Source organism: Jeotgalibacillus alimentarius, from assembly GCF_000829445.1.
In the GTDB taxonomy this organism is placed as follows: domain Bacteria; phylum Bacillota; class Bacilli; order Bacillales; family Jeotgalibacillaceae; genus Jeotgalibacillus; species Jeotgalibacillus alimentarius.
Genome location: NZ_JXRQ01000029.1, coordinates 230,686 through 326,335 on the forward strand (window position 1 = coordinate 230,686; position 95,650 = coordinate 326,335).

Consider the following 95,650-nt stretch of genomic DNA (forward strand, 5'->3'; position numbering starts at 1 on the left):
GAGCGAATGCTGATCAACGATCGTATCGTTGTTAAGCATCCATAAGTATTCGTATCCCTGCTCATAAGCTGCTTTCATGCCGACATTATTTCCGCCGGCACAGCCCATATTGCTTCCTGACTGAATGATCGTCAGCGGGAGACTGAATGTGCCTGAAAGCTGATCTGCTCTCAGCTTTTCATAAGACTGATCTTTGGAGTCATTGTCTACAAGAAACACATGAAAGTTCTGATAGACCAGTTTTTCAAGAGAATGCAGACATTCTACCGTGTCATTGTAAGCATTCCAGTTCAATAGGATAATCGCGACTGACTTTTCGTCCACGGGACGGTTCACCTCACTTAAATGTCATTTGTTTTTTATAAAGAACGTTTAGACCGTGGCGATCTTCAGCTGTTTTGCCGGAGCAGATACTTCATGCTCTGTATCCTGCAGATCGATCACGATATTTTCAACGATTTTATTCGCACGGGCCAGTGATTCATGTGTACCTGCATCAATCCAGTCACCGTCTACGATGCCAAACTGCAGTTCATTCATATTGATATACGCATTGTTCACATCAGTAATCTCAAGCTCACCGCGTCCTGACGGCTGGAGTGTTTTGATGATGTTAAATACTCTTGCGTCATACATATAAAATCCAGTCACTGCATAATTTGATTTTGGATGTTTCGGTTTTTCTTCAATCGACACGATATGATCCTGCTTCACTTCTGCCACTCCAAAGCGCTCCGGATCGCTGACTTCCTTCATCAGAATCTTTGCCCCTCTTCCCTGCTTTTTGAATTCTGCTACATAAGGCGTAATATCAGTCGTAAAGATGTTATCTCCCAGAATCACAGCCATCAGGTCATTGCCGACAAACTCTTCAGCCAGGTCAAGTGCCTCAGCGATCCCACCTGCCTGATCCTGGACTCTGTAAGTAAGCTTTAATCCCATCTCAGATCCGCTGCCCAGCAGGTTGATAATATCTCCTGCATGATGTCTACCGGTGACGATCATCATGTCAGTAATACCAGCCTGCTTCAATTTTGCAATTGAGTAAAAAATCATTGGATATTTTCCTACTGGAAGTAAGTGTTTATTGGTCACCTTTGTTAATGGATTCAGCCTTGAACCTGTGCCACCTGCTAAAATAATTCCTTTCATTCCGCTCACTCCTCAAGTTTTATTCTTAATAAAGAACATTCCGGTTAAAAAAATGTGACTTTTTCAGTTTTCTTTTATCCAGGACAACAGTTCCGACAAATTGTGAACTTCCCTTTTTCAGGTTTTCTTTTGCTTTCAGTGCTTTGTCTTTTTTTGTCTTACCAAATCTGATGACCATGACAGATGCATCTGAGCAGCTTGTGATAATTTGTGCATTCGCATTTTCCACAGCAGGCGGACAATCGATTAAAATGACATCATAGATTCGCTTAAACTTTTCAAGTAACACTGTAAATTGTTCAGTAATGAGGTCAATCCCCATTCCTTTTTGTGATCCGGAAGTCAGTATACTCAACCCTTCAACAGAAGTTGGAAGTATATATTCAGTTGTTCTCATATGCGGATCAGCCAGAATGTCTGTAAGTCCGTACTGATTTTTCTTTCTGAAGAACAGATGCAGTGCCGGTTTTCTTATATTTCCATCAATCAAAAGCATTTTTTTCCCCCTCTGCGCCATAACAACACCGAGATTGACCAGCGATGTTGTTGTTCCCTGTTCTTTATCAGCTGAAGTGACTGCAATTGTTTTCATCGACGTACGCTGCGTCAACAATTCCAGGTTGGTTCTGATCACCCTGTATTGTTCACTGTAAGGTGACATTGGCTGCTGCTGTGTAATGATGAATCTCTTTTCAGCTTTGTGCTTTTTAGCAGGTAAGCTCATTCAGCCTCCCTCCCCAGGTTTTTATAGGTGGAATAAACGCGCTGGGCGTCTTTTGCTCCTGTCATCTCTTTCATTTGTTTATGACGTTCTTTAGAGACTGTACCAAGCACAGGCCCCTCAAGCAGTGTCACCGCTTCTTTTTCTGAATCTATTGTTGTACTGAAAAGTTTTTGAACAAATGCGATTGAAAGGCCAATCCCGACACCTGCTACCATTCCCACTACGATAAATAGCATTGTTCCCGGACTGCTGGACTCTGCGTTCGCTTTTATTTCAGCCGGCGGGAAGAGCATGACGTTGTCGAGTCTCATAATTTCTTTTACACGGTTCTGGAAGACTGTGGCTGTCGCATTGACGATCTTTACGGCTCTTTCATAATCAGCATCTTTTACTGTAATTGTAATAACCTGCGATTCATTTTTACTTGTGACATCAATCTGCTTTTCAAGCTCCTTGACTGAAGTATCAAGACTCAGGTCACTGATCACTTTTTCAAGCACTACTTCAGAGTAGATGAAATCACTATACGTATTAGCGTATTGAAAATTGGTCATGACTGTATTGTAATCAAGCTGCTCCGCCTGATTATTAACAACGATTTTTCTCGACGCTTCATATGACGGGTCTACCATATACGCAGAAATTGCACCGCCCAGCAAAGCGAAGATGATTCCTGCCACCATGATAAAAATGATTCTGCTTTTGATCACTGACCAGAATTCCCGGATTTTAAGTGACTGCTCCACTTTAGTAGGCCCCTTTTCTCTGCAAAACATATAGTATGCTTTTTACTAGGATTTTCACATCCAGTGTCAGGGATTGATGGTGAATATAGTAGAGTTCAATATCCACCCGTTCAGGGTATCCTACTTCACTCCGGCCGCATACCTGCCAGTAACCGGTTACGCCCGGCTCTACAGATAGAAACTCCCCGGAACGGTCTCCGTATTTTTTCAGTTCCTCTTCTACAACCGGTCTTGGTCCGACCAGACTCATTTCTCCTTTGAGCACGTTAATCAACTGAGGAAGCTCATCCAGGCTCGTCTTTCTGAGAAATCTGCCGATGCGTGTGATTCTAGGATCATCCTCAGGTTCGAGCTTGAAGTTGTTTTCAAGATATTTTTTATAAAGAATATCATTATTTTTCAAGTATTCTTCCGCATTCATCACCATTGACCGGAACTTATAAATATAGAATTCCTTTCCGTTTTTTCCGAGTCTGCGCTGTTTGAAGAATACAGGGCCTTTTCCTTCTCCGAAAAGATACGTTGCCGCAATGCACAATAGCAGAGGGGATAAAATGATTAATCCCGCTATCGCGCCCATCACATCAATGATCCTTTTAACCAACAGGTAGGTCTTATGCTTATTCAGTAAGTGAACATTTTTTCTGACTGGTGTTTTATAAGGGACTGCAATTGGTGCAGGTACTTCTCTTTCTCTATCCATTCTCATGATCTTCACCCTCTCTGACAATATTTTCTTATGAAGAGATCAAATAATGGGTCAGAAATTCTTCCAGTGCTTCGCTCCAGCGCCTGACCTCTGCAAAACCATTCTCTCTCCAACTGCCATGGTCGAGAATTGAATACGAAGGACGTTTTGCCGGACTTTTAAAGTCTTCGGTTTTGCAAGGTGTAACAGAGACGTCTTTACCCGCAAGATAGAAGATCTCCTGAGCAAATTCATACCAGGAACAGCTTCCTGAGTTCGATAGATGATAAAGGCCGAATTGGTCTGTGACGATCAGCTTTGCAATCGCATCTGCCAGATCACCTGTATAAGTCGGTGAGCCGAACTGATCATTGACGACTGTGACTGTCTGTGTAAGATCACCTGCTTCAAGTATTTTTTTCACAAAATTATTGCCATACCTTCCGTAAAGCCATGAAGTCCGGACAATGAAGTAGTCGCTGAGAATGTCTCTGACGTATTCTTCACCCTTAAGTTTGGACTCTCCGTAGATACTTAGCGGATTCGGTGTTTCCTCTTCACTGATTGGGTGTTGTGAGGTTCCGTCGAACACATAATCCGTGCTGATATATACCATTTTTGCCCCGATTTCTTTCACTGCCAGTGCCACATTTTTTGTTCCAACTGCGTTCACCTGAAACGCTTTTTCAGGCTCCTGCTCAGCACGATTTACATCTGTGTAAGCTGCAGCATGAATGACTATATCCGGTTTGCAGCTAGTGAATATATGTTGAACTTCAATAGGATTAGTAACATCAAGTTCAAGCCGGCTGAACCCTGTTACTTCATGTCCTTCATTCATCAGCACGTGACATAATTCCTGTCCCAGCTGACCTTTACTGCCGGTCACAATCACTTTTAATGGGCGCATAACTGATCACCGGATTTCTTTGGATGATAGGTTACGTATGAGCCATTCATTATATTTTTCCACCATCCTTCGTTTTCCAGATACCATTCTACCGTTTCTTTCAGACCCTCTTCGAAATAGTAGGAAGGTTTCCATCCGAGCTCTGTTGTAATCTTCGTTGGATCGATTGCATAGCGCTTGTCATGACCGGGACGATCCGCCACGTATGTGATCAGATCCTTTGACACATTCAGCTGATCAGTAATCATCTGAACAATCTCGTTATTTGTTTTTTCATTGTGTCCGCCGATGTTGTATACTTCACCCGGTCTGCCTTTATGAACGACGAGATCTATTGCCTGGCAGTGATCTCTGACATGGAGCCAGTCCCGGACATTACTGCCATCACCGTAGATCGGCAGTTCTTTCCCCTGCAGCGCATTTGTGATTAATAGTGGAATCAGTTTTTCAGGAAAGTGATTAGGTCCGTAATTGTTTGAGCATCTTGTAATATTTACATTCATGCCGTATGTTTCGTGATAGGCTTTAACGAGTAAGTCCGCTGCTGTTTTACTGGCTGAATAAGGACTGCTTGGTGCAAGAGGTGTTTCTTCAGTAAAGTACCCCGTTTCTCCAAGACTTCCATATACCTCATCAGTGGAGACCTGAACGAATTTGCTGATACCATATGCTCTTGCTGCATCAAGCAGACATTGCGTACCCAGGACATTCGTTTTGACGAATACGTCCGGTCCTGTAATACTCCTGTCTACATGAGACTCAGCTGCAAAGTTAACAATGGTATCAATGCTGTACTGCTCAAGGATCAGATCCACCAGTTCTCTATTTGCAATGCTGCCTTTTACAAATACATAGTTTGCATGTCCCTCCACCTCTTCAAGATTGTAGAGGTTCCCTGCATAAGTGAGTACATCAAGATTGACTACAAAATGATCTGACTCCCCGCTCATCAGGTGTTTGACAAAGTTACTTCCAATAAAACCTGCTCCGCCGGTAACAAGATATCTCATGACTTAACCCCCTCCCAAGTGAAATCATATTCTGCCTGATCGAATAATGGATGGTTCCTGTCTTTATCTGATAAAACAGGCTTCGATACAGGCCAGCTGATGCCAATTAACGGATCATTCCACACAAACCCTCTATCGTGTTCTCCTGAGTACACTTCATCGACCTTATATTGAACTTCAGTATCAGGTACCAGTGTACAAAATCCGTGAGCAAATCCCTTTGGCACCAAAAGCTGTCTCTTATTTTCCGCAGTAAGTATATATCCCTCCCACTCTCCGAAAGTCGGGGAGTTCTTTCTGATATCCACAATGACATCGAAAATTGCTCCATTTGTAACTCTTAATAATTTTGCCTGCGCTTTTGGTTTCAATTGATAATGCATACCCCGGATCGTTCCGGCATGTCTGGAAAGCGAATGATTTTCCTGTACAACATCCATCACCACCCCATGTTCTTCAAGCAGCTTTTTTTTATAACTCTCCATGAAATACCCTCTGCTGTCCTGAAACAGATCAGGTTCAACCAGCAGTGCGTCTTCAAACTTTGTCTTTATCACTTTCATTGGATGACTCTCCCCTCACTTCACACGCATCATGCTGTGGATTGAATGTTTTTTGCCAAAAAAGATTTCATGCAGCCAATCGTCCAGTGAATACTTTTCGTATACTTCTTCAGGAGGTTTCACGTACTCCTGATAAATAAATAACGGGTCAATGACAGGTGCGTGACGATCTATAATCGACATATTTTCAGCGTTATACAGATCATAGTTTTTGATTGATTCATTTGTTGTGATCAATTTTTTATGCGCTCCGAACACTTCAATTGTTCTCATTGTCAGACCGTTTTGCTTTGGCCTTTCAATATCAGCAATAACTCTGGATCTGTTAAAGAGCTGAGTGATCTCTTCTTTAGACAACTTGTCGTATTTCAGTTCAGCCTTACCATATTTTCTGATATCCCTGTCACCCAGCCGCTTTAAGTAATACAGTTTTTTGCTCGGATAATAATGATAAAAGTAAAAATTCAGATTTTTCTCTTTAAGCTGACGTTCAATGCGCTTTAACACACTGAATCTGTCCGTATGCACAGTACCGATAAAGAGAACGTCAATGTCCTGAATCACCTTTGTCTCAGCTGACTTTCTGTATTCATCAATGAAAAACAAAGGCCGGAACTGCATGTCCCCGTATTGTTCAGCATCACTTTTATCGAATGTATAAACCGCATCAAAGCTGTTTTTAATTACTTTGGAGTTCGGTGAGTAATTTAACGCATCCCATAAATACAGAATGAATTTTGCCTGTTTATGTGCCTGTCTCAAACGTTCTATATGAACGTTTGAAATGACTTCCCCTTTAATGACAAAGATAAAATCATAATTCCGGTGTTTCGTTTTTTCTATTATATTGTTGTAATATGCGTTGTTCTTTGGTGCGAGCAGCTTGCGATTCACTCTGATCAATGACTTTGTCAGAAAATCATTTTCAGGGCGCTCATCAAAGTAATCCACTTCACAGCCAAAGGATTCAAGCTTCTGGCGGATCTCTTTTTCATAACCGAAGAAGCTGGCTGAAATCATCAGGATTTTTTTACCTCTGTAGAGCGCATTCATTTGTATAATCCCTTTTCTTTCATTTCCAGCATCGCATGCTCATAGCGATCCTCTTCTACTTCCTGACTGTTCACCCACTCTGTAAACTTTTTAATTCCTTCATTAAAAGAATACGAAGGCGTGAATGAAAGAGCTCCTGTCACTTTATTTAAGTCAGCGAAATTATGACGGATATCACCAAGTCTGTAATGACCGCTCACCTGATAGGTCACATCTGACCCGTAATGGTGAAGCAGTGCACGCGCGACCTCTGTCACACTGACCGCTCGTCCGGTTCCTACGTTGAATACCTGATGATTTGCTTCTTCACGTTCAATCGCTTTAACAGTAGCTTCTGTCACATCATCAATATAGACAAAGTCCCGGCTTTCTTCTCCATCTTCAAAGATCATAAGGTTATTGCCATTTTTAATTCTTGTTGAGAAGATAGACAAAATTCCTGTATACGGATTTTTAAGTGATTGACCAGGTCCGTATACATTCTGATATCTGAGTGCAACAGCCGGAATACTGAGTGATTTTCCTGTCAGCATGACCAGGTTTTCCTGTCCGAACTTTGTAAAACCATAGATGGAAAGCGGATTAATCCGTGAATCTTCAGAAGTGGCAAGAACTGTTACATCGCGTGAACACTTAGGACACTTTGCTGAAAAATCACCTTTTGCCAGATCTTCATCAGAGCGGCTGTCCGGGAATACTTCCCCGTGTTCTTCACAGACATATTTGCCTTCACCGTAAATCGCTCTTGATGACGCTACGACAATTTTTTTCACCTGATGCTGATTTTCAGCAATCACATTCAATAAGTTCACCGTACCGTTAATATTCACATCAATATATTTCTCCACTTCATACATTGACTGTCCTGTGCCTGTTTCAGCAGCAAGGTGGACGACTACATCTACATCCTTCACAGCTAATTGAAGATCTTCTTTGTTACGTACATCTCCAAAGATGAATTCCACACGGTTTTTGATCCGCTGGAATAATTCAGACTTCTGAGGATCGTCTCCATGAATCTGTGGTGAAAGATTATCTATGACCCTCACCCTGTATCCTTTCTCTAATAATTTCATAGATAATGAACTGCCAATGAATCCCGCTCCACCTGTAATTAATATTCGCATGTCTGTCCCTCCACTCGTTATTCTCAATAAAGAACATTAGGGGTAAAAAATAAATCCATTTGTGTCGGATATTTCGTTCTTTAAAAAGAACATTTTTCATATTGTAAACCGATTTTTTTATAAATGCAACATGATTACGCAATTTTTTTCTTAATCTTTCTTTTTATTTCCTTTTGACTGTCATTGTGTCGCTTTTTATCTATAAAACTTTCTTTATCAGTACGATCAGCAGTACCCAAAACGGCGCTGTAAATATCACACCAAGTACGCACCCCTTTGAAAAACCGGATTTTTCACTCATATTTTGTGTCCTCCTGACAGCATCCAATCTTATGTAATTTGATTCTAGTGTAATTCATTTGAAGAAAAAATACTATACCATTCGTTCTTTATGTAGAATATTTCTGTAAAAGACTTCTTTTTTTTAGCTTTATTCTTTATAATGAACAAAATAGTTACATTACAAGGAGTGATTTGATGAAAATACTGTTGCTTGGCGTACAAAAAATCAAATTTATGCCCTACATCGACTTTTACCTGAGTAATCTGGACACCGAACAACACGATATTCACTTATTGTACTGGAACCGTGACAAACAGGAGGATGTCGCAATTACTGAAAATATCACGCTTCATGAATTCTCTCACGTGCAGGAAGATGAAGTGTCGAAGATCAGAAAGATAAAAGGATTCATTAAATATCGCAGGCGCGCACTTGAACTGATCAGAAAAGAACGGTTTGATTTTATTATTGTACTTAATACAGCTACGGGTTTTCTCGTACAGGATCTTTTATGGAGCACTTACCGTAAGAAATATATTTATGACTACAGAGACCCTACTCATGAGAACTTATTCTGGTACAAGTGGCTGGTAGGAAGAATCGCGAGGCATTCTCACGTAACTTTTGTAAGCTCGGACGGCTTCCGAAAATTTCTGCCTCTATACGAGCACATTCACACTTCACATAACCTGATTTCTGAAGCACTGCTTAAAAGAGAGATCAGAAACCAGCAGCAGAGAACACAAAACCCTATCAGAATAAGATATTGGGGCATGATCAGAGATGAGGAAATGAACAAGGCGCTGATCAATAAACTTGCGAACGACCTCAGGTTTGAATTGCATTACAATGGGCGTATGCAGAAAACAGGTAAAAACCTCCAGAATTTTTGCAGAGAGCAGCAGATCAACAATGTGTTTTTTCACGGCTCCTATCTGCCTGATGAGCGATATCAGTTTATAGAAGAAACAGATATTCTTCATAATGTATATAAAGAAGATAAACTGCTGTCCCAGGCGATGGGGAATAAGTTTTATGATGGAGTTATTCATTATATTCCTCAGATCCTCACTGCGGGTTCCTTCATGGGAGCAAAAGGTTCAGAAAGTGGAACGGGAATTGAGTATGACCCTCAGGACCCTGATTTTGCTGACAAACTGTATCACTATTACACTTCAATGAACTGGAACGAATTTATCCGGAATTGCGACAGCTGCCTGGATCAGATTCTGACGGAGTATTCACAGGGACAGCAAATGTTGTGGAATATATTTGATACTCACCCTGAACCAGTACAGCATTCAAAGGCAACATCGTAAATAGAAATGCTGAAGGCGCTTGTTCAGCTCCGACAGGCATAAGTCGCACATAAAAAGGGCCGGGACATTTTCGTCTCAGCCCTTTTCCTATTAGTCTATATACTGATCGAAAAACGCCAGCACTTCCTCATATACTTTCATTTCATTTGCTTTCTTTGAGAAGCCATGCCCCTCGTCATCGAGCACGAGGTATTGCACGTCTCTTCCCTTCCCTTTCAGCGCTTCAACAATCTGATCCGATTCAGCTTTCACAACACGCGGATCTTTTGCACCCTGAATGACAAACATCGGTTTTGTCATTGAATCCAGGTATTCAATCGGTGAGTCTTCAGTCAGCTTTTCTTTATCCTCAACCGGATCTCCCACCCACTGCTTCATGACAGGCTTCCAGTGCTCCGGTACTGACTCGATAAAGCTGAACAGGTTACATGGTCCGAAGATATCAACGACTGCTTTAAAATAATCAGCATGACGGCCGTGCAGCAGCAGCGCCATATATCCGCCATAGCTACCGCCCATCAGCAATACTTTATCACGGTCAGCAAGTCCTTTTTTGAACAGGTACTCAAGACCCTCGATATTATCCAGGCGCGGCCCGTGACCCCAGTCACCTTCAACCATTTTGGAGAATTTCAGACCATATCCGGTTGACCCTCTGAAGTTAGGTGTGAAAATGCTGTAGCCACGGTAGACAAGGAACTGGAACAGTGAACGGAACGTCGCACGCTCTGCAGCCTGCGGTCCGCCGTGAGGCCATAGGATCACATGACCATTGCTATTTTCAGGCTTTGCTTTGAAAAACTGCGCTTCAATTTCAAGTCCGTCAAATGACTTGTATGTATGCAGCTCAGGTTCTGCCATATCTTCCTCTTTCACACCCGGCACATTATACTTTGTCAGCTGCTTCCATTGTCCGTCTTTTCTCATATAAAGGTTTGCCGGTCTGACAGCTGTTCTCCCTGCTAAATACAGGTTACCTGAATCAGCCACCTTTAATTCGGCAATCTCAGTTGTCGGAATGTCAATTTCATTCAGCGATTCTTCCTTCAGGTCGAACTGATACAGCTTATCTTTGACTCCTTTTTCAGCGCGGATATACAAACTGTTTGATGACTGATCATAATAGACTGAATCAAAATCCTCTTTCTCAATGGCAGCCACTTTTTCAAATGACTCATTTTCGAGGTTAAAGCGTGCCAGGTAAGAGAAATCTTCACCGTAGTTTGTTGTGAAATAGATCAGTGTGTCTGATACAAATTCCACACCTGAGACTGTATGCTGTTCTTCACGATCCGGTGTCAGATACACTTCCTGACCATCTTTTTTCACAAAAGCAAGCACGTAGGTGTTAGCATAATGTTTTACATAGACAAACGACTGTTCATCAGGACTTTTTGCAGTAAGATAGGTTGCTGCGTCCCCGCCTTCATGAATCACCTTTTCTTCTTTTTCCTTCATATCATAGCAGTAGGATTTCAAGTATGTCTGATCTTCTTTTGTTGATGTATAATACAGTCTTTCTCCGTCTTTACTGAGATCAAGTCCCATATGACGGGCACCTTCATGTGTACGAACCGGCTCAAGACTGCCACCCTGGGGCGGGACAGCGTATATTTGTCCATTTTCGTCCCCGTCATTGTCCATAACTGCGAGAAGATAGCGTCCCTGCTTATCATAAGCCAGCTGTGAACAGCTCTGGTTATGAAAACTGAGCGGATAAGGAAAAGCATTCGGCAGATCCATCGCCCAAAGATTGTATTTCCCATTCAGATTCGTGCTGAATACCAGCTGCGACTCTTCCTTGTTCACTGTAAATGTCTGAATCCCGAATGTCTGGAAAAAGTTCTCCACATCCGGCTGTCTGAATTGAATCATATGATTTAATCCTCCCTGTTTGTTTCGTCCTCCGTAATATTCTATTTGTTGGGGTAAAAGTCCTTTTTTTGCCGAAAATTAGTTTTGCTTATGGCAGTTCTTGCAGCAGAATGTGCGGATACGACCTTCGATTTTGCATACGCGACCTTCACGGGCGAATATACGACCGTCAACCCACCATCGCGAAGTGTAATACGACCTTCGGCAATCGACACACCCTCTTAATGCACTTCGGAAACAGGCCCTTCAGTTTCTTAGAGGCATGAAGAGGGTGTGCTAGTGCAGCCTTGGCGGTTGATACTACAGCTGATTCCAGTCTTACTACAGTTGGAGGGCATTTCATTACAGCGAACCCGGGTGTATCCTGCAATTGCGGAGCAAAATACTACAACAGACAGCAATCTCACTACAACCGGCATCTCTCCTGCCCCCCCAAAACTTTTAAATTGAATAACTATTCACTCTACGCTATACTAAAATCCTAAACTAAATATCGTTCCATCTTCAGGGCAGGGTGAAATTCCCGACCGGCGGTAAATGTAAGAGTGAGCCCGCGAGCGAATAGGGAGCTATTTGCTGACTCCGTGAAAACCGGAGGCCGACAGTATAGTCTGGATGGGAGAAGATGGAGGCATGTAAAGGATCTGTGTAAAAGCGACCCTTTATTTCGTGCTGAATTCTCCCTGCTGATTGCGCCGAATCTGCAGGGTTTATTTGTGTACGACGCCGAAACTTCTGTGTGGAACGAGGACAGGAGCTACTCATGTTAAAAAACACACAACTTTTAGTTAAGCTGTCAATGCTTAGCGCTGTGGCATTTTTACTGATGATGCTCAATTTTCCACTTCCGTTTTTACCGGAATTTCTGAAAATTGACTTCAGTGATGTGCCTGCATTACTAGCAGCGATTCTCTTCTCACCAATGGCAGGTGTTGTTGTAGAAGCGCTGAAAAACATTCTGTATTATCTTTTCAAAGGGAGCGGCGTCCCGATCGGGGAACTCTCAAACTTTATCGCAGGCTGTGCATTTATCCTGCCTGTCGCGTTTTTCTATCATAAGCGCAAAACAAAAGGTGCACTGGCAAAAGGACTGATCGCAGGAACTGTTCTAATGGTACTGTTGCTTGCAGTATTGAATTACTTCTTGATTCTGCCTGCATATGCATGGTTCTTCGGAATGGATTACATGCTTGATCCAGCTGTAAAACTGGGTCTGACAACCGGCGCAATTATTCCTTTTAACCTGATTAAATCAGCCTGTGTAGCAGCACTCTTTATTCCTTTATTCGTCAAATTGAAACCATGGATCCGTCAGCAATCACTGCAGACCGGACCAATATCATAATGAAAGCACCGGCAGCCCATTAGGCTGACCGGTGCTTTTTCATGTATAATAAAATAAAAATCCAGGAGGCATTCTCATGCAACAGAAATTAATGGACCGCTTGATTACATATGCAAAAATTGATACACAGTCTAACCCGGACTCTCCTTCGACACCTTCAACGGAAAAGCAGTGGGATCTGCTGCGTCATTTGGAAACTGAGTTAAAAGAAATCGGCCTTGAAGAAGTGGAAGTGGATGACCACGGCTACCTGATGGCTACACTTCCTGCAAATACAGAAGGCGACATTCCAACAATCGGCTTCCTGGCTCACGTTGATACCGCAACTGACTTCACTGGTACGAACGTCAATCCGCAGGTTGTTCAATATGAAGGCGGCGACATTCCTTTAAATGATAAAGTAACGATGTCACCGGCTGAATTTCCTGAGCTGAGCAAATATAAAGGGCATACACTGATTACAACTGACGGCACGACCCTTCTAGGTGCAGATAATAAAGCAGGAATCGCTGAAATCATGACTGCAATGGAGCACCTGATCCAAAACCCTGAAATCAAACACGGAAAAATCCGCGTAGCATTTACTCCGGATGAAGAGATTGGACGCGGACCGCATAAGTTTGATGTAGAACGCTTTGGCGCAGATTATGCCTATACAATTGACGGCGGCCCCCTCGGCGAACTACAATATGAAAGCTTCAACGCTGCAGGTGCTAAGCTGATCATTCATGGGACTAACGTTCACCCGGGTACAGCAAAAAATAAAATGGTCAACTCTCTGAAGATTGCCATGGAACTCAACCAATCGCTTCCACTTGATGAAGCACCTGAGTTCACTTCAGGCTATGAAGGCTTCTTTCATTTAATGCAAATGAATGGTGACGTTGAAAAAACAGAACTACAGTACATTATTCGTGACCACGACCGCGAAAAGTTTGAAAAGCGTAAATCCACACTGCAGCGGATTGCTGATGAAGTGAATGCAAAGCATGGCGATGGAACAGTTGAACTGACGATTGAAGATCAGTACTATAACATGCGCGAAAAAATTGAGCCTGTCAGCTTTATTGTCGATACAGCTGAAGAAGCAATGAAATCTCTTGATATTAAAGCGATTATTGAACCAATTCGTGGTGGAACTGACGGCTCTCAACTGTCTTATATGGGACTGCCGACACCTAATGTATTTACTGGCGGTGAGAACTTCCACGGTAAGTTTGAGTATATCTCTGTGGATAACATGGAAAAAGCTGCACAAGTCATCGTGGAAATCGCAAAACGTTTTCCACATGTGGATAAGTAATTAAGAAAGGGGAACATTGTGGACTTAAGAAAACTTGATTTAATTTTAAGCGTTGTTTTACTCATTAATTCGGTCCGGATATTCTATCTAATCGTAACGAATGATGATCCGGTACCGTTTGATTATATGGTCCTTTTCTTCTCTACAGTCGGAGCTGTGATTTTATTCATGAACAGCCGCCGCAGAAAAATGAAAGAAGAAGGCCGACTGGAAGAGTAACGGTGATTTTAAATATTTTTAAAACGAGAGTGAGACATTACATGTCCATTCTCGTTTTATTTTTTCGCTCTATAAAAGGTTGCTGTTGATTTCCGTTATAATCACCATCTGTGCAATAACAACGTCAGGCTTTAACTTAATATATTTTTTAATTAAATACAATTATATGTAAATTAATTAAAATTAAAAAGGAACCTATTCCAATAGATTCCTTTTTAATCATTTATTTATTCATTTTGTCTAAGAAACTTCCTAATAAATCATCTAAATCCTCTTCTTTATCTTCCTGAACTTCTTCACGCTCAATTTGAATAGAATCAATCTGGTCCAAATCATCAAATTCCGGTTGTTGTTGTGGTTCAGAATTAAGTTTAGTCTCAACAGGCGGTTCATCTTCCTGAAGATACAGCGCTTCATCCACAGATAAAGATGTGCTGTTCATTGATGCCAAAATAGCTGTTGCTCTGACAGGATCGTTGAGCAGCTGATAGACGATATTGCCAAGCAGTGCCTCTGAATGTGCATGCCTGAGCCATGAACGCTGCTCTTTAGAGAGCTGCTTGGGGAGAGGAACAGTAATTGTCTCTCTTTCTTTTTGACTGTTTTTACCCAGGCCTTCAAGTGCAAACTCAGCAACTTTGCTTGAAAAGTTACGTTTTTCGCTTTCTTTGAGCCTTTGCAGTTCACGCAGTAAATGATCTGGTGTATCAGAAGGGAGGCGAAATGTAATCGCCTGTCCCTTCTTGATGGAACCACTCATTTAATACACCTTATTTGGAAGCTGCTTTCGCTTCTGGCTTTTTCTGAGCAGCTTCCTTACTGTTTTTGCGTACAAAATCACTGATTAGCTTGTGGTAAGCGTTAGCCATCATCCAGATGCTTTCCTTTTCATCCTCGAAGAAGTCGATATTATACCCATCCAGGTTGTTATTAAGCGTCTTAAGATAGTCTTTTAACACCATCGAACCACCGCCAACGAAGTAGCAGATCTCTGTCTGTGAGTTCTTCGCCCAGACATTGCGAAGGTGACGGTATTCTTTCTTTGCAAGGTCCAGAAGAATACGGTCTGTGATGTCGTGTACGCTTGTACGTGACCCCTTCACCATGATATGGTTGCGATCATTTTTCTTTGTAATGATATCTACTACATCACGTCGGGTATCAAGCTCGACCCCGTGACGTGAACGGATTTCCTCACGAATTGCTTCAAGTGATTCAGATACGCCAAGGTTAAAGCCCTGAGCCTTATCATCATCTACATTACGGTTTCTGATTACAGCAATATCAGTAGAAAGTCCTCCTATATCCTGGATCAGGATCTGCTTGTCAATCAGGTCACGGTTAATGATTTTGCCTTCGTTATCCATTACGAGGTTAATAAATGCCGCAAAACCTTCCGGGTATACTTTTACTTCTTCAAACTTAATATTTACTTTTTTACCCTGAAACTTAGGTGTAACAAGGAATTCAACCTGATGTACAGAGCCTAAAAGCTGTGAACGGAAGCCAACGTCTTTCCCTTCTTTTACTTCTCTTAACGGAAGCCCCGTACCAAGTGTATAGGTTGCATCTACTACGTTATTTTTCGCTTCAAAACCACTGTCTTCACGTGCTGCATCAAGGGCAATGCTTGCAAATAACATTACGAGTGACTGGTCCTCTTCAGACTTGCTGCTTCCCGGGTCAAGTTCTGTTGCGTTATCACTCTTAGTCGCAAGGTTACCTACGCGGTAGATTGCGTTGTTGTCCTGCAGGGCAGGGGAGTGAACACGGATATGTAAGCCATCAAGTGGATCCTTCTGATGAAGATCCTCGATTCCGATAACCGGACGATCTTCACGGTCTCTTGCAATCACATTAGGAATATTTAGTTCGTAATCAGATTTCCCAAATAATGCTTTCACTGAATCATTACCAACATCTACTGCTGCAATTCTTGTATTATTCATAATATCCTCCTGGTACTTAAAATGTCTACGGGATCCCCGTTCCCACTTACTTTATATAAGAGAGGTCGAAACGTCAATCAATCATAAGTACTGAAAAATCAGAACAGTTGTATACAAAAATGTATACATGAATACAAACATGTACACATGCCTTTACACCAACATGTATACGTATTTGTATACATGTACACGTTATTGTAAACATAATGTATACAAAATGTTTACATGTGTACGAAAATGTATACATGTCATTATTTATCTAAAATACGGAAAAACATGAAACCAAATACCAGTGTAAATCGTATGAATAATGAAGAGGAAAGGAGCATGAAAATGAATCCGATTATTTCAGTGTGGCGCGAGCCGAAGAAAACAACGCAGTATATGCTCGACCATAATAAATCAACCTTTTCATTAATTTTATTTGCGATATCAGGAATAGGGATTGTACTGAATGCACTTCAGGAGAGTGGAACAATGAATGATGTTCCATTATTGTATGTAGTTTTAATATTTCTGGCAGGGGCTCCAATAGCAGGTATACTATCGTTTTATATCAATGTTGGGTTAAATACAATCGTCGGGAGATGGCTTGGAGGTACAGCTAATGCGAAAAGAATGAAAAAGGCTGTAGGTGTCACTGTTATACCAAACCTTTATTTAACGGCTATTACAGCAGTATTTGCAATCATTTATGGACCACAGTTTTTCGAAACACCAGGGTTTCAGGAGATATCATCACTGCCTACTACTGCTGCTGTAGTCCTTGGCGCATTCACTCTCCTCATCAGTATCTGGCAGCTGATCGTAACAAGTAAAGCGTTAGGCGTAATTCATGAATTTTCAAGCTGGAGAGGATTTGGTGTAACGTTAATCGGCGGGATATTAATCGCTGCAATCATTATCCCTATTGTTACTGCTATTGTTCTTACAAGTATGTAAAAAAAGCCTGGGCTACCAGGCTTTTTTAATGATTATTTCTTCGCAGGGTATACTTTGAGCTTCTTCCCTTTGATTGTAGTCTCTTTTAGTGCAGCAATTACTTTATGTCCTTTACCATTATGAATTTCAATGAAAGAACAGGTCGGTTCGATCGTAATAATGCCTATATCTTCAGCATCAACGCCGCTTATCGCAGTAATTGTACCGACAAAGTCCCCTGCTCTCAGCTTTTTCTTTTTACCACCGTTCACATAAATCTTCAGGATATCCTCACTGACCTTTTCAATCGCTGCAGTTTTTCTTTCCTGCTGTTCGTCCATTTTAGCCCAAAATGCAGCAATATCAGCGGGCGGCACTGCGTCCATTTCAATCAGATTCGCATTGGAATAGTCAATAATCGATGCAAGACGCTCTTCTTCACGTCCTGCCTCTACAAACGATACAACTTTTCCGCTCTTCCCTGCCCTGCCTGTTCTGCCGCTTCTATGCGTATAAGCAGGCAGCTCCAATGGCAGATCATAGTTTACAACCAGCGAGACATTCGCTACATCAATTCCCCTTGCAGCGATATCTGTTGCAATCAGATAACGGAAGTCTCCTCTTTTGAATTCATTCATCACATCAAAACGCTCTTCCTGTACCATTCCCCCATGTATTTTATCGCATGAATAGCCTGCGCGGTCGAGCCGTTCAGTCAGCTCATCCGTACGATCCTGCGTCCGGCAGAAAATCATACACGTATCAGGGTTTTCACTCATCGTGACCTGTTTTAAAAGTTCAAACTTCTGCTTTTCATCTGTTTTCATATAAAGATGCTGAATCAAATCCTCCACTTTGTGCTCAGAAGCGATCTCGAAGCGCTCAGGCGATTTCAGCCACTTTGCAGCCAATGACTCTACTTCTTCAGAAAAAGTTGCTGAGAAGAGCGCTGTGACCCTCTCTTTTGGCATAAATGCCATAATCGATTCCACCTGCTCAACAAATCCTCTGTTAAACAGCTCATCTGCTTCATCAATGATGACGTATTTAAGTTTTGAAGGATCAAATGTCCCTTTTTCTAAATGATCGAGCAGTCTGCCTGGCGTACCGGAAATGATATGCGTTTTTTGTTTCAGTTCAAGCTTCTGCTTAGCAAATGGCTGTCTCCCGTATAAAGCAGTGGCTTTTATACGTTTGAACCGGCCGATTGCAAGTGCATCAAGGCGCACCTGGTCAGCGAGTTCACGTGTCGGCGTAATAATCAGGGCCTGCGGTTTATTTTCTTCCCAGTCAATCTGATCACATAGCGGTATCGCATAAGCGGCTGTCTTTCCGCTCCCTGTCTGCGCTTTAGCCATCAGGTCACGCCCTTTAGTCAGAGCCGGGATTACCTGCTCCTGCACCTCTGTGGGTGATATATATGAAAGTTTCTCAAGTGAGTCCTGAATAGAGGGACTAAGGTTAAATTGTTGCCAGTTTTTCGTCATGTGGTACTCCTTTAAAAGTGATTCTGTTAGTATACCACGGACCCAAAAGAAAAAACTGCCCGGCGCCGGAATAGCGCTGAGCAGTTTTTGTTAAAACAATTAAATTATACTTCTCTGTTCCAGTGACGGTGTGCTTTGATTGCTTCAATAAATGAATGAGTGAAGCTGTCTGCATCATTGCCGTGAACAACACCCGGGCTGTCTGCAATATCATTGGCTTCAAGCCACTTTGTACCTTCATGGGTGGCACCAATCGGCTTGAAGTGCATGAACGCTTCATTCAGGAAGTAAGAAGTGGTCTGTACAAACTTTTTGCTCAGATCCTTACCGCCTACAGCGTAAAGTGCATCATAGAGCACAGAGTCAGCTGTCAGGAAGGTCTGATCCACTTTAAGTTCAGAACCATCTGACCCCTTCAGCATGCCCATAGATTCACTGACCACTTCTACTTCAGCACCTTCTGCTTCAAGCTTTTCAATGATTGAAGGTACATTACCTTCAAAACCATCTCCGGCGATCAGCAATACCTTACGTGTTGCTGCAGATTTAACCGTATTCTCCTGACTTAGTGCAGGTGAGGATTTTGTTACGCCTGTATCACTGCCTGTCGGAGCTTCAACACCAATGTTTTTCGCCACTTCAGTTGCAAGTTCCATGCTTACATTCGCGAACATATCCACTACCTGTCGGCGCACTGACTCGCTCTTACACTTCCCAAGCTCAAAACTGAATGCATTTTTGATATGTTCCTTTTCAGGTGCACTCATACTGTTCCAGAAAAGTGTAGCTTGTGAAAAGTGATCCTTAAAGCTGTCACTCCGCGCACGGACTTTACGCCCTTCCATTTTCTCCTGATAATGTTCAAAGCCGCCTTCTTCAGGCGTGGCAGGCTCAGGCGTGTTATTTGCAAGTGAGTTTTTATGATAACTTACCTGACCCTTATTAATCGTCTGTCTGCCATAACCATCACGCTGGTTATTATGGAATGGACATACAGGGCGGTTAATTGGGATTTCATGAAAGTTAGGTCCACCCAGACGGATCAATTGTGTATCTGTGTATGAGAACAGACGCCCCTGAAGTAATGGATCATTGGTGAAATCAATCCCCGGCACAAGATGACCAGGATGGAATGCCACCTGCTCCGTCTCAGCAAAGAAGTTATCCGGGTTACGGTTCAGTGTCATTTTACCAACAATGCGTACCGGTACATCTTCCTCCGGCCAAAGCTTCGTAGGGTCTAATACGTCAAAATCAAACTTGAATTCACCTTCCTCAGAAACCAGCTGAACGCCCAGCTCAAATTCAGGATAGTCTCCGTTTTCAATAGATTCAAAAAGGTCAGCTTTATGGAAGTCAGGATTTTTACCATTTAGTTTCTGTGCCTCATCCCATACAACTGAATGCGTACCGAGTACTGGCTTCCAGTGGAATTTGACAAAATGTGCTTTTCCTTCTGCGTTAACAAAACGGAAAGTATGAACACCGAAGCCTTCCATCATCCGCAGGCTTCGCGGAATCGCACGGTCAGACATTGTCCACATGACCATGTGGGCAGATTCCTGGTTATTTGCTACGAAATCCCAGAATGTATCGTGAGCTGAAGCTGCCTGCGGAATTTCATTGTGCGGCTCAGGCTTCACTGCATGTACAAGATCCGGAAATTTAATCGCATCCTGAATAAAGAATACCGGGATGTTATTTCCTACAAGGTCATAGTTCCCTTCTTCTGTGTAAAACTTCGTAGAGAACCCTCTTGCGTCACGTGCAAGGTCTGCTGAACCTTTAGATCCTGCAACGGTTGAGAAACGGACGAATACAGGTGTTTTTCTCGAAGTATCTGTTAAAAATCCTGCTTTCGTTACATCTTCAAGTGATTCATATAATTCAAATTCACCGTGGGCACCAGATCCTCTAGCATGCACAATTCGCTCAGGAATACGCTCATGGTCAAAGTGCGTCATTTTTTCTCTGAACTGAAAGTCTTCAAGAAGGGTTGGTCCTCTTACCCCTGCCTTTAGTGAAAATTCGTCTTCTGATATTTTAAGCCCCTGATTGGTTGTCATCTTTTTACCGGAGTCGTCTGTTGTAAACTGTTCGAGCTGTTGTTGTTTCTTATTCGGGTTTTCGTTGCTCAATGTTATTCCTCCTTATGTAAATATGTGATGAAACTGCCTTTATCTGTTTCCCTGTTAGTTGTTTCGACAAACAGTTTTTTCCGAAAAATTTCGAAAATAAAAGAACCCGGACAAAAGTCTCAGGTTCTTAATCGTTTCGCTACGCTTCAGGCGGACGCTTTCCGCATGGGTGCGCCGGTTTGTGGCGCCATCCCGCCTCCTCGGCTTCGCCTGCGGGGTCTCACCTGTCCGACTTATCCTGCTGGAGTCGCCGCCTTCCGCTCCGCTGCACTTAGACTTCAATAAATAAACTGTTTAACTCAATAAAATAGACTGGCTTGGTCACAACTTATTTAAGAAACTCCAACCAATTCGCTTTAAACAGAAAGAAGATAAAGCTCGTATGATTGATGAGCTTTACCTTCTTGTTTAATCAAAATTTTATTATCATACCTAGGTTCATTGGAACGGAAGGCGGGTGACTCCGGGACGATTAGAGGGAAGCTGAGACCCCGCAACCGAAGGTGAGGAGGCTCAGCAACCTCCGTCCGGAAAGCCTCCCGCCTGAAGCGGAAATGAACCGGTTTAGATATACATTACAGTGTTTTAAGGTAATACTGTCGCGCCCATCAGGTAGCGGTCGCATTCACGTGCTGCTTCACGGCCTTCGTTGATTGCCCAGACAATCAGACTCTGTCCGCGTCTCATGTCACCTGCTGAGAAGACGCCTTCAACGTTGGTACGGTAGTCTCCGTATTCAGCTTTAACAGTAGAGCGCTCTGTTGTCTCAAGCTCAAGCTGCTTGATCAGGCCCTGTTCCGGTCCGCTGAATCCGATCGCAAGCAGGACAAGGTCTGCTTTCCAAACCTTTTCAGTACCTGGAATCGTTTCACGGATACGGTTACCGTTTTCATCAATGCGAAGCTTTACGTTAATCGTGTGTACTTCCTTGACATTGCCATTTTCATCGCCAACAAACTTAGTTGTCTGTACGGCAAATGCACGCGGGTCAGAACCGAACTTTGCAGCTCCTTCTTTCTGACCGTACTCAATGCGGTGAACGATCGGGTACTGCGGCCATGGGTTGCCCATTGCATCACGGATTGACCCTTTTTTGTCGTAAATATCAAACTGAGTCAGGCTGTTACACTCGTGACGGATTGCAGTTGCCAGACAGTCAGTTCCTGTATCACCGCCGCCGATGACAATGACGTCTTTTCCTTTAGCGGAAATGTAGTTGCCATCTTCAAGGTTCGTGTCAAGAAGGCTCTTCGTGTTGGCATGAAGGAAGTCCATTGCGTAATGAATCCCTTTCAGGTCACGGCCTTCAACCGGAATGTTTCGGTGCACCTGCGCGCCTCCGCAAAGAATAATAGAGTCAAATTCGTCACGCAGTTTTTGAACCGGTACGTTTCCGCCGATTTCAGCATTTGTTTCGAATTGAATCCCTTCTTCTTTCAGGATATTGACGCGTCTTTCAACAACTGCATATGGCAGTTTCATTTCTGGAATTCCGTATGTCAGAAGACCACCTACGCGGTCACTCTTTTCAAATACAGTCACCCAGTGGCCTGCTTTATTCAGCTGAGCTGCAGCTGCAAGGCCAGCAGGACCTGAACCGACAACAGCAACCTTTTTACCAGTACGCTGCTCAGGTGGTTCCGGCACAACCCATCCCTCGTCAAAACCGCGTTCGATAATTGAACGCTCTACCGTACGGATCGCTACAGGGTCTTCGTTAATTCCGAGTACACATGCACCTTCACATGGTGCAGGGCAGGCAATACCTGTGAACTCAGGGAAATTGTTTTTCTCATGTTCACGCTCAAGTGCTTCTTTCCACTTACCCTGATAGACAAGGTCATTCCACTCAGGGATTAAGTGGTTAACAGGACATCCTGTAGTCTGACCGTTGATTTCTGTTCCTGTGTGGCAGGTAGGCACGCCGCAGTCCATGCAGCGCGCTCCCTCAAGTTTCACTTCTTCTTCAGGCATCCGGGCAGTGTAATCTTTCCAATCCTTAATTCGTTCTTTAGGATCGCGTTCACGCTGCGAATGACGGTTATATTCCATGAATCCAGTTGCTTTCCCCATCAAATCCCTCCTTAACGATTATTGTGTAACGGCCTCACGCTTACTCTCTTCAAATGCAGTCATTTCTGCATCTTCTTTTGAAGCGCCGCCTTCAATTAGTTTCTGAATGCGCGTATTAATCTTCAGGTAAGCTTTTGGTACAACGCGGATAAACTGTTCTGAGTACTTCTCCCAGTAAGTCAGAATCCGCTTGCCGTGGCCGCTTTCTGTATAGTCAACATGCTTTTCGATCATGCGATAGACGTCCTGTTTTTCCTTTTCATCTGTCAGACTCTCAACCAGAACAAGCTCTTCATTACAGCGTTCTCTGAAGGAGCCGCTCTCATCAAAGATGTATGCGACACCGCCGGACATTCCTGCTGCAAAGTTACGGCCGGTCTCACCAAGTACGACGACACGTCCGCCAGTCATATATTCACACGCGTGGTCTCCGACACCTTCAACAACTACTTCTGCCCCGCTGTTACGGACGCAGAAACGTTCTCCTGCTACACCGTGAATATAAGCTTCACCATCAGATGCACCATAAAAGGCAACGTTCCCGATGATAATGTTCTTTTCAGGCGGGAATGTGACAACAGGATCCGGGTGAACGATAATCTTTCCGCCGGATAGACCTTTCCCAACAAAGTCATTGGCGTCTCCAACCAGGCGCAGCGTCATACCTTTAGGGATAAATGCACCAAAGCTCTGACCTGCTGACCCTTTAAACGTAAAGTTAATTGTATCTTCAGGAAGCCCTTCAGCACCGTAGCGGCGGCTGATCTCACTGCCGAGCATTGATCCGGTTACACGGTTAATGTTACGGATTGCTGTTGTGAAGAAGACTTTTTCACCTTCTTCAATCGCTTTTCTCGCCTGTGGAATTAGTTCCTGATAATCAAGTGTTTTCTCAAGTCCGTGATCCTGATTCTGCATATGATAACGGCCTACTTTTGCCGGAAGATCCGGTGAGTAAAGCAGTGGTGACAAATCAATGTCTCCAGCCTTCCAGTGTTCAATATCAGGGTTGCGCTCAAGGAAATCTGTGCGTCCGATCATCTCGTTCACTGTTCTGAACCCGAGCTCTGCCATGATTTCACGTGTTTCCATTGCGATAAAACGCATAAAGTTCGCTACGTGCTCAGCATCTCCTGTGAACTTTTTACGAAGCTCAGGGTTTTGAGTAGCAACACCAACCGGGCATGTATCCAGGTGGCAGACACGCATCATGATACAACCAAGTACAACAAGCGGCGCTGTTGAGAAGCCGTATTCTTCTGCACCAAGCAGTGAAGCCATCACGACGTCACGGCCGGTCATCATCTTCCCGTCTGTTTCAATCACGATCCGGTCACGAAGGCCGTTCAGCAGAAGGGTCTGGTGTGTTTCGGCAAGACCGATCTCCCAAGGCAGGCCTGTATGCTTCAGACTTGTTCTTGGAGCAGCACCCGTCCCGCCATCATATCCGCTGATCAGTACAAGGTCAGCCCGTCCTTTAGCCACACCGGCAGCGATTGTGCCAACGCCGACAGCTGATACAAGCTTCACACTGATACGTGCACTTGGATTGGCATTCTTCAGGTTATGAATCAGCTCAGCAAGATCTTCAATCGAGTAAATATCGTGATGCGGCGGTGGTGAAATCAGTTCTACACCTGTTGTAGAGCCACGTACTTCTGCAATCCATGGATATACTTTCTTCCCTGGGAGATGTCCGCCTTCACCCGGCTTCGCACCCTGCGCTACCTTAATCTGGATCTCATCAGCATTCACAAGATAGTGACTTGTTACGCCAAACCGTCCTGATGCAACCTGCTTGATTGCACTTCTGCGTGAATCGCCGTTTGGTGACGGCTTAAAGCGTTCCGGCGATTCCCCGCCTTCACCTGAGTTACTGCGTCCGCCGATACGGTTCATCGCAATCGCAAGTGCCTCATGCGCTTCCTGGGAAATCGATCCGTAACTCATCGCACCTGTTTTGAATCTGCGGCAGATTGCCTCTACCGATTCCACTTCTTCGATCGGGATCGACTGTCCCTTTTTAAATCTCATCAGTCCTCTCAGTGACTGAAGGTTAGCACCTTCACCTGAAAGCAGCTTTGAGTATTTTTTAAATGTCGCATAGTCATTTGTTCTGCAGGCATGCTGCAGTGTGTGGATCGTGCTTGGATTGTACGTGTGATCCTCACCATTGGCACGATACTGGTACTCATCGCCTGACTCGAGGCTTGGTGTGCCTGCACGCTTGTCTTTATATGCGCGCTCATGACGAATAAGCACTTCTTTTTCAATCATATTCATCTTTATGCCACCGATTCTTGACGGTGTTCTTGTAAAGTATTTATCTACTACTTCAGGGTGAATACCGAACGCTTCAAAGATTTGAGCACCTCTGTAACTCTGAATAGTAGAGATCCCGATCTTAGACAGGACCTTAATGACACCATCGGTTGCAGCGTTAATATAGTTTTCTACTGCTTCGCCATATGTCTTGCCTTCAATTTCACCCGTTTTAATCAGATCGCGTACTGTCTCAAACGCAAGGTATGGATTGATTCCTTCAGCACCATAACCAAGAAGTGTCGCGAAATGATGTACTTCGCGCGGCTCTCCGGACTCAATCAGAATACTGACTTTTGTACGTGTACCCTGACGGATCAAATGGTGATGCACACCTGCTACTGCAAGCAGTGCTGGAATCGCCGCTTCACTTGAAGACACACCGCGGTCAGAGAGGATCAGCAATACCTTTCCATCTGCTACTGCCTGATCAGCCTTTTCAAAAATCGCATCAAGAGCTGGCTCAAGACCGCCTTCTTTCGCATCAAACAGTGTGGAAATCGTCACTGCTCCAAAACCATCTAGATTCTGCTGACGCAGCGATTCAAGCTGTTTGTTGTTTAGAATTGGTGTTTTCAGACGGATATGCTTACAGCTTTCAGGTCCCGGCTGTACAAGGTTTCCTTCAGGCCCGATTGTTGTCTCAACCATCGTGATCAGCTTCTCGCGGATCGCATCAATCGCCGGATTCGTTACCTGGGCAAACAGCTGTTTGAAATAGTTATATAAAAGCTGCGGCTTTTTAGACAGCACAGCAATCGGTGAATCATAGCCCATTGAACCGACCGGGTCTTTACCTTCTGACACAAGCGGCTTAATGATTTTATTCAGTTCTTCACGTGTATAACCAAAAGCAACCTGCTGTTCTGCAAGCGGTTCGCCTGTAATTTCAGGTGCCACTTCTGCAGGCTCATCAAGCTCTTCAAGGTCCTTCATATTGGTCAGCCATTCTTTATACGGCTGCTCTGAAGCAATCTGAAGCTTCACTTCCTCATCAGGAATAATCGTGCCTTTTTCAAGGTCAACAAGCAGCATCTTACCTGGTGTCAGACGCTCTTTGTACTCAATATCATCAGCAAAAATATCAAGTGCTCCGACCTCTGAACCTAACACGATCATGCCGCTCTTTGTTACGTAATAACGGGCAGGACGCAGACCATTACGGTCAAGGAACGCACAGATCTGATTACCATCTGTCGTAACCAGTGCCGCCGGGCCGTCCCAAGGCTCCATCAGCGTGCTGTGATACTGATAAAAGTCACGCTTTTCTTCACGAATCGTACTGTCATTTGACCATGGTTCAGGCACCATCATCATGGCAGTATGCGCTAAAGAGCGTCCTGACAGATGAAGGAATTCGAATGCATTGTCAAACATAGATGAATCACTTCCGTCATCATCAATAACAGGAAGAATTTTTTGCAGTTCATCTTCTTTAAAGTAGTCTGAAGCGCACATTTTTTCCCGTGCACGCATCCAGTTCACATTTCCCCTGAGCGTATTAAATTCTCCATTATGGATGGTGTAACGATTCGGGTGAGAACGTTTCCAGCTTGGGAAGGTGTTCGTACTGAAACGTGAGTGGACTAGCGCAAGCGCGGATTTGAAGTCTGGGTGATTCAAGTCAATGTAGAAAGAATCCAGCTGTTCAGGGATCAGCATCCCTTTATACACGATGGTTCTTGTTGAAAGACTGCTCACATAAACATCTTCAAAACCTTCAATGACCGGCAGTTCACGTTCGATCCTTCTGCGGATCACAAAAAGCTTGCGTTCAAAATCCATTTGATCCTTCAGATCGTCAGAAGCTTCAACAAATACCTGGCGGATAGCCGGTTTTGATTTTGTTGCAACTTTACCAACAAAAGAATCATTGATCGGTACAGGTCTCCAGCCTAAGAATCCCTGGCCTTCTTCCTCGATAATCTTTTCAATCATTTCTTTACTTTGCATCCGGGTGTTATGTTCCTGTGGAAGGAATACCATCCCTACGCCATAACGGCCTGAGTCAGGAAGGAATATATTTTCTTTTTCACATTGTTTTTGAAAAAAGCGGTGTGGGATCTGTGTCAGGATTCCGGCTCCGTCACCGGTACTTGTATCGGCTGACTGACCTCCACGGTGTTCGAGGTTACATAGAATGTTAATCGCATTCTGAACGATATTATGCGTTTTTTCCCCATTGATATTGGCAATCATACCAATACCGCATGCTTCATGTTCTAGTTCCGGGCTGTAAAGGCCCTGCGGATCCGGATAACCAGTCTTTTTCATCTAAACGTCCCCTCTCTTTTTTAAAAGTGTGAAAGTCGTTCTTCATCCGATGTGAAGAGAGGCATTTGCCCAAAGTACTTTCATTTTCGAACAAGTATATCACGAAAATAGCATTCACATAAAATTCTGATAACAAATTTTATTGCATTTTTATGAATAAAAATGAATGAAAACGCTATCATTGATAGGTTTGACATATACATTTTTACGTTTCGTCCCTTGCTATAACTGAATTTCTTTTAAATATGGAGAAAAATTCGAAAAAATTATGATTTTTTATAAAAAATCATAATCTGACATGAGAATTGCCTGTTTACTTTCCTGATGATGTCAGGTTTATGGATATCATCGGAATGAGTCTGCGCGTTTTCAGAAGGTCAAAAGTGCGTTCTATTTTCAGGTTTGCTATGCTAAAGAAAGCGAAGAAATATTAGGAGGGTATACATATGAACCAGGCTTATGATTATATGGTCCGTAAAACAAATGGAGATCTGATGTCACTTGATGCTTATAAAGGTCAGCCGCTCTTGATCGTTAATACTGCAAGTAAGTGTGGCTATACGCCGCAGTTTAAGGGGTTACAGGAACTTCATGAGACCTTCCACGACAAAGGGCTCGTTGTACTCGGTTTCCCATGTGATCAGTTTGCAAATCAGGAGTTTGAGAATATTGAAGAAACGACTGAATTCTGTCAGGTCAATTATGGTGTAACATTCCCGCTGATGGCGAAGGTGAAAGTAAACGGTGACGGGGCTGATAATCTCTTTAACTTTTTGAAAGACGAAAAAGGCGGAGAAATTAAGTGGAACTTTACAAAGTTTCTCGTTGATAAAAATGGGCATGTAAAAGAGCGTTATGAACCGGCTGTAGAGCCTGCTGATATGAAGGCTGATATTGAGAAAGTATTGTAATTTTAGCTCTGTGAAATTTGGCTGTTGATTTCCGCTCCAGGGGGAACGCTTTCCGCATGAGCCGTCTTTTGGCTCCGATTCAATCGGACCTCCTCAGCGCGGGGCGCTTGCGGGGTCTCACCTGTCACGCTTCTCCTGCTGGAGTCGTCCCCCTTCCGCTCCAATCAACAGCTGTGCTAAAACAATATTGGTCTTTAACAAAGCCGTAAATAAAGAACGGAGGCACCGGTTATGCGGCCCTCCGTTTTTTGATTATCATTATTTAATCCTTCACTACCTGGATGTCTTCCTCTACCGGCCATCTTGAAAAGTCTGTGATGATGCCATCCACATCGTAGGAGACAGCTTTTTGGATGAGCCGCTTATCCTTTTTGGACCAGACCAGTACTTTTCCGCCGCGTTTGTGCACTTCATCAATCGTTCTTTTTGATACGGCTGATATATTAAAATTAATGTAGGTTGCAAATGAGGTGAGTTCATCTAACTGCCAGAGTGATACTGGTACAAATGAGGCTTTCATGAGGACTGCGATTTGGAGGTCCGGGTCCAGTTCATGGATGCGCTTCAGTGAATCAATATCAAAAGATTGAACAATCACACTGTCTGTTGCGGGATACTGCGATAGTACTTCTGCCACTTTCTCTTCAATTCCCGGATAAAGCGCCGGGTGCTTGATTTCTATTAAAAGACCCACCTGACCGTAAAACGATTCCATTAATTCGTTCAGCGTAATGATTGGTTCTCCGTAATAATCCGGGTGAAAATGCGAGCCGGCTTCGAGAGTCTTTAACTCTTCAAGCGTCATATCCCTGATCTGACCGGTACCGTTTGTTGTCCTGTTCACTGTTTCATCGTGCATGATGATCAGTTCCCCATCCTTAGAAAGGTGAACATCTGCTTCAATGAAATCAGCGCCAAGCTCTATTCCCTTTTGAAATGCCGCATGTGTATTTTCAGGTGCATAACTGGCGGCGCCGCGGTGTGCAACTGAGATCATCCCTTCAACATCTACGTCCTTTACAGGCTGACTGATATACCCCACCAGTAAAATTAAACAGGCGCCGAGGAAAGCAATAAAGGCAATACGCCTTCGTTTCCATCCCCTTATCATAACCATTTCCCCCTCATTCAAAAAGTTCTGAATTTTCTATTTATATAATCAGTATATCATATTTTTGTGAGGGTGTGGGGGGTATTTGTCTATGAAACTGTATTTTAATACCCCTGCAGCATTTTAGCTGCAGGGGTATTGATTTAGAATGATGAAATATTGAATCCAACCTTCCCAAGCTGCTCTGCTTTTTCAATCCGCTCAAAAGCCTGCTCGTAATCCTCTAATTTATATACCTTATCCATCACCGGATGAATGTTGTGCTTTTCGATGAATGCAATCATTTCATTAAGTTCTTCAGCACTTCCCATTGTGGAACCCAGCAGATTTTGCTGGCCGTAAAAGAAGTCGCGGAGGTTGATCGTCACTTCATCTCCGGCAGAAGCACCAAAGGTTACAATCGTGCCGCCTTTTCTTAACTGCTTTAATGACTTATTAAAGGTTGCAGCCCCGACACATTCGATCACCAGATCCATTTTTGTACCGTCTACTGCTTCTTCCCAGTCCCCTTCACTGTCAATTGCGTAGTCAGCACCGAGTTCCAGTGCTTTTTTGCGCTTTTCTTCTGACCGTGATGTTACATACACTGTAGCACCTGCCGCCTTTGCAAACTGCAATAGAAAAGTTGCTACACCGCTTCCGATCCCCGGAATCAGCACGTTCATCCCCTCTTTTATCTGTCCGCGTGTAAACAATGCACGGTATGCTGTGAGGCCTGCAAGTGCCAGCACACCTGATTCCTCCCAGCTGAGGTGATCAGGCTTTTTCACTGCATTCTCTGCAGGCAGCACAATGCTTTCAGCAAAAGTACCGTGACCAGGCAGACCGACAATATCAAATTCAGGTGGCGGCGCGTCAGTATTATGCTTCCAGTTAATCCCCGGATTAATAATCACTTCATCGCCTTTTTGAACATTTGTTACACCTTCTCCTGTTTCTTCGACGATTCCGGCACCATCTGACCCCACTACAAGCGCAGGATCTTCTTCTCCATGACGCGTCAGCACGAACAGGTCACGGTGATTCAGACCGGCAGTTTTCAGTTTAATCCGGACTTCTCCTGCCTGAACCTGAGCGTGATCCAGGTCTCCATATGTAAGTCCCTCCATTCCTTTTGGTCCTTTATGATAGACAGCTTTCATAAGTAAAAAACTCCTTTCAGCATTATATTTTCTTTTCAATCGTCAGGCATTCTTTCCCTTTACGGATAACCGACTTCCCGTCTGCAAATGTGTACGGCCCACCACGGCCGTCAACAGTCATAATTAATACCCGTCCTGTTCCGTAATCAAGCTCTACCAGATCAAATTCAGCTGATAGCTGCGGCCTTGTTTCTTCAAAAACCCGCTGATGAAAATAGGCAATATCCAGATGATCCGGCACACCAAGAATGGTTTTACTATGTCCTTTCACACCGTCTGCAATACCGAATACAACACTGCCTCCGCCGCCATTTGCCATGCAAATCGCATATTCGACCATCTTACGTATATTATCCTCTGTTTTCAGACTCCACTGTTTAAAGTCTAGATCCTGCCCTTCGAAATCATCTGCAACATGAGCGTCTAAACGTCCGATCAACTGCATAATCTGATGAATGGATTTTATGATGATCACCCTCAGCCGTTTAAAATAAGAGCATTTATAAGTTCTCCCTTCTATCTTAACAAAATACATTCAGATTTTTCAGTAAAATGAGTTATGATAGAAGAAATTCAAATAAAGGAGTGGAGACAGAGTGAATAATCATGAAATTGATTACAAGCTTTACGGTGATGACATGCAGTTTGTAGAAGTGGAACTGGACCCTCAGGAGACAGTAATTGCAGAGGCAGGCAGCCTGATGATGATGGATGATGCGATCAGAATGGAAACCATTTTCGGAGACGGTGCGGAATCTTCAGGCGGCCTGATGGGTAAGCTACTTGGCGCCGGCAAACGTGTGCTGACAGGTGAAAGCATGTTTATGACTGCTTTTACGAATGAAGGCACTGGAAAAAAACATGTCAGCTTTGCTTCTCCTTATCCAGGCAAAATTATTCCGCTTGACCTCAGTACGATTGACGGGAAACTGATCTGCCAGAAGGATGCTTTCTTAGCTGCAGCAAAAGGCGTATCAATCGGCATTGAGTTTCAGCGTAAAGTAGGTACCGGCTTCTTTGGCGGTGAAGGGTTCATTATGCAAAAGCTTGAGGGGGACGGAATGGCCTTTGTTCATGCTGGCGGCACGATTCACAAAAAAGAGCTGGCTGCGGGAGAAGTACTGCGTCTTGATACAGGGTGTCTGGTCGCGATGACAGGCGGGATTGATTATAACATTGAGATGGTCGGCGGAATTAAAACGGCTATGTTCGGCGGCGAGGGATTATTCCTTGCGACACTGCGCGGTCCCGGTACTGTCTGGGTTCAGTCATTGCCGTTCAGCCGTCTTGCCAGCCGCGTATTTTCAGCGATGCCGCGTAATGGCGGGTCTAAAGGTGAAGGTAGTGCTGCAAGCGGACTTTTTGATATTTTGGGTGGTGACAGACGTTAAAAAAAGCCGGGACAAATGTCTCAGCCTTTACTATAGTAACCGGTTCACTGCGCTCCAGGCGGTGCTTTCCGGACGGTGGTCGCTGAGCCTCCTCACCTTCGGTTGCGGGGTCTCAGCTGTCTCACTAATCGTCCCGGAGTCACCACCTTCCGCTTCGTTCACCTTAATGTTTTCCTCACCAAACTTATATCATTCACCATAAATCTCTTTGTATGCAAGGACCTTCAGTGCTTTCAATTCTTCTTCGGACAGGGATGATTCAAGTTTTTGAATGACTTCCTGTTCAGAAAGGTTGCCCGCTTCTGCATCTGCCTGAATCTGGCGCAGCTCTCCGATTCCCACCTTCTGAATCATCACACGGGTAGCTTCAGCACGCGTTGTGAATACAAGGTTTTCATCATCTTTCGCCGCCTCTGCTTCTTCTAGATAGCTGCTTAAAACAGGATCCTGTTCAATATAGGTTTTTACCTGATCCATCTGACCATTTGTTTTCATATCGGCTGTAACGGACTCAACTACCTGATCCGCCGCCACTTCTGTACCAAAATAATAAACAGCATATAACCCTCCGCCTATCAGCAGGATGAGGGTGAATAATCCAATTAACAGTTTCTTCATATTTTCACCTCAGCACTTATTATACATAGGGAGAACGATTTCTGCATGTTTTTAAATAATGATTAAAGTGAATAGTAGAATGACAGAACAAAATGAAAGGATGTTTTGCATGCAATCATTAAAAGGAAAAAAAGCAATCATTACAGGAGGCAGCCGCGGAATCGGTGCTGCTACAGCTTTAGAGCTGGCTAAAGAGGGTGTTAACCTTGGGATCGTCGGACGATCTGAGGAAAACCTGAATCAAATCAAAGAAAAATTAAGTCAATATGATGTGAACGTATTTACCGCTAAAGCTGATGTCAGATATGAATCAGATATTACCCAGGCCATTAAAGAACTGACTGATCAACTGGGCCATGTTGATATTCTGATTAACAATGCCGGGATGGGCGCATACGGAGAGTTTCTGGAGCTCACAACTGAAGATTGGAATAAGGTACTTCAGACAAATGTGATGGGAATTGTGCATACGACGAAAGCTGTACTCCCGGGTATGATCGATCGTAAAACAGGTGATATCATTAATATTTCTTCTATGTCCGGCTTAAAAGGTACGAAAGGGTCCAGCGCATACAGTGCGTCCAAGTTCGCTGTGAACGGCCTCACAGAGTCACTTATGCAGGAGGTCCGTCCGCATAATATCCGTGTTTCCACGATCACTCCAAGCCTTGTAGAGACAGATCTGACACGCGGTGAAGACGGGGAACGCAATCCGGATAAGTTCACTCAGGCAGAAGATCTCGCAGAGTATATGGTGAGTCTGTTGAAGCTTGAACAACGGTCATTCATCAAAACATCTGCCATCTGGGCAACAAACCCATTTTAAAAAGCAGGCGCATGCCTGCTTTTTTCATGTCTTATATTCAAAAATGACAAATCGTTCATTATTGTTATTTTCAACTAGCCCCGGAATGGGAATCTGCCGGACAAGCATGAACGCTGTTTTTTCCTCAAGGTGGTGAATATATTCCACAGTCGGATAATATAAGATCACCACTGCATCCCGCTCCTTCTGCTCAAGAGAAACAGCAATCCGGTTCATGACCGCAGCGAAAATCTGCACAGAAAACGGATTAAAGAAATAAAAAACATCCTGCTCTTCATTCACTTCATATTTCTCAGCAAAAGCATGTTCGAACTGCAGGCTGCCTCTTCCAAGCTTTCGCTTAGCAAGGTAGGATGCCTGGTTTTGCAGTGCTTCCTGGTACAACCTCGGATTCATCTCCACGCCGGTTACGTTAAGGCCGAACCTGTGATGAAAATAAAACGAGACACGTCCCTTGCCGCATCCGTAATCCACCAGGCCATTGTAGCGACGCAACGGGTACAATTCGCTCAACACTTCGAGACCTTCATAAGGGGTTGCTTCATAGCGGTTATGATGGATCGATGAACTGACTGTCTCAAGCAGACTGTCAGTTTTAATTGATAGCTGATGATCGTTCATCATATACCTCTTTTCGTATTATTCTGCCTGTTTCATGTCTTTGAACTGCATTTTCCTGAATACTTCATCTCTTATTTCATCCAGCGTGTCAGGATGACTCGCGAGATATGAGCTGATGATCAGGTATTCCTTACCTGACAGGTGTGATTCAGAAGATAACCGGTCAAGAGAAGGGAGCCTGAAGTCTTTGATCGGCAGGTAAGCCAGGTTATACGGATATTTCCCTTTCGTTATGATGACTTTAACACCTTTTAGCCGCGGGAAAAACATTGAATGGTAATCCAGCTTGAGACAGATATCCTCTTTCTTTGCCTGCTTAAGCTGTGGAAGATGGCTTGGGAGCGCAGTGAAAAAGACCATTTGCTCATAAGAATAGACCAGCTTATGAAGAGAGAGTCCGAGCCTGTCAGCTATTTTAACCGCCTTTACTTTAAGCGACCTTATATACAGCGGTCTGGTAGTGACTAGAAACACTGTCGTAAACACAATCACATTGAGTAATAACCATGCGTACTCCATCTTTACATCCCCACTTTCACTGCCACGCGGTTCTTTCCGCTTTCTTTTGCTTCATACAGTGCCTGATCTGCAAACTCAACTGTGTCAAAAGGATCCGCAGTACCATCTGATTCGGCGACGCCAAGACTCACTGTCAGCTTTCCTTCAGGCTGCAGTTCTCCTTTAGGAAAAGCAGTTTCTTCTACTCTTTTGCGAATACGTTCCGCCACTTTAATCGCCTGGTCTCGTGGTGTATGCGGCAGCAGAATCACAAACTCTTCCCCGCCAAATCGATACGCCAGATCATCCCCGCGAAGACTTTTTGTAATCACGCCTGCCAGCTGCACGAGTACTTCATTTCCAAGCATATGACCATTCGTGTCATTGTAATTTTTAAAAAAATCAATATCTAAAAGAATAATAGAAAAAGGCCGCGCACAAAAATCATCAGATAAAGACTGCTGAAATGCACGCTGATTATACAGATTTGTCAGCCCGTCTTTTAACGCCATCCGCTCTACTGATTCATATTGACTCGCCTGCTGAAGGGCAATCGCCGCCTGGGTAGCAAGCGGTGTGATTATATCCACGTCATGCATATTCAGCGGTTTTTGATTGACCAGATTATCAATGATCACGACACCTGACTTTACGCCCTGATGAAGCAGTGGAATCACGACAAATTCTTTCAGACCCAATGTATGATAAAAGCGCATCATTAAGCCATCGTGAGTATCTGCTTCTTTTATCAGCAGCGGGTACCCTGATTCCATCACATCTCTTAAGAAACTTTTTTCCTGAAGCGGAATGGTCATATCCTGTACGATTTCGTTGAGTTGCTGGTCAGATTTTTCCGCTTCTTTTTTATCAATTAAATCTGTTAAGCCGTATCGGTTGGCAGTGATATCCTCCCAGATCTTAAACCCTTCTTCCGCTCTTACAGGTCCTGTTGCCATAATTCCTTTCAGAGAGTTGCCGTCTTCGCTGAGTAAAAAGATCATTGCCCGGTTATAACCGAGCCCATGCCCGGCTGTCATTGAGGTCAAAATCGTCTCTAGCAGTCTTTTAGTGTTGAAGGTCTCCTGCATTGCCTGACTGACATCTTTTGTGACGTTCAGCTGCTTTGAGTTGAATGTCAGGATCTCAAGCCAGCGGTCACGCTGCTGACGGATTTTTCTCACATAATATCTGATCGCATATACACTTCCTGCAAATAAGAAGTAGGCAGCATATACGCTCGGTTCCATTGCTCCGGTTGTGATCCACAGGTACCAGGATGATAGTGCAGCAGCGATCATTCCGCCGCTGAAATGAAAGCTCACCACTGTAGCTGCAATCGCAAATAGTAATAGCCAGGATGTATGTGACGGTGTGGCAAACCATTGCTCTAACAAAACAAGCAGCACTGTCGACATGACAAATATTAATCTGTTTATGTATCCGTTTGCGTAAAAACGAAAAGTATTTGCTATGAATGCCACAAACACAAATGCCGCCGTTAAGAATAGGCCCTCCATCACCGTTCCTCCTAATAGGTAAATTGTCACAAATTAATTATAATACATGGAAGCGTTATATTTCAATAGAAATGCACGATGAATTTAAGGCATAGAAAAAGCCCGGGTTTTGATCTCCGGGCTCAAGTTTATACAGCTGATTTTTTGATCTGCTTACTGCGCAGCTGACCACATGCTGCATCAATGTCTGTACCATGTTCCTGACGTACAACACAGTTGATGCCGCCTTTTTTCAGCGTATCATAAAATTTCATGATATTGTCCTGTTTGCTTCGCTCATACTGGATATGCTCATCAACCGGGTTATACGGAATCAGGTTCACATATGCCAGGTGACGCTTATTATAAAGCATTTTTGCAAGCTGTTCTGCTTCTTCCACGTGATCATTCACGTCATGCAGCAGAATATACTCAAATGTAATCCGGCGGTTTGTTTTCTCAAGATAGTAATCGATCGCCTTCATTAGCGGCTCGATCGGATATGCACGGTTAATCTTCATAATGCGCGTACGCAGTTCATCATTCGGCGCATGCAGAGATAGTGCAAGATTTACCTGAAGATCCTCATCAGCAAAGTCATAGATACGGTTCGCAAGACCACTTGTTGAAACAGTGATATGACGGGCACCAATGCCAAGACCTTTTGCTGAATTCACTACACGCAGGAAGCTCATCAGGTTATCATAGTTATCAAACGGCTCTCCGATACCCATGACAACGATATGGCTGACGCGGTCTCCCTCGCCTTTTTCATCCATATACTTCTGCACACGCATGATCTGTTCAACGACTTCTCCACTTGAAAGGTCGCGGCTCTTCTTTAACAGACCGCTGGCACAGAATGTACAGCCGATATTACAGCCTACCTGAGTTGTCACACATACTGACTGACCATATTTCTGTCTCATCAATACAGTTTCAATCAGGTTGCCGTCCTGCAGCTTAAACAGGAATTTTACAGTACCATCCTGTGAATCCTGACGAATCTGAAGATCGAGTGTCTCGATCACAAAGTTCTCTTCAAGTAATTCACGGCATTCTTTATTGACGTTCTTCATATCTTCAAAGCTTGTGACTCTCTTACGATAAAGCCAGTCCCAAATCTGTTCTGCACGAAATTTCTTTTGACCATGTTCCATAAGCCAGGCAATAAGTTGCTCTAACGTTAATCCATAAATGGAAGTTTTCATTTTTACCCTCATTTCGAAAATGACATTCATTCTTCATTGTACGACGGGTTACCTGTAAATTGCAAGGGGATAACGGAAAACAAATCACAAAAATTCTACTTTTTCAAGTGGAATTTGACCAAAATCAGAAATTTCTTTTTAATGCAGGGGATCCTGCTACAATGGAGGGAACTTAACTTACAGTCGTTACGGGGGCTCACTACACCTGCGGGCCGTTTTACAACAGCAAACCCGGGTGTATCTTACAGCAGCGGGGCTAAACACTGCGGCTGCCAGCAAAAACACAACAGCTGCAGCACAATATACCTCAACAGCCAGATTTAACAAAGCTAATCTAAAAAGGAGCTGATCACATGAAAATTGTACTTGCACCGGATTCATTTAAAGGAAGCCTGAGTGCTGCTGAGGCTGCGCTTGCAATGAAAGAAGGGATTCAATCTGTCATACCTGAAGCTGAATGCGTCATGATTCCGATGGCTGATGGCGGCGAAGGTATGCTCGAACCATTTATATTTAAAAAAGGACTTATCCCTGCTGAAGTGAATGTTCTGAATACATACGGCAAGCCTAAACGAGCTTTGATCTGCATCGATGGAGACACGGCTTATATTGAATCTGCTCAGGCTGTCGGACTGCCGGATTTTACTCCTGATGAACTCATGCCGATCCACTCCACTTCCTACGGGGTTGGAGAGATGATTCGTTTTGCATTAGATCAGGGCTGCAAAAAAGTATTGATCGGACTCGGCGGCAGCGCAGTCAATGATGGCGGAGCAGGACTGCTTGAAGCACTGGGTGCAGCCTACACTTATACAGATGAAGTCAGCGGTCCTGTCACACTCGGCAAGCTCCAGGCGATCCAAAGAGTTGATCTGACAACGCTTGACCCCAGACTGAATGACATTGAACTGATGATCGCATCCGATGTAAATAATCCTTTAACCGGTTCAGAAGGTGCAACAGCGATTTTTGGTCCTCAAAAAGGGGTACTTCCAGAAGATATCACCCGATACGATAGATGGATTGAACAATTTGCTGCCCTTACAGCTGCTGAAATAATCTCAGCACCAGGTGCAGGTGCTGCAGGAGGAATGGGTTTTGCCTTATTGGCTGCAGGCGGCAAATTCGCACAGGGCGCCAGCATCATTGGTGAAGAAATGGAGCTTCCCGAGGCGATCAGTGAATGTGACCTTGTTATTACAGGTGAAGGGAGAAGTGATGAGCAGACGCTTTATGGAAAGGTTGCACATTATGTGGCCGGGCAAGCTACGCACAATCAAAAACCCGTTATTCTGTTGTCAGGCAGTCTTGACCATGAGGCTGATGAGCTCCTGGACCTTTTTACTGCGAGTTTTTCAGTCATGCACAGCCCGTGTACGCTGGACTACGCCATTAAAAACGCTAAGACACTGACGATTAAAAGAACTGCAGAAATCGCAAAACTTATACAGCTTCAACTGTGAATAAGCATACCTCATGCATCCCGCCCTGCTTGCATGGCATAATTGAATCATCAAGTCCAAGGAGGAGTCAGTTATGAAGCTCGGGATATTAGATCAGGTACCAATGCCTGCAGGTGCTGACCCGAACGAAGTTCTGAATCAGACCGTTGCACTGGCTCAGTTTGCTGAAAATGCCGGATATCAGCGGTACTGGCTCGCTGAACACCATAATACAAACGGTCTGTTAAGTGCAGCCCCTGAAATTCTGATGACACGAATTGCATCATCTACCGATTCAATAAAAGTGGGCTCAGGCGGTGTGCTGCTGCCTCAATACAGCCCTTTAAAAGTCGCTGAAACCTTCAAGACGATGGAAGCATTATTCCCCGGCCGGATAGACTTAGGCGTCGGCAGATCTCCCGGCGGTACGGAGCGGACGCGGGCTGCACTGACAGACAGCCGAGAAAGCATGATGAGTGCCTTCCCGCGTCATCTGGATGAACTATACGGATTTATGCACAATGAGCTGCCTAAACAGCATGAATACAGAATGGTTAAGGTTACACCGAGAACCGGCAGTGCACCGCCTGTCTGGATACTCGGACTCTCACCCCGCAGCGCAAAGCTTGCAGCAGAACGCGGGATGGGTCTGACATTCGGTCATTTTATCAATCCTGATAAATGGGAAGAAACGCTTCGTATCTATCGTGACAACTTTACACCCGGTCAATTTGATCAGCCTACAGTCAATGTATGTGTGTTTGTTGTCTGTGCAGATACCCAGAAAGAAGCTGAGCGGCTGGCACTGTCACAGGATATGTGGCTGCTGGGCATTGAAAAAGGAGATTCACAGGTCCATTCCCCTGACGCGCTGAGAAAACGGGGTGTTTCCTCTGCTGAACTCGAAAAGATCCGTCATAATCGCAGAAGAATGATCATTGGAACGCCACAAAAGATAAAAGCTGAACTTGAGAAGCTCAGCAAACGCTACAACACTGATGATTTTCTGCTGATTACAAATATATACGACCCTCAAGATAAAAAAAGATCTTACGAGTTAATTGCCCGGGAAATGAATCATTCATTTTTATAAAAAATGATGAGTGTGTGAAAGAAAAGCAGCACTTTAAACAAAGAATATATAGGATCACTAGAGCGCTGACCTCTTTATCACCGGTCAGCGCTTTTTTAACTGTATTTTTATACTTGACACTTTTTGGTTTACCCCCTAAACTAAAATTACGATAGTTTAGGGGGTAAACCATTTTGGATAAAAGGCTGATAGAGGCTGTTGAGTTATTTGAAGACGTTATGGTATTTGGAACTGAACGGGTTTTAAAGAACGTCAAAGCAGACATTTGGCAGGAATATTCAAGGGAGCAGCTGCAGGTGCTTAAAATCCTTCACAAAAACGGGCCGTTGTCTGCAGGCACACTTGCTGAACTGCAACACGTGCATAAAAGTGCAATTTCCGGACGCTTAAAAAAATTGGAAGAAAAAAAGCTGATTGAAATTATAAAGTCACCGGAAGACCAGCGCTCAAAGTTAATTAAACTGACTGAACAGGGTGCAAATGTTGTACAAGAATCAGATCAGGCTGTATATGACTATATTGAAACGCTTTTTGCGGATCAGGTTAATGATCAGGAACTCGAACAGTTCGTTACGATGTTTAAAAAAATCAGATCTATTTTAAGACTGGAGGGTCCAACACATGAATCAGATACTGAAATTTAAATGGCCGATCACGATTGGCCTCATTGTGCTGACTATTGCACTTTTTCTGATCGCCCCAAACCTGACTCAGCAGGCAGAGGAAGCTGGTACATTTCAACTTCCCGGGGATGCCCCTTCCCAACGTGCTGCAGATATACTAAATGATGCAGGGGCAGGAGAAGAAACGATTTCTCTCGTTTATGAACTTGATAGCGAAGCAGAACAGGCTGTGCGCGATGAGATCTCTGATACTGCACAGCAAATAGAAGAGGTTGGCGATCCTGTATCCTCAGTATTAGATCCTTTCGAAAGCCCGGAGCTTGAAGAACAACTTGTGTCTGAAGATGGTAAGACGATACTGGTACCTGTCACAGTCGACGGAAGTCAGGAGGAGATTATCTCACTTTCTGAAGAAATTAAAACCAGTATCATTCAGGACAATCAAGAAGTTTACATTACCGGTGAGTCCATTATTAATAACGATGTGAATAAAAGTGCACAGGATGGATTGAAGCGGACTGAGATTATAACAGTGGTGTTGATATTCGGGTTACTGCTGGCAGTATTCCGTTCCATTGTGACACCTTTCATTCCTCTTGTTGCAGTTGGAATTACTTATCTCTTGAGTCAGTCGATTGTTGCCTTTTTTATTGAGTGGTTTAATTTCCCTGTCTCGAATTATACTCAGATTTTCCTGGTGGCGATTCTTTTCGGTATCGGGACAGATTACTGTATTTTATTATTGAGCCGGTATAAAGAAGAGCTGGGTGCCGGTCACTCTGTCAACGAATCTATAGTTAATACTTATAAAACCGCAGGCCGCACTCTATATATCAGCGGGCTTGCAGTATTTGTCGGCTTTTTTGCAATTGGTTTTGCGGACTTTCCAATCTTTAAGTCTGCTGTGGCTGTTGCAGTCGGGATTGCTGTGCTGCTGCTCGTCTTAAGTACAATTGTCCCGTTTTTCATGGCACTTTTAAAAGAGAAGTTATTCTGGCCATCGAAGAAGTCAGCTTCCCACAGTGACAGTAAACTCTGGTCATTAATGAGCAGGTTGTCTGTTGCACGACCACTGACATCCATGCTGGTTGTTGCTGCAATTACAGTTCCGCTGTTATTTACTTATGATGAGGCATTGTCCTTTAACACAGTCGATGAAATCGGAGACAATTACGAATCTGTGAAAGGACTGAGAGCAATTGAGGACGGGTTCGGTCAGGGCGATTCACTTCCTGTTAACGTCATTCTGTCAGATGAAGAATCTCTTGTGACAGAAAATATTGTTCCTTATATCGAGAAAATAAGTAAGGAACTTGAAAACACTGAAGGCGTTGATTCAGTCCGGGCCATCACACGTCCAACAGGTGCTCCTCTTGAAGACTTATACGCCGATACTCAGCTTGGACTCATATCAGATGGTTTGAATGAAGCAGTGAATGGTCTCAATGACGTTCAGGCCGGACTCTCAGAGATTACAAGCGGCCTCGATAATATTGTCAGTCAGGTACCTGATTCGTCCTCTGCTTCCGGGATTGGTGAGGCTGCAGCAGGAATTGCTCAGGTCAACACTCAGCTGGTACAGGTCACACAAGGACTTCAGCAAAGCGGTAATATTCAGCAGGCTGCCAGACAGCTGAATGCACTCAGTCAGGGTCTCACTGAAATTGAGCAGGGACTAAGCGGGGCTGCCGGACAAATAGAAGCCGCCTCCGGTCAGACAGCTGAACTCAGTGACGGGCTGACTCAGCTTTCAGAAGGCGTCAGTTCTTCTAACGAAGGGTTAGCGCAAATCGCTGAGGGATTGACCTCAGCAGCAGATCAGCTCGCACAAATGAGTGAAAGTGAAACAATCAGGGATACCGGTGTGTTTATCCCTGAAGGAACATTGGAGAACGAAGATTTTAACCAGGTAATTGAACGCTACGCATTCGATGAAAATAGCGGCGTTAAAATTGAAGTGATTCTAACAGATGATCCATATTCTCCTGTTGCAATTGAAACGGTAGAGCGGATTGAAGAGACCGTACAGAGAGCAATCACTGATACTCCTCTTGATCAGTCAGAGGTGGCAATCAGCGGTGTTTCAAGTATTAATCGTGACCTGAACAATATATCGACTAATGATTTTTCTCAGACTGTCACGATAATGCTCATTAGTCTCTTTGTCATCCTTGCGATTATTTTCCGCTCAGTGATTATGCCACTTTATATGATTGGCTCTTTGCTGCTCACATACTTCACTAGTGTAGCGATTGCTGAGCTCATTTTCGTCAATGGTTTCGGTTATGATGGCATTTCATGGGCAGTGCCATTCTTTGGATTTGTGATGCTTGTCGCACTTGGTGTGGATTACTCAATCTTCCTGCTCGACCGCTTTAGAGAGGAAACAGCTCAATATTCTGTCAGTGAAGCTTTGAAGGTATCCATGGCCAAAATGGGTACTGTCATTATTACCGCTGCAATTATTCTTGCAGGTACTTTCGGTGCGATGATTCCATCAGGTGTTCTCAGCCTTGTCCAGATTGCAACAATTGTCATTACAGGACTGCTGCTATATGGTCTGATCATTTTGCCGCTGCTTATTCCAGCAGTCACTGTTTCATTTGGCAAAGGAATCTGGTGGCCTTTTAAGACGAAGCAATAAAAAGTGGGTTTTGTTAAGGGCAGCGGTGGGTTTTTACTGCCAGTGGTGAACCGAAACATTCACCCGCCTCTTTAGAAGTCAAAATAAAAGTCCTGATGAAGCAAACCTTCATCAGGACTTTCTTATTCAAACATGATTAAGACTTAAGAAGCTTTCTTACCGTGTCCTTTACCCTTACCTTTTCCTTTACCAGGCTTTTCATCATCAAGCTCGATTTCATTGCCTTCTGAATCATACAGCTCTACTCCAGCATGCTTTGCTGAGCCGCGAAGCTCAAGCTTTTGAATGTTTTCAGCTCCATAGATCGCTTCGACATTCTTATGCTGTACAATGACTTTCTTTACTTCGGTTCCTTCAAAGTCGTAAGCTGAACCTGCTTCTTTTGCGTGCAGCGTAACTTCAAGGTCTTCAAGCCCTTCTCCTTCAAAGCTCACGTTAGAACCGCGAACCATGATTTTATCAGCCTTGATTCCTTTTTCAGCTACAATGTGTACGTCATCTTCAAAAATGTTTACTTTTTTCTGCTTATAATCAGCAAGGTTTATCACTTTCTTCTCAGGCTGTGGCTCTTCCACATCTGCTTCAAAGCTGATCTGTGCTAAAAGCGGATCGTGGTCAGATGCACGGCCGTGTACTTCCATGAAATCAGAATTGATATGCACGATATCAAACGCTGTACGCTCCGCAAGATTGTTACTCACAAGAATGTGATCAAGCACCTGCGCGTTTCCTTCATAGTTATACGTATAGCGATCTTCTTTTTCCACTCCGTCAATCAGATTCGTCAGCTCTTCACCTTTTAACGCTTCAAGCGGTGCTGAGAATTCGAAATCATTCATATCACCAGCTACAACAATGTTCGCGTCAGGCGTGTCTGCCTGCACTTCCTGAACAAAGTCATTGATAATGCCCGCAAGTTCAATACGTTCAGCTTCACTGCCTAGGAATGGCGGCTGATTCTGACCGAACAGCGGCTGGTCTCCACCTTTAGAGTTCAGGTGAGTGCCGACTACAATCACTTCTTCACCGTTAAATTCAAATTCAGCTACAACCGGTTTACGTGTATTCGGGAATTCTGATGGTGCGATACGTCCAGGATTGAGCGTCAGTTCGCCGTCCACGACTTCAATCGCATCATTAGCTCCGCCCTGCACACCTTCAGTCAGCTGAACACGTTCAGGATTGTAAAGGAAACCGTTACGGATATTACCGCCAGGCTGTCCACCGTCCTGCTTATCTTCAGGAATCACTTCGGTGTAAGCATATTCCGGTCCGCCAAGCGCAACAATTTCATTGATCAGGCGCTGGTAGCTTTCTTCACCTGAAACTGTACCGTCATCAGTTGGTCCATTGCTGTCCTGTACTTCTGTCAGCGCAATAATATCAGGTGATCCAAGATCGTTAATAAATGAATCAGCAAGACGCTGCGCTTTCTCGTCACTTGTATTTGACGTGTTCGCTGAGAAGTTCTCAATATTATAAGAAGCAATCGTCAGCTCATTTTCTTTGTGTTCTATCGTTGTTGTATCAGGCTCAAGTCCGCCATCTGTGAATGCTGGCAGCTGACCTTCACCTGCAAGTACTTTATATTTACCAAAGCCATAGCTCATTACACCAATAGCTGATGTTGAAAGCTCGTCTCCAGTTTTCACAACAAAGTCCTCATCCTCAACATCAATAAATACGCGCTCAGGGTTAAAGTCATCAGGCTTTACAATTGCTCCGCCAGCCTGCGTGTATACTTCGTCACCCTTATTTGGAATTACTGCAACTTCACCATACTTCTGAGGGCCGCTTGCTGTCCCACCGGCTACCTCAACGCGCATACCTTCAATGCTTTCATAAAAATCAATGCCGTCTTCTTCAGGGTCAAACTGTGCAAAGTTATCGTTATCAATGACTTCTGTCGGCACTTCAATGCCATTCTCTCCACCAATTACGATTGGTTCAGGAAGCTCAAGTCCTTCAGCAAGTTCATTAATATTGGTTGATTCAATCTGTGTCACAGGAAGATCATTATCAAAACGGTCTCCGTAGCCTTCCACGTAATACTCAAGCACTGTTCCGCTTACTTCTACGTGATCACCTTCAGTAAGGCCGTGATTTCTCTGATACACTAGAATACCTTCTGACGTGCGTGAGTCTTCATCCGGCGTCAGTGACTGCATATAGAAGCTGCTGCTGTTTACTACATACGTTACGACACCTTCTACATTAGGAACAGTCAGCCCTTCATACGGTGAAAAGTGCTCTGCTGCCTGGATATCATGAATCTCAATATCGTCTGTCTGAATCACATAAGTGAATTCAGCCACATCGCTTGTTGTCATACCGTCTTTTACAGCGACTGCTTTAAGGTTAGTGTTTTCAGTAATTGTTACGCCGTCTTCATAAAGCGTGCTGTCTGCTGTCGGCTCAGAACCGTCAGTTGTATAATAAATCGACGCGCCTTCAGTTTCAGTAGACAGTTCAACAGTACCGCCTTCTTCAACAAATCCGCCTGCAGGATTCGCTTTTACAGGACGAACCTGATTTGTATCAAAAATAATATCGTCTGCTGAACGAGGAACGATCTGGTATGTGCCGTTGAATTCTCCAACAACGCCATTTACCACCTCATACGTACGGCCAGTCTGAATATCCATTTCTGTTGCCGGACGAATCACAATCTCGTTGCCAAATTCATCAGTTCCGTAGTAGTTACCGCTGCCTGATGAAGCAATATTCACATTTGCAACGGATACAAGTGTTCCTTCAAGTGCTTCACTTAATCCTGTCTCCGGAATCGGCTGTGGTGCAGGTGCTTCTTCCTGTCCTGTTACAACTACGTCTTCAGCTTCAGCTGCGATCTGCGCAAGCCCATTGTAATCCTGAAGCTCGCCATAGACAGAAATGATATCGCCAGGTGCTGCATCTGCTGCTGTTCTGACAACAATACCAGTACCTGCATTCTGGATGTAAATGTTGTTTGCGCCACCCTGATTAAAAACAGCGCTGACTGTACCCGTTGTAGAAACAATTGAGCCAGGCTCCTGATTTCTTACATCTGCAATACTGTCTTCTGTTACGATTGAGTATTCATACGATCTGACGTCGCTGTCATCAAGGCCGTCAGCCGTTGCATACACGTCAAACGTTGTATCTTCTGTTAAGGTAAATGGAGCCGTATATGCCTCATAAGCTCCCCCGTTTTGTGAAACAAAGATCTCAGCGTCAGCCGTTGAAGTTGAAAAAGCAACTTCTGTCCCTTCAGCTACCTGCCCTGCAGGAACGCTTGACTGGACTGCTGATACTTTTGTCGGATCTTCGTAGGAAGTCCATGTGATGTTGTCGACAGTCAGCTGTCTTTCAGACCCTACCTTTTTTAAAACAAGTGTAAATGGACCTTCAACATCAATATCACCATAGTTGAAAGTTACTGCATCTCCACCAATGGCTACATCATCTGTTGTACCAATCAGCTCATCATTGATATAAACTTCAAACTGACGGACACCAGCTGAGGTGAAGTCAGCCTTTGTCTGAAATGTCAGTGATGAAATCCCTCCATCAATTTCAGAAGAAGTTAATGTACTACCCGAATCACGGAACATCATTCCCTTCCCGTCAATCGAAGTCGATGCTCTTCCACCAGTGTAATCCCATGTCACACCATTATTCCCTTCGAACGAACCATCAAGATATGATGTTCCTCCCTGTGTCCAGTTATCAAACGTCTCGGTGAAGCTTTCCGCCGCTTTTGACACAGATGCAAAAGGTGTCAGCAGGCTTAAAACCATGACCAAAGCTACAAAAACTGAAAAATGCTTTTTGACATGCTGCATGTACGTATTACCTCCTGGTTATGTAATCGTGCACAATTAATAGTAAAAGAAAACTTTGGATTTCTCTACAACATTTAGAATCTTTACAAATAATTAATACGAAAGACATTGTAAGCGCATACAATATACGTTCTTTTTACTTATATAACATCTCCTTTTCATAAGATTTCTATTAATGTTCATTCATGTATAAGATTACGATAGATACATCCAGGTTTTGGGGGTAGGAAAGAAGGTTATGGAATATAAGATTATTTTTTAATAGAAAAGGAGAATCAAACATATGGCTGACTTAACAGCAATTATGAACTGGACTTTTATCGAAGAAGTAGCGGTACCCGCAGACCTTGAAAAGTTATTTGTCGAAGGAGAGGAAGCTAAAGTAGCTTATAAGACAATCCGTGACACAGCCGTGATCACGAACAAACGTCTTTTGATCGCTGACAAACAGGGGCTGACTGGAAAAAAGGTTGAAATTTACACCATTCCTTTCAAATCCATCGACATGTACTCCTCAGAAAACGGCGGCACATTCGATACGAATGCTGAACTTGAACTCTGGACACGCTCAGGCAGATTCAAGCTGAATGTGAATAAAAAAGTAGACATCAGAAAACTGGACCGGATTCTCGCTGAAGCCATTTTATAAGATAAGCCCCGGCACTCATACGCCGGGGCTATTTTCTACACTATTTCTTTCCCATTACGCCATAAAAGAAAATATTCGTAATATCCTCAGTAAGAGGAAGAATCTTTTCATACACATCTTCCCGCTGGACATAATCCTTCAGCATTTGAATATAGAAAATAATCGCTTCATTGGACAGATTCTGGTCCACGTATCCCTTCTTCTTCCCCTCATCAAACAATTGGATAAAGTAAGGCAGCGCCTTTTCGATATAAATCTTCTCGATATAGTTACCTTCTTCTGTGTACTCTTTCATTAAGTACTGGTAGAACTCTGGATGAATATTTGAAGAGACCTGTTTTTTATTAAAAATGATCATCTTCACCTTTTCAGGAAAAGGCTGATCGCTGTGTACGATCCCCTCGAACTGGTTCGATGCCTGATCTACATAATAAATAAACACGTCATGAATTAAATTATGCTTACTTTCAAAATAATTATAGATTGTTACCTGCGATACCTGGGCCTTCCTTGCAATATCAGCAATTGATACCTTCTGAATGCCAAGTTCACTAAAAAGCTCCATAGCCGCCTGTAAAATATGCTGTTTTTTTAATTCTCGCCTGCGCTCGAATCCATTCATGCTGTCACCTCTTTAATCATCACTCTCTTTTCAGTTTAATCAAAAATATGAAATTTAACAAACTTTTCGGTTCATAAAGTATTGTTTTTAAAGATAAATGAGTATATTATGAAATATATAAACCAAAATAGTTTAAAACTTTTAAAAGGAGGGTCTCACATGACCGTTCTTCACATTGACCATTTATCAAAACGATTTGGAAAGTTTCAGGCGTTAAAGGATGTCACCTTTACAATTAAAAAAGGTGAAATTTTCGGGTTTATCGGACCAAACGGTGCTGGTAAATCAACGACAATCCGGACGCTGCTCGGGATTCTGAAGCCTTCTTCCGGCAGTGCCTCTATATTCGGTATGGATGTATGGAAGGAATCTGTCGCTATACACGAAAAAATTGCTTATGTACCGGGGGATGCAAACCTGTGGCCGAACCTGACTGGCGGAGAAGTCATTGATCTGTTTTTGAAATTGAGAGGCAGCCACAGGCCTGAGAAGAAACAGGAGCTGATTGACCGCTTTCAGCTTGATCCTTCTAAGAAATGCCGTACTTATTCAAAAGGAAACCGCCAGAAGGTGGCACTTGTGGCTGCATTTGCTTCTGACGCTGAACTGTTCATTCTCGATGAACCGACTTCAGGACTCGATCCGCTGATGGAGCGCGTGTTTCAGGAATACGTGCTGGAGGCCAAGGCCCAAGGCAAGAGCGTATTGCTTTCAAGTCATATTCTCTCGGAAGTTGAACGCCTGTGTGACCGTGTGGCGATCATCAGACAGGGAGAAATCATAGAATCAGGGTCACTCGAGGAAATGCGCCATCTTACAAGAACAAACTTAGTGATCGAAACGAAGGAACCGTTGAATGGCATCAGTAACATGTCCGGGGTGCACACAGTCAAAGAAACTGAAAAAGGAACTGCTCTGCAGGTGGATGCTGAAGCATTGGATGAAGTGATTAAGAAGGTAAGTACGCTTGGTATTATCAGGCTTGAGAGCACTCCACCGACACTTGAAGATCTGTTTATGCGTCATTATGAAGGGACAGGAAGTGATCAGACATGAGCCTTAAACCATTTTATCAGACAGGGTCACTCATTAAGTTCTATTTGCGGACAGATATTTCCAAAATACTGATCTGGACGTTTTCAATTACAGCTCTGACTATGTTGACCGCCTGGGCATTTGAAGATCTTTATCCTTCTGAAGCGGAGCGGCTTGCGATTGCTGAAACCATGAAGAATCCCGCAATGACTGCAATGGTTGGGCCGGGATATGGTATTGAGAATTATACCACCGGCGCAATGATGGCCCATCAGATGCTATTATTTACAGCGATCCTTGCTGCTGTCATGACTATACTGATGACAGCGAAGCACACACGGGGAGATGAAGAGGATGGAATGGCTGAGATGATCAGTTCGCTTCCTGCAGGACGCCTGGCACCACTTACTTCTGTTCTTGCAGTGGTTGGTCTGTCACAGCTTTTACTGGCTGTTTCAATTGGCACAGCTTTGAGTGGACTGAATATAGAATCAATGCCGCCGGGTGCTTCATTTTTATATGGAGCAGCGATTGGTGGAACCGGGTTATTTTTCGCAGGTGTGACGGCAGTATTTGCCCAACTAAGTGAGAGTAGCCGCGGAACATCCGGTTTTGCGTTTCTCATACTGGGCTTGTCTTATCTTGTAAGAGCTATCGGAGACGTCAGTATGGAAACTCTGTCCTGGCTCTCACCACTTGGGTGGGCATTAAAAACAGAAGTTTTCGTCAGTAATCTGGTCTCCCCTCTGGTCCTGCTGACTGCAGGAAGCTCAGCACTGACCCTGACTGCATTCGGACTGATGTTAAAAAGGGACCTTGGCAGCGGGATGCTTCCGTCTAAACCAGGACGCAGCAATGCTTCTCCCCTGTTACTCAGCCCGTTCGGACTTGCCCTGCGATTGCTGAGAACCAGTGTGATTGTATGGGCAGTCGCTCTGATGGCAATTGGCGCATCATACGGGTCGGTACTTGGCGACCTGGAATCATTTTTTTCCAGCAACGAGATGCTCAGTAATATGGTGAATGCGACTGGCGGACTCAGCTTAACAGAGCAGTTCATTTCCATGCTGATGGCGATTATGTCGATGATGGCTGCAGTACCGGCGCTGATGTTTTTCTACAAGTTAAAATCTGAAGAAAACAAAAGTCGGATGGAGAACATTTATGCACGTGCCGTTTCAAGACAAAACGTGTTTTTAAGCTATCTTGCAGCCGCTGTCCTGTTCGGTTCACTCATGATGGTCATTGCGACTGTGAGCCTGTGGGGCGCTTCAGTGCCTGTGATGGAAGAACCGTTAGCCTTTGCTGTCGTATTAAAATCCGGCCTTGTCTATCTGCCTGCGATCTGGGTCATGATCGGCATCGGTGCAGTATTTACAGGGATCAAACCAGGTTTAACCGGCCTTGCCTGGGGATATTTAATTTATTCTTTTCTTGTCGTATATCTCGGTAGACTGCTCCAGCTTCCCGATTGGCCGGGCCAGCTGTCACCGTTTGGCCATGTGCCTAAGATCCCGGGGGAAGAAATCAGCTGGCTGTCGCTGATGATGCTGACAATGATTTCATTAGCCTTGACGATCGTTGGCTTAAAAGGTTATCAGCAAAGAGATTTAAAGGGTTAAACCAAACGCCATGCGTTTGGTTTTTCCTTGTTTTATACAGTCTTTCGTCCTATTATTAAGCTAAACAATTAAAATAGGAGTGCAGTCAGTGAAAAAAATGATTCTGTTTATTATTTTACCTTTGATTCTTTTTGTACCGCTGGCGATTTGGTTTATCTCTTCCTTTCAATTTAATAATACTCCGGCCCAGGCAGAGCATAACGGTATAAAATACCCGGCGAGAATTACCGGTGAGTCCTACGAAGTGTACCGTGACGATCAATGGGAACCCATGACAATCAAGGGTGTCAATATGGGGATGGCTAAGCCGGGAACATTTCCCGGTCAAGCCGGCATTACAAGAGAAGAGTATGATCGCTGGTTTGAGATGATTGGTGAGATGAATGCGAATACGATTCGCGTTTATACGCTTCACCCTCCTGCTTTTTATGATGCGCTGGCAGAGTATAATGCAGCTGCCGAGAAGCCTCTTTACGTGATCCACGGCGTATGGGCTGATGAAGAGCCGCTCGTTGAAACACTTGACGCTTTTAACACAGAAAGTACGGAATCTTTCCAGAGAGAGATCAGACAGATTGCAGATGTCATCCATGGTAATGCTGAGATCGAACCTGAACCGGGACATGCTTCAGGAACATATGAAAGCGATGTTTCTCCTTATGTCATCGGCTGGATGATCGGAATCGAGTGGTATCCGCTGATGGTCGACAATATGAAACAGGTGTACCCGGACCTGCCACAATTCAGCGGAGAGCATATCGTTACTGAAAATGCAGAACCAATGGAGATATGGCTTGCGGAGCAATTTGAGTTTTTAGCAGACTATGAAATCAATGAATATCAGAGTATGAGACCACTCAGCTTTACCAACTGGGTAACAACTGATAACATTGATCAGCCTGCTGAGCCTTCTGCTGAAGAAGATATGGCTACGGTTGACCCTAATTTAATCAATGTAACTGGTGATATAGCAGAGGCCGGGATGTTCGCCTCTTATCACGTCTATCCGTATTATCCTGATTTTTTGAATCTGGAGGAGCGCTATACGGAGTATATAGATCACAGGGGTGAAAGAAATAACTATGCCGGTTATCTGAATGATCTAAAAGAAAGTCATACCCTGCCAATTCTTATTTCTGAATTCGGCATACCTGCATCAAGAGGCATGACGCACAAAAATCCTTTTGGATGGAATCAGGGCTTTATTGAGGAGAAAGAACAGGGTGAGATTCTGACGCGATTATATGAGGATATGATGGAGCTTGATATGCTCGGCGGGCTCGTATTTACCTGGCAGGATGAATGGTTCAAGCGTACCTGGAATACAATGGATTACGATAACCCTGACAGACGTCCTTTCTGGTCAAATGCGCAGACAAATGAGCAGCAGTTCGGACTGTTGAGTTTTGACCGCCATCTTGGAAAAGTCAATGGAAAGCGTGATGAAGAAGCAGTACTCCTCGGAGATTATAACGGTGCAGTAGAGGAGCTCAGCGTTTTACATGATGAGCGTTATCTATATGTGCAGCTATCCTTACCCGATCTGTCAGAAGATTTCTGGCAGGAGCAGTCACTCGATCTTTATTTCAGTATTCGTTCTGATCAGGGAATAGAAACTGAAGAAGGGCAAGCAGACTTCAGGGCACGGATTAACGGACAGGAAGGTAAGTTTGAAGTAGCAGGTGATTATGATTCATTCTACTTTGATTATGCTGAAAGACTGAATATGATTCCGGCTAATGAACCGCTGGATGAGTTTCACCCAATCAGGCTGGCTTTGAATAGAGAATTTATAAGACCGGATACGAATGAAGTTATGGCATTTGAAAGTTATGAAACAGGCATACTGAAATTTGGCATCGGAGACCCTAATGATGAAGCATACAATTCATTGGCTGATTATTATTATACTGATGAAGGCGTGTTTGAGATCAGAATTCCATGGATGTTACTGAATGCGCGGGACCCAAGCCAAAGGGAATTTATTGGGGATATGCGTAAAGACGGAATTTCTGCATCAATGACAGTGGAGAGTATCCGGTTGTCAGCGGCAGTTATTCGAAACGACGGCCAGGCTGTCATTGAACAGACACCTTTTAATTCTTATTCCTGGGAACAATGGGATCTGCCTCAATATAAAGAGCGCCTCAAGCGTTCGTATGATATATTAAAAGATTTTTTCAACACAATCGATTAAAAAACCTGAAGCGCATGCGCTTCAGGTTTTTTTAAGCTGCTTCTTCTTCAGAAATTCCTTTACGCTGCATATTTCCCCATGAACCTTTTTTACGAATTGCTGCGATCAGGCCACTGCACCGCCACACTACAGTTAAAGGACGATACCAAAAAGCCTCTGTCAGTGACCATATAAATAATGTCAGCAGACTTTTAACATCAGGATATTTGTGATAGGTCCACTCCTCAAGCAGGACAGCCAGACTGGATATAAGAGAGCCGTATACAACTGTTGCTATAAACATCACCAGTGTGATTTCCCAGGAAATAAAGGAGAATAATAATCCACCTATTATGATGATATAGCCAAGCAGTTCAAAAACAGCACTTAACAGTTCAACCACCAGGTAATAAGGTAGTGCGAACAGCCCAATTCCCTTGTATTTCGGATTCAGCAGCATTGTCTTGTGTGTCCACAGCGTTTCAGCGAGCCCTCTTTGCCATCTCCTCCGCTGGGCACTTAGCGCACTGACTGATGAAGGTGCTTCAGTCCAGCAGACGGGGTCCTGGATATACTCAATCCGCTGATTCGTCTGATCGTCTTTGATCGACTTGTGAATCCTGACAATCAGCTCCATATCCTCCCCGACTGTATCGACCTTATAACCGCCTGCTTTAATCACACGATTTTTCTCAAAGACGCCAAAAGCACCGGATACAATCAGCAGCATATTCATTCTGCTCAGGCCAAGCCGTCCAATTAAAAACGCTCTGAAATACTCAATGATCTGCATCAGTACAAGCGGTGTTCTCGGCAATGAGATTTTTTCCACTTCACTTCTGATGATTCTTGAGCCATTTGCAATTCTGACTGTTCCGCCTGTTGCAGTGACTTTTCCGTTAGAGTCAATTATCGGCTTCATCGTTTTTAACAGTGCATCACGATCAAGCAGAGAATCCCCGTCAATCGCTGCAAAATACGGGTATCTAGAGAAATTAATACCGGCATTCAACGCATCAGCTTTCCCCCCATTGTGCTTTTGAACAAGAAAAAGATTAGGGAATAATGTCGACTGATATGCCCGCTCCACAGGAGCAGTATCAAAGTGCCTGCGGATAGCCAGATCAATTTCCTTCATTCTGAATTCAGTAATCACTTTTTCACTCGTCTGATCTGATGAGCCGTCATCAATGACAATTACTTCAAATTGAGGATAGTTCAGCGCAAGCATTGAGCGAGCGGTACTGACAACTCCAACCTCTTCATTGTAAGCGGGCACGAGTACAGAAACCGGGAATGTGTCCTTGTTCATTGCGATTTCTTCGATATTAGCTTCTCTGTTCAGCTGCCGTTCCTTTTTAATTCTGGGTCCGGCTACAAAGAACATGCCAATATATAAAAGTGAAACACCCGTCATATAGACAATAATCATGACTGCTACTGTATTAATGATCCAACCGATCCATTCCATTATCGCATCACTCCAGTCTTCATCGTCTGAAGCTGTCTGGCCATATCTCTTGCATATGAATCTTCATGACCTTCAGCAGCAAATGTCAGCAGAATTTCTCCGTCCGGCATTTGTTTCAATGCTTCACAGGCGGCGAACCTGACCCACCAGTTCGGATCCCCTGCAAGCTTCATCAGCGAAGTTGAATAACGGGTAAGCTGAAGGATACCTGCGAGGCGCGCACCATACATTCTCTCTTCCCACTGCTCGGAAGTGAGAAATCCTGAAATTTTTTCAGCTGAAGAAATATACCTGTATTGGCAAAGTGCAGCAATGGCTTTCAGACGGATTTCTTTTTCAACATGTACAAGATGCTTTTCCACGTATGGCAGATGTTCGTAGTGTCCTGTCTCTCCAAAGTATGACAGCATGCTGGTCTTCACGATGACAGGCAGATCTTTTGCCTGCTTTAGCTGTTCCACTGAATCTGATGGAAGTCTTCTCAACAATTCTTTGATAAAACCGGTAGAGAATGCCTCATCCCTTTTTAATAACTGAATCAGCATTTCATCTCCAAAGCCCGCAAGCACACGCAGGGACTGACGGTATTCTTCATCTCTGTCCCGCAGATCCAGAAAGTGAGTTTTCACTTCTATCTGAAGCGAATCCATTTTAAAATCCTCAATATAGTAGAGGACGTTGACCCGCTCTGCCCAGCTTCCCTTTTTAAGAATCCGGCGGTAATAATCAGATAGATGCTGTTGCGCAGCCTGTTTCAGCCTCATCTCCTGTTCAGCACCTTTAATATTCGAAGCATAACCAAGCAGCAGCTTTTCCATCACACTGATCCTCACCATTTCTTCTGAAGGCAGGGACGGTTCGCGGTCAGATTCTCCTGACAAATAAGTCAGATAAGGGTTTAATATGTCTGTATAATTGCTGTCAATAAGCCTTTCTCTCTGTATGCCACGGTGCTTCGAAAATGACAAATATGCCAAAAGAATGACCTGCAACAGCAGAAACATACCTGCAACCCACAAAACAGCTGTGATCATTAACTGAACATCCTTTCCATCATCCGGTCAATTCTTGAGGCCACTTCCCTCACGTTAAAAGGCTTAACCATATAATCATCCGCACCCAGTCCAAGCGCTCTCTCAACCTCATGATCTCCCTGCCTCGCTGTCAGCATAGAAACCAATATGTTTTTTGTTCCATAGTTTTCTCTCAGCTTAGCAAGCACTTCGATTCCGTCCATCTTAGGCATCATGCCATCTAACAGAATCATATATTTCCGGCCTGTTTCAAACCAGTCGCCATGAAGAAAGTCTACACCGTTCGTGTAAGTCTTCACTTTCACTGACCGGCCACCGACTTTTCCACGTCTCTCGAAATGATCCTTCAGCATTTCCCTCACAAGCTCATCATCATCGACTACGACCAACACAATCTGTTCTTCAGCCAGCTGCAGACGGATCACATCTGAGTAGCGCACTGTACAATTACGACCTTTTTCTTTGGCGTAATAAAGTGATTGATCTGCATGCTCAATCAATTCCTTTACATGAACAGGACCGTTCCATTCTGTGAGACCGGCTGAAAACTGAACTTTAAATTCCTGTTCCCCTGCCGCAAACACATATGCATTGAAGACATCACGCCATCTCTGAATCTTCTTTTCCGCTTCCTGATATGTCACATCAGGCATGACAACTGAGAACTCTTCCCCTCCGAAACGGATCAGTCTGTCACCCGGGCCTTTCATCTTGAGAATGATTTTAGCAAACGTTTTCAGAACTCCGTCTCCTGCCGGGTGCCCATATGAGTCATTAACAGCCTTAAAATGATCCAGGTCAATCATCGCAAAAACAGCTGAAGTCATTTTCCCCTCAAGTATCTTACGGGTAGCCTGCACAATCTCCTTTTCAAGACAATCTCTTTTAAGAGCGCCAGTTAAAAAGTCATTTCTGATTTGACTGAGCAGCATATTCCGTTGAAATAATCTGTTTTTCAAAAATGGTACAATAATATTTTCATTAATCGGTTTGCCAATTACATCAAGCACACCCTGATCATAAGCAGCAATTCTTTTTTCATCTGTGAGCTCATCACTGACTAAGATAATAGGTGTCAGGTCTTTCCTGGCTTTTTTCATCATTTCTTTAATAGGCTGATCTCCAGCCTCAGATAATAGGCTCAGATCAACTAGAAGTAAATCTGGAGAAAGATCGTAGTAGTGCTCGAGACCCTTTGAGATTCCCATTGCGGTAAGGACCTGAAAATCCTGCTCTTCAAGAAAACTTTTCATCTTTTTGATGAATTCGATATCTCTTTCAATCATCAGCACAAAAGGGACTTCTGACTGCTTAAATACAGCTTCTTCCTGCACTTCAACGAATTGTTCAATGGATGCTGCTGTTTCAGCCTGCGTGCTTTCCAGTGTGTGCGTGAAAAATCTCCGCCATTCCTCCTTGATAAATACACGATTCCCATCTTCATTCAATAAGGCCAATACTTCCTCAGCCTGCTCAGATAAATGCTGTAAGCCGACCGTGCCTGCCGTTCCTTTTAATCCGTGAAAAAAACGATAACATTCATCTTCAGTGACAGCTTCTCTTGCATTCCATGCTGCTACAGTTTCCTCTATTTTCCGATTTAACATTTCCTGATAATTCGTGCTCATCCGCCCCACATCCTAAGTTTATTACTCGTATCTATTAACCTTTTCCGATCTTTTTCCCTATTATACTATTCTTTTAACACTTAAAAAGAACTTTCCCAATTTAGAGGAAAAGTTCTTCATGTCATTATGGATGCATTATTTTCCAGCTGTCAAAATGATGAATAGCAAAACCGCTGAAGCTGCTGTAGGACTTTACTTGCTCATATACTTGATCAAGTTCTCTATCCATCACGGCCTCACCTTCCTGATAAAACGAAAGATAATCACCTTCGTCAGTCTCACCAGTCTCTACACCAATCGTGACAGATTTAGAAAGCTTTTCGCCAACAGCTAATTCATGAAGGGAAAACGAAGTAATAAAGTCTGACGTATCCCTGTATGCCATGATCGTAATGCCATCTGTCTGTTTTTGAACCCAGTCAGATAATAATCCGGTTCCATATGCATTTTTGTACTTGATTTCATCAAACCAGAATGGCAGGTCTGCTTCAATATGAATATTCAATTGTTTCGTTTTCACTGAAGCTTCTGTGATGAGTGATTGATATGCTTTGATCACTGTCTCACGCTTCGTATTCCATCCACTGTAAAGATAAGGCTCGACATCAAGGTGTACACCCTTAAAAGCTGCTTCCCCGGAAGATGTTTTCTGATATTGTTCCACCCAGTCCAATAGTTGACGCAGCTGCAGGTAACCTTTTGGTGCAGCCCAATCCGGCGCTCCGTCCAGCGCATATACATCAATTCCAAGTTCAGCTGCGTCTGTAATAAAAGAGCGGTAGACATCTGCAGACAATTCCCGGTCAATTTGTACGTATACTTTCGTCACCTGTTTGTCAGTTAAAAACTCCAGCGTCTCCTGACTGCCATGAACCAGTGACCATGGATTCCACAGCCAGGTAGCCTTTTCAATATTCTCTGCTTTTGCCGGCACGGCCATGCTGCACATCACGCCAATCATAAGTAGTAATAGTGCAGAACCAAACATTTTCTTCACTTCGTCCTCCATTCTATAAGGTAGGCCCTCATAGAATGAGAACCCGGCAGCCAGACAACCATATGATAAACACTCAGGCTCACGGCTTTGCGTCCTTCCCTTTCGGAGAAGTTTGCCCTTATCAGATTCATTTTTAAATATTATATGACCATTTCCAAAAAGCGTCTATGCAAAAAAATTTTGCCTTAAGAGAAAGTTATTGTTTCTCAGGCTTCAATAATTGCATCCGCTCATTAAACAATGTCGGATAAGATAAAAATCCAAGCATCGCACTTGTCACAACAGCTGTTGTCAGCAGAAGGAATATAATCAGAAGCTGAAACATAACCGCCTGCAGCGGATCTGCCCCCGCTATAATCTGACCACTCATCATTCCCGGCAGCTGCACAAGACCAATTGTCTTCTGACTTTCAATTGTAGGAATCGTACTTGCCTGAATAGAAGAAATCAACGGCCGGTGAATCGCCTGCTTCGGTGTACCGCCAAGCGATAGAATTAATTCAGTCTCAGCTTCACGGGATTCAATTTCAGAAGTAAAACGGTTTAAAAACAGGATTGATAATACCATTGAGTTCCCGATCACCATTCCGCTGATTGGGATAATGTATTGTGCAGTAGCCGGGGTAATGTTGAGCCCAAGAAGAATTCCCTGGGTCAGCACCTCAATAAACACAAATGTCACGATCAACTTCCAGGTGATACCCTGAATCGATACACCTTTTTTACGTGCATTCTGAACAGCCGCTCCTATAATCAGAACAACCATTAAAAAGATATAGAAAAAGTTCTCTGCATCAAATACAAATTGTATGATATAACCGACTGCAAGCAGCTGAATGATTGCCCTGATGGTAGCTACGACCGCATCTTTTTCAAGGCCGAGATTCAGAGTTTTTGACAATATGAGGGGAATTAACACGAAAATCAGTGATAAACCGAGTAATAAAAAACTCATTCTGATTCCCCCTTTACAAACGTCTGTACTCTCGGATTCTGAGGATCTTTCAGCAGGCTGCTTTCACCTGTTTCCACCAGCTCCCCGTCCATCATGACCCAAGTATATTCCCCGATTGACAAGGCTTGCTTCAGGTTATGTGTAATCCACATAATCGTGGTCTGGTAGGTCTCGTTAATTCTGATGATCAGCTCTTCTATTTCCTGCTGTGATACGCGGTCAAGTGAAGATGTGATTTCATCAAGCAGGAGAATCTCAGGCTTCATCACAAGCGTCCTTGCAATCGACACCTTCTGCCGCTGTCCGCCTGATAAATCTTTTGCATTGCGGTCAAGAAAACGTTCATCAAGCCCAACCAGCCTGATCATTTCTTTCGCTGTCTCCTCCGGCAGTTCTTCTCCCTGAAGTTCAACAGGCAAGGCAAGATTCTTTCTGACTGTACCCGGGACCATGACTGCCTGCTGGAGTGCAATGCCTACTTTTCTTCTGAGGGTCACCGGTTCATAGGATGAGATTTTTTGATCGTCAATATAGATTTCTCCCGAATCAGGGGAAATCAATCCATTACATAATCTGAAAAGAGTTGTTTTTCCTGCTCCTGAAGGGCCGACAAGCGTAGTAATATGATTTTTGGGAAACCATCCTGTAATGTCATTCAGTATTTTTGTATCACCTGATTGATAATGAACATGGCTGAACTGAATCGCAGCCTGTGTATCTCTACTCATATGATTTTACTTCCTTTTCTCTTATTTATAATAATTACAATGTAATAATAATAATAAATAATACGAAAAAAGGCAAGCTCAGCCTGCCTAATTTTCAAATATACCTGTCATTTTAGTTAAAGATACTCTGAATTCATCTACTCTAATAAAACGGGCCTCTCTCAGCAGTTCTTTCCCCTCTGAAAAGATCAGCACGACCGGAACTGTGAAGATATTCAACTCACCCGCAACCTCTTCATATTCGTCTACTGTCACATGTCCAAATGATACTTCAGGGAAATCCTCCATTACGTGCTGAATTTTTGGCAGAAGGGCATGACAGACACTGCATCCTGTCCTCGAAATATACAGCACACTTAACTTTCTATTCATGAGATGATTTAATTCTTTACTTGTAACAATATTTATATAGTCTCTCATCCATTGATCTCCTCACATAGCTGCAAATGGTGATGCTTACATTTGCTGTTTTTTTCCTGTATGATTAAATTACCCATCTGTCACAATTATACACAGTTTCTACATACAGACTGTCTGCTCAACCAGTGCGTCAGTATTTTTTATCAGGAGGCTAAGCATGTCTGACGAATATAATTTAAATAATACTCAGTACCCATCTCTATATGAAGCATCCCAGACACTCTTTCGAATCATTAGTGAACGGCTCAATGTGAACACTGCTTATGTCACGCGAAGAGGCAAAAATGAAATGACAGTATTAAGTTCTTTTAACGACCGGGAAGACATTATTCCTGAAGGATATTCTGTAGAGTACGGCGGCACCTATTGCAGAATGATCATTTCCGATGAAAACAGTGCAATGACTACACCTGACCTGACGAAAAACCTGCTCACAAGTCAATTGGAAGTGACGGACCAGCTCGGTGTAAAAGGGTTTTTGGGTGTAACATTGAGAGATAGAGAGGGAGGGGTTTTCGGGACTTTGTGTGTCATGGATCAGGATGAAAGATCTTTTTCTGAGGAAGACATTCAATACCTCCATTCTCTGTCAGGTGTTCTATCCCATATGATCGAACTTGATCAAGTGAGTTATAATATGGCGTATTTGAATGTGCCAATTATACCGATCACGCCCGGCGTTTCGGTTTTATCCGTTCAAGGTATTGTAGACAGCAGAAGATCTGACATTATATTAAGTCATGTACTTCAATATTGTACAGACCACCAGGTACATACGTTTATTATTGATTTATCTGGGCTTGTTATTTTAAATGACCAGCTGCCACAGGCGCTTTCCGATCTCGCGCAGGCGCTTAGAGTAATGGGGATCAGGCCGATCATTACCGGCATCACACCCGAGATTGCAAAGCATGATTTAAAGCATGCACAGCTGACCACCCTTCATATTGAAACAGCGAGAAGCCTCGAACAGGCAATGGCGTTAATTGGATTCTCTTTAACCGAAACAACAAATTGACAGTCGATTAAGAAAGATGCGCTCAGACTGTCTTGACTAACTTATAAAAGCATCCGCTCTCATTGGGCGGATGCTTCTCTTATTTTTTCAGCGTAACGTGTCTTGCAGTTATCCAAAGTACGATTTGTATCACACCCATCGTCACGATGATTGCTGCCATTCCATACAGAGCCACGGTGTAGCTCCCTGTAAAATCATATACAGCACCAACTCCAAGCGGCCCAAGCGCTGAAATCACATAACCGCCACCCTGAGACATTGCCGCCCAGGCGCTCGCTTCCTGATACGTATTGGTTTCTATAATCGGCAGCATTAAGGCCAGCGGGAACAGACCGCCTGCGCCAAGACCGATCAAAAGCATGGCAATCAGCGGATGACCGCCTGAAATCAGCAGAAAAATACCGCCAAGCTCGATCACCGTACAGCCGATTAAGGTTGGAAATACATATCCGTATTTCGCAACAAGGCTTGGAATAATAAAAGATGACGGGATCTGAATCAATACAAATGCTGTTAACATTGAACCGGCAACGACAGAATTATAGCCCATGCTCTGAATAATTGGTGCGCCCCATGCAGTCACTGAATAAAAAATGCTCGACATCAGCCCAAAGAATACCAGAATCAGCCAGGCTCTCCCACTCCCCCATGGTAAAGCTGACTTCTCAGGAAGGTCCGCCTTCTTTTTACCAGGAAAACGAATCCACACCACCATCGCAGCAACACCGAGCAGTGCCCAAATCGCAAGTGCGGGCTCCCAGTTTCCGGCGGCCTGATAGATCGGCGCTGACAAACCGGTTGCACTGGCTGCACCGATTGCCATAGATACCGTATACACACCGACAACACCGGGCTTAGTAGGAAAATACTGCTTGATAAAGCCGGATACGAGCGGACCCGCCACTCCAATACCCACGCCTGCCAGAAAAGCAGTCACGATTAACAGTGGAACTGTTCCAAAGAAGCCTCTTAATGCGGTTGCAATGGTAATGAGAAGAAGCGAATAAAAGAGTCCACGCTCAAGACCGACGCGCCCGCTGATTTTTGTCGCAAGCGGCGCAAAAATCCCCATACACAATACAGGGAGTGTGGTCAGCAGCCCGGCAGTCGTACCACTCATCCCGAGATCCTGCTGAATTGTATCTAAAAGCGGTGCGACTGATGTAATCGCAGGCCGCAGATTAATAGATATTAAAAATAGTGCAATGATTAAATACCAGACTTTCATTTTGTCACCTTCTCATATATTAATAGGATCTGCACCGCATCAAGCAGTGTCTAATCCTCTCAGGTTATCATACCAGGCGCACAAAAGGACATTTGCCCTCTTACATATATGAAGTTTTTTCTGACACTGATAAGATAAGAGAAATACTTTTATAAGGGGTGAGTTACTTGATCGTTATAGGAATTGACTTGTCAGGTCCATCTAATCACAAAGATACGGTTGCAGCTGCGTTTTCAGTGAAAGAAAACCGGTTGTCATTTATAGAATCAATCAATGTCGCTTCAGATCAGGATATTTTGTCGCTTGCAGGGCGTTATCTCGGAAAAGAAAAGGTGGTCATTGGTATTGATGCTCCTTTATCTTATCAGGACGGCGGAGGGGACAGAGTGCAGGATAAAGCGCTCAGAGGTGTGCTGAAAGAAGGTGGATTAAACGGCAGCTCCATTATGACGCCAACGATGACACGTATGGTGTATATCACACTGAGAGGCATTCAGCTGAGCCGGATGCTGCAAAACCTGCATGGCGATGCTGAAATCGTGGAGGTGCACCCGGGTGCGGCTATAGGCCTGAGGATGCCTGCACCTGAACTCGCATTAACTTACAAAAAAGATACAGCAGCACGAACAGCCGTTTTCAACTGGCTGACAGAACAATACTTCTCAGAGCTGCCGGACACAACCGCTGACACGACGCACGCGATTGACGCATGCGGTGCTGCTCTTGCAGCTTGGTATTACGCTGCGCCTGACAAGAATTCCATATGGGTCTATGAAAAAACATCAGCAGCCCATCCGTTTGTGATGTGCTGCTGACTAAGAAATCGTATCTATTTTATCATCATTCATTTTGCCAATGACTTTATAAACAATCAGCAGCATCATAAATAAAACTGCTGTACCATACCAGGGCAGTTCATGAATCGCTCCGCCAAATGCAGTATAAATGACGGCAGGTGCGATGACGCCAATCATGGAATAAAACATATACTCTTTTCGTGTATCAGTCATCTCCATCAGATAGAAAGAAAGCAGATGAAAATGAACAAATGGCATGATCCGCAACACCATGATCTGTCCAACTGATAATTGGCGGTCAGGCAGCACTTTATCTTTTAATTTTGACAGCTTATCTTTAAATGACGGAAAACGATAGATGAGTACATAAGAGACAAAGCTCATCAGGGTCATGCCGATAAATGAGAGGATGGCCCCTTCAACAAACCCAAACAGCAGTCCGCCTGCTACACAGACTAAAATAACCGGTAAAAATAACAATGGTCTTAATAAATGCAATAATACAAACAGAGCAGGACCGAGCCAGCCGGATTCTTCAATGAAATGCTGTACTTGTGACAATTCGTCCATTCGGTCGCCCCCCTGTTTTAAACGTAATTAGATTTATCATATAACCTTTTAAGTTAATTTGCACCATGAAAAACCGGACCTGCAGATCAGACCCGGTTACTCTTATATTATGAAGTTTTCATACCTGTTTTTTCAAGTGATCTCTCCCGCAGCACATATTTTTGTATCTTACCGGAAGCCGTCATTGGGTAGGCATCAGTGAATTCAATATACTTTGGAATTTTATGATGTGATATTTTGCCACGGCAATAAGACCTCAGTTCTTCTTCAGTTAGTGCAGATCCTTCTTTTAAAATGATCCATGCCATCAGCTCCTCACCATACTTCGCGTCAGGTACACCAACGACCTGAACGTCCTGAATCGCAGGATGCTGATAGAGAAATTCTTCAATTTCGCGCGGATAAATGTTTTCCCCTCCACGGATAATCATATCTTTTATTCTGCCGGTAATCGCAATATAACCATCTTCATCCATGACAGCAATATCACCGGTATGAAGCCAGCCTTCCTGATCGATCGCAGCTTCAGTCGCTTCATCATTATTATAATAACCTTTCATAATCAGATAGCCTCTTGTACACAGCTCGCCCGGTTCCCCGGAAGCAACTTCCTGACCTGTTAACGGATCAATGATTTTCACCTCAACCCCCGGATGCGGCTTACCAACTGTTGCCACACGCTTTTCGATTGCATCATCAGGTCTGGTCTGCGTAATCACAGGTGACGATTCTGTCTGACCGTAGCAGATTGTAATTTCATCAGCACCCATATCATGAATCACTTTTTTCATGACCTCGATCGGACACGGTGACCCTGCCATGATCCCTGTGCGCAGCGAAGATGTATCAAACGTATGGTACTCAGGATGGTTCAGCTCTGCGATAAACATGGTTGGCACCCCGTGAAGCGCCGTACACTTTTCATCCTGTACGGCACGCAGTACTTTCAGTGGATCAAACTGTTCGAGCAGCACCATTGTAGCGCCGTGCGTGACAGCTGCTAGCGTGCCAAGCACACACCCAAAACAGTGGAAAAACGGCACAGGTATACAGACACGGTCTTTCTCCGTCAGCTTCATATAGTCCCCGATCAGCTGCGCATTGTTGACAATATTGGAATGAGTGAGCATGACGCCCTTTGGGAATCCAGTCGTCCCTGATGTGTACTGAATATTAATTACATCATCTATATGCAAAGAAGCGAACTGTTCTTCAAGTGTTTGATCCGAGACCTGTTCTGCATAAGCTGCGAATTCACTCCACGTAAAAATACCCGGATAGTCATTGTCACTCATCACAATCACACGCTTCAGATGCGGCAGTTTACTGTTTTGCAGGTTGCCCTTTTCAGAAGCAGAAAGCTCCGGACAGATTGCATTGATGATTTCTATGTAGGAAGTTCCTTTGAATTCCTCTCCTAAGATCAGTGTAGTGGCATCTGACTGTTCAAGCAGATATGTCAGCTCAGCCTGCTGGTAATTGGTATTGACGGTGACGAGTACGGCACCCATTTTACCTGTGGCATACTGACTCAGCAGCCACTCCCGCTTATTATCAGACCAGATTGCGACATGTTCCCCTTTGCGAATGCCAAGACCAATAAACGCTTTTGCTAAGTCGTCTGTTTCCTGGTCAAACTCTCTGTAGGTCTTGCGAATCTGATGTTCCGGATAGACGTACGCCTCCACATCCCCATATGAATGCGCCATATCACGGACGATTTGACCAACCGTTTTCTCAATCATGGTTAAAACCCCTTTCTCCCATATGTTCCCTTCTATATTATCATAATGTTCAGAAAATATGGATCACATGGTGAAATTGGGTTTTTGGGTGGTTGAGGGGGGGCAGATGGCACTTGGTGAAGGGATGTGGCTCGGCAGTGGGGTGATGTGTACGGTTGGGTGAGGGAGATGGGCGACGGGGGGAAGGTGGAATTCCATCAGTTTCAGGCATATTTCCTTCAGCGGTTGAACGTATTCCGTCAATCTGAATTGTATTACATTAGTGTGAATTTTTATTCCTTCAGGCAGGCTGACGAGGCGATTATTCCCTTCAGAAGCCACGTTAATTCCTTCATTGAGGTATCTATTTCCATCAGCGGATCACACAATTCCTTCACCGCAGAGTAGACGCTAAGCGGCCATCCACTACCATACCGAAAACAAAAAAAGAGCTGGCATATTCGCTCCAGCTCCATTAGAATCATACCTTCTCCACAATATAAGCACGTTTCGTCTGGTAGGAAGGACCGTGACTATGATAGCCCTCATACCAGGACACCACTCTGTACTCGCGTGATGAATCAGTAAATAACTGGTCTTCATTTGACGATAGTAACAGAATATCCTCTTTTGAGATGATGTCCTTCAATTCTTCGCCGCTATAATTTCTGCCGGGTTCAAGTGTCTGTGTCATCGTACCACTCCTTTTTTGCGAATTGGTACGTCTTTTCCCATTATCTGCTTACTTAAACCAGTCAGAGCCCACGCTCTGTCTGCAGTCTGTGAATGTATTCCTGTGCTTCAGACTGATTCAGGCCCGTCTCATCCCTGACAAAGCCCACGATAATGTCCTGATCCTGATGACTGCGGATCAGATTCACTACCTGCTGCTCGAGCTTTTTGTCATGAACAAGCCTTTCTGAAATACTCTGATGGCTCTTTTTATTATGATGGATAAGGACCCCGATAATTAATACGAGCATCATCCCCGTCATAATGAATGCGACATAAACCATTTAAAAAACACCCTCCCTGCATGTTATTTTACAACAGGGAAGGTGTTCTCGGCATGCTATTTTACTTCAACAGTCCAATTGAATTCATCAGGTCGTCTGCCCGTCTGAATGCCTGTAATGGTATCGTAAAGCTTCTGGGACAGTTCGCCGATTTCATGATTGTTAATGACCATTTTCTTATCTCCCCAGTTGAGCTCTCCTACAGGTGAGATCACAGCTGCAGTCCCGGTTCCGAATGCTTCCTGGATCAGTCCCTGCTCATAAAGGTCATACAGTTCATCAATTGCAATCCGGCGCTCGATCACCGGTACACCCCAGCTATTCAGAACTTCAAGAATCGACATACGGGTAACACCTTTTAAGATACTGCCGCTCAGTGCAGGTGTTACAACCTCACCGCCGATTTTAAAGAAAATATTCATACTCCCCACTTCTTCAATGTAGCGCTTTTCAATTCCATCCAGCCAGAGAACGTCAGCATTACCGGACTTTTTCGCGCCGGCCTGTGCCTGGTACCCTGAAGAATAGTTCCCCGCTGTCTTCGCCATACCCGTGCCGCCTTTTACAGCACGTGTGAATTCCTGTTCCACGTGAATCGTGACAGGCTTGAGGCCGCCGGGAAAATACGGGCCCACTGGTGAAAGAAGCACCATCATCCGGTACGTTTTTGAAGGACTGACTGCAAGGTTCGGTTCAGTCGCAATAATAAACGGGCGTATATAAAGTGAGTGTCCAGGTTCTGCCGGCACCCAGTCTTTTTCGAGTTCAATCAGTGTTTTTAAATGCTCGAGTACCTGCTCTTCATCAACCGGAGGAATGCTCAGACGTGCACCGGAGAGATTCAGCCGCTCAAAGTTCTTCTCAGGACGGAATAAAAGGATACGGTTATCCTCAGTCCGGTAAGCTTTTAATCCTTCGAAAATAGTTTGTCCATAGTGAAAAATCATTGCAGCCGGATCGAGCGTAATGGGTGAATAAGGTGTGATTCTGGCATCATGCCAGCCCTTTTCCTCTTCATACTCCATGATGAACATATGATCAGTAAATGTCGTGCCAAAAGGAACCCCCGCAGATGGCTTTGCTTTCAGCTGCTGGCTTTTTACAATTTCAAGTGTTTGTGTCTTCATCTGTCATAACTCCTTTTTGGTTGTTTATTTGAATTATTGTAACAGAAGTTTTACTGATTGAAAGTGTTAAAGTGAAAAAATTCAGAAATTATTGTTTTTTGGGATGGGTGGGGGTTCGCGTTATAAGGTGGCGTGTTCGGTGTATTTGTTGTGTGGTTCGGCACTTAACATGTGAACTTCGACACGCACAGCCGCATGTTCAACACTCACACCGGAATGTTCGCCACTTCAGGACTATTGCCCCTCACCCACTCAAATAAAAAAAGACAACAGCACAACGCTGTCATCTTCTTCTCAAAACTTAGTCATTCCCTATCAGAATCGTATCAATGAATTCTTTCAGCACCCGCGCTGTAAGCCCCCAGATCACGCGGCCATTATAGTGATAAAAGTACTCTGTGTACTGCCTTGTCTGCCATTTATACTCACGGCCGTTTGCGATCAGGTCATACGGAAAGCCATCGTCAGGCTTTACTTCCACGCGGATAATATGTTCGTCCGGCTGCTCATTCAGGAAAAATGACAGGGGCACTGTGAAGACCTCTTCCACTTCCGCCGGGTTCGGTTCAATTTCTGATTCATTATCCAAAAATCCGACGTAGGTACTGATCGTCATGCCAAATGGTGAGACCAGCTTTCCAAAAGAATAGACACGGCTGATAGAGGTCTCACAAAGGCCAAGCTCTTCACGGGCTTCGCGGACTGCTGCTCCTTTTGCGCTGTCATCATCGCTGTCTACCCTGCCGCCCGGAAAACAGATTTCCCCCGGCTGTCTGCGCATTGTAAGGGAGCGGACCTCAAAAAGCAGATGCAGCCCATCATCCTTTTTGATAAAAGGAATCATGATGGAATAATTTTTGACGGTTTCTTCTCCAAGAATGATCGGCTCATGTGCCTGCAGCCGTTCGATAATTTTATGTTCTTCCATGTCACCAGCCCCGTTGTTTTTTTCTTAACTATAACAGAGTTCTTGAACGATCTGACTGTTGACTACTTTTTAAGTATGCTCTAAAAAGTACCCCGTTTGAAGAAAATGGTGGATAAGCTTTGCAGTTTCCGGGCGATGATGAATTTGTTTGTGATGGTATGGAAGGATTAAATAATCTTTCAGCTCCGGTATCCAGACAGAAGATGTCTCAACGCGGCCATCATTTCGTTGTCTCAGCATCTTACCAAGTAAAAGTCCGGCTCGGTCTCCGGCAGTCGCTCCAATTTCCACATCTGATTTGAAAAATTGATACTGTGTAATAAACGTGGGTGTAATGGAAAACAGAGTTTTGTAAACAAAAGTAAATGGACGTATCCAGTGAGCTAACCCTGCCAGACTGCTTTCCTGATTTGGTGTTGCAACCAATACGACACGCATCACTTTACTGGCACATAATGGATCTGAAAGTACTTTGCGAATCACAATTCCACCAGTACTGTGCCCGATTAAAAACACTTTTTCACCATTTCTTATTTTTTCATTTATCTGAGCAGCCAGGATGGCAGCCGCTTCTTCAAATGAATGAAATGTCAGTTGAAATGAGAGATTGATACAGTTATAGCCCATTTGCCCGAGATATTGCTCAAGCGGATACATATCAGATGCAGCTTTATTAAAACCGTGAATGAGAAATACTTTGTGATCCACTTGCCTTCTCTCCTTCGCAACATATCAAGATGATTCTTCATCTTCGTGGCCTGCTTCAAGCCATGCACCAGGCTGGTGTGTTAAGTAAGAAATTGAATAGTAATTGATGCCAAGGAAATCAATTGCTGCTGACATCGTCTCAAGGTCGCCCTCTTTTATGAAGGAAAAATCAGTGTATTGACGGTAGTAATCAAGCAGATCGGCCGGATATTGTCCTTTAAATACCGGATCAAGGAACCAGCGATTCAGGAATCCGTCCCATCTGACAGCTACTTCTTTTGATGAAGCGCTTTCATCAAATGCATAAGATGAGTTCAGATTTAATGTAATACCAATCTCACCTGCAAGCTGTCTTTCTCTGAAACGTTTCGTAACCATTCCATGTGACAGCAGAACGTGGTGAGCTGCTTTTAGAAACGCCGGAATATCACGATAGCCTGGTGCATGTTCACCTGAACCGTATCCAAGCCAGCTGACAACCCAAGGTTCATTATGAGTAATCCAGTTAGAGACTCTGTCTCCAAAACGGTCAAAGATCACGTCACAGTAATGAACGAATTCGTCAACGATGCTTCGGTTCATCCATCCAGCCTGATATATCGGTATTTCCCGAGGGAGTCGTCCCCCTGCAGCGAGAATCACCAGCTGTGCTAAAACTACATTTATCTTTATCAAAACTTTCCTTTTAAAAAACACTCTTTTACCTTAGAAAATGACTGTTTCAACTCATGGGACATAAATAGCAGCGACGGCAATATGACACCTTAAGATGTCTGTAACGACAAAAAAGACTGAGACATATGCTGTCCCAGCCTGATTGGATCATGGTGCTTCTTAAGATAAGTTGTATTTCTTATTAAATCTTTCAGCGCGTCCATCCTTATCAGCAAACTTCTGTCTGCCAGTATAAAACGGATGCGTATCAGAACTTACTTCCACTTTTAATAATGGATACGTGTTGCCGTCTTCCCACTCAATTGTTTCATTAGATGACTTTGTAGAACCAGTCAGGAATTTAAAGCCGCTGTTTGTATCCATAAATACTACTTTGCGATATTCCGGATGTGTATTTTGTCTCATTATATATAACCTCCAATTAATTAAATCGTAAGCATTACGTTTTATATTTAATCATGTTTTCACCGTGCATGCAAACATTAAGGTTCAACATAATCATCATGAGACTGATATTGTTAAATTTGTGCTAAACTAATAGGAAATGATTTGATTTGAAAGGTTGATCATAATGACAAACACAATAAAATTAACTTCACTCTCTTCTAAAGGCGGGTGCGGCTGTAAAATCGGTCCTGCAGATCTTTCACAGGTTTTGAAGAACCTTCCGCAGGCTGCTGCTGACCCTAACTTACTCGTTGGACTCGACACAAGCGATGATGCGGGTGTGTATAAGATTAATGAAGAAACAGCACTTGTTCAGACACTTGATTTCTTTACACCGATCGTTGACGATCCTTATGATTTCGGACAAATTGCAGCAGCTAATGCAATCAGTGACGTATACGCGATGGGCGGTACCCCGCTGACTGCACTGAATATCGTTGCCTTCCCTATCTCAACGCTTGATAAAAGCATCCTGACAGATATTCTTCGCGGCGCAGGCGATAAGTTAAAAGAAGCAGGCGTGACACTTGTAGGCGGGCATTCTATTGATGACCAGGAGCCAAAATTCGGTCTTGCTGTGACAGGAACGGTCCATCCGGATAAAGTCAGAGCGAATAACGGTGCAAAACCCGGTGATAAACTGATTCTGACGAAGCCGATTGGGGTCGGTATTTCAACTACAGCACTAAAAAACGGCCTGCTTAGTGAGGAAGAAAAGCAAAACGTTACAAAAGTGATGGCTACATTGAATAAAAAGGCAGCTGAAACAATGGCAGGCTTCGATGTCCACGCCGCAACAGATGTAACAGGCTTCGGCCTGCTCGGACATGCTTCAGAAATGGCGGCAGGAAGTGAGGCAGGAATACGTATATACAGCAGCCAGGTTCCTGTCCTTCCACGCGTTCGTGAATTAGCGGAGAGCGGAACGATTCCGGGTGGAACGAAAAACAACTATGCGCACTTAGATGGAAAAGTATCCTTCCCTGATGAAATGGATCAGATCGACCGCTATATTTTATGTGATGCTGTAACATCAGGCGGGCTGTTGATTTCTGTAGGCGAAAATGAATCAGATGAACTGCTTGCGAAGCTGCGTGATCAGCAGGTGGATGCTCATCTGATTGGAGAAGTTGTCAGTGACCATAGCGGGAAAATCAGTGTTCAATCATAAGTCGGAAGGTGAACAGTTGTGACAAGAGAAATCAGCTTACATGATTTGATGAAGGCTCATGAGAATAACGATAGAATCCTGGTGGATGTCCGCTCACCCGGTGAGTTTGAAGAAGGCTCGATTCCCGGCAGCGTGAATATACCGGTTTTTGATAACGAAGAGCGTGCAGAAATCGGTACGATCTATAAGCAGGTTGGACAGGAAGCAGCAAAAGAGCGCGGACTTGAAATTTTCTCGGCCAAGCTTCCTTCATTTGTTAAGCAGTTCCAAGACCTCGGCGGCCCTGTCTCAGTCTTCTGCTGGCGCGGCGGTATGAGAAGTAAAACTGCGGCTACCACTACTGAGCTGATGGGTGTTGATGTGAACAGACTGACAGGGGGAATCCGCACATACAGACAGTGGGTTGTGCAATCCCTTGAGGAGTATGCATTCACACCCGACCTACTCGTATTGAACGGTTATACAGGCTCAGGTAAAACAGTGATTTTGAACCGGTTAAAGGAAGCTGGGTACCCGGTGATTGATCTTGAGAAAATGGCTGGGCACAGAGGCTCGATCTTTGGTCAGATCGGTCTAAATCCAAGCAACCAGAAAAAGTTCGACTCCCTTCTGGTGACTGAGCTTAGAAAATTGAAAAATTCTCCATATATTTTAATTGAAGGAGAAAGCAGAAGAATTGGCCGCGTGCATATGCCGGACTTCCTTCATGAGAAAAAGGAGCAGGCACCTCAGCTGTTTCTTGACCTTCCTGCTGATGTACGGGTGCAAAATATCCTTGAGGACTATCAGCCGGAGGAGATGCCTGAACAATTCATGGAGGCTTTCGAAAGAATTGAGCGCAGGCTGCATACACCGATTTCCCGGGAAATACGCGAGCTGTTGACAAACGGTGATTATGAGAAAGCTGTACACCTTTTACTCATTCATTATTACGATCCAAGATACGAGCACTCAATCAGTTCTCAGGATGGCTCTCATATGTTTATTAAAGCTGCATCAATGGATGAGGCTTATGAGAAAGTAAAAAAAGCAGCGGATTCTTTCCGTTATTCAGCAAGCCGCCAGAATTAATGGCGGCTTCTGTGTCTTTTTCAGACTTATATTCAAAGGATGATGTCCATGAATCTGTTATGGGTTGGCCTGGGCGGGGCTGCAGGTGTACTCCTCCGATCCGCAGCCGGCGTCTATATACAAAGCAGTTTTCCCTTTTCCACATTAATTGTGAACCTTCTTGGCTCTTTTTTACTCGGATTGCTTTCCACTGCTCCGCTTAAAATCAGCAGCAGTGTCAGGCTCGCAGTTACAACGGGACTGCTCGGCTCGTTTACGACTCTGTCAGCTGTCAGTGCGGAGCTTTTCAGCTTTCTGCAGGAAGGCCAATATGTATTCGCACTGATCTATCTTCTAATCAGCTTAACAGGCGGTTTTATACTTGCTTATTATGGCATGAAAACCGGCAGGAAAGCAGGTGGAATGTGATGACTCTTTTGATGCTCGGTGTTGGGGGTTTTTTGGGTGCAACCTCGCGTTATCTGATATCAACGTACGGCAACAAAGCCTTTCCAGTCATTCCTTTTGGGACGCTGCTGGTTAACCTGCTTGGCTCTTTTCTGCTTGGCATGGTCATAGCGCTTGAATTATCTTCTGCTTTCAATGCGCTGTTTGCAACAGGCTTTCTTAGTGCATTTACAACCTTTTCAACGATGCAGACAGAAGCGGTTAAGCTTTTTGAAGAAGATCAGCGGGTCAGAGCGCTCCTGTATTTATTGCTGACATTTTTGGCTGGAACACTTTTTGCCTCTCTCGGCTTTATAGTGATGATCTGAAAAAGATGCTTATATACGCGAAAAAATCTCCGGCTGTCACCAGAGATGTCCGCAATTTATATGGGTGGGGAAGAATATATGCTGTCTTAATCGCCAATTCGGGTGGTTGGATCCTTTTCTTTAAGAAAGCCGCTGTCTTCCCGGCAGTCACTACAATGCAGCAAAATAGCGGTCCTTTGATCCGCCACTCCACCGTTGATTTACGTGGTCACAAGGAATATTTACCCCGTGTTTTTAACATTGAAACCACCCTGAACACATTGAGCATATTCTCCCGGATTTGCAGTTTAGATAACCATTAATATAAAGGAGCTGATGACATGAACCAGAAAGAAATAGAAGCTTATATTATTCAGAAGTATCAGGAAGATGAGCAGTTGATGGTCCGCATATTTGTAGAATGGTGTCATGAAAATAATCTGGATCCCGAAAAATTATATCAGGAAGCATATCCCGCACAGCCGCCTAATACGCTGCTTAAGCAGTTGAACGCAGAACGCGAACCCTTTGATATGACCGTAGACGCTGGGACCCTTATCAATGTGCTTCAAATCTTCGGTAATGACGATCTTGCACATATTGTTTCAGTCTATGCAAACAAGTGAAAAGCAGGCTGCTTTAAGGAAGCAGCCTGAACACATTTCCCCACTCATCAGGCAGCTGATCAATCCCAATCTCACGGAAGATTTCACGATCTGTCGTCATGACTACCTGCCAGTGAAGGCATGCCTGATCAATTTCAATGGCTGTCCTGTTTTTTAATGTACTGATATTTAAGTGAAGAAGCTTCTCTCTTACTCTCTCCCTTTCCTCTTCATTCATCATTACCGGCTTAAAGTCTATTTTTTCATCGTTTATTACACTGGTTCTCAATACGTGGCTTTTCTCAAAATTAACAATCGTTCTATAGGATTTTCCAATCAAATCTGAGATCTCGATTTCGAGCTGTCTGAGTTCTTCTTTTTTCATACATATCCCCCACTCTAAAGGATTTTTTTATCTTCATTTTACCATCCTGACTTTATTTAGCGGAAGGATAAAATGAAGTCCTTTAGACTTGCATCAATATGTATCTTTTTACACCTTTATGACAATATAATCGTGACATACGTCACTAATCGTTTTATGATAGAAATAATTAATGATTTCTTATGTTAGCTGTTCTGAATGATGAGGAGGAGAATGCATGAGTCACCTGAAAGCGGATCCCCACTATTTATTTGATTTTTTTACCGGGCTTTATAAAATGGTTTTCCTGATGGAAGTAGATACGCAAGGATATAAATACAGAAATGTAACACCTGAAGCTGTCCGTCTTGCCTCACTCCCCGACGACTGGAAAGGCCGCTATCTTCATGAGATCTATGATGAAAAAGTTGCAGCTCCTTTAATTACACAATACGATGCTGCGACTTCAACCGGTCAGCCGGTTTTTTATTCTGATCAGATGAATAAGCTTTCCAATATCTCGGAATATGCAGCTTCTGCCCTTATGCCCATTACTGATGAGCGCGGCTGTGTTCGATATATTATCGGGTTAACCAATGACCTGTCAGACTCCACATCAGCAAAGCTGCTCGCTTCTATAGAAAATATCGATTACCTGACCGGACTGCCAAGTCTTTTACAGGTGAAATCTGAGCTTGCAACAATAGAAGATCAGCATATATCCGTTTTATATTTAAATATAGACCGCTTTAAGCTGATTAATGAATGGCTGGGAATTGAAGCAACGAATGTTCTCTTAAAGAAAATTGCCAAACAGACAGCTGGGCTCTTACCGTCCGGATCGATTCTCGGGCGAATAGATGGAGATGAATTCATTATTGCAGTGATGGATCATACAGAAGGTGCTGCAAGGGCACTTGCCGAAAGAATTCTTGATTCCTTATCTGTCTTCACTTATGAAGTGAATGGTGTATCGATTCCCGTGACTGGATGCGTGGGAATCTGCAGCATTCCCGGTCATCCGAACTCAATGATTACGAACGCCTGTGCAGCGATGGTCGAAGCGAAAAGAGAAGGAAGAAATTCAATCCGGCTTTTCATAAAAGAAGGACATCTGCAGGAGCATATTGACGAAGCCATTATGGAAGCTGAATTATATAAAGCACTTCAGGAAGATGAACTCACAGTGTATTATCAGCCAAAGTTAAACACACTGACAAATCAGGTTCATTATGAAGCACTCGTACGCTGGTTCAGCCCTGTGCTTGGCACCGTGCCGCCCCTGAAGTTTATTCCAGTGGCTGAGAAAACAACGCTGATTCACGAGATCACCAGGACGGTTGTACGTAAAGTCTGTCATGATCTGAGAACCCGTCCTGAACTTTTTAACAATTCCAGAACATCAATTAACCTGTCTGCGTGTCTTTTTGAGCCGGAGCTGATTGATACACACTTTGTACAGGTGATTAATGAATATAAAGCTGACCCTACTAAAATTGAGATTGAGATCACAGAAAATATCCTGATGAAAAATCCGACGAAAGGAATCGAACTCGTTAATTATCTGAAAGAGCTCGGTTTCAGGGTTGTGATTGATGATTTTGGTGTCAGCTATTCATCCTTAAATTATTTACGAAACTTTTCGCTCGATGGAATCAAAATTGACCGGTCGTTCATTTCACAAATTGATCAGATGAACAGCGAGAAGGATATCAGCATTGTCCATTTTATTATTCAGCTTGCCCGTAAATTGAATCTTTACGTGACAGCTGAAGGGGTCGAAACAAAGGAACAATTCGACATTTTAACAAGTTTGGGCTGTCATGAGATTCAGGGATATTACTTCAGCAGACCGCTTCCCGTTGAAAAACTTGAACAGGCGCTTGAGCATTTCTTCAGTTATACACTTACAGAAGCTGTGCAAGGTCAGCAGGAGGTCGCTGCAACCGGTCTGAGTGCTGAAGATAAGCGCCTGAAAGAAGTGGAACAGCTGCAGATTCTTGATACCCCGGAAGAAGAACGCTTTGATCGGATTACACGGATGATCAAAGAGGCTTTTCATGCGCCTGTTTGCTTTATTTCAATCATTGATGACCATAGGCAGTGGTTCAAATCCTGCATCGGTCTGCCCGAACCGGTTCAGACGATCAGGGAAGTGCCACGGGAACTGTCACTTTGTGATCATGTGATCAGACAGAAGCAACCATTGATTATTGAAAACATCTCTGAGCACCCTGATGAGTCTATACAGGCTCTTTTTGAAGGGAGCGGCATGCAGTTTTATGCCGGTTTTCCTATTTCATCACAGGGAGAAATGGTTGGTACATTATGTATCACTGATTATCTTCCGCGCATTTTCAATGCACAGCAGATGCAAATGATGCTTGATTATTCAAAGTGGGTTGAGTCAGAGCTGGAGTTACACCGCCTTGGAGTGAATGGATGTAAAAACTGAAACAGAGGCTGAGACAATGATGATGTCTCAGCCTCTGCCTGTAATCAACCTGTCGTTTTGATCTCATATACGCGGGCTTCATAAGGTTTTAAGTCAATCTTTTCAGGCAGATTGTTCCTTGCCTCCGCACCAACCTGAACATTGCCGATCACAAGCCGGGTTTTCGCACCGGAGAATTCACGCGGGCAATCAGCTGTAATGGAGGCGTCTGAGTGATTCAATGCAACAAGCCACGTTACATTCTGATAACTTCTTCTGTACATATACAGCGGCTCCTGCCCTTTCGACAGATCTTCATAGTCACCGTAAACCATGACCGGATGCTCTTTTCTGAGCTCGATTAAGTTCTGATACGTGTAAAATACTGAGCTTTGATCTTCAAGCGCCTGTTCCACATTGATGTCCGGATAATTCGGATTCAGTTTGATCCATGGTGTGCCGCTTGTAAAACCTGCATGCTCTTCGCTGTTCCAGTGCATCGGTGTACGGGAATTATCACGGCTGAGCAACAGCAGATCTTCAAACACTTCCTGTGGATCTCTCCCTTTTTCCACTTCTTCTTTATACTTATTTTTCATTGCAATATCATTGTAATCATCGATTGAATCAAATCTCACACCAGTCATGCCAAGCTCTTCTCCCTGGTAGATATAAGGCATACCGGGCAGCGTATGAAGCATAATAGCAAGCATCTTTGCTGATTCAACGCGGTACTGTCCGTCATTTCCGTAGCGGGTTACCTGACGGGTATGGTCATGATTATTCAGAAACTGTGAGTTCCACCCCTTTTCAAAGACGCCCTTATACCAGCTTTCCTGAATTTCCTTGTAACGCATCAGATCCATCACCGGCATTTCATCTGCCACCTGAAAATGAAATAGCGTATTCAGTTCATGACGGTCTTCATGCACGTATAAAAGACCCGTCTCAGGATTGACGAAAGGAATCTCTCCCACTGTCATCACGTCATAATGAGACAGCACTTCACGATTCATCTCCTGCAGATAATCATGGATACCCGGGTTATCAGCGAGGTAATTGATATGCTCAGGACGCTCGGCATCCGGAAAACCCTCCTGCTTTGCCAGCAGATTAATGACATCCATTCTGAAACCGTCAATCCCAAGGTCCAGCCATGATCTCATCATCCGGTAAATTTCATTTCTAACCTCAGCGTTTTCCCAGTTCAGGTCAGGCTGCTCTTTTGCAAATGAGTGAAAATAATATTCTCCTGTCTGCTCATCCTTCGTCCAAGTTGAAGGTTCAAAATAGGAGCGCCAATTGTTCGGAGGTCCGCCTTCTTTGCCTTCACGCCAGATATACCAGTCACGCTTCGGATGATCCTCAGATGATTTTGAATCAAGAAACCATGGGTGCTGATCTGAAGTATGATTCACTACAAGATCCATGATGACTTTCATCCCTTTAGCGTGAATGGCTGCAAGCAGCTCTTTAAACGTGTCCATATCCCCCGCTTTCTCCATAACAGCCTCATAATCGGAAATATCATAGCCGTTATCACGATCAGGTGATTCATAAAACGGATTCAGCCAGATGACATCCACACCAAGCTTCTTTATGTAGTCCAGCTTTTCAATTACACCTCTAAGGTCCCCATATCCATCACCATTACTGTCATAAAAGCTGCGCCAGTAGACCTGATAGACGACCGCTTCTTTCCACCAAGTTTTTTTCATGAGAATCCCTCCAGTCTTCAATGTAGATTCATTATAACCGCTTACATGTGAGAATACTGCTGAGAACCATTATACTTTTCATAAGGAGTGATCGAATGAACCCGTGGGATAGAAGATTTCAAAACGAGACATATATTTATGGAAAAGCACCGAATGAATTTATCGTCAGCGCACAGAAAAAGCTGAATCTGACAAAAGGAAAGCTGCTGGCAGTTGCAGAGGGTGAAGGAAGAAATGCTGTCTACTTTGCTGAAAAGGGCATGAGCGTAACCGCATGGGATTATGCGGAAGAAGGCCTGAAAAAGACCCGGAAGCTTGCCGAGGAACGCCACGTACAGGTTGAAACCGCCCTTGCTGATCTGACAAATGCCACATGGACACCCGAAACATTTGACGCCGTGATCAACGTCTTCGGTCATATCGATCCAGCCGGCAGAGAGCATATGCTGAGCGGAATTAAGAACACCATCAAACCGGGCGGCTACTACATCAGCGAAGTCTACTCAAAGCACCAGCTGCCGTACAAATCAGGAGGCCCGCCAAAAGAGGAATTCCTTTATGACGCCAAAGAAATGCTTGAAGCCTTCGAAAACTGGAAAATCATCCACTTCTACACAGGTGAAGTGATCAGACAGGAAGGAAAACTGCATAATGGCCTATCACACATAATCCAAATCATTGCACAAAAAACCTGAAAATGTTTCACGTGGAACAATGAAAAGTGGAAGCAGGCGTTTAGGGGCGTATGCGGTGGACTAAGGTGGATTGAGATAAAGGAAACACGGTGAACGAAGTGAGCCGATGTTGACTTATCTTAAGGAACCGAGGGAACCGCACTAGCCCCTGCCTGCTGGAACTGGATCTCATGAAAAGTGGAAACGTCCGTTTAGGCCCGACAGGCATAAGACGCGAAGCGGAAAACGGGTGCACTTTCCCGTTTACCGATGCGCAGCTTATGACCCGAGGAGCTAGCGCCTGGAGCTGGATCTCATGAAAAGCGGAAGGCGCTTGATCAGCTCCGACAAGCATAAGACGCGGTGAGAGAAATAGGCGACCTTCCCCATTTTCTCACCGTGGCTTATGACCCGAGGGACTAGGCGTTGGAGCTGGAGCTGTTTCCAAAAAGCGTTCATTTCAATATGAAGTGAACGCTAAATATTCAACGTTTTTCAAACAGTTGCATTAACCAGCTTTTTATAACGTTCAAAAATTTTCATATATTCTTGATGCTGACCCTGAGCAGGCTCTATACGTTCACCTAAAGGGATGTTTTCTTTAATTTGTTTCAACGATTCCTTTTCACCTAGAGCCGTTAACACTAACCAGGCTGCTCCCCAGGCTGCACTGTGATGACTCTCTGTGCGCTGAACGGGCTTATTAAATATATCTGAAAGCAGCTGAACCCACAGCGTTGATCTTGATAATCCTCCATTGACGTAAATTAATTCTGCTGCTTCTCCATCGGCGCCAAGAGAAAGATAGATCTGATACAGGTTGAAGGTGATCCCTTCGAGCACAGCTCTGGCATACTGCGGGACCCCATGCGAAATTGAAAGGCCAATCAGGCTCCCTCTGGCCTCCTGATCCCACAACGGCGCCCGTTCCCCGTTAATATAAGGTAAGAAGATTAATCCGTCTGCTCCAGGTGGGGCTGTTTCTGCTGATAGAATTAATTCTTCATATGTACCAGCATAATTCAAGGTTTTTTTCAGCCAGTCTATCGCCACTCCTCCATTATTTGTAGGACCTCCTGCAATATAATGATCTGGTGTGAACGCATAACAAAACACTTCCTGACTTTCGCTGACAGTAAAGCTGTTTGTCCATTTACGTACCGCTCCGCTCGTACCGGCTGAAATCGTTAGGCAGTTTTCCTCAAGTCCACTGCTGCCAAGATTCGCAAGCTGTCCATCAGCAGATCCTGCGATAAAAGGAAGATTCTGCGGAATTTTTAAGTAACTTGCAATGATAGGATTCAGCTCCCCCAGTCGATAATCGGAAGAAACCGGTAGTCCGAGCTGCCCTTCATGTATACCTGCTTTTTCAATTATCTCATTATCCCAGTACAATGTCCGTCCATCCATCATTCCAGTTGCTGCTGCCATCGCATAATCAGTTACTCTCTCGTTAAACCATTGATAGATGATGTATTCTTTAATCGACATCATATACTTGGCTTTCTGGTAAGGAGCATAATCTGTTTCCTTCATCCACAGCAGTTTTGTTAGAGGCGACATAGGATGAATCGGTGTACCAGTCCGTTTGTAGAAAACAGGACCTTCAGACTCCATCAATTCTTTTGTCTGGCGACCGCTTCTGCCATCTGCCCAAATGATCGCCTTAGACAGCGCGCGTCCTTCCACGTCTACACAGATCAAAGAATGCATGGCACTTGAAAAACCGATACCGATGATCTTTTCCGCATCAGTCCCCGCCTTATCCAATACATTTTTTAACGCGAATACAGCTGATGACACAATTACATCCGGATCCTGCTCTGCATAACCGCCTTTGGAATAAAACGTTTTGATCAACTGTTCTGTTTCAGCTTTTACTTTTCCATCCTTTGTAAACATGACTGCTTTTACACTGGTTGTACCGAGATCAAGACCAATTACAAACTCTTTCATATCATCTCTTCCTTTATCAGACTCATTTTTTAGTGACAGCATATAGATTTTTATGGCATTAAGCATATCATAAATATATTTGTGAAATATTGAACATAATACTTGCATTTCATTCGAGACCGTCGTATACTTAAGTCAAATAGAAATTGTGAATTTTTTCACAAGTAAAAATCAGGAGGAATTTTTACATGAAAATCGCAGTCATCGGAAGTACTCACGCTGGGACAGCAGCTGTAACGAATATGGCCAATATGTATCCTGAAGCAGATATAACAGTCTATGAGAAAAACGATAATGTGTCATTTCTTTCATGTGGTTTAGCATTATATGTAGGTGGAGTAGTTGAAGATCCGCAGGGACTCTTTTACAGCTCACCTGAACAGCTGAGAAGTCTCGGTGTAACAATGAAAATGCAGCACGCTGTACAGGAAATTGATACTGCGCGTAAGCAGATCAAAGCATTAAATCTGGTTACAGGTGAAGAAATAAATGACAGCTATGATAAGCTCGTGATGTCAACAGGGTCATGGCCGATCATTCCGCCAATCGATGGAATTAAGCTGGATAACATCCTTCTTGCGAAGAACTTTAACCAGGCCAATACCATTATTGAAAAATCACGCGAGGTCAAACACGTGACGATCGTTGGTGCAGGCTATATCGGCGTTGAGCTTGTAGAGGCATTCCAGCAGGCGGGAAAGAAAGTAACACTCATTGACGGTGTGGACCGAATTTTGAATAAATATCTTGATGAGGAATTTACAGATCAGGTTGAGCAGGCATTTATTGATCGCGGGGTAGAACTGCGACTTGGCGAAACGGTTACCCGTTTTGAAGGTGAAAATACTGTGGAAGCCGTTGTAACGAATGCAGGACGCGTTGAGACTGATCTTGTCATTATGTGTGTCGGCTTCCGTCCAAACACTGAGCTTTTAAAAGGAAAAGTGGATATGCTGCCAAACGGGGCAATCAAAGTGGATGATTATATGCGCACAAGCAACCCTGATATTCTTGCAGCCGGCGACTGCTGTGCAGTGAAATACAATCCGACTAGAAAAGCTGCTTATATTCCGCTTGCAACAAACGCTGTCAGAATGGGTACACTCGTTGCCCGTAACCTGATCGATCCAGTCATGAAAAACGTTGGTACACAAGGAACGTCAGGCCTTCACATTTATGATTTGAATATGGCATCTACAGGCCTAACTGAAACGAGCGCACAAGCGATGGACATTCATGTGAAAAATATCACAATCAATGAAAAGCACCGTCCGGAATTCATGCCGACTGCTGAAGATGTCATGCTGAAAGTCAGCTACCTGCCTGAAAGCCGTAAAATTATCGGCGCACAGGTATTATCAAAAGCGGACGTAACTCAATCAATCAATACACTCAGTGTCTGCATTCAGACAGGCATGACGATTGATGAACTCGGCTTTGTAGACTTCTTCTTCCAGCCGCACTTCAATCAGCCATGGAATTTCCTCAATAAAGCCGGGCTCGCAGCGGCTGAAACACGTAAAGTGGAGCTTGTCTGATTTTAAAAACACAAAAAGCCCGATCTGATCGGGCTTTTTACAACCTCTGTTAGTACCCAACGCCTTCCTCATCAACAAACACTGTTTCAACCACCGTCCGCTGAAATGTCCGGCCTGAAGGTGTTTTACCTTCCACCTCCACAGTCATATGATAGGACCCTTCTCTAGATGGAATTCTCACCCTCTTACCACTTTGTTTTAAGTGGATTTCCTGTTGCTCAAAGCGTTCGTTTCCCTGTCCATCACCAGGTTTAAAATTGATTTCTGTAGACATTTCCACTGCAGCATGGCGGTTTGCTTTAGATCTCGGGGGAAAGTTTGTTTTTAATGTCCACTTCTTTTTGTCCTCATCAGGCTCCAATATCAGCTTGTCATTCAGGGAAGAGGTGAACGTGACTATCAATGCATACGCAGACGCTTCTTCTGTAGTTGTTTGAATCATCCACTTACCAGGTGCGGGATCTGTGATGTCAATCGTGTGATGATAGGCACCTTGAAAAAACATCGTATGATCCGGGACTGCCGCTACTTCATACTCCTTTTTCTTTCCGTCTGGAGGTGTGATCGTGACTGTATCATGAGGTGCTGCACTCAGCCAGTTCAGCTCTAGGTTTTCAGCTTCCTCCTCCACGTAGAAGTGCTCAGCCGCTTCACCGTGCTGTACGCCTCCCCGCAAGAGCGTATCAAGAGGTTCAACTATATCTTCTGCTGATCCCATTGCTTGAAGCGTCGGGAAATGGGATGCCCGCTGCGATGTTAAATAAGGCTGAAAAATTGAAAATGAGTGATAGCCCTTATTGATCTCCCTGTGATTCCAGTTCCCAACGCCAAGACTTCTGCTATAAGGCAGACTGGCGTTTTTAACAGATACTACACCATCATTTGGACCGGAAATAAACCCATTGCCAAGCCAGTAGCTGCTAAAAAGCGGCCCCGTACGTGTGCCTGCAAGTGAAAAATAACTGTTTTGAAATGCTTCAACCCTGCTGTCAGTGATGGAACGGAAATAATTCATCATTCCAGTCTGCAGGCTTTGTGTTCCCTCACTATTTTCCCCGATCAGATCAGCGAGCCAGCCAACAGACGTACTATTTGCAAGGTCAGCAAGCTCACTGCCATAATGAGGCGATCCAAGCGTAATGACATTGGATACCAGCGGATATTTCCCTTCATGAATCAGCGCCACCTGCGTATCAATTCCTCCCTTACTGAAAGCAACGATCACAAGCTTCTTCCCGCCAAAATGGGCAGAAATCTTCTCAAGCTGACCTGCAAGCATCGCACCATTGTCCCAATAGCTTTTCGATGCACCCCCGGAATCATACAGCTCAACAAAAGCAGTCTCATAACCTGCTGAAACGGCACGGCTGTACATATCATTTTCATCCATCCAGATCGTTGAATCATTGTTCAGGCCCTGGACAAACACAATCACCGGTTTTTCAGGATCTATGTAAGCAGGTGCAGCACCAAAACTGATCGTGCCCGGCACCAGCGAGCGTCCAGGCGGGTTAAGTTCTTCAGATTGAACGGCAGTTGGCAGTGACAGAAGCAGTAATATCATGATTAACGGGAAAAATGATTTTTTCATCTGGCTCTCTCCTATCAGGGTTGTATCGGGCAGTGGCGATACACGCGGATACTGGTAGCTTTCCCTTTTTAAGATGTAGCGATACGATACAGTTCAGGTAGTGATTCCACACTTTTGATGACCCTTTGCCGAACTTTTATGTCGTGTTGAGGGTTTCGTTGGTGACCGGTAAATGAAGGAAAGTGACCGCTAAAACCAATAATCTGACCTGTAAAGTGACTGATGCGACCCGTAAATACCCCGTTGTGACCGATAAACCAATCGATATGACCCGTAACCCACCCGCTTGCTTCCCCACCACAATAAAAAACCGGATACCCGCTCATCAGATATCCGGCTCACACTCGCTATTCTTTTTTGAAAGTCTTCGTACTTCTCACCGTATCAATCGGGCGTACTTTCTGCTCGATTTCTTCACGCTTCGGCTCCAGAAATGGAGGCAGCGACAGCTTTTCTCCCAGTGTCTCATAAGGCTCATCACCCATAAAACCGGGACCATCCGTTGCAAATTCAAACAAAATCTGCGGTGCCACTCTTGCATACAGCGACTTGAAGAAGAAACGGTCAACAAAGCCTGACGTTTGGAAGCCAAAACTCCTCATCCGCTCATCCCACGCATCAAGCATGTCCTTATCCTCGAGTCTGAAGGCTGCGTGGTGAACAGTGCCAAACCCCTGCTGCGCCTGAGGTAAAAAGGTGTTGTGCTCCACAATAACACTTGCGCCATTGCCTCCCTCTCCAACCTCAAATAAGTGAAATGACTTTTCATTGGCAGTTTCCCGGAATAGCAGCACTTTTTCAAGCATTTCCTTAAAATAATCAAAGCGGTCAACACGGACAAACAGTGGTCCGAGCCCTGTAATGGCATATTCAAGCGGAACCGGTCCATGTTGCCATGGCGTTCCTGCTTCAACTCCGCTGTCCTGTTCATCAGAAATCAGCTGATACTGCTGATCATCGAAATCGACAAAGGAAATTGTCTTTTTACCAAACTGCTCCTGCACACCTTTATGCTTCACATTCAAGCGGTCAAAACGTGCTGCCCAGTAGTCAATCGCCGCATCACTCGGCACACGGAATGACGTTTTAGAGATTTCATTTGTTCCGTGATTCCCTTTTGGAATACCCGGAAAATCAAAAAATGTCATATCAGTTCCCGGACTTCCTGTATCATCAGCGAAAAACAGGTGATACGTCTGAATATCATCCTGGTTTACCGTTTTCTTAACCAGTCTCATACCCAGTACATGTGTAAAAAACTCATAATTCTTCTCCGCGCTGCTTGTAATCGCAGTCACGTGATGGATCCCTTTCAGTTCCTTGATTGACATAGGAAAATCCTCCTTTAAATACAAGCTCATATTCATAGCATCTAACGATTAGGATTGAAATGCAAGAATCCTGACTGCACAAGTGTTAAAAATGACAATCCACCTCACATTCCTTCATAATAGTAGGTAACAATACAGAGAGGAGGAGCAAAGATATGAGCATTCCTAAAGTCGATTTTTACTTTGGAGCCCTGTTGTCACACCTGGTAAGTCGCGGATTTTCTCCGGTGATGAAAGAAGGCGGGCAGGACCGGAGAATCTATGCACTCAAAAATGAAGTAGACAGCTACCTGATCTACGCCAAATACTCTTTCACGCCCCGCTTTAAAAAAGAGTCGCGTATCTGGACCTTCTCCTTTTACGATACTGAAATGGAAAAGACGCTCAGAAGCAGGTATGACAGCCAATACCTCTTCGCTTTTATCTGTGGAGAAGAAGACCTTGAGAACACTGAAATTATTCTGCTCACAGCGAGTGAAGTATCTGAGTGTATTAAAACCTCAGAAGCCGGACGGAAGTGGCTGACCATTGAAATGGCTGACCGCAAAAGAACGCTCACCGTCAGAGGCAGCGCACACACCGGACCGGGCTACTCCCTGAAAATCACGCGCAGCACCGACCAGAGACTTGAAGAGCTCCCGACGATGCTTTTTTAAGTAAGCTCTGTTAAAGTTGGCTGTTGATTTCCGCTTCAGGGGGAACGCTTTCCGCAGGGCGTGCGGTGAGCCTCCTCGACGCTTCGCGTCTGCGGGGTCTCACCTGTCACGCTTCTCCTGCTGGAGTCGTCCCCCTTTCGCTCCAATCACCAGCTGCGCTAAAATAACATTCGACTTTAACAAAGCCTTTAAGAAAAAAGGAGGAACATAATCATGAAAAGCGATTTGCCTTCTAACTTAAGTAAACCTTCACAGCGTGCATTTACAACGGCAGGCATCCAGACGATGAATGACATCAGAAAATATACTGAGAAAGAGCTTCTAGCCCTTCACGGAGTCGGTCCGAAAACAATTCGGCAGCTGAGGGAAGCCGGCGGACCTGATACGTTTAAAAGCAATTAAAAGGAGACGGCGCATATGATGACGATCATTCTGATCCTTTTCGTGTTTTTTGTTACGTTCTGTATCAGCGCACTGATGAATATTTTGAATGGCACTGTTCAGGGACGGCATTGGTTTTACTCCGTCTTATTCAGTTTTGTCATTGCGGTGATCGGTGTACTTATTTTCGACCCTCGGGAATAACATATGAACAAAAAGTAAATAAATGGTTTAAATTAGTTTTTCAGGTGTTGCGTATTCCACTTCCTGGTGATATAGTGGTCGTGCACAGAAAAACTACATACCGTTATCTGCACTAGGGGTGCGATTTAGCTGAGATGTGAGCATTTGCTCCGATCCCTTATGACTCGATCAGGATAATACCTGCGTGAGGAAGTGTAGTGACTTCTCTTTTACGTTTCAGGAGCAGTGGCTACATCTTTCGCGGATGTGGTCTTTTTTTGTGTAAAAACTGCTCAGGGGGAATTGAAAATGGAATGTGGAACAAGCAAAATTGTCGGATGCCGTTTTTCGCTGCATCCGATGACCGGAGATTTTATTTCAGTCATTAAAGGCGCGCTGGAGGCAACAGACCTCACGGGTGTCTGGAAGCATACAGATGATGTATCAACTGTAATTCGCGGTCAGGAACAGCACGTTTTTAATGTGATAAAGGCCATTACACTGCATGCTGCAAAAACTGGTGAACATGTAGCGATGAATGCAACTTTTTCAGCAGGATGTCCGGGTGATACTGCAGGAGATTCCTATATGGAAGCAGACTCGAATATTCATAATCATGATGAGACAAAGCAATATGTATCGTCACAGTTTGCGCTGTATCCGATGAATCACCCGGATTATATGAATGTCATTTACCGTGAAGTGGACCGTGCAAAGGAACGCGGGGTTTTCAATGATTCTATGCATTATGCAAGCGGTATTCATGGGGATATTCATGAGGTATTCGATTTTTATGAAGAGACGTTTGGCGCTGCAAGATCAGAAGAACACCGGCATTTAGTCATGACTGTATCGATGAGTATCAATAGTCCATCTCATAAAGGTAATCATCATGCTTAAAAGCTGGAAATTAAAAGAGATCGTCCTGATGTCGCTGTTTGCAGTCGTGTTCGGGATCATTTATTTACTGTTTTTACACGTCGGAAACATCTGGGCTTCGCTTATTGGTCCAATTGCGTATGAGTGGCTCTTTGGCATCTGGTTTATTGTGTCAATTATCGTCATGTCGATTATTAGAAAACCCGGAGCCGCTGTCATTCCTGAAACGATGGCAGCAGCCATTGAGGTCATGCTTGGAAATGCAGTCGGGCCGCGGCTGATTTTAGCAGGTGTCATTCAGGGGCTTGGTGCTGAAGCAGCATTTGCTGCAACAAGGTACCGCCACTTTAATCTTGGCGTCTATATGATGGCAGGCGCCGGTGCTGCTGTATTCAGCTTTGTTTATGGTTATCTGCTCGGCGGATTTGCCGCGCTCAGCACAGAGTATGTCCTGCTGATGTTTGTCATCCGGGTGATGAGCGGGGCTGTCATTGCAGGAATAGGCGGGAAATATCTTGTAGATGCGCTGCTTGCAACAGGTTCATTAAGAGGATATGCGATTACAAAGCGTGATGCACATGCGTAATGTGATTTCGCTGCAGGATGTATCATTCCGGTTTCCTGATGATGAAATGCCTGTTTTTGAACATGTGAATTTCGATGTAAGGGCCGGTGAGCGCGTTGTCATTACCGGTCCGAGTGGCTGCGGGAAGTCGTCGCTGCTCTACCTGCTGAACAGACTTTATCCGGAGAACTGTGACGGGATTGTCTCAGGTACAGTTGAGCTTTTTGAACAACCCGCCTCAATGTATGTACCCGGTGAGATCAACAGGCGCATTGCAACAGTTTTTCAGGACCCCGACAGTCAATTTTGTATGCAGACGGTTGAAGAAGAACTCGCTTTCACACTTGAAAATATGAAAGTGCCCGCAGCTGAGATCAATGCACGAATTCAAAAAGTGCTGAAGGAAACCGGCCTGGAGTCATTCAGAGAGTCTGTCATTCAGACGTTATCCGGCGGACAGAAGCAGCGTGTTGCAACAGCCTGTGCGTGGGTTTTAGAGCCTGAAATCCTGCTGCTTGATGAACCGCTCACACATTTAGATCCGGTCACTGCACAGGATTTTGTGAAGTGGCTTAAGCACTTACATGAAAAAGGCAACCTGACTGTCATTGCGATCGATCACCAGGTTGACATGTGGGGTGATTTCTTTGACCGTGAGTGGCAGATGGTTTCCGGAAAACACCTTGAACCCGCTCTCATACGCGAGCCGCTTCGATCCGGTGAAGTGGCTATCGATGCAAAAGAACTTGCTGTCGAACCGATCGTGTCACCTGCAGCATTTACCTTAAAAAAAGGTGAAATCGCAGTGCTTGCAGGACCTAACGGAAGCGGAAAATCGACTCTTATAAAAGCACTGTGCGGACTGAAGTCCACCGGCGGATCTGTGTCGCCGGAGCGGATTGGATATGTGCCGCAGTCACCTGAATTTTTATTTATCACAAAGTCCGTCCGCGAAGAGCTCTCCTTTGGCGGAGGCAGCGGGATTGATGAAGTATTAAAGCGGCTGTATCTGGATGAAGTCAGTGAGTCAAATCCATTTGCAGTCAGTCACGGCCAGAAAAGGAGAACTGCCATTGGCGCAATGCTTTGTGACGGGCGCCCGGTCATTACAATGGATGAGCCGACTGCCGGGCAGGATGCAGCTGCCTTAAGGGAGCTCGAAAACCTGATCATTGCGCGTGCGAATGAAGGCGTGACGTTCCTCATTGCGACGCATGATATGACTTTTGCAGACCGGATTGCTGATTCACTGCTGTTGCTTTGTGCAGGCGAGCTGAGCGGTCCATATCTTCCTCAGACAGTCTGGAAGAATCACGAACTGCTTGAGCGGCATCATCTGCTCGCGCCGTCAGGAGGTGAATCATGTGATCAACCGCATGAATCCTTCGGTTAAATTTGTCATGATCACTGTCTCAATGATTGCAATGGCATTCTTTTTTAACCCATGGACACCACTCGTTTTTTTCATGGGTGTTGTACTGATTCAACTGTTATTTGCAACAGTATCGTGGAAAACCTGGAGCCTGATGATGCTTCCCTTCCTGCTCGGGGCAGTCGGCTATTTCTGGACAACCCTTGTCTTTGGTAATGAAGACAGCACGCTCGGAACAGCGCTGTCACTCAGTTTTCGTGTACTTGCCTTTTCAAGTCTGTCCCTGCTATTTGTTTTTACAACAAAGCCGGTTGAATTTATCCTGAGCCTGATGCAGCAGCTGAAGCTTTCGCCCAAAATCGCTTACAGCATTCTGGTCGGCTATCAGTTTTTGCCTGTGTTAAAGGATGAATTTTTTCAGATCCGGCAGGCCCAGCAGCTGCGCGGTGTTGAAGTGCCGAAATCCCCTGTTAAAAGGGTCACAGCTATGCGGCACTTGCTCATTCCCATGCTTGCCGGTGCCGTCCGGAAAGCTGAACGGACCGCTTTTGCAATGGAAGCACGCGGCTTTACCGGTGAAGGCGACAGAGATTTTTATCGTAAAATAACGATTGGCCGCGCTGATGCTGCGGGAAGTCTGTTAATACTGGTTCTGCTGTGTGGCAGTATGGCAGCGGGATGGTTACTGTGAAAAACAGCCGGGTCGGCCGGCTGTTTTTTTGGTTATGGCGAATAGGACTATTATCACTTTTCTACGAACATTTACGGCTTTTCTATGAACCTTTAACTCCATTCTGTGAACATCTGCTGTTTTTCTACGAACCCACTTCCCTATAAATCCTTTACTCTTCCCCCAAATAGGCATAAAATTTATATATTGTTCTAAATTTGATCGAAAAGAGGATATTTAAAATGAAAAAAACATTTCTATCTACTGCTGCCTTGATGGCTGCGATCACGCTTGCTGCCTGCAGCGCTGAAGAAAACGAGGACACAGACCAACGAAGCTCAGATGAAGAGCCTTTTACAATCGGTGTGATTCCTGCTCAGACAGAGGGCGAAATGGAAGGCGCGATGAATAAGCTTCAGGACGTGCTGACTGATGCGCTTGGAAGGGAAACTGAGATTGATGTTTATCCTGATTATAACGGCGTCGTGGAAGCGATGAACTTTGATCAGATTGATATGGCATACCTTGGGCCGCTGACATATGTCATTGCGCAGGAAAGAAGCGATGCGAAAGCAATTATTACACAGCTGGTGGGCGGTGAACCGTTTTACCATTCTTATATTATTACGCACCAGGATCAGCCCTTTGAATCGATTGAAGACCTGCTGAGTGACCCGTCAGAAATCGATTTCGCATTTGGTGATCCTAACTCAACATCAGGCTCTCTGATCCCGTCAATTGAACTGCAGGACCGCGGCGTATATGAATCAGAAGACAGCTATGAGTTCAGCACTGTCAGATTTACCGGTTCACACGATGCAACTGCACTTGCTGTACAAAATGGCCAGGTTGATGCTGGCGCGATTGACAGTGCAATCTATAATCAGCTGATTGAATCCGGAAAAATTGATGACAGCCAGCTGAAAGTCATCTGGACGTCAGAGCCTTTATTCCAATATCCGTGGGCTGTCACTGCAGGTACGGATGAAGAAACGATCTCTGTGCTGAAGGATGCATTTTTAGCAATTGAAGATCCTGAAATTCTTGATGCATTCGGTGCATCGGGCTTCACAGAAGCATCACCTGAGGATTATGACAGTATTTTAGATGCTGCTGAAAAACAGGGCATTTTAGATGCTGAATAGGGCTGACCGCTGTGTGGTTTAAGAAAAAACATATTGCGCTCGCTGTGATTCTGACCGCTTTTGTTTTTCTCAGCATGCGAATGACTGAGTTTGATCTTTCTAAGTTTCGTGACTTTGGCAACATGATTGAATTCTTAGGACAATGGTTTCCGATGGACACAACGAAGCTGCCGCTGATGCTTGAGGATGCCGGAGAAACGCTTGCGATGGCGTTTCTCGGCAGCTTTCTGGCACTTTTCATTGCACTTCCGGTCAGCTTTTTAGCTGCGAAGAACACTGCGCCTAAAGGGTTTTTCTATTTACTGAGAACGTCTCTGAGCTTTATACGCTCAGTTCCTGAAATTGTGATCGGACTGATTTTGCTGACGATGCTTGGTCTCGGTCCATTCCCGGCAGTGATTGCAATTATGATTCACAATATCGGTGTCCTTGGAAAACTGATTTCAGAACTAATTGAAGCAGCTGACCCCGGCCCGCAGGAAGCCATGCGCGCAGTAGGAGCAGGACGCTGGACTGCCCATCTGTTCGGTATTCTGCCTCAGATCTGGCCAAATGTTCTATCACACTTTTTCTATCGGTTTGAAGTCGCGATCCGTACTTCTCTCGTTCTCGGATTCATTGGAGGCGGCGGGATCGGGCAGCGATTGTTCAATGATTTTAAGACGTTTCAGTACAGTGCCGTGGCGCTTGATGTACTGATTATTATGGTGATGGTGATTATCATTGATTTTCTCACCAGCTATATCAGAAACCGTGTGATCTAAGGAGGGAACAGGATGATCGAATGTAAGAATGTGTCAGTAACGTATCCGGGTTCTCATACCAAAGCAATCCAGGCGGTTAATCTGACATTTACAAAAGGTGAATTCATCTGTGTACTCGGTAAAAGCGGTGCTGGCAAATCAACATTTATCCGCTGTCTGAATGGTCTGCAGATGCCGACTGAAGGCGATATCAGACTTCAGGGCCGTAAGCTGAATTCACTGAAAGAGGCTGAACTGCGGGAGATCCGCCGCCACACAGGTATGATCTTTCAACATTTCAATCTGATTCCCCGGCTGACAGTCATCCAGAATGTGCTCACCGGCCTGTTTGGCAGCCGCTCTTCTTTTAAAAGTGTGACAGGCCTTTTTACAAATGAAGAAAAAGAGGCTGCCAATGCTGCAATTTCAAACGTCGGATTAACAGGCTTTGAAAACCGCCGCGTCGAACAGCTCTCAGGCGGCCAAAAGCAGCGCGTGGGCATTGCCCGTGCACTCTTGCAGCAGCCTGTTGTCCTGCTTGGGGACGAGCCCGTTGCCTCCCTTGACCCTGGAACAGCAAATCAAATCTTTACACTATTACGCAATATGCATGATGACCTTGGCTTGCTGACGATCATCAACGTTCATGACCTTCAGCTCGCGAAAAAGTATGCTGACCGCGTGATTGCACTGCGTGAGGGCGAAGTGATTTTTGATGGCTTGCCGGAGGAGTTTGGGGATAATGAATATATGAAAACATATGGTGATGAATGAGATACAGCCGGAAGCAATTGTGCGCTTCCGGCTGTTTTTGTTGTCGAGGGAGTGTTGTAGTGTAAAAGTCCCTGAGTGTTGAAGTTTTGGTGGTGAACGTCGAAGGTGGGCAGGTAAACGTTGAAGTTCACATGTTTTGTGCCGAACACACATCCTTTTCCGTTGAACACCACCCATTTTACGCCGAACAAACACCGCCTATCTCAAAATTTTAACCTTTAATCATACAGGAGAGGGGTTATTCTGGATCGTATAAGTTCTCTGACGGGCACGGTACCATTGATAGCATATGAGGATAATCAATATAACATCTATCACATCACCGCCATAGTACATCAGCATCGCACCGTTTTCTCCAGCTGTCCGGCTAATTCCTTCCGGTGGATCTGCATAAATCATTTTTGAGAGGATTTTATGTCCTGCAAGTGCAAGGATCAGAACTGTTGCACGATGATAAAACGAGTAGCGGCGGGCAGTGAAGTCTACTTCCAATATGATATGTGTAAACAAATATCCTGCCAAAAATACGTGCAAATGAATAAGGATAAACAGGACGAGTGATGAATGCATCTGGTGAAACAGATCGGTCATATAAAGCAGGAATAGCCCGCCAATATTTAAACATGCTCCTGTTACAGGTAAGTGCAACAACCTGACATACCGGCTTCTTCTCACCCATACGGACAGCCGCCTGGCTTTTTTAACAGGAAGCGACCTTAACATTAATGTAAGCGGCTTAGACACCACGATTAAAAGTGGTGATAGCATCCCAAGCAACAAGTGAATAACCATATGTATAATAAAATTGCTATGGGCTTCATTTGCCAGAGGACCCGCAAGACTGATGACAGCTGTTAATACGCCTGCAGTAAAAAGTCCAAAACGATAGAGAGGCCAGTTCGACTGCTTTTCATAGGCGAGATAATAAACTGTTAATGCAGTCACGCCAATGACTATAACGGTGATTTCAAAGCCGGCTCCCGGAAAGGGCGTATGGACATGCTCCATTTCAGTTTGCTTCCCTGCTGAATGACGTTCTCTTCAACATGATGGCGCCTGCAATTAACAGAACAACCGCGAATATATTCCATGCAAGATCATACGGCAGTATATCAACGCCATAGCGGATTTGATGAATCTGCAATAATTTATGACTGACAATCCCATCAAACAATTGGAAACCACCTGCACCCAGACAGACGCTTCCACTCCATTTAATCCAGTGGATATGTACTTTTCTTCTCAGATCTGCAAATAAAAATAGTCCAAACACCGCTGCAAAGAAGCCGAATGAAGTTAATAAACCATCAGTGAGAATCCCAAATCCGGTTGTGTCACGGTCATAAAAATGATGCCACTGGAGCAACTGATGGAAAATGACTTCATCAATGATTACCATGAGACCAATTCCAAATAATACGCCTGACCAAAGATGCTGCCTCATCTTTCTCACCCCTTTTTCATCATTGCTTTTCAAGTACCCTATTACATTTTGCCAAAACTGTATTTCTCATTATTTTCCACAGAAAAACTTCAGTCTATCGGATGATTGGTTTTCACAGGTGAAATATGGTTCAGTAGTATAAGAAGGAGTGATTCAAATGACTGAAGAAAATCGTTTCAAACGGGATATAAAAGATCATTGGAGAGTTTCTTATAATCAAAACGGATACCCTCACGTTCAGCAGGGCTGGATCCTGCCGCCTGAGCGTATGAAGGAGTTTGATCCTTTTATTTTAATGGCAGATGACTGGTTTAAGCGCGGTACATTTTCCGACCATCCGCACAGAGGTTTTCAGACGATTACGTATGTAGTGGATGGACGCCTTGAGCATATTGATAACCACGGCGGACATTCCGTTCTGGATGCAGGCGACGTTCAGTATATGAATGCCGGCTGGGCTGCTCGTCACGGTGAGGAAGCAGTGGATGACGACCTGATTCACACATTCCAGCTCTGGCTCAACCTGCCACATGAGCTGCGTACAACCACAACTTCTTATCAGAATGTGTATATTGAAGATGCACCTGTAGCTGAAGTGGACGGCGGCAGTGTCCGCGTCTATTCAGGGGAAGTTGCCGGTGTGAAGGGGCCTATGGAAAGTCTTGTTCCTATTACGATGACAGAGATCCGCCTGAAAGAAGGCGCCGAATATAAACATATTATTCCGGAAAATCATAATGGATTTTTCTATGTGACAGCAGGTGAAATAGAAGCAGGAGAATCTGCTGTTCCGCTTTCAAAAACGGATGTAGGACTGCTCACGTATAAAGAAGATGGAACAGAAGCAGAAAGTGAGCTGACGATCCGCGCTAAAACACGTGCACGCCTGCTGCTTTATTCAGGTGTTCCGATCAAAGAGGAATATGTGGCACATGGACCATTTGTGATGAGCAATATGGATGAAATCCGTGATGCCATGCGTGATTTTCAGGCCGGAAAGTTTGGCAAGCCTGCAATCAAATAAAGAACTCAAAACTGGCGCCCTTGATATGCTCCCTTCAAAGTAGACAGAGAAATAATAAAACTTCTCTACTACTATGAAGGGGGCATTTTTGTGTCTAAAAGAACGACTGATTATACAATA

The 95,650-nt window shown here is 44.2% G+C and carries 88 protein-coding genes and 3 riboswitches (1 of these 91 cut by a window edge); of the genes, 37 read left to right on the plus strand and 51 right to left on the minus strand.

Annotated elements, in window-relative coordinates; all coding sequences use genetic code 11:
- The 10 genes in view from KP77_RS15995 to KP77_RS16040 are tightly spaced (at most 48 nt apart) and all read right to left on the minus strand, a layout consistent with a single transcriptional unit that may run on beyond the window.
- Window positions 1-324 carry the 5' end (the start) of a glycosyltransferase family 2 protein gene (locus KP77_RS15995; protein WP_052474366.1) on the minus strand. The gene continues 603 nt to the left of window position 1, outside the view, so the window shows 324 of its 927 coding nt (coding positions 1-324); the start codon lies at window positions 322-324; its stop codon lies off the left edge, out of view.
- A 48-nt stretch (window positions 325-372) separates the two neighbouring features.
- On the minus strand, window positions 373-1,152 hold the full coding sequence (locus KP77_RS16000) for a sugar phosphate nucleotidyltransferase (RefSeq protein WP_052474368.1): 780 nt from the start codon (window positions 1,150-1,152) through the stop codon (window positions 373-375).
- A 25-nt stretch (window positions 1,153-1,177) separates the two neighbouring features.
- Window positions 1,178-1,876, minus strand: a complete 699-nt coding sequence (locus tag KP77_RS16005) for a CpsD/CapB family tyrosine-protein kinase (protein WP_041123735.1) — start codon at window positions 1,874-1,876, stop codon at window positions 1,178-1,180.
- A complete protein-coding gene (locus KP77_RS16010; RefSeq protein WP_041123736.1) occupies window positions 1,873-2,622 on the minus strand; it encodes a YveK family protein in 750 nt (249 codons plus the stop codon). Before KP77_RS16010 ends, KP77_RS16005 begins: the two co-directional genes overlap by 4 nt.
- Window position 2,623: 1 nt before the next feature.
- Complete coding sequence (locus tag KP77_RS16015) at window positions 2,624-3,331, minus strand: sugar transferase (RefSeq protein WP_235420739.1); 708 nt, start codon at window positions 3,329-3,331, stop codon at window positions 2,624-2,626.
- Between the two features lie 28 nt (window positions 3,332-3,359).
- Window positions 3,360-4,220, minus strand: coding sequence for a dTDP-4-dehydrorhamnose reductase (rfbD, locus tag KP77_RS16020; protein WP_041123737.1), 861 nt, complete (start codon window positions 4,218-4,220; stop codon window positions 3,360-3,362).
- On the minus strand, window positions 4,208-5,230 hold the full coding sequence (gene rfbB / locus KP77_RS16025) for a dTDP-glucose 4,6-dehydratase (protein WP_041123738.1): 1,023 nt from the start codon (window positions 5,228-5,230) through the stop codon (window positions 4,208-4,210). The genes rfbD and rfbB overlap by 13 nt, the downstream gene beginning before the upstream one ends.
- Window positions 5,227-5,793, minus strand: coding sequence for a dTDP-4-dehydrorhamnose 3,5-epimerase (gene rfbC, locus KP77_RS16030; protein ID WP_041123739.1), 567 nt, complete (start codon window positions 5,791-5,793; stop codon window positions 5,227-5,229). Before rfbC ends, rfbB begins: the two co-directional genes overlap by 4 nt.
- Before the next feature lie 15 nt (window positions 5,794-5,808).
- On the minus strand, window positions 5,809-6,846 hold the full coding sequence (locus KP77_RS16035; RefSeq protein ID WP_041123740.1) for a CgeB family protein: 1,038 nt from the start codon (window positions 6,844-6,846) through the stop codon (window positions 5,809-5,811).
- Window positions 6,843-7,973: an SDR family NAD(P)-dependent oxidoreductase gene (locus KP77_RS16040; protein WP_041123741.1), complete on the minus strand. Its 1,131-nt coding sequence runs from the start codon at window positions 7,971-7,973 to the stop codon at window positions 6,843-6,845. The genes KP77_RS16035 and KP77_RS16040 overlap by 4 nt, the downstream gene beginning before the upstream one ends.
- 477 nt (window positions 7,974-8,450) lie before the next feature.
- Here KP77_RS16040 and KP77_RS16045 point away from each other — a divergent pair, with 477 nt between their 5' ends.
- Entirely contained in the window at window positions 8,451-9,575 is a 1,125-nt protein-coding gene (locus tag KP77_RS16045; RefSeq protein ID WP_041123742.1) for a glycosyltransferase family protein, read from the plus strand.
- Window positions 9,576-9,665: 90 nt separating this feature from the next.
- Here the strand turns inward: KP77_RS16045 and KP77_RS16050 are convergent, their stop codons facing one another.
- Window positions 9,666-11,450: a S9 family peptidase gene (locus tag KP77_RS16050; RefSeq protein WP_041123743.1), complete on the minus strand. Its 1,785-nt coding sequence runs from the start codon at window positions 11,448-11,450 to the stop codon at window positions 9,666-9,668.
- A 496-nt stretch (window positions 11,451-11,946) separates the two neighbouring features.
- Window positions 11,947-12,081, plus strand: a riboswitch (FMN riboswitch).
- A 132-nt stretch (window positions 12,082-12,213) separates the two neighbouring features.
- Here KP77_RS16050 and KP77_RS16055 point away from each other — a divergent pair.
- The 3 genes from KP77_RS16055 to KP77_RS16065 all read left to right on the plus strand — a co-directional run bounded on the left by KP77_RS16055 (window position 12,214) and on the right by KP77_RS16065 (window position 14,317).
- Window positions 12,214-12,795: an ECF transporter S component gene (locus tag KP77_RS16055; RefSeq protein WP_041123744.1), complete on the plus strand. Its 582-nt coding sequence runs from the start codon at window positions 12,214-12,216 to the stop codon at window positions 12,793-12,795.
- A gap of 76 nt (window positions 12,796-12,871) precedes the next feature.
- Window positions 12,872-14,098 carry a peptidase T gene (gene pepT, locus KP77_RS16060; protein WP_041123745.1) on the plus strand — a complete coding sequence of 409 codons (1,227 nt, stop codon included), beginning with the start codon at window positions 12,872-12,874 and terminating at the stop codon, window positions 14,096-14,098.
- 18 nt (window positions 14,099-14,116) lie between these two features.
- On the plus strand, window positions 14,117-14,317 hold the full coding sequence (locus KP77_RS16065; RefSeq protein ID WP_041123746.1) for a hypothetical protein: 201 nt from the start codon (window positions 14,117-14,119) through the stop codon (window positions 14,315-14,317).
- Between the two features lie 223 nt (window positions 14,318-14,540).
- Here KP77_RS16065 and KP77_RS16070 read toward each other — a convergent pair whose 3' ends face one another.
- Window positions 14,541-15,077 (minus strand): hypothetical protein, encoded by a 537-nt coding sequence (locus KP77_RS16070; protein WP_041123747.1) that lies wholly within the window; start codon window positions 15,075-15,077, stop codon window positions 14,541-14,543.
- A 10-nt stretch (window positions 15,078-15,087) separates the two neighbouring features.
- Entirely contained in the window at window positions 15,088-16,266 is a 1,179-nt protein-coding gene (locus KP77_RS16075; RefSeq protein ID WP_041123748.1) for a ParM/StbA family protein, read from the minus strand.
- Between the two features lie 333 nt (window positions 16,267-16,599).
- On the opposite strand from KP77_RS16075, the gene KP77_RS16080 reads away from it, so the two are divergent.
- Window positions 16,600-17,208: a YIP1 family protein gene (locus KP77_RS16080; protein ID WP_160289546.1), complete on the plus strand. Its 609-nt coding sequence runs from the start codon at window positions 16,600-16,602 to the stop codon at window positions 17,206-17,208.
- A 32-nt stretch (window positions 17,209-17,240) separates the two neighbouring features.
- Here the strand turns inward: KP77_RS16080 and KP77_RS16085 are convergent, their stop codons facing one another.
- The 4 genes from KP77_RS16085 to gltB form a co-directional block, all read right to left on the minus strand.
- Window positions 17,241-18,674 (minus strand): DEAD/DEAH box helicase, encoded by a 1,434-nt coding sequence (locus KP77_RS16085; protein ID WP_041123750.1) that lies wholly within the window; start codon window positions 18,672-18,674, stop codon window positions 17,241-17,243.
- Window positions 18,675-18,778: 104 nt separating this feature from the next.
- A complete protein-coding gene (locus KP77_RS16090) occupies window positions 18,779-20,812 on the minus strand; it encodes a catalase (RefSeq protein ID WP_041123751.1) in 2,034 nt (677 codons plus the stop codon).
- Window positions 20,813-21,397: 585 nt separating this feature from the next.
- The gene (locus KP77_RS16095; protein ID WP_041123752.1) at window positions 21,398-22,885 is read right to left on the minus strand and encodes a glutamate synthase subunit beta; all 1,488 of its coding nucleotides are present in this window, start codon (window positions 22,883-22,885) and stop codon (window positions 21,398-21,400) included.
- An 18-nt stretch (window positions 22,886-22,903) separates the two neighbouring features.
- The gene (gltB, locus tag KP77_RS16100) at window positions 22,904-27,481 is read right to left on the minus strand and encodes a glutamate synthase large subunit (RefSeq protein WP_041123753.1); all 4,578 of its coding nucleotides are present in this window, start codon (window positions 27,479-27,481) and stop codon (window positions 22,904-22,906) included.
- Between the two features lie 446 nt (window positions 27,482-27,927).
- Between gltB and KP77_RS16105 the strand changes: the two genes are divergently transcribed.
- Window positions 27,928-28,392 (plus strand): glutathione peroxidase, encoded by a 465-nt coding sequence (locus tag KP77_RS16105; RefSeq protein WP_041123754.1) that lies wholly within the window; start codon window positions 27,928-27,930, stop codon window positions 28,390-28,392.
- A 262-nt stretch (window positions 28,393-28,654) separates the two neighbouring features.
- Here KP77_RS16105 and KP77_RS16110 read toward each other — a convergent pair whose 3' ends face one another.
- From KP77_RS16110 to KP77_RS16120, 3 genes are all read right to left on the minus strand, one after another.
- Complete coding sequence (locus KP77_RS16110; protein ID WP_052474371.1) at window positions 28,655-29,503, minus strand: glycerophosphodiester phosphodiesterase; 849 nt, start codon at window positions 29,501-29,503, stop codon at window positions 28,655-28,657.
- 143 nt (window positions 29,504-29,646) lie between these two features.
- Window positions 29,647-30,645: a zinc-binding dehydrogenase gene (locus tag KP77_RS16115; RefSeq protein WP_041123755.1), complete on the minus strand. Its 999-nt coding sequence runs from the start codon at window positions 30,643-30,645 to the stop codon at window positions 29,647-29,649.
- A gap of 22 nt (window positions 30,646-30,667) precedes the next feature.
- On the minus strand, window positions 30,668-31,120 hold the full coding sequence (locus tag KP77_RS16120; protein ID WP_041123756.1) for an ATP-binding protein: 453 nt from the start codon (window positions 31,118-31,120) through the stop codon (window positions 30,668-30,670).
- 121 nt (window positions 31,121-31,241) lie between these two features.
- Here KP77_RS16120 and KP77_RS16125 point away from each other — a divergent pair, with 121 nt between their 5' ends.
- Entirely contained in the window at window positions 31,242-32,036 is a 795-nt protein-coding gene (locus KP77_RS16125; protein ID WP_041123757.1) for a TIGR00266 family protein, read from the plus strand.
- 189 nt (window positions 32,037-32,225) lie between these two features.
- On the opposite strand, the gene KP77_RS16130 is transcribed toward KP77_RS16125, so the two are convergent.
- On the minus strand, window positions 32,226-32,654 hold the full coding sequence (locus tag KP77_RS16130; RefSeq protein WP_041123758.1) for a phenylalanyl-tRNA synthetase subunit beta: 429 nt from the start codon (window positions 32,652-32,654) through the stop codon (window positions 32,226-32,228).
- 109 nt (window positions 32,655-32,763) lie between these two features.
- Here KP77_RS16130 and KP77_RS16135 point away from each other — a divergent pair, with 109 nt between their 5' ends.
- Window positions 32,764-33,480, plus strand: a complete 717-nt coding sequence (locus KP77_RS16135; RefSeq protein ID WP_041123759.1) for a 3-ketoacyl-ACP reductase — start codon at window positions 32,764-32,766, stop codon at window positions 33,478-33,480.
- A gap of 24 nt (window positions 33,481-33,504) precedes the next feature.
- Here the strand turns inward: KP77_RS16135 and KP77_RS16140 are convergent, their stop codons facing one another.
- From KP77_RS16140 to rlmN, 4 genes are all read right to left on the minus strand, one after another.
- Window positions 33,505-34,101 carry a methyltransferase domain-containing protein gene (locus tag KP77_RS16140; protein ID WP_041123760.1) on the minus strand — a complete coding sequence of 199 codons (597 nt, stop codon included), beginning with the start codon at window positions 34,099-34,101 and terminating at the stop codon, window positions 33,505-33,507.
- An 18-nt stretch (window positions 34,102-34,119) separates the two neighbouring features.
- Window positions 34,120-34,620, minus strand: a complete 501-nt coding sequence (locus KP77_RS16145) for a hypothetical protein (RefSeq protein ID WP_041123761.1) — start codon at window positions 34,618-34,620, stop codon at window positions 34,120-34,122.
- A 2-nt stretch (window positions 34,621-34,622) separates the two neighbouring features.
- Window positions 34,623-36,116, minus strand: a complete 1,494-nt coding sequence (locus KP77_RS17710; protein WP_052474373.1) for a sensor domain-containing diguanylate cyclase — start codon at window positions 36,114-36,116, stop codon at window positions 34,623-34,625.
- Between the two features lie 128 nt (window positions 36,117-36,244).
- The gene (rlmN, locus tag KP77_RS16155) at window positions 36,245-37,306 is read right to left on the minus strand and encodes a 23S rRNA (adenine(2503)-C(2))-methyltransferase RlmN (protein WP_041123762.1); all 1,062 of its coding nucleotides are present in this window, start codon (window positions 37,304-37,306) and stop codon (window positions 36,245-36,247) included.
- 353 nt (window positions 37,307-37,659) lie between these two features.
- Between rlmN and KP77_RS16160 the strand changes: the two genes are divergently transcribed.
- The 4 genes from KP77_RS16160 to KP77_RS16175 all read left to right on the plus strand — a co-directional run bounded on the left by KP77_RS16160 (window position 37,660) and on the right by KP77_RS16175 (window position 43,108).
- A complete protein-coding gene (locus KP77_RS16160) occupies window positions 37,660-38,769 on the plus strand; it encodes a glycerate kinase (RefSeq protein WP_041123763.1) in 1,110 nt (369 codons plus the stop codon).
- A 73-nt stretch (window positions 38,770-38,842) separates the two neighbouring features.
- The gene (locus KP77_RS16165) at window positions 38,843-39,841 is read left to right on the plus strand and encodes an LLM class flavin-dependent oxidoreductase (protein ID WP_041123764.1); all 999 of its coding nucleotides are present in this window, start codon (window positions 38,843-38,845) and stop codon (window positions 39,839-39,841) included.
- 173 nt (window positions 39,842-40,014) lie between these two features.
- Window positions 40,015-40,485, plus strand: coding sequence for a MarR family winged helix-turn-helix transcriptional regulator (locus tag KP77_RS16170; protein WP_041123765.1), 471 nt, complete (start codon window positions 40,015-40,017; stop codon window positions 40,483-40,485).
- Window positions 40,463-43,108: an MMPL family transporter gene (locus tag KP77_RS16175; RefSeq protein ID WP_041123766.1), complete on the plus strand. Its 2,646-nt coding sequence runs from the start codon at window positions 40,463-40,465 to the stop codon at window positions 43,106-43,108. Before KP77_RS16170 ends, KP77_RS16175 begins: the two co-directional genes overlap by 23 nt.
- 143 nt (window positions 43,109-43,251) lie before the next feature.
- On the opposite strand, the gene KP77_RS17715 is transcribed toward KP77_RS16175, so the two are convergent.
- Window positions 43,252-46,932 (minus strand): chitobiase/beta-hexosaminidase C-terminal domain-containing protein, encoded by a 3,681-nt coding sequence (locus tag KP77_RS17715; RefSeq protein ID WP_052474374.1) that lies wholly within the window; start codon window positions 46,930-46,932, stop codon window positions 43,252-43,254.
- A gap of 283 nt (window positions 46,933-47,215) precedes the next feature.
- Here KP77_RS17715 and KP77_RS16185 point away from each other — a divergent pair, with 283 nt between their 5' ends.
- On the plus strand, window positions 47,216-47,581 hold the full coding sequence (locus KP77_RS16185) for a PH domain-containing protein (RefSeq protein ID WP_041123767.1): 366 nt from the start codon (window positions 47,216-47,218) through the stop codon (window positions 47,579-47,581).
- 40 nt (window positions 47,582-47,621) lie between these two features.
- Here the strand turns inward: KP77_RS16185 and KP77_RS16190 are convergent, their stop codons facing one another.
- A complete protein-coding gene (locus KP77_RS16190) occupies window positions 47,622-48,203 on the minus strand; it encodes a TetR/AcrR family transcriptional regulator (RefSeq protein WP_041123768.1) in 582 nt (193 codons plus the stop codon).
- A gap of 159 nt (window positions 48,204-48,362) precedes the next feature.
- Between KP77_RS16190 and KP77_RS16195 the strand changes: the two genes are divergently transcribed.
- The 3 genes from KP77_RS16195 to KP77_RS16205 all read left to right on the plus strand — a co-directional run bounded on the left by KP77_RS16195 (window position 48,363) and on the right by KP77_RS16205 (window position 53,057).
- Window positions 48,363-49,259 carry an ABC transporter ATP-binding protein gene (locus KP77_RS16195; protein ID WP_041123769.1) on the plus strand — a complete coding sequence of 299 codons (897 nt, stop codon included), beginning with the start codon at window positions 48,363-48,365 and terminating at the stop codon, window positions 49,257-49,259.
- Entirely contained in the window at window positions 49,256-50,860 is a 1,605-nt protein-coding gene (locus KP77_RS16200; RefSeq protein WP_041123770.1) for an ABC transporter permease, read from the plus strand. The genes KP77_RS16195 and KP77_RS16200 overlap by 4 nt, the downstream gene beginning before the upstream one ends.
- 97 nt (window positions 50,861-50,957) lie before the next feature.
- Window positions 50,958-53,057, plus strand: a complete 2,100-nt coding sequence (locus KP77_RS16205; protein WP_235420743.1) for a hypothetical protein — start codon at window positions 50,958-50,960, stop codon at window positions 53,055-53,057.
- A gap of 31 nt (window positions 53,058-53,088) precedes the next feature.
- On the opposite strand, the gene KP77_RS16210 is transcribed toward KP77_RS16205, so the two are convergent.
- The 7 genes from KP77_RS16210 to KP77_RS16240 form a co-directional block, all read right to left on the minus strand.
- Window positions 53,089-54,507, minus strand: coding sequence for a glycosyltransferase family 2 protein (locus tag KP77_RS16210; protein ID WP_041123772.1), 1,419 nt, complete (start codon window positions 54,505-54,507; stop codon window positions 53,089-53,091).
- Entirely contained in the window at window positions 54,507-55,541 is a 1,035-nt protein-coding gene (locus tag KP77_RS16215; RefSeq protein WP_041123773.1) for a HEAT repeat domain-containing protein, read from the minus strand. The genes KP77_RS16210 and KP77_RS16215 overlap by 1 nt, the downstream gene beginning before the upstream one ends.
- A complete protein-coding gene (locus KP77_RS16220; protein ID WP_041123774.1) occupies window positions 55,541-57,169 on the minus strand; it encodes a diguanylate cyclase domain-containing protein in 1,629 nt (542 codons plus the stop codon). Before KP77_RS16220 ends, KP77_RS16215 begins: the two co-directional genes overlap by 1 nt.
- A 124-nt stretch (window positions 57,170-57,293) precedes the next feature.
- Window positions 57,294-58,157, minus strand: a complete 864-nt coding sequence (locus KP77_RS16225) for an amidase (RefSeq protein ID WP_235420744.1) — start codon at window positions 58,155-58,157, stop codon at window positions 57,294-57,296.
- 51 nt (window positions 58,158-58,208) lie between these two features.
- Window positions 58,209-58,293, minus strand: a riboswitch (cyclic di-GMP riboswitch).
- A 69-nt stretch (window positions 58,294-58,362) separates the two neighbouring features.
- The gene (locus KP77_RS16230) at window positions 58,363-59,121 is read right to left on the minus strand and encodes an ABC transporter permease (protein WP_041123776.1); all 759 of its coding nucleotides are present in this window, start codon (window positions 59,119-59,121) and stop codon (window positions 58,363-58,365) included.
- Complete coding sequence (locus KP77_RS16235; RefSeq protein ID WP_041123777.1) at window positions 59,118-59,849, minus strand: ABC transporter ATP-binding protein; 732 nt, start codon at window positions 59,847-59,849, stop codon at window positions 59,118-59,120. The genes KP77_RS16230 and KP77_RS16235 overlap by 4 nt, the downstream gene beginning before the upstream one ends.
- 87 nt (window positions 59,850-59,936) lie before the next feature.
- Window positions 59,937-60,269: a thioredoxin family protein gene (locus tag KP77_RS16240; RefSeq protein ID WP_041123778.1), complete on the minus strand. Its 333-nt coding sequence runs from the start codon at window positions 60,267-60,269 to the stop codon at window positions 59,937-59,939.
- Window positions 60,270-60,426: 157 nt separating this feature from the next.
- On the opposite strand from KP77_RS16240, the gene KP77_RS16245 reads away from it, so the two are divergent.
- A complete protein-coding gene (locus KP77_RS16245; protein WP_041123779.1) occupies window positions 60,427-61,287 on the plus strand; it encodes an STAS domain-containing protein in 861 nt (286 codons plus the stop codon).
- Window positions 61,288-61,366: 79 nt separating this feature from the next.
- Here the strand turns inward: KP77_RS16245 and KP77_RS16250 are convergent, their stop codons facing one another.
- Window positions 61,367-62,515 (minus strand): MFS transporter, encoded by a 1,149-nt coding sequence (locus KP77_RS16250; RefSeq protein WP_041123780.1) that lies wholly within the window; start codon window positions 62,513-62,515, stop codon window positions 61,367-61,369.
- A gap of 167 nt (window positions 62,516-62,682) precedes the next feature.
- On the opposite strand from KP77_RS16250, the gene KP77_RS17720 reads away from it, so the two are divergent.
- Complete coding sequence (locus KP77_RS17720; protein WP_052474375.1) at window positions 62,683-63,330, plus strand: DUF429 domain-containing protein; 648 nt, start codon at window positions 62,683-62,685, stop codon at window positions 63,328-63,330.
- Here the strand turns inward: KP77_RS17720 and KP77_RS16260 are convergent, their stop codons facing one another.
- The 9 genes from KP77_RS16260 to KP77_RS16305 all read right to left on the minus strand — a co-directional run bounded on the left by KP77_RS16260 (window position 63,331) and on the right by KP77_RS16305 (window position 70,465).
- Window positions 63,331-63,882, minus strand: coding sequence for a TVP38/TMEM64 family protein (locus KP77_RS16260; protein ID WP_041123781.1), 552 nt, complete (start codon window positions 63,880-63,882; stop codon window positions 63,331-63,333). It lies immediately after the preceding gene.
- Between the two features lie 107 nt (window positions 63,883-63,989).
- A complete protein-coding gene (locus tag KP77_RS16265) occupies window positions 63,990-65,627 on the minus strand; it encodes an AMP-binding protein (protein ID WP_041123782.1) in 1,638 nt (545 codons plus the stop codon).
- Between the two features lie 460 nt (window positions 65,628-66,087).
- Window positions 66,088-66,300 carry a hypothetical protein gene (locus KP77_RS16275; RefSeq protein ID WP_041123784.1) on the minus strand — a complete coding sequence of 71 codons (213 nt, stop codon included), beginning with the start codon at window positions 66,298-66,300 and terminating at the stop codon, window positions 66,088-66,090.
- A gap of 61 nt (window positions 66,301-66,361) precedes the next feature.
- Complete coding sequence (locus KP77_RS16280) at window positions 66,362-66,622, minus strand: hypothetical protein (protein ID WP_041123785.1); 261 nt, start codon at window positions 66,620-66,622, stop codon at window positions 66,362-66,364.
- Window positions 66,623-66,678: 56 nt separating this feature from the next.
- A complete protein-coding gene (locus KP77_RS16285; protein ID WP_041123786.1) occupies window positions 66,679-67,749 on the minus strand; it encodes a branched-chain amino acid aminotransferase in 1,071 nt (356 codons plus the stop codon).
- A gap of 301 nt (window positions 67,750-68,050) precedes the next feature.
- The gene (locus KP77_RS16290) at window positions 68,051-68,677 is read right to left on the minus strand and encodes an NUDIX hydrolase (protein ID WP_041123787.1); all 627 of its coding nucleotides are present in this window, start codon (window positions 68,675-68,677) and stop codon (window positions 68,051-68,053) included.
- A gap of 69 nt (window positions 68,678-68,746) precedes the next feature.
- Window positions 68,747-69,385, minus strand: a complete 639-nt coding sequence (locus KP77_RS16295; protein WP_041123788.1) for an esterase/lipase family protein — start codon at window positions 69,383-69,385, stop codon at window positions 68,747-68,749.
- A 24-nt stretch (window positions 69,386-69,409) separates the two neighbouring features.
- Window positions 69,410-69,967: a family 1 glycosylhydrolase gene (locus KP77_RS16300; RefSeq protein ID WP_052474376.1), complete on the minus strand. Its 558-nt coding sequence runs from the start codon at window positions 69,965-69,967 to the stop codon at window positions 69,410-69,412.
- A gap of 252 nt (window positions 69,968-70,219) precedes the next feature.
- The gene (locus tag KP77_RS16305) at window positions 70,220-70,465 is read right to left on the minus strand and encodes a type B 50S ribosomal protein L31 (RefSeq protein WP_041123789.1); all 246 of its coding nucleotides are present in this window, start codon (window positions 70,463-70,465) and stop codon (window positions 70,220-70,222) included.
- A gap of 166 nt (window positions 70,466-70,631) precedes the next feature.
- On the opposite strand from KP77_RS16305, the gene selD reads away from it, so the two are divergent.
- The 5 genes from selD to KP77_RS16330 all read left to right on the plus strand — a co-directional run bounded on the left by selD (window position 70,632) and on the right by KP77_RS16330 (window position 74,109).
- Complete coding sequence (selD, locus tag KP77_RS16310) at window positions 70,632-71,678, plus strand: selenide, water dikinase SelD (protein ID WP_041123790.1); 1,047 nt, start codon at window positions 70,632-70,634, stop codon at window positions 71,676-71,678.
- An 18-nt stretch (window positions 71,679-71,696) separates the two neighbouring features.
- A complete protein-coding gene (mnmH, locus tag KP77_RS16315; RefSeq protein ID WP_041123791.1) occupies window positions 71,697-72,749 on the plus strand; it encodes a tRNA 2-selenouridine(34) synthase MnmH in 1,053 nt (350 codons plus the stop codon).
- Window positions 72,750-72,797: 48 nt separating this feature from the next.
- Window positions 72,798-73,157 carry a fluoride efflux transporter FluC gene (locus KP77_RS16320; protein WP_041123792.1) on the plus strand — a complete coding sequence of 120 codons (360 nt, stop codon included), beginning with the start codon at window positions 72,798-72,800 and terminating at the stop codon, window positions 73,155-73,157.
- Window positions 73,157-73,504, plus strand: coding sequence for a fluoride efflux transporter FluC (locus tag KP77_RS16325; RefSeq protein WP_041123793.1), 348 nt, complete (start codon window positions 73,157-73,159; stop codon window positions 73,502-73,504). The genes KP77_RS16320 and KP77_RS16325 overlap by 1 nt, the downstream gene beginning before the upstream one ends.
- 320 nt (window positions 73,505-73,824) lie before the next feature.
- A complete protein-coding gene (locus tag KP77_RS16330) occupies window positions 73,825-74,109 on the plus strand; it encodes a hypothetical protein (RefSeq protein ID WP_041123794.1) in 285 nt (94 codons plus the stop codon).
- A gap of 13 nt (window positions 74,110-74,122) precedes the next feature.
- Here KP77_RS16330 and KP77_RS16335 read toward each other — a convergent pair whose 3' ends face one another.
- Window positions 74,123-74,473, minus strand: a complete 351-nt coding sequence (locus KP77_RS16335; RefSeq protein ID WP_041123795.1) for a hypothetical protein — start codon at window positions 74,471-74,473, stop codon at window positions 74,123-74,125.
- Between the two features lie 217 nt (window positions 74,474-74,690).
- On the opposite strand from KP77_RS16335, the gene KP77_RS16340 reads away from it, so the two are divergent.
- Window positions 74,691-76,907 carry an EAL domain-containing protein gene (locus KP77_RS16340; protein WP_052474377.1) on the plus strand — a complete coding sequence of 739 codons (2,217 nt, stop codon included), beginning with the start codon at window positions 74,691-74,693 and terminating at the stop codon, window positions 76,905-76,907.
- Window positions 76,908-76,951: 44 nt separating this feature from the next.
- Here KP77_RS16340 and KP77_RS16345 read toward each other — a convergent pair whose 3' ends face one another.
- Window positions 76,952-78,604, minus strand: a complete 1,653-nt coding sequence (locus KP77_RS16345; RefSeq protein ID WP_041123796.1) for a glycoside hydrolase family 13 protein — start codon at window positions 78,602-78,604, stop codon at window positions 76,952-76,954.
- Between the two features lie 95 nt (window positions 78,605-78,699).
- Here KP77_RS16345 and KP77_RS16350 point away from each other — a divergent pair, with 95 nt between their 5' ends.
- Entirely contained in the window at window positions 78,700-79,299 is a 600-nt protein-coding gene (locus tag KP77_RS16350) for a class I SAM-dependent methyltransferase (RefSeq protein ID WP_041123797.1), read from the plus strand.
- Between the two features lie 474 nt (window positions 79,300-79,773).
- Here the strand turns inward: KP77_RS16350 and KP77_RS16355 are convergent, their stop codons facing one another.
- Window positions 79,774-81,234 (minus strand): gluconokinase, encoded by a 1,461-nt coding sequence (locus KP77_RS16355; RefSeq protein ID WP_041123798.1) that lies wholly within the window; start codon window positions 81,232-81,234, stop codon window positions 79,774-79,776.
- Window positions 81,235-81,422: 188 nt separating this feature from the next.
- Here KP77_RS16355 and KP77_RS16360 point away from each other — a divergent pair, with 188 nt between their 5' ends.
- Complete coding sequence (locus tag KP77_RS16360) at window positions 81,423-82,772, plus strand: FAD-dependent oxidoreductase (protein WP_041123799.1); 1,350 nt, start codon at window positions 81,423-81,425, stop codon at window positions 82,770-82,772.
- A 49-nt stretch (window positions 82,773-82,821) separates the two neighbouring features.
- On the opposite strand, the gene KP77_RS16365 is transcribed toward KP77_RS16360, so the two are convergent.
- Together KP77_RS16365 and KP77_RS16370 are read right to left on the minus strand one after the other, a co-directional pair.
- The gene (locus KP77_RS16365; protein ID WP_041123800.1) at window positions 82,822-84,363 is read right to left on the minus strand and encodes an esterase/lipase family protein; all 1,542 of its coding nucleotides are present in this window, start codon (window positions 84,361-84,363) and stop codon (window positions 82,822-82,824) included.
- 347 nt (window positions 84,364-84,710) lie between these two features.
- Window positions 84,711-85,688 carry a ring-cleaving dioxygenase gene (locus KP77_RS16370; protein ID WP_152614763.1) on the minus strand — a complete coding sequence of 326 codons (978 nt, stop codon included), beginning with the start codon at window positions 85,686-85,688 and terminating at the stop codon, window positions 84,711-84,713.
- A 161-nt stretch (window positions 85,689-85,849) separates the two neighbouring features.
- Between KP77_RS16370 and KP77_RS16375 the strand changes: the two genes are divergently transcribed.
- The 10 genes from KP77_RS16375 (at window position 85,850) to phnC (ending at window position 93,062) form a co-directional block, all read left to right on the plus strand.
- Window positions 85,850-86,350: a hypothetical protein gene (locus KP77_RS16375; RefSeq protein WP_052474378.1), complete on the plus strand. Its 501-nt coding sequence runs from the start codon at window positions 85,850-85,852 to the stop codon at window positions 86,348-86,350.
- 213 nt (window positions 86,351-86,563) lie between these two features.
- Window positions 86,564-86,752 (plus strand): helix-hairpin-helix domain-containing protein, encoded by a 189-nt coding sequence (locus KP77_RS16380; protein WP_041123802.1) that lies wholly within the window; start codon window positions 86,564-86,566, stop codon window positions 86,750-86,752.
- A 15-nt stretch (window positions 86,753-86,767) separates the two neighbouring features.
- Entirely contained in the window at window positions 86,768-86,935 is a 168-nt protein-coding gene (locus KP77_RS18260; RefSeq protein WP_160289547.1) for a hypothetical protein, read from the plus strand.
- 104 nt (window positions 86,936-87,039) lie between these two features.
- Window positions 87,040-87,143: riboswitch (TPP riboswitch) on the plus strand.
- 80 nt (window positions 87,144-87,223) lie between these two features.
- Entirely contained in the window at window positions 87,224-87,814 is a 591-nt protein-coding gene (locus tag KP77_RS16385) for a YkoF family thiamine/hydroxymethylpyrimidine-binding protein (protein WP_041123803.1), read from the plus strand.
- Window positions 87,807-88,379 carry an ECF transporter S component gene (locus KP77_RS16390; protein ID WP_041123804.1) on the plus strand — a complete coding sequence of 191 codons (573 nt, stop codon included), beginning with the start codon at window positions 87,807-87,809 and terminating at the stop codon, window positions 88,377-88,379. Before KP77_RS16385 ends, KP77_RS16390 begins: the two co-directional genes overlap by 8 nt.
- The gene (locus KP77_RS16395; RefSeq protein ID WP_235420741.1) at window positions 88,372-89,751 is read left to right on the plus strand and encodes an ABC transporter ATP-binding protein; all 1,380 of its coding nucleotides are present in this window, start codon (window positions 88,372-88,374) and stop codon (window positions 89,749-89,751) included. The genes KP77_RS16390 and KP77_RS16395 overlap by 8 nt, the downstream gene beginning before the upstream one ends.
- Window positions 89,723-90,421: an energy-coupling factor transporter transmembrane component T family protein gene (locus KP77_RS16400; RefSeq protein WP_327063136.1), complete on the plus strand. Its 699-nt coding sequence runs from the start codon at window positions 89,723-89,725 to the stop codon at window positions 90,419-90,421. Before KP77_RS16395 ends, KP77_RS16400 begins: the two co-directional genes overlap by 29 nt.
- A 221-nt stretch (window positions 90,422-90,642) precedes the next feature.
- Window positions 90,643-91,545 (plus strand): phosphate/phosphite/phosphonate ABC transporter substrate-binding protein, encoded by a 903-nt coding sequence (gene phnD / locus KP77_RS16405; protein ID WP_041123806.1) that lies wholly within the window; start codon window positions 90,643-90,645, stop codon window positions 91,543-91,545.
- An 11-nt stretch (window positions 91,546-91,556) separates the two neighbouring features.
- A complete protein-coding gene (gene phnE / locus KP77_RS16410; RefSeq protein ID WP_041123807.1) occupies window positions 91,557-92,309 on the plus strand; it encodes a phosphonate ABC transporter, permease protein PhnE in 753 nt (250 codons plus the stop codon).
- Window positions 92,310-92,321: 12 nt separating this feature from the next.
- The gene (phnC, locus tag KP77_RS16415) at window positions 92,322-93,062 is read left to right on the plus strand and encodes a phosphonate ABC transporter ATP-binding protein (protein ID WP_041123808.1); all 741 of its coding nucleotides are present in this window, start codon (window positions 92,322-92,324) and stop codon (window positions 93,060-93,062) included.
- A gap of 222 nt (window positions 93,063-93,284) precedes the next feature.
- Here the strand turns inward: phnC and KP77_RS16420 are convergent, their stop codons facing one another.
- Both KP77_RS16420 and KP77_RS16425 read right to left on the minus strand, forming a co-directional pair.
- On the minus strand, window positions 93,285-94,070 hold the full coding sequence (locus tag KP77_RS16420) for a cytochrome c oxidase assembly protein (protein WP_041123809.1): 786 nt from the start codon (window positions 94,068-94,070) through the stop codon (window positions 93,285-93,287).
- 1 nt (window position 94,071) lies between these two features.
- Window positions 94,072-94,506: a DUF2243 domain-containing protein gene (locus tag KP77_RS16425; protein ID WP_041123810.1), complete on the minus strand. Its 435-nt coding sequence runs from the start codon at window positions 94,504-94,506 to the stop codon at window positions 94,072-94,074.
- Between the two features lie 157 nt (window positions 94,507-94,663).
- On the opposite strand from KP77_RS16425, the gene KP77_RS16430 reads away from it, so the two are divergent.
- Window positions 94,664-95,530: a pirin family protein gene (locus KP77_RS16430; protein WP_041123811.1), complete on the plus strand. Its 867-nt coding sequence runs from the start codon at window positions 94,664-94,666 to the stop codon at window positions 95,528-95,530.
- The last annotated feature ends 120 nt before the right edge of the window (window positions 95,531-95,650 follow it).

Coding starts and splice junctions, on each gene's coding strand:
- rfbD (WP_041123737.1), bottom strand. CDS start 4,220: ATGCGCCCATTAAAAGTGATTGTGACCGGCAGTAAAGGTCAGCTGGGA.
- KP77_RS16385 (WP_041123803.1), top strand. CDS start 87,224: ATGGAATGTGGAACAAGCAAAATTGTCGGATGCCGTTTTTCGCTGCAT.
- KP77_RS16260 (WP_041123781.1), bottom strand. CDS start 63,882: ATGGACGAATTGTCACAAGTACAGCATTTCATTGAAGAATCCGGCTGG.
- KP77_RS16240 (WP_041123778.1), bottom strand. CDS start 60,269: ATGAGAGACTATATAAATATTGTTACAAGTAAAGAATTAAATCATCTC.
- KP77_RS16015 (WP_235420739.1), bottom strand. CDS start 3,331: ATGAGAATGGATAGAGAAAGAGAAGTACCTGCACCAATTGCAGTCCCT.
- KP77_RS16200 (WP_041123770.1), top strand. CDS start 49,256: ATGAGCCTTAAACCATTTTATCAGACAGGGTCACTCATTAAGTTCTAT.
- KP77_RS16245 (WP_041123779.1), top strand. CDS start 60,427: ATGTCTGACGAATATAATTTAAATAATACTCAGTACCCATCTCTATAT.
- KP77_RS16375 (WP_052474378.1), top strand. CDS start 85,850: ATGAGCATTCCTAAAGTCGATTTTTACTTTGGAGCCCTGTTGTCACAC.
- KP77_RS16115 (WP_041123755.1), bottom strand. CDS start 30,645: ATGAAAGCTGTCTATCATAAAGGACCAAAAGGAATGGAGGGACTTACA.
- KP77_RS16105 (WP_041123754.1), top strand. CDS start 27,928: ATGAACCAGGCTTATGATTATATGGTCCGTAAAACAAATGGAGATCTG.
- KP77_RS16265 (WP_041123782.1), bottom strand. CDS start 65,627: ATGATTGAGAAAACGGTTGGTCAAATCGTCCGTGATATGGCGCATTCA.
- KP77_RS16355 (WP_041123798.1), bottom strand. CDS start 81,234: ATGAAAGAGTTTGTAATTGGTCTTGATCTCGGTACAACCAGTGTAAAA.
- KP77_RS16130 (WP_041123758.1), bottom strand. CDS start 32,654: ATGAAGAAACTGTTAATTGGATTATTCACCCTCATCCTGCTGATAGGC.
- KP77_RS16300 (WP_052474376.1), bottom strand. CDS start 69,967: ATGAACCGAAGCATCGTTGACGAATTCGTTCATTACTGTGACGTGATC.
- KP77_RS16220 (WP_041123774.1), bottom strand. CDS start 57,169: ATGAGCACGAATTATCAGGAAATGTTAAATCGGAAAATAGAGGAAACT.
- KP77_RS16080 (WP_160289546.1), top strand. CDS start 16,600: ATGAATCCGATTATTTCAGTGTGGCGCGAGCCGAAGAAAACAACGCAG.
- KP77_RS16305 (WP_041123789.1), bottom strand. CDS start 70,465: ATGAGACAAAATACACATCCGGAATATCGCAAAGTAGTATTTATGGAT.
- KP77_RS17710 (WP_052474373.1), bottom strand. CDS start 36,116: ATGGAGGGCCTATTCTTAACGGCGGCATTTGTGTTTGTGGCATTCATA.
- KP77_RS16380 (WP_041123802.1), top strand. CDS start 86,564: ATGAAAAGCGATTTGCCTTCTAACTTAAGTAAACCTTCACAGCGTGCA.
- KP77_RS16085 (WP_041123750.1), bottom strand. CDS start 18,674: ATGACGAAAAACTGGCAACAATTTAACCTTAGTCCCTCTATTCAGGAC.
- KP77_RS16360 (WP_041123799.1), top strand. CDS start 81,423: ATGAAAATCGCAGTCATCGGAAGTACTCACGCTGGGACAGCAGCTGTA.
- KP77_RS18260 (WP_160289547.1), top strand. CDS start 86,768: ATGATGACGATCATTCTGATCCTTTTCGTGTTTTTTGTTACGTTCTGT.
- KP77_RS16325 (WP_041123793.1), top strand. CDS start 73,157: ATGACTCTTTTGATGCTCGGTGTTGGGGGTTTTTTGGGTGCAACCTCG.
- KP77_RS16350 (WP_041123797.1), top strand. CDS start 78,700: ATGAACCCGTGGGATAGAAGATTTCAAAACGAGACATATATTTATGGA.
- KP77_RS16135 (WP_041123759.1), top strand. CDS start 32,764: ATGCAATCATTAAAAGGAAAAAAAGCAATCATTACAGGAGGCAGCCGC.
- KP77_RS16280 (WP_041123785.1), bottom strand. CDS start 66,622: ATGGTTTATGTCGCATTCATTATGACGGGGATGATGCTCGTATTAATT.
- KP77_RS16095 (WP_041123752.1), bottom strand. CDS start 22,885: ATGGGGAAAGCAACTGGATTCATGGAATATAACCGTCATTCGCAGCGT.
- KP77_RS16140 (WP_041123760.1), bottom strand. CDS start 34,101: ATGAACGATCATCAGCTATCAATTAAAACTGACAGTCTGCTTGAGACA.
- KP77_RS16320 (WP_041123792.1), top strand. CDS start 72,798: ATGAATCTGTTATGGGTTGGCCTGGGCGGGGCTGCAGGTGTACTCCTC.
- KP77_RS16050 (WP_041123743.1), bottom strand. CDS start 11,450: ATGATTCAATTCAGACAGCCGGATGTGGAGAACTTTTTCCAGACATTC.
- KP77_RS16045 (WP_041123742.1), top strand. CDS start 8,451: ATGAAAATACTGTTGCTTGGCGTACAAAAAATCAAATTTATGCCCTAC.
- rfbC (WP_041123739.1), bottom strand. CDS start 5,793: ATGAAAGTGATAAAGACAAAGTTTGAAGACGCACTGCTGGTTGAACCT.
- KP77_RS16290 (WP_041123787.1), bottom strand. CDS start 68,677: ATGGAAGAACATAAAATTATCGAACGGCTGCAGGCACATGAGCCGATC.
- KP77_RS16250 (WP_041123780.1), bottom strand. CDS start 62,515: ATGAAAGTCTGGTATTTAATCATTGCACTATTTTTAATATCTATTAAT.
- KP77_RS16205 (WP_235420743.1), top strand. CDS start 50,958: ATGATTCTGTTTATTATTTTACCTTTGATTCTTTTTGTACCGCTGGCG.
- KP77_RS16070 (WP_041123747.1), bottom strand. CDS start 15,077: ATGAGTGGTTCCATCAAGAAGGGACAGGCGATTACATTTCGCCTCCCT.
- KP77_RS16160 (WP_041123763.1), top strand. CDS start 37,660: ATGAAAATTGTACTTGCACCGGATTCATTTAAAGGAAGCCTGAGTGCT.
- rlmN (WP_041123762.1), bottom strand. CDS start 37,306: ATGAAAACTTCCATTTATGGATTAACGTTAGAGCAACTTATTGCCTGG.
- KP77_RS16235 (WP_041123777.1), bottom strand. CDS start 59,849: ATGAGTAGAGATACACAGGCTGCGATTCAGTTCAGCCATGTTCATTAT.
- KP77_RS16040 (WP_041123741.1), bottom strand. CDS start 7,973: ATGCGAATATTAATTACAGGTGGAGCGGGATTCATTGGCAGTTCATTA.
- KP77_RS17715 (WP_052474374.1), bottom strand. CDS start 46,932: ATGCAGCATGTCAAAAAGCATTTTTCAGTTTTTGTAGCTTTGGTCATG.
- pepT (WP_041123745.1), top strand. CDS start 12,872: ATGCAACAGAAATTAATGGACCGCTTGATTACATATGCAAAAATTGAT.
- KP77_RS16210 (WP_041123772.1), bottom strand. CDS start 54,507: ATGGAATGGATCGGTTGGATCATTAATACAGTAGCAGTCATGATTATT.
- KP77_RS16390 (WP_041123804.1), top strand. CDS start 87,807: ATGCTTAAAAGCTGGAAATTAAAAGAGATCGTCCTGATGTCGCTGTTT.
- KP77_RS16230 (WP_041123776.1), bottom strand. CDS start 59,121: ATGAGTTTTTTATTACTCGGTTTATCACTGATTTTCGTGTTAATTCCC.
- phnC (WP_041123808.1), top strand. CDS start 92,322: ATGATCGAATGTAAGAATGTGTCAGTAACGTATCCGGGTTCTCATACC.
- KP77_RS16145 (WP_041123761.1), bottom strand. CDS start 34,620: ATGGAGTACGCATGGTTATTACTCAATGTGATTGTGTTTACGACAGTG.
- KP77_RS16000 (WP_052474368.1), bottom strand. CDS start 1,152: ATGAAAGGAATTATTTTAGCAGGTGGCACAGGTTCAAGGCTGAATCCA.
- KP77_RS16275 (WP_041123784.1), bottom strand. CDS start 66,300: ATGACACAGACACTTGAACCCGGCAGAAATTATAGCGGCGAAGAATTG.
- KP77_RS16345 (WP_041123796.1), bottom strand. CDS start 78,604: ATGAAAAAAACTTGGTGGAAAGAAGCGGTCGTCTATCAGGTCTACTGG.
- KP77_RS16225 (WP_235420744.1), bottom strand. CDS start 58,157: ATGTTTGGTTCTGCACTATTACTACTTATGATTGGCGTGATGTGCAGC.
- selD (WP_041123790.1), top strand. CDS start 70,632: ATGACAAACACAATAAAATTAACTTCACTCTCTTCTAAAGGCGGGTGC.
- KP77_RS16420 (WP_041123809.1), bottom strand. CDS start 94,070: ATGGAGCATGTCCATACGCCCTTTCCGGGAGCCGGCTTTGAAATCACC.
- KP77_RS16190 (WP_041123768.1), bottom strand. CDS start 48,203: ATGAATGGATTCGAGCGCAGGCGAGAATTAAAAAAACAGCATATTTTA.
- KP77_RS16035 (WP_041123740.1), bottom strand. CDS start 6,846: ATGAATGCGCTCTACAGAGGTAAAAAAATCCTGATGATTTCAGCCAGC.
- rfbB (WP_041123738.1), bottom strand. CDS start 5,230: ATGAGATATCTTGTTACCGGCGGAGCAGGTTTTATTGGAAGTAACTTT.
- KP77_RS16075 (WP_041123748.1), bottom strand. CDS start 16,266: ATGAATAATACAAGAATTGCAGCAGTAGATGTTGGTAATGATTCAGTG.
- KP77_RS16110 (WP_052474371.1), bottom strand. CDS start 29,503: ATGATAAGGGGATGGAAACGAAGGCGTATTGCCTTTATTGCTTTCCTC.
- KP77_RS16285 (WP_041123786.1), bottom strand. CDS start 67,749: ATGAAGACACAAACACTTGAAATTGTAAAAAGCCAGCAGCTGAAAGCA.
- gltB (WP_041123753.1), bottom strand. CDS start 27,481: ATGAAAAAGACTGGTTATCCGGATCCGCAGGGCCTTTACAGCCCGGAA.
- KP77_RS16335 (WP_041123795.1), bottom strand. CDS start 74,473: ATGAAAAAAGAAGAACTCAGACAGCTCGAAATCGAGATCTCAGATTTG.
- KP77_RS16430 (WP_041123811.1), top strand. CDS start 94,664: ATGACTGAAGAAAATCGTTTCAAACGGGATATAAAAGATCATTGGAGA.
- KP77_RS16005 (WP_041123735.1), bottom strand. CDS start 1,876: ATGAGCTTACCTGCTAAAAAGCACAAAGCTGAAAAGAGATTCATCATT.
- KP77_RS16215 (WP_041123773.1), bottom strand. CDS start 55,541: ATGATCACAGCTGTTTTGTGGGTTGCAGGTATGTTTCTGCTGTTGCAG.
- KP77_RS16340 (WP_052474377.1), top strand. CDS start 74,691: ATGAGTCACCTGAAAGCGGATCCCCACTATTTATTTGATTTTTTTACC.
- KP77_RS16330 (WP_041123794.1), top strand. CDS start 73,825: ATGAACCAGAAAGAAATAGAAGCTTATATTATTCAGAAGTATCAGGAA.
- KP77_RS16175 (WP_041123766.1), top strand. CDS start 40,463: ATGAATCAGATACTGAAATTTAAATGGCCGATCACGATTGGCCTCATT.
- KP77_RS16165 (WP_041123764.1), top strand. CDS start 38,843: ATGAAGCTCGGGATATTAGATCAGGTACCAATGCCTGCAGGTGCTGAC.
- KP77_RS16185 (WP_041123767.1), top strand. CDS start 47,216: ATGGCTGACTTAACAGCAATTATGAACTGGACTTTTATCGAAGAAGTA.
- KP77_RS16055 (WP_041123744.1), top strand. CDS start 12,214: ATGTTAAAAAACACACAACTTTTAGTTAAGCTGTCAATGCTTAGCGCT.
- KP77_RS16195 (WP_041123769.1), top strand. CDS start 48,363: ATGACCGTTCTTCACATTGACCATTTATCAAAACGATTTGGAAAGTTT.
- KP77_RS16365 (WP_041123800.1), bottom strand. CDS start 84,363: ATGAAAAAATCATTTTTCCCGTTAATCATGATATTACTGCTTCTGTCA.
- phnD (WP_041123806.1), top strand. CDS start 90,643: ATGAAAAAAACATTTCTATCTACTGCTGCCTTGATGGCTGCGATCACG.
- KP77_RS16395 (WP_235420741.1), top strand. CDS start 88,372: ATGCGTAATGTGATTTCGCTGCAGGATGTATCATTCCGGTTTCCTGAT.
- KP77_RS16425 (WP_041123810.1), bottom strand. CDS start 94,506: ATGAGGCAGCATCTTTGGTCAGGCGTATTATTTGGAATTGGTCTCATG.